Origin of the sequence: Saccharicrinis carchari (genome assembly GCF_900182605.1) — a bacterium.
In the GTDB taxonomy this organism is placed as follows: domain Bacteria; phylum Bacteroidota; class Bacteroidia; order Bacteroidales; family Marinilabiliaceae; genus Saccharicrinis; species Saccharicrinis carchari.
Genome location: NZ_FXTB01000001.1, coordinates 865071 through 980413 on the forward strand (window position 1 = coordinate 865071; position 115343 = coordinate 980413).

Genomic DNA, 115343 nt, shown 5'->3' on the forward strand with positions numbered 1-115343 from the left:
AAATGGGACAATATAACCGCGAGAAGTTTTACTTTAAGCTGGATACATTTACCATGGATAGCATCAGCAGGCTGAGTGCTAAGAACTTTGACTTTTCGGGCAGTTTCGTATCAAACATCTTCCCAACGTTTAACGAAAACATTACCGTTCGTAACGATTACTCACTGGGTTTTAAACGGAAAACACCGGAAGAAGGCTATGGTATTTATGATAACAAAGCTAAATTTATTGCTGATATCGATTTAAGTAATGCGGGCTTAAAAGGATCCGGAACACTTAAGTACCTCACCTCCACCACCCAATCCGAGAATCTCTTATTTCTGCCGGAAAGCACATCAGGGCAAGCTTATCAATTTACGGTAGAAAAGAAAAGCGAAGGGGTTGAATATCCCGACGCGCAAGGAAAGTATAGCCGGATCAACTACTTACCCTATCAGGATCGTTTGATAGCCACAACCCAGGAAGAAGCCTTTACCATGTACAATAATGAGGCACAGCTGGAAGGCGAAATTGAAATATCCCCCACCGGAGCTAGCGGAGATGGAACTTTTTACATGGATAGAGCAAATATTTTTTCGCCGGCCATGACTTTTGGTGGCCATACCGTTTTGGCCGATTCCTCTGACTTTAACCTGGTGAGCACCGATATGCAAGAGGGGGTTTCCTTTAATACCACCAACCTAATTAGTCATATTGATTTTGTGAGCAGGCAAGGTAAGTTTAACTCCAAAACAGGTGGTAGCCGGGTTAACTTTTCCGACAACCGATATATTTCCTACATCAGCGAATTTTCGTGGAACATGGACAACAACAACATTTATATGGGAGCGAGCGGATCTAAAGGAAACCGTTTCGTATCGACACACAGAAGGCAAGATTCACTTGAATTTATGGCACCTTTAGCCCGCTATGATGTTGAGAAAAAAATTATTTATGCCGAGGAGGTGAAAAACATAATGGTGGCCGATGCCAACATAAAACTTAAAGATGGAAAGGTAACTATCCACGAGGATGCCGAAATGGCTGCAATAGATAGTGCTTCAATTACTTTAGCCGGAGATTCTGCGTTTTCGCATTCCATTTATAACGCCCGACTTAAAATTGCCGGTAAATATGATTACACCGGATACGGAGAATACGATTATATTAATGGCGATGGTAAAAAGTTTACACTCCAATTTAATGATATCCGATTAAACGATGATGCTATTACTACCGCTGAAGGTACTATCGTTGAGAGCGACCTGTTTACTTTTGACAAGAACTTTACTTTTAAAGGGAAAGCCCATCTAAATGCCACACAAAAAAACCTAAGCTTTGATGGAGGTGTGCAAATGTTGCATCATTGTGCCAATGGCCCACAAACTTACACCTACTTTAATACTGAGATAGACCCGCATAACATACTGATACCTATAGGCAAAGAGCCGGTTAACTTTGAACGTAACAACATTTACAAGGATTTTTTTATAACCAAAGATTCGTCGCATGTATATTCCACTTTTTTAGCCAGCCGGAAAGATTACAGCGACATACCCATGATTACGGCCGGCGAATACCTGTATTTTAACGAAAGCCTTAACGCCTTTGAAATTGCCGATATGCCGAAAATACTAAATCCCGATACCACGGGCGTACTTTTTAGGTATTCCAACTCCAACTGCGACCTGCTGGCCGAGGGCAAGATGAATCTTGGCATTGAGCTGGATGGAATAAGGCTGAGTACTTCCGGTAGCATTATCGACGACCCCAAAAAAGATCAAATAATGCTAAGCACATTGATGGGAATAGATTTCTTTTTTAACGAAACCTGCACGGAACAGATGATATCGGCAGTTTTGGCATCCACAGCGGCACAAAGCAGGCAATCGGATCAGGGCTTGGCAAAGCGCATGGCTGAGTTAATAGGTCCGGCACTTACTCAGGAAGTACTCAACACCAGAAATGAGGGCAAGCAAAACGACGATTTAAACCATGTATTGGGCAACATACTCCTTTTTGGCAATATCGATTTTAAATTTGATGGTCCCGCCCATGCTTATATTGCCGATGGCAAGGCCGACCTTACGTTTATAAGAAACAAAGCCGTAAATAAAATTGTAGATGTTAAAGCCGAAATAGTAAAAAAACGCAGCGGTAATTCTATCGATCTCTTCTTGAGCTTTGACAAAAACACGTGGTTTTATTTTAGTTACAAATCTAAAATGATGTATACTCTATCCTCTAACGAGGAATATAACAACACCGTACGTAAGCTTAGCAGCGACGAGCGCAAAGCAAAATCGGGAGGCTTTTCCTTTATTGCTGCACCTGCAAGCCGCCTGAACCGTTTCATTAAGAAATTTGGCCTCTCCCCCATTAAAACCAGTGCCGCAGCCGAAGGGCAGGCAATAGATTTAGAAGCGGAGGTAGAAGCTCCCACCAGGGAGGAATAAGAAGAGCCTAAAGCTGGGTGGATAGCGGTTAACATCAAGCGTAAAATACACAGCTTACCCGCTGAATGGGGGTCAGTAAACGAACCACCTGCCCCAATCAATTCAAGGAAAATAAAAATGCAGCATAGCTAAATGTACCCTCTTGCAATGCACAGCTCCCCTCTTGAGGGGAGCTGATTATAAATTAGGATGTTATTTGGAAATCCCTTTCCTGAATCCCCCTTTTGGTGCTTATAGCAGGCTTTACTTCTTTTTCTTAAATAGACCTTCGATGGCGTTTTTTACTTTATCGTCTTTTAAAATATCCTTTACCGCTTCCTTGGCCTTCTTTTCAATCTCTTTGCCCACTTCTTTTTTTGCTTCCGAAAGATCCAGGCTCAGTTTAGGATCTGCCGCATAGCCTTTAATCAGCACATCCACCATAATGTCGTCGCCACTTTCGGAAATACCTCCGCCTAAAAAGCTTAAGGCCCCTGCAACATCTTTACGGGCTACCGGTGCGGTAACCACATAATTAAGCGACTGGTCAAAGCCCTGTTCGCCGTGCACCTTTATAGTACTCCCGAATACTTTGGCGGTAAAAGGCTCTACGATTATTTTACCGTCTTTCATCACAAAATTAATATTCAAATCCTCCGCTTTAAGCTTACGGTATTTTTCTTTTTTTAATAAGTTGGCCATACTATTAAGCACCTTAGAGTCTGCAACCTCCACCGATTCCGATACAAGTGTACCCCCACCGGTTATACTGCTGATTACCGGATCCATTTCCGGACCCAGCAGACTATTAAATTTAAAGTCGGCCGAAATATTGCCTACAGTTTTTTTTGCAATGGGCATCAGCGAATCGATTACGCTAAACGAATGCGCCGTTTTGTTGATGTCGATATTAGCGGCATCGAAATTAAAATCTACAAAGGGTTTTTTTACATCTTGCGTATTGTACTCTCCGGCCATTTTCATTTCTCCGTTTAACAAACGCATAGCTATACCATTGAGCACTACTCGCCCGTCGCGCACCGTAATTTTCCCATTGGTATTGTCTATCCGCAACTTGTCGTAAAGTATAGTGCCAAAATGCGAGGTAAACACAAAATCGATATTTTTAGGTACCTCAAAAAGCTCCATTGTTGTGCTGTCTGCTACCTCCGCGGTTTCGGTGCTGCCCATACTCAACAACATCTCATTTACATCCAACCTATTGGATCGATGCTTTAAAGAACCTTTTACTGTTTCGTCTTTAAAAATATAAGGCAGGTAATTTTCAATATGGCCACTCAGGTCAAAATCCGATTTCCCTACCCGGCTCACAAATTTATCTAAGGCAATACGTTGTGGTGTCAACGACATTTGCGCCTCACCTATATTTACCTTTGGCAAGTCGGGACTTGAATATAAAAAATCGTGTAACTTAAGACTGCCTTTAACCTGCACCTGGTCATAATTTTCTTTCTCCATCATTTCCATATCTCCATCCAGGGTAATATTGGCATCCACTATACCTTTAATATCGAAACTATCTAAGGGCATAGCGTCTTTAAGTGAACCTAAGTCGATAACACCCACCATGCCCCCTTTAAATTGCAGATTGCTCACGGGTGTTTTAAGCAGCAAGGAGGCATCAAAAGGATTACTGCCCAATTCAAAATGAAAGGTTTTAATATCGGTAATTGTATTGTCGGCCGATCCTCCCGGATTATCTACAACCACATTAATATTTATGTCGTTAATAGATTCAGGCAAGTCGGGATATTTAATTTGTCCTTTGTCAATTTTTAACATCGCACTAAACGCCGGCAGCATATCGGTATCCATATATCGTCCTTTTGCCTTGGCCGCTAAAGCCATAACACCCTGTGTTTGTACACCCTCCATATCTGCCAAAAATTCCTTTGGCACTATACTCAACAGTTGTTTAAACGAAGTTTCCTTGGCACTGAGCTTAATATCCAAATCGTAACCTTCTTCCGGCATTCCCACACTTCCATCAAAACCCAAATTAAGATCGTTGAGCATCAAATCATTATCAGCAAAGGTAAATACCATGTTGTTCATATCGGCCATAATATCGGCTATCAAACTCACTTTTACCTTATTCAAAAAATTGGTTCCTTCCATGCTAAGGGTAAGCTCTTCTATGCTAGCTTCTGTTGACAAGGTGCTGGCGGATGCCGACAAATCACCCGACATACTTAAATTGAGCTTTTGTATATCGGTAAGCAAATCCATCGTTTGGTCAAGGTAGGTAATTGTTGCATCGCGCACCTTAACACTTTGCAAATCAATGGTAAAATCACTTCCCGTAGTACTTATATCCTCCGGTTCGGTCAATTCGTCCGTCTGGCGCATGATATCCCAGTTGGCGGTAGAATCGGCCAACACCTTGGCCAACACCACGGGTTTGTCCAGTAACACATGCTCAACGGATAAGTTTCCTCTGATAGCACTCATTAGATCGGCCGACAACACAAATTCATTCAAAAACAGGAGGGTGTCCTTTTCAAACTTATCCAATCCAACTACTCTCAAACCCGACATACCAACGGATATATTGGGAAAATGCTTAAAAAGTGAAATCGAAAAGCTATCCCAATCTACCTGAGCCATCACTTGCTTATTAATTTCTCTTTTTGCCAATTCTTCTGCTTTTCCCTTAAAAAATAAAGGGGTAACTAATAGTAACAAAAAAATAAATAGGAGTACTCCCCCCGTAATTTTTAAAATATTTTTCATTTTACAGATATGTTTAGATTATACGTTAAAATATTTTTATTTTCGGCGGATGATATTCAAAGTTAAACAATAATAGAATATTATTAAGATAATGTTCAAAATTATGCTGTTCATCTAAATTTTTCCTTTAATTATTTCCCGAAAAATTATTGATTTTATACTTTTCGACGATTAACAAAAGAGAAGAAATATCCCATGATTAAATCATCCTTTGTTTTCAATAAGCAGAGATACATAACAGTAAAAAAATATTAAAATGAAAATCGCAAGTAACCACATACAGAAAAGAAGAAAACCCTACGGGGAAATTTTATCAGCCAATAAAGCATGGGCCAAGCAAATGATTGAACAGGATGCCGATTACTTTAAACATTTGGCTCTGGGTCAATACCCTGATTACCTGTGGATAGGATGCTCCGACAGCAGAGTGCCGGCGGCCGGAGTTTCACAGACCGAACCGGGCGAACTGTTTGTTCACCGTAATATTGCCAATCAGGTAATAACCAACGATTTTAACCTCATGAGTGTAGTTAAATATGCGGTAGACTATTTACATGTGAAGCACATTGTGGTGTGTGGCCATTACGGGTGCGGTGGTGTTATTGCTGCCATGAAAAACAACACCGACAAGTACTTAGGCGACTGGCTATCCGGAATAAAGGAGGCGTATAAAAGGAACAGTTTAGAGCTGGATGCCATATTGGACGAAAAAGAAAAGATTAACCGCATGTGTGAGATTAACGTGGAACGTCAAATAGAAAAACTGGCCTCCTCTTCCCTTATCCAAAAAGCATGGAAAAAAGGTAAAGAACTGCAATTGCATGGCTGGATATTCGACCTGGAAACGGGTTTGATAACACCACTCACCGAAATACATAACAAGCCAAAACAATAACGCACATACTTAAAAGGTAAACACAGTAAAACAACACTTTCCGGAACATTTTTTAGGTGCCGGAACCTCAACTGTTCCGGAATTTAAAAAATATATTCATTCCATTTCATTGAAAATATTGAATAGTAGAATCTAAACAAACCGGAAATTTTCCCCTTTTCTTGGATGTTTGTTACTGTTTTATTTTAGTATTTCCTCTCTCCGCTAATCGGAGGGCTCGTATTGCCTTGTTCCTCATCCACCGGGAACTGCCCAACAAATTCATTCAATGTTACTATATAACATAGACCGAGGCAGTAGGTAGCATTATGCTTTAAGTAGCCAGAACTATTACTCCGTAGCATTTTCTTTTTGAGTAATAGCAGCAACCTGGTAACCTGTGTCGTTTATTTTTTGGCGCACCGAAGCAGTGTCGGGCTTTGTCTTGTTTAGGGCAACCATTACTTTGGCATTAGCATGGCTGGCCGTTACCCACTGCACCCCATCAAGCGATTCAACGGATTTAATCACGGTCTGTTCGCAGCCTGTACAAGTCATACCATCCACCGCAAGTTCAAAAATAACGGCATCCTCCGAAGCTACTGCGTTAGTTTCTATAGTTTCGTGAGTTGTACTTTGGCTTTGCTTTTTTTGTGGACTTTGACAAGCTACGACAAATAGTAGCATAAGAAAAAGAAATGTTTTCATGATTTTTGATTTTTGAGTTGCTAATTTTGAGTTTCCCTCCTAATTAAATTACCTGCGGCAGGATGGCGTTTCACTCCATTTAGGTTTGTAAATCTGATTATCGAATTACGGTACACCTAATACCGATAACCGATTTACACCCGCCCCTAAAGATAGAAAGGAGTATCCTATTATAAAAATATAATTATGGGTAGGGCATGCCGAAGGCTCCACTACACAGTTATAATATTTGGTACTGTTGGATTATTAGCCCACTGTGCCGATAGATACAAAATACGGGTTGTAGATAAGGAATCCTGGGAGTATCCCGTCCCATAAGGGACGGGATATAAGGTGTAAAAGGAATGTTATTTTGATTGTCGTGCGACTTGCAAATGCCTTGGTAAACTTCGTGATAGAGATTGGGAGCGTTGGTTTTGCGGTTCGATATGATCGTGTCATATGCTTGTCTATGTGCTTTTTTCACCTGCCAAATCAACTAATCGGTTACTGTATCTTTAACGATAGTGACATTGACACTAATATGGTATAAATGCCAAAACACCAACGAGTACTTTGTTTTTACCCATCATCCAATACCACTATCTCCTAATTAATATCACTACCCTACTTATACTTAAGTTTGACGAAAGAGTTTTATTGCTTTATTTTAAATAAAGGTATTTTGCTTTTATCTGGAGATAGTATAAATCGTGCTTTTCAACAATGTCGCAACTGCTGTGGAAGATTTACACAAACTCCCTGTTTATCAGACTTTTTAATCTCATATTCTAAACATAAGCCAACTTTTAAACCTGCCCTGTTTGTAAACAATTAATCCATCAACACTGTAATTCCATTATCCACTGTTCCAAACCATTTATTTCCACGTTTATCGATCGCTATTTTATTTACATAATTACCTCCTAAACCATTAGCGGTAGTGTATCTCGTCCATTTTCGTCCATCATATTTAGTGGCGCCCTCTACAGTACCAAACCATTTATTATTTTGCGCATCAATAGCAACAGAACCGACCGCAATATGATTTAATCCATCCTTTTTAGTATATGTTGTCCAATTTTCCCCATCAAACTTTGACACTCCGCTACCCACAGCCCACACAATCCCTTGTTTATCTACAGCAATATCTATTATAAAATGATAGAACCAACCAACACTGGTATATTTAGTCCAATTTTTACCGTCAAATTTCACTACGCCGGTATACGTTCCAATCCATTTGTTTCCTTGCTCATCTATCGCAATGGCAAAAACGCTCATATCTTCACCTGAATTATGATGAATGAAATCTTTACCATCAAATTCAACGATGCCACTAGAATTTCCTAACCACTTATTACCCTCTTTATCAATTGCTATGGCGGTAACATTGGCGATTTCCTCATAAATTGAAATACTCTTGTCATCAAACCTTGTCAGATATCCTCCGTTAATTCCGAGCCACTTATTTCCTTCGTCATCTATTGCTATTGCCATCACATTATCAATCGAATCATAATTTGTCCAGTTTGTTCCATCAAATTTCGTTAGGCATCCGTCATGATTTAACCCACCAAACCATTTATTGTCATCTGCATCAACTGCAATGCTACTTATTGAAGTATTGATATTGCCGTCCGCTTTGGAATACGTGATCCAGGCCGGTTTTGTGCTTTCCTTTTCGCATGAATATGTAGCGAATCCAAGTACGGAAATAAACACTACAAATAAAATTCGATTAAAATTAAGTTGCTTTTTCATCTTTAGGATAATAAAGTTTAGAAATTATTTATTTGTCTGTATAATTCTAATTAACAGTAAAACTCAGTCATCATTTCCCTATTAATTTTATTTGTTGATATCAAAAATTAATCTGGTCTATTATGTGAGATATACATAGTGTTCAAATTAAATCATTATTCCTAACATAATCAAGTTTGCAGGCGACTTGCTGGTTTATCGGCATGCAGACATTTCACATACAACTGTTCAACCTTGCAGAACAGATCGCAGTAATATAAATGGCCATTTGAGGTGGTTTATGATGATGTTAAAGATATGGATGGAAACTCCCCCAGAGCCCTTAGCTACCTCATATGGTAAATTAATTTGACAACAAAGCTATCCCGTCCGATCCGGGACGGAACGTGCGACTTGCCAAATATTGTTACCCCTGTTTTACCCCGTAATAATCAAATTTTGATTTGAGTGTTAAATTACCGGAAACGCCGTAAATGCTGGCATCCCAAATACTGACAAACATATTATCATGCGCCATTCTGAATCAAATGCTGTTGATTTTAGATTTCTTTCCATTCCCATACCTTTACATAATCAATGACCATCTCGTAGGGAAAATCTTTCGTATCGGTAACTGCTCCGGGCCAGAAATCGATACCGGAAGAACCTTTATCGGCACAGGCATAGTTTAGGATAATATAAAAATCGGTTTCAAAGGGCCACATCGCACCATTAACCGTATTCTTTTTGTGGGTGAAGGTAGTTTTGCCATTGACCAGGAATTCAATAGAGTTTTCCGATTTTATTATTCCGTAAGTGTTATATTCGGCCCTATTAATATTTGCAGTGGTACCTGGGGCGGGTTGCAAGGCTTTGCCATCGGATACGGACTGATGGATTACCTGATAAACGAATGCATCATTATTCAAACGCTCCATAACATCAATTTCGCCTCCATTGGGCCAACCTTTATAAACAGGATTCTGAGGCATAAGCCAGATTGCCGGCCATCCGCCCTGGCCCGAACGAGAAAATTTAGCTTTTACCTCAAACTTTCCATATTTAAAACTGTATTTGCCCAAGGACTGGATTGCTCCGGTTTCAGGAAGGTCAGTCTGGCTATTCCATCGGGCCCTCAGGTGCAAGGCGCCATCTTTTACTTCTGCCAATGAAGCATCGTTAGGAACTACGTATTTATTCCAGGCAGACGACCAAGGTTGGGTCTGATAACTTTCCCAATTTTCGTTTTTATAGGCACCGCCTTCAAACTCGTCGCTAAAAACTAATTGCCAATTCATTGGAACTTCTTCATCCGGCCCATTCTCTTTCTGACATGCGAAAAAAATAACTGAGACAAACAGAAGCAACACCATACTCTTTACAACATCCTTCATGATTAATACATTATTCTTAATTTCATTATTTTTGTAATACAAAAAGGGCACCGTTACTCGTTATTCGGAGTTGACGGTGCCCTTAAAAACTTCACTTTTTGGAGTGATATTCTAAAATTACTATTCTAAGGCACTTGCACCTGGCTCAGAAGGCCAATATGGGTTCTGGTACAAGTTAGAGTTTTCTACGCTAACCTGATCGGGCGAAGCCAGCTGCAGCTCCCTGAAGGAAATTGGTGACAGGTAATTGGCTTTACTCCAGGTATAACCATTATAAACCTCATTATTTGCAATTACCTTTTGATAAGGACGCAAATGAGTACCCAAACTTTGAGCAGATACATTAGCTGTTGAACCACCATCCGAAATAAGCAAGGAATTACCATCCTCATCTTTATACAGATCGTCGTCGTAGGCTTGATCCCAGAGGTTAAAACCTTCGATCACGTAATCCTTTACCTGATCCATAGCTCTCCAGCGTTTCAGGTCGTTCATGCGCATTCCTTCGCTCACAAACTCGTTACGACGCTCGCGACGGATGTTAAACAAAGTTTCGTCAACGGGTACCCCTGCTGAATAAACGCCCCAGTCATTCTCTTGGCTAAGATCGGTAGCACCAATGGTCACATTGTAATCTTCAGTAATTCCGGCCCGGCTACGGATAGCCCTCCAATATTTATCGGCGGTAGCATCGATGGTATTGTTTTTAACGTACGATGCCTCTATATAATTCAGGTAGGCCTCTGCCACACGGAAGATAGGGGATCCAGCCGTACATGTAAGGTCGGAGCCCGGTGCTTCGTCTAATTCGTAGTTCAAGAACTTCCTGGAACGATAGCCGGTAATGTCTCTCACTTCTTCCAAATTCAGCAGGGTTGGAACACCAAACTTAGCTACAGAGTCAATATTGCTGGAACCCGCTTTACTGATTGATTCCATTAGATCCTCCTCGCCGGCTAAAAACAGTTGCAGTCGCTCATCGCGGTCTTCCTTGGCATCCATAATGGTTACATCACCCTGAAAACCCGATCCTGCGGCATAAATTGGCAAACCGTTTTTCATTAGGAAACCATCCACAAAACCACGTGTTAAACCGGTGTTAGCTCCACGTTCGATATAGATAGATACCCCATGTGTAATATTTAATTCCAAATCGTAATCGCGCCAAAAGAGAATCTCGGGATAGCTTCCCATATTTCTGGATCCGAACATTTCAAAGTAAGGGTTCCACCCTGATGGATTAACAGCTCCACTGGATGCAATATCCGGATTTAATTGACCCGAATTGACGGTTAGGTCAATGCCATCAGCCACTTCTTTGGCGGCTGCCATGGCCTGTGTAAGAAAATAGTCAATTTCGCTATCTATGTTGATGCTAAAACCACTATTGTAAGGCATGTCGGCACCGGGCCAGTTAGGTCCCCCCGGCACACGGGGTGTACCTTTGTGGTATTTGAGGAAGGTACCCTCGAAAAGTGCTACACGCGACTTGGCCAGCAAGGCGGCATTTTTGGTCAACCTTACTTTATTGTTACCCGTGTTGTTCAAAAGCATAATTGCCGAATCCAGATCGGACAGGATGAAACGGGCAAACTCGTTTCGGGGGGCACGCTTAGCAGCTTCAACCAAATCTCCGTGTACATCTCTCACGGTATTTCGGATGATAGGGAAATCGCCATACCTTTTCAAGAAATCGAAATTCTCCATGGCGCGCAACATATACACCTCACCTATGTAATGATCGATATTTGCTTCGTTACCGGATATTGCACCGTTACGCCATTTGGGCAATACCTGCTCGAAAAACCAGTTAAAATCCCGAATATTACCTAAGCCAAGGCCTCCACTAGCAGGCACTTTCCATTCGCCCGGCACATAATATCCATAGGAAGCATTAGAGGTGGCCTGATTATCGGTATGGTCGTCAAAACGTCCTATTCCTGTACTCCATCCGCCGTGTGTAGGAAAAATACTACCATAATAAGCGATCGGGTAAGATGCTAAATCGTTTTCAGAGTTTAAAAACAACTCCGGCGTCACCCTATCCAGGGGCTCACGCTCCAGAAAATCGTCGCATGAATATTGCGACAAGCCAAAGGCACATAGCGCAACTACGTATGTCCATTTGGAAATTATATTTTTTAGTTTCATAATATTTATTTTTTTAGAAATTCACATTAACACCCATCGAAATAGTTTTGCTAAGCGGATACAACTTTCCGGCACCCCAATCGCCACCTAAAAGCTCGGGATCGAACACACCGGTTATATCAGAAAAGGTAAGCAGGTTATCGGCAGACACATAAAACCTAACCGATTGTATTTTAACACGGTCGGTAAGCGATTTAGGCAACGTATAACCCAATTGGATATTCTTTAAACGCATATACGACGCATCCTGCAAGTAACGACTTTGTGTCCGCTGGTTTTTATTGGAAGTAAACAATGGTCGGGGATAGTATGAATTAAGGTTGGCACCCAAAGGATTATCTTCCGCACGGAAGAAGTCCCAATGCTCTTTAAATCCGGCCGATTGCCACATACCACCTGAGGCACCCCAAAAATATGGGCCTCCCAGGGCATAGTCGCGTTTTGCAACGCCTTGCCAAAACATGCTCATATCAAATCCTTTCCAGGCAGCATCCAACGTAATACCAAACTTGTAACGTGGCGATGAGTTACCGATAATGGACAAGTCGCCATGATCGTCTAATGTATAGGCACCGGTATTAATTTCTCCGTCGCCATCTATGTCGGCATACATAATATCACCGGCTGCCCACTGGCTACCTAAACTGCTCTGGTCTACTTTTGCCAAATGGGCATCCATTTCGGCTTGCGATTTGGCAATACCTACGGTTGTATATCCCCAAATATCGTTGTGCATACGTCCACTATACCAGCTACCTAACGCATAACTATCGTTGGGATAGCGGGTTACTTTTTGTTGATCGTCGGACAAGGCTAATTTTGCTCCATAGGAAAAATCACCTATCCTATCGCGCCATTGTAATTCCAACTCCCAGCCGTAGGATTCCATATCGGCATTGTTTATCCTTGGCACGCCAGTACCCAGGATAGAAGAAAGCTCGGGTGCAGGTCCTATCATATCTTTGGTAGTACGTTTAAACACATCGAATACACCAGTAAACCTTCCGTTTAGTGCAATCCAATCCAAACCAACATCCCACGACTCTATGGTTTCCCAAGTCATCAGCGCACTTACGATGCCCGGGGCACGTGAGTTGTTTGGTCTTTTACCGTCCACCAGCCAGCTTCCACTGCCAACGCCGATAGGCATAGTTTGATAGAACGGATACCAGGCATTGGTATTCATATTACCCAATTGTCCCCACGAAGCCCTTAATTTAAAGCTGCTTATCTTATCGCTTAAGCCACTAAAGAAATCTTCTCTAGCAATATTCCAGCCCGCAGAGAATGATGGGAAAGTACCCCATGTTTTGTCGTCGATAAAGCGTGAGGTTCCGTCGCGACGTATATTGGCTTCAAATAAATACTTTTCCATGTAATTGTAGTTTACACGGCCAAAGAAACCCAATGTCGACCAATGTGCATAACCACCATATAAACTGGGTGTTTCGTTGGTTGCCGTATTTATCGTTGGAACGTCGGGCGTAATCAAGTCCTTACGGCTTCCTCCCACATTACGCGTTTTCATCAGCTCCACATTGGCCCCTGCAAGCACTTTAAAATAATGACCTGAATCGAATTGTTTAAAATAATCGGCATACAGATTGGTACTTATCAGGTTTTCCTTGTATGCTGATTCAGCAACACTGGAAGAACCGGCATCGCCACCTCGCCATGGTGCAGGAAATGGGTTGCCGTCGCCATCATGACCATAGATAGGAAGCACATCCCAATGCTGGAAAACGGTTTTGGTATTATAATTACCTTCGGCATTGATCTTCATATTTTCGATGGGCTCAAACGTAAAATGCACCTGCTGATACAGATAGTCGGTTTGCTTTCTATCCACGCCACCATCTCTCATTTGCAGTATTTCCATACCTTCCATATAGTAACCATTAGGGTCACGCACCGGGTTGGTAGGCCAACGACGGGCAATGTTGTGGAAAAACAATCCTGTCATGTACGATGGTCTTTCATACTCTTCGCGAATCCATTTGTTGCTGTAGTTCAGTTTAATTTTTTCGGTTAAATTAGCATTTATCCTTCCATTTAAGCTGTATCGGTTAAACTCGTCCTTACCGTGGTTGATAAGACCGCGCTGATCCAAAAAGTTACTACTTACCACATAGGTTACTTTTTCTGTACCTCCTGACATGCTCAGGTTATGTTCGTGCGATGGCACCCAATCGTTATACATCTCTGCAAACCAATCGGTATTGGCATTCGCACCCGTATAAGCATTCCATCTGTTGTTGTTCGGGTTTAAAGTTGTTCCGTCAACAGAGCCGCTAATCTCACCTTTTTGCCACTTCTGGTATTCCTCGATTCGGTCCATCACTTCAGGAGCAAAGACAGCACCCTGTCCGGAGTTTGAAGCTGCCTCATTAAAATAAGTGGCAAATTGCCAGGAATCCATCATTTCAGGTATCTGGGCTGCATCGGCCAAGCGCAGGTTATAACCGTAATTGACTTTGGTTCTACCTGCTTTTCCGGTTTTAGTGGTAATCAAGATAACACCAAAGGAGGCGCGCGATCCATAAATAGCGGCGGATGCGGCATCTTTAAGTACCGAAATATTTTCGATATCCGCAGGGTTGATGGCGTTCATATTTCCTTCTACCCCATCGATTAATATCAAGGGCGAAGAAGAAGAACCAGCACCAATAGTACCCGAACCCCTGATATTTACACTCAGGGTATTGTCCAAAGCACCCCCTCCGTTATTCTGTGAAAAATTAAGTCCCGGCACAACGCCTTGCAGTGCTTGAGCCACATTTTGTACAGGTCGTGACTCCAGCACTTTTGTATCCACACTGGAAACCGCACCGGTTACATTTACCTTTTTCTGTGTGCCGAAACCTACAACCACTACCTCGTCCAAGCCGAGCATTTCCTCGCTTAACGTTACATTAATTGTGCTGCGTCCGGCAACATCAATTATCTGGGTTGTATACCCGATAAAAGAAAAAGTTACCTGAGCCTCGGCACCGCTAACCGTGATGGCATACTCGCCATCGTAGTTGGTAATTACACCTGCAGTAGGATTGGCTGCTTCAAACACGTTAACACCCGGCAATGGTGCGCCGCTAGGGTCGGTTACTACACCGCTCACATTTAATTGCTGGGCGGTGGCCAGCAAACTACATAGTAAAAAGATACCCAGCAGTTGAATGCCGCGATACTTTTTTAGCCTCAGGCTGTCGAGGACAGATCCCGGGCGAATGGATTTTTTTTCCATAAAAGATTTGTTTTTCATGATTAATAAAACTACTTCACTTTCTGAACGGGCGGTTTATTGGGTTTGCCCGTTTAGGCTTTTATAATAAGTTGATTGGAACGGTTCTGATTGGCAGCTTGCCTATACCGAACCATTCCTCCGTTCTTCTTTACTTTACCGGACGAATACTGTACGAGTAGGAGTGATTGCCGGGCTTGATGCGGTATTGCTCAATGGGCTTTGACTTGTTGCTCCATGTATCGGCGCCGCCCACGCCCACCTGTATCAGGTCGATGTTAACGGTGAGATACGGGGCTTTTTCAAGCGCGTTGATATGCCTGGCATCTGTCAGGTTTTGCATGGTCCATGGCCATACGGAGGTGCTCAAAGGCTGCATACCTTTTATCAGAATCCCCTTGCCATTATTGGCAGTGAGTTGCAACCAGCGAACCCCGGTGCGGTTGCTGCTTTCCTGGGGCCTTACGTAATGAAATACGAAGTCGTCCACCTTACCGCTGTATACATCCACTTCGGCAGCAAAGGCGCGGTCGATATAATTTTCCCAGGGTCCCTTGCCGTAAAATTTCATATTTTGCAAATCGTCGTTCACCTCCATTTGCGAACCTATGCGCAGTGGCATAGACATATCTTCGCTCATCGCTACATCAAAGGTAACTTGCACCTGTGCCTTGTTATCTATTTTGTAGATGGTGTTAATTTGCAAATCCTCGGTATAGCTTTGTGTTACCTTAAGGTTTAAGTACGATGGGTTGGATTGATCCACCTCCAATTGAACCTCCGGGCTTAGCTTGGCAAAATCTTTCCAGAATGCAGCTGCCGTATGCGATTTCCAACCCCGAGTATCATTATCGGTTTGCGAACGCCAGAAATTGGCCATTGGTCCTTTTTCGATATAGGTGGTTCCCTGATAGGTATAATCCATCATTTGCCCTGTGGATTTGTCCCAGCTCATCTCAAAGTTCTTTCCTTTAACTTGAACCGTTGTTTCGTTTTCTGTATAGCTCAACCCTTTGGCTCCGGAAAAATCAACGGCTGCCTTTTCTTTTGCGCCGTGCAATAAAAATTGCTGCTTGGCCACTTCAAATCCGGCCTCGGAATACAGTGTGGCCTGCTTATGGTGCATACTGATGCGCAGCCAATATTCTTTTCCTTCTTTAATTTTCACTTTATTGAGCGGAAGGGTAATCGTTTGCGATTCGCCGGGCGCGATAATTAGATCGTCCAAACGTCCGTTGCGCAATTCTTTGCCTTCTTCGGCCACCGACCATCTAAAATAATAATCGCCCGTAGAAACAAAGTTCATTCGGCTTTTTACCTCAACGATACCTTTCTGCAGATCCACCCCTGTAAACACTATGGGCTGAAATACATATTTACACTCTTCCAATTGTGGTTTTACCGACCTGTCGGAATTAATGATGCCGTTGATGCAGAAATTACCCAGGTTGGGCACGTCGCCAAAGTCGCCGCCATATTTCCAGAACACGGTGCCATCTTCGTCCTCGGCACGGATGCCCTGATCTATCCAGTCCCAGATAAAACCGCCGGCCGCTTTAGGATGGTCATAAACAATGTCCCAATACTCCTTTAGGTTACCCAGGGAGTTGCCCATGGCATGTGCGTATTCGCACATCACAACAGGTCTTTTGATATAATCGTTGTTTAAAAGGGTAGTCAACTGCTCCAGAGAAGGGTACATGCGGCTGATCATATCCACGTAGAGCGGATCGGTGGGGTTGGCCATAGTCCTGTAATAATTAGTGCCCCACTTAGGTGAGTTTGTCGGGATGTAATCGGGGTGCATGGGTTGTCCCTGTGCTCCTTCGTAATGTACGAGGCGCGTGGGGTCATAGTCTTTTATCCAGCCTGCTGCCGATGCGTGGTTGGGGCCACAGCCCGATTCGTTGCCCAAGGACCAGGAAAAGATGGAGGCGTGGTTCTTGCTGCGCTCCACCATGCGTATCACCCTGTCCATAAAAGCGGGATTCCAGGTAATATCGTTGGACAGCTTACCGCCAATACCGTGTGTTTCAATGTTGGCCTCGTCCATCACGTACAAACCATACTCGTCACACAGCTCGTAAACGTAGGGATCATTGGGGTAATGGGCAGCACGCAGCGCATTGATATTAAACTGCTTCATCAGCTCAATATCTTTTTTCATTTCTTCGCGCGTCACGGTCTTGCCGCCGGTGTCGCTGTGGTCGTGACGGTTTACACCTATCAATTTTACGGGTTCTCCGTTAACGGTAAAAACACCTTCGGAGGTATGCGCATATTCTTTAAAACCAATTTTGGTACTGCGCACTTCTACCAGTTCATCTTTATCGTTCAATAATTTAAAAACGGTTTTATATAGGTAGGGATCCTCGGCACTCCATAAACGCGGATTGTTTACCTCAGCTTCCATCAAAGCAAAATAAACGTTGTCGCGGGGCGGATACCATTCATTGATGATATTTTTTACGGGGGCCCGCATGGCTTTTTCCAATACGCTATTGTTTGCGGCATCCAACAGTTCCACCTCCAAATGCCATCCGTCGTATGATACGCCCCGGGCAACTATCTCCGGACGGACCTGTAGCAATGCTTTGGTGTAATTATCTGTTAAAGGCGTGCGTACAAAAAAGTCGTTGATGTGCACCTTGGGCTGAGCCATCAAAAACACTTCGCGGTGGATACCGCTCATGCGCCAATGGTCCTGGTCTTCTAAGTAGCTGCCATCGGACCATCGTATCACCTGCACGGCCAGTTTGTTGTTGCCTTGCTTTAAATGTTTGCTCAGGTCAAATTCGCTGGGCAATCGGCTCCCCTGGCTATAACCCACATACTCGCCGTTAAGCCAGCAATAAAAAGCCGACGACACCCCACCAAAATGGATGATTACCTGTTGGTCAGTCCAATCGGCCGGTAGGGTAAACTCTTTTATATAGGAACCTACGGGGTTAGTGCGGTCGATAAAAGGTGCGTTGGGGGTAAAGGGATATACATCATTAGTATATATAGGCGTTCCATACCCTTGCATCTCCCAGCACGAAGGAACCTTTATATCGTCCCATCCCGAAGCATCAAATTCCGTTCTTACAAAATCGATACTGCGATTTTTGCTGTCAGGTGTAAAGTTAAATTTCCAATCGCCGTTTAAAAATTTCACTTCTGCTTGATCTCTGTCCATCTCAACGGCAGCATCAACTTCACGATAGGAAAAAGAAGTCGCTCTGGCCGGCATTTTATTTTCCTGAATCACATATTGGTTTTCCCAATGCGGATGTTCCCAATTGTTGCTTTGTGCAAACAAGTGGCTTACAAAAAGCAGCATACCGCCCGCTAAAAGTTTTCCTAAAAATTTTCCCTTGATTACCATACTATTATTTGAGTTATTACTGAATGAATATTGCACGCTTAATATTTGATAACAATTAAATACAAACTTATCCAATCCAAACCATCTGCATCAGGGGTGTTTTCATCTAAAAACCGTTAATTATTGTTCACAGGGCTCCGTGGGCATATCATTTAGAAAAGCAGGACAAAACAATCACACAAACACACATAGCCTTAGTAATAAGCTATTTACATGATTCGCATAAGTAAGTAGGCAAGCATTAATTTAAAGTGGGGAATGGAATTTAGATTAATCCCGTTGGGGTTAATATTTAAGATATGGGAATACTGCAAACAGCCACTACATATCATAATAATTTTTTAAAGATGATGCAAACACGGGTTTTCAGAATCGGTTGCGGCGCATCACAAATCCTATAAACTAAGGGTGATAAAAATGTGATGATATCACATAAATAGTTGAGTTGAGTGTCTGTTCCTTCTGCGGCAACTCCTCCAGAGTGAGGTACATATTGCTTTTTACCCCCAGTTTTGTGGGCTCCACTGGGGATTATGCACGGATTACTCCTCCGGAGTTAAGTGGTTTAAAACCCAGCAAACATGGAAGTTATCGTTTATTTTTGCTCTATATAGTTTAAAGTGGGTAATGGATATTAATTTCATTGGTATTCAAAGCCTGCCTGTTGCAGACAGGCCTGTGCGAAAGAAAGTGCTTCTTTATTCCTAAATTTTGTATTTTAGCCCAAATAATTGGTTTCGCGGAACGTTGTTTCACGTATTATTTCTACCTCCTTTTAAAAGGGGGTTCATCCCGCGAAGGCAGAACAATCCTTGAATTTTTCATAATATCTGAAAATTAATGGATAGTTCAGTTTAATAATCTAAAAATATCAGATGCTAAAACGAATGCTCTTTTTTCTGATTCTCGGACATGTTTTTTACCAAGCTCATGGTATGGACTATGAAATCAGTGCCCAATATATTACCATGCAGGATGGACTGAGCAATAATGAGGTGAACTGCATATTAAAGGACAACCAGGGTTTTATTTGGTTTGGTACCCCGGACGGGCTCAACCGCTACGATGGTTTTGATGTAAAGCAGTTTTATCCTCCGGGCGGATCCCTTAGGGTAAATGCACTATACCAGTGCAGTAAAGGTTATATTTGGATTGGAAGCAACGAAGGTTTGCATGTATTCAATCCGCTTGACGAATCCTTTTTATTACACTATAAGCCGGTCCTAGAAGATCAAGTTACCGAAGCTGAGTTTCCTATTACCGGCATCGCGGGCAATTTGGATGAGGGGCTACTGCTGACCACCCCTTGGGGATTGGCACAGCTCAATTTTACCAACAAGCGCCTGGATGCCAACCATGTTGTATTTAATTGGAAAGACCAAAGTAGCTTTGTGAATGCGGATATGGCAGCCACCTGCATAGTGAAACAGAGTGACGGAATATATTGGATTGGTACCAACACCAACAAAGTAATACGCTATAATCATGCTTCCCATAAAAGCAAGGTGTTTATCCTTAGCAAAACTAACCCGGAAGCTCCTATCTCTATCGTTACCGACATTACTTTTAGTGCCAACGGCGTTATTTTATCTACCATAGGCCATGGCATATACCTATTGAATCCTGAAACAGGGGAAGAGGATTCTTTTTCGCATAACAACCAGGGCGGTTCCTACCTGAGCCATAACGATGTTTATGGTGTGGTGAAAGATAGCCATGGCGATTACTGGGCCGCTACATGGGACGGGCTGGATCGCATGAAACGGATGAATGGAACAGATGTATATGAACATTACAACTGGGATCATCCCGATTTTTCCGACAAGCTCGAAAATCGCATGATATCCTTGCTCTACGACCCATCAGGGGTACTATGGGTGGGCACCCATGGTGGTGGGGTCGTAAAAATTAATTTAAAAAAGAAATTTTACAAACGGGTTAAGTTTAATAGTTTGTATGAGGTAAAGGATTTTGTAGAAGACATGGACCATAAGCTGTACATAGCTATTTATCATGGAGGAATTAAGAAGACCAATACCCCTTTTACTCCTTATATGGAAATGGAATTGGAACAGTTTTCTACCGGACAAAAGAATATAAAGCGACAAATCCCCACGGACATTGTGCTATCGTCGGTATCTGACGAACAAGGTAACATTTTGTTTGGCACCCTTCAATCCTCACTACTTCACTACGATCCAGCAAAAGACCACATGGACGAGATAAAAATTGTGCCGCAGAATTACCCGGACTGGAACGGCCGGATAAACACAATGCATATCGACTCGAAAAAACGTTTTTGGCTGGGTACCGATAACGGACTAATACTTTATCAACATGATAGAAACATATTTTACCTGTCACTTTCAGGGGATCAGGTAGGAGGGCAATTATCGGGAAATAACATACGGGCTATTTTGGAGGATAAAAAAGGAAATATATGGCTGGGTACAGATGACGGATTAAACAAACTTAGCTATCAGCAGGACAGCATTTTTAAATTTAAAGCATTTAACGATCAACAAGCCTCGCCATTGGTTTTGAGCAATAAGGAGGTTTGGGCCTTGAGCGAGATGCCGGATGGTAAAATATGGATTGGATACAGAGGGGGATTGGGCTATTACGATCCTGAGCAAGGTGCAATCCGCTATTTGACCCGACAAAACGGTCTGGCCCATAATTTTGTTACCTGCATACTCCCTTACGATGAGCAACATTTATGGATAGGGACCAATTCGGGCATTTCAAAGCTTAATACCGGGAGCCTAAAGTTTGAGAATTACTATTTGGCCAATAACATTAGGGCAGTACACAAATTCAAAAACGGTTATTTGATGTGGGGCAACAACAAGGGCCTGCTCTACTTTCATCCGGACAGTATCCAAAAGCATAACTTTGCGCCACCCACCCGTATTACCGGTATCAGCATAAAAAACCGCCGTTTACAGCCCGGTGAAAAGGTAGGCGGTAAAACACTTTTAACTCATGCTGCCCCATTCACCTCCTCCATTCACCTATATCATCCTACAAACAGCCTGGCCATTGATTATGTTGGCTTATCCTATCTAAACCAACGGAGCAATAAATACCAATATCGCCTGGTAAACTACAGCAACAACTGGACACAAGTAAATGGAAGTCAACGTTCTGTTTCGTACAACAATCTGCCAGCGGGAGAATATATTTTTGAAGTACGCGCCGCTAACAGCGACGAAGTATGGGAGGAAAATCCTACCACCCTTCGCATTATTGTTCATCCGCCCTGGCATGCTACATTGTGGGGTCGTTTGCTTATTTTGTTTATCATAGCCGCACTATTCTTCACTATAATACGTTTGCGGATGCGCCAAATTTACCGTGAGCAAAAGTTAAAGGCCGAGGGTAGGAAGTTGGAATACAAACTCAGTATTGCCAATATTGAACGGGAAAAAGAGCATGAATTGGCCGAAATGAAAACACGCTTTTTTACCAATGTTTCGCACGAGCTTCGAACACCACTCACTTTGATTATAGCACCCTTGAAAGAAGTACTGGCTCAGGAAGATTTATCGTTGCCTATTGCCGATAAACTAAAAACCGTTCAGGAAAATGCCAATCAACTTTATGCCCTGATTACGCAATTACTTGATTTTAGGAAAACCGAAACAGGAAGTATGCCTTTTAACCCCGTAACCGAAAATGTTATACCTTTTGTTAAAAAACTTATTAAATCATTTGCTCCATACGCCCACTCCAAAGGTGTTAGCCTGAAAGTACATAAGCAAGGTTCAGATATTCTGCTCCAATTCGACAAGGAAAAGTTACATTCCATACTTTCTAATCTCCTTTCAAATGCACTTAAATACTCACAGAAGGGGCAAAATATTATAACAGAAATCAACAGCACCAAAACACATTGTTTAATAAGCATTAAAGATAGTGGGCCGGGGATGGACAAAGCCGAGCAGGAACAAGTTTTCAATCGTTTTTATCAAACCAAAAAATCGGTACAACCCGGCACAGGCATAGGTCTTTCGCTGGTGCGCGAATTTGTACTGATGCACAAGGGTACTATTACCGTGGAGAGCAAACCGGGTGCAGGCGCCAAATTTACGGTTGCCTTACCCATGATGAAACAACAACAGGCCATGAGCGATACAGAAAACGGTGAAAAAATCAAAGAGGAAGAAACACTATTAACTGCCCATTCCAACCTTGACTTTGTACAAAGCTCCACTCCCGACATTCCTAAACCTATTATAACCAACAATAACTTAGCCCCTATCTTAATTGTAGAAGACCATGATCAGCTACGCTCATATTTAACATCGCTTTTAAGCGAGCGCTTTACGATTCATCAGGCCGGCAATGGTGAGGAGGCTTTAAAAATAATGAAGAAAGTATCGCCCGTTCTGGTTTTATCTGACGTTATGATGCCCATAATGGACGGCATACAGCTTTGCGAGGCCATTAAAACCCATGAGTCGTATTGTCACATACCGGTTATTTTGCTCACAGCAAAAAGCAACGAAAAAGACATACTGGCCGGTTTGGAAACAGGCGCCGATGAATACATTAACAAACCCTTTTCTCCCGATATTTTAAAAATTAAGATAGAAAACCTGATTAGCACACGAGAACAAATAAAAAGCTATTACGGGCATAAGATAACATTGGCACCAAGTAATATTGTTATCGACAACAAGGATGAAATGTTTATTCGCACAGCAATCCAACTGGTAGAAGATAATTTGAACAATCCTCAATTTAACGCTGCCATGCTGGCCGAAAACCTTAACATGAGCCAGCCCACTTTATACCGAAGAATAAAAACCTTTACCGGTGATAACATCTCTGTTTTCATGCGTTCTATCCGGCTTAAACGAGCCGCCCAATTGCTGGCTTCGGGTCAGTATGCGATTAACGAAGTTTCGGAAAAGATAGGTTTTAACGATGTTGCTTATTTTAGGAAATGCTTCCACAAGCAGTTTGGGGTAACCCCCTCGAAGTACAAGGTGGAAGACCACTGATGATGTTATTTCCTACTCCATTATTTTTTCTTTTTCGTGTTAGCTGGCTTTTCCTCCAAACAAACATTAACCCTATCAATTCCTTGCTGGCTATCCGAAAGAACAACCCAAATATCGTTGGCTTTGATGAGTGTGGAGCCATTGGGTGTTATAAACTTATCATCCCGCTTCACCATAGCTATAATAGCATTTTCGGGAAAATCGAGCTCTACAATCTTTTTATCCACGGCCTTACAATCCGGCATAATCCGAATTTCCTTCATGGCCGTCTTTGGCATATTGCTCATGAGCTTGTCAATATCCGTAACCGGTTTTGCTTTGGCGGGTAAAGCTACACTAAGCCATTTGGCCACTATTGGCAGGGTAGTACCTTGTATTAAAACCGAAGTTACCGAAATAAAAAATACGATATTAAATATCATACTGGCCTTTTCGATACCGGCCAGCAGCGGATACGTGGCAAACACGATGGGAACCGCGCCTCTTAAACCGATCCAGGAGATGTAAAGCCGTCGCCGTAATTTCATCTTAAAAAATACCAAACTCAAAAAAACACCTACAGGACGAGCTACAATAATCAGAAACAAGGAGATAAGCAATCCGATACCCATTAAAGGAAATACGTGCGAGGGATAAACAAGTAGACCCAGGGTAAGAAACAGCACAATTTGCATGAGCCATGCCAAACCATCATACATTTTTAATATTGTTTTTTTATGCATCAGGTTTTGGTTACCCAAGTACAGAGCACAGATATAGATGGCCAAAAATCCATTACCACCAACAAAATCGGTAGCGCCAAATGTTATAAACATAAGGGCGATGACTAATACCGGGTAAAGCCCCTCAAAATCCAGGTTTATATTATTAATTATTTTTTTACTTAACCAGCCAAAACCAAACCCCAGCAGCGCTCCAATAATCATTTGTTGAAAAAAGAGAATTACAATCGACCACACGTTTTGATCCTGATTTACCACCAATGACAAAAAAGCGATGGTAAGCACATAGGCCATGGGGTCGTTACTTCCACTCTCCAGCTCGAGCGTTGGACGAAGTTTAGATTTTAGTGCCAGACTCTTTGAGCGCAGGATAGAAAATACGGCCGCCGCATCAGTTGATGAAACAATGGATCCGAGCAACATACTCTCGAAAATTGTAAAATCGGTGATGAGGTACACAAAGGTTCCCAACGAAACAGCTGTAAGAAAAACGCCCGCGGTAGCCAACACAGCGCCCTGGCGGAAAATAGGTTTAACCTCCTTCCAATTGGTATCCAAACCTCCCGAGAACAAGATAAAGTTGAGTGATACGATACCGATAAATTGAGCGGCTTTGGGATTATCAAAATCGATACCTACAATGCCATCGGAGCCGGCCAACATGCCGATGGTAAGGAATAGTAACAAGGTGGGTACACCAAATTTGTATGAAGCATTACTTGCCACTATACTTGCCAGTAATAATAAAGAGCCAACTAAAAATATATTTTCAACGGTTAAAATCATACTTTAATTTAATTTTGTCGCACAAGATACGGTTTTAAGCGCTTTTTATAAACGAACAAGCGTCATTAATTAGAGGCAATACACCATTAATATTTACGTTTACATACCCTCTCTCCTATACGTAACCTCAACCCTATTAAAAAAACACCTCCTTTACACATGATAAAAAGCGCCTTTCAAACATTGATTTTTACAGTTGAACCAGCATTTTTTGGTGATACTTAAACACAAGCTTATATTTGTGTGTCCGGAAGAGTTATCCATTATGCAAAAGAATAAAAGCTACAAATGAATAAAACTAAAATATTTTTATCACTTGTATTAGCGCTACTTTTTAATACGCTGGTAGCAGTTAAAGCATCCAATAAATCCGAAAACATTACGGAAAAATCGATTAAATATAACATAAGTGCCCTTGGCATGAACCTGGGGCAGTTTACCGTTAAACAAAAAAGCAACAATGGCATCATAAGCATAGAAGGAATTACGGATATTAAAGTAAAGTTATTGCTAACCTATCAGGTAAAATACATTCAGGAAACCACACATCAAAACGGACGGTTGAGGCAATCGCATTTACAAACAAAAAAAAATGGCGAAACCTATTCCGACACCTGGCTCATAGCTCAAAAAGATGATTATTTACTTATTAAAGACGGCGATTCGACTTTAATAAACGATGATATTACCTATACCGGCAGCTTGCTTTATTTTAACGAACCCATCCATTCAAGCTATCTTTATAAAGAAAAAAGTGGAGAAAAAAGAAGAATCAAATCTACCGATGACCACACCTACGTATTATTAAACGACAAAGGACAGGTAACACACGAGTATACTTATAAAAATGGTATATTGGCACAGGCCAAAATTAAATTCTCCATAGCGGATATCCGTTTAGATTTCATTCAATAAAGCGAGCCGTATATGATATTTCACTCCCCGGTAGAACCTCTGTACTTATTATTGCCTTTAATTGGCTTAATAGTTGGTTTGTTTGGCACCGTGTTAGGAGGAGGCGGAGGCTTCTTCTTTTTGCCTGTATTAACGCTGATTTTTAATGTGCCGCCGCAAACTGCCGTTCTCACTTCGCTTGTTGCCGCTCTGCCCATTGGTATGGTAGGTATGTTAGGTCACCATAAAAAGGGGAATATAGATTTTAAGGTAGGATGGATATTTGCATTTTTTGGTGTTTTAGGCACCTTTTTAGGTGCTTATATTACCAGCCAAATTAATCCGGAGCAGCTTAAGGATTATTTTGGTTTTTACGCAATTATTTTGGCAATAAGTGTTATTTATGGTACACTCAAAAATAATATAATAAAAATAGAAAATATTAAATGGAATTTCAGACAGTACATTAGAAAAAGTAAAGCAGCATTTTTTGGGCTGGGTGGCGGTACAATCTCGGGAGCCTTTGGCACCAGTGGCACCGGCCCCGTTTTGGCAGGTTTGTTATCGATGCAAATTCCTTTAAAAATGGTGGTGGGTACCTCCTTAATGGTTGTAACGGTAAATGCCATGTCGGCCATTACTGCCCATGCTTTAGTGGGGCAAATAGATTTAACCCTGATTGGATTTTTAACAGTCGGATCCGTCATTGGATCCATCATGGGCCCCAAAATAGTGTCAAAAGCCCAATTAGATAATAAGGAAAACAAAGCCCGTTACCTGTATGCCGTAGTGCTGATTTTGATTGGCTTATTAATGATAATAAAGTAAAAATTACATAAGAATGATAAAATTAATATACGGTATAATCATAGGCTATTTTGTTTTAGGCGGGATAGGCTTTTATTTTATAAACCGTAACAAAGAAAAACAGGTTGCCAAAAAAAGTTACACCAAGTTCGTTTCTTACTTTGTTATCATCCATATCTTATTTTTTAGCATTGTAGTAAACCCCGTTTATTTTAAATATTTAAGCCTGATCATAATTACAGCGGGGTTTATCGAACTTTTTAGCTTATTTTATAAAAACAGGTATCAGAAACTGTTATTTTATTTAGTTTCAAATATCGTTTACATTATCCTATCTTTAGGCTTCTTTGTTTTCAGCGGATTGCCGAAAGAAATCATACTGTTCTCGTTTTTGGTGCTTTCAATTTTCGATAGCTTTAGCCAGATTACGGGCCAACTTTGGGGCAAAACCAAGCTATTCCCTTCCATTAGCCCGGCCAAAACATTGGGCGGAACGGTAGGAGGAGGCATGGTAGCCATAGCTAGTTCATTATTGTTGAACGATTTATACCAGGCCTCTGTTTTCAACACCATGAGCCTTGCACTCGGTATAATTGTTTTTGCACAGGCCGGCGACTTATTAGCTTCTGTTTACAAGCGGAAGTTTAAAGTGAAGGATTATAACCAAATCATTCCGGGGCACGGTGGCTTTTTAGATCGTTTCGACAGTTTGATTGCTGGCGGCGCATGGGTAGCATTGGGAATTTACATACTTAACTTTTAAAACAGACACCTTTAATTATGGTTAGTATAATTGCATTATCGTTTTTTTATTTGGTAGGAATTGCGTTTTTACTAATTTTTAACGAGCTAAATTACAGAAGATTTAAAATAAAGGGGGAGATAACCCGCAAGTTTGCCCACTTTGCCTCCATCCTTGCCGTTATCCCCATGCCCTACATGTTTAACTCGCATTGGTATGTATTAATATTGGCCGCTGTGTTTTTTATTATACTGTTAATAACACAACACAGTAAATATTTAAACTCCATACACGATATAAAGCGCAAGTCTATAGGAAGTTATTTGCTTCCCCTGGCTATTTACGCCACTTTTTTAGCATCCTATTTATACGGTAATAAATTCTTTTTTATACTACCCATGTTAATATTGGCCATTTGTGATCCTATGGCGGCCATACTGGGTATGAACGTAAAAAAATATAACGGTCGTATTGTGCTATTTGGGCATAAGTTCCAGAAAACATGGTTAGGATCAGGTGCATTTTTTGCCATGAGCTTGATTATTTCCCTTATAGCACTCTATTATTATCGCGATTTACTCGATTTAAAAACAGTATGGTTGTCCGTAGCTATAGCTACAGTGGGTAGCCTTGCTGAATTATTCAGTTGGCGCGGGTCGGATAATATTACCATACCCATCAGTATTTTGTTTATACTGGTAATAGGCTTGTAGTTACTTAATTAAATTAACATATGAAACGCCCATTATTTATGAGGCATACACTCAAAGAGATAATTGAAATCAGTTAAATGGCTGTCCCTGCCTTAAGGCAGGTTTTGTTTCAAAATCTCTTATCTAATTTTATACACAGATGAAGAAAATTATTATTAACGGAGCCAACGGCTATGTGGCTTCCAACTTCATAAATAGCTTACTTAACACTAATTACCAGGTAATAGCTTTGGTTAGAGGAAGTAAAAAACTATCTGCCAACGAAAGGATGTTTAAGGTACTTTCCGAAATTAACGATGCCGAATATGTACGTACCTGTCAACTCAAAGTGTATGCTTATTCGCTAACAGAAGAAAACTTTTCGATGGCGGAAGAGGACTTACAGGATATTTTTAGTGGCGAGTTTGATTATTATCATTTTGCCGCCAGCCTAAAGTACGACCGCAAATCGAAAAACGAAATATTTGGCACCAACATCGATGGGATAAAAAACTCCCTGGATGTGTATGCCCGTTATGCCAATTCAAAATCACGCTTGTTTTTTATTAGTACGGCCTACTCCTGCGGTCGTATGAGCGGGCTTTTCGAAGAAAAATTTTACGATAACGATAACATATCGGCCTTTAGGAATTATTACGAACAATCTAAAAGATATGCCGAAAACGTAGTGAAAAACTATATAGAAGAGCATCAAATAAATGCACACATCATCCGCCTGTCGCAGGTTGTAGGCGACAGTAAAACCGGAATTACAAAAACAGATTATGGGATTTTTGATTTTGCCAAACGGATGTTTAGCCTGGCACATCGTTATCCCAACCAAACCGTAAGGTTGAAGGTTGATCCCGAAGCCACACAAAATTTAATTCCTATCGATATTGTGGTTCATAATTTAATGCGTACTGTTGCAACCGAAAAGGTACCCACCATTATGAATTTCACCGCAAAAAAATCCGTTAAAAACCAACATATCATTCGTGCTGTAACCCAATTGATGCCTATAAAAATTGTACCTGTCGAAAACCTTAAAAAAGACGATATGAGTCCCCTGGAACGATTGGTTTCAGTGGGCATGTCGTTTACAGGTAACTATATCAATATAAACCTTCATTTCGATACAAAAAATACAGATAGTCTGCCACGGATAAACGGATATCAGAATTTAAACAATGAACACCAGGGCATAAGCGAAGAACAAAGCACATATAAAATGCTGGAATATTTTATTGGTACTTTGCCTGTACCCAAAGGCAGCAAAACAATATCAAAAGATGGGGCAACAGTGTAAAACCAATACCTACTAAAGCCTAAAATAAATATCACCTGAACTTATTGCATAAACTGGATTCAGGTTCTATACAAGGCCGCATTTAACTGTATACTGATTCTTTTAATCTCAATACTATTTAATAATCATGAAACAAATTATAATCAAAGGCGAAAACGTACTTAACGTACCTAATCTAATCAGCTTATACCGTTTATTGGTATTTCCACTCATCATGTATCTGGCTTTTGCCGGACAAGAAAAATGGTTTGTCATTTTGCTATGTATTAGTTTGGTCAGCGATGTACTCGATGGTAACATAGCCCGCTTATTTAAGCTGCAAACCAACTTTGGGGCTGCGCTCGACAATCTGGCCGATATATGTACATATGCCGTAGCTTTGTTAGGCTTGTTCCTCTTTAAGTGGGATGTGATAGAACCACATGCATTGATTTTATATGTTTTTCTCACACTTTTTGTACTGAGTTACTTTGTATCTTTTTTTAGGTTCGGAAAAATCCCCGGACTACACCTATACTCGGCAGTGTCGGCCGGATATGTGCAGAGCATCTTTTTCTTCGTTTTATTTGTATTTGGCTTTTTTCCATGGTTCTACTATCTGGCCATAGGCTGGGGTGTTGTGGCCTACATGGAAAAAATACTCGTTCTTTTTAAGCTCGACGATATTAAAATAGGAGTTAAAGGTTTGTATTGGTTAATGAAAAAGCAATAGTACGTTAAGTGAATTGTATGCTATGTTAAGATATATTATTGTTTCCTTACTGATTTTATCTTGTTCAGGAATCTATTCACAAAAAATTTCAGGCTATGTGATGGATAAGGAGAACGGCGAAGGGGTACCTTTTGCCAATGTTTGGGTAAAAGGCACTATACAGGGTACACAAACCAATGTGGATGGTTATTTTGAATTAAACAACCCGCAAAGCGATACGCTTTGTGCTTCATCGGTAGGTTATATTAGGGAGCAGCACTTTATAAATAAAGATGCCAACCAAAAAATGAAGCTATACCTGAAAAAAGAAGTACAGTTACTAAAGGATATTACAATAAATGCAAAGATGCCTATCACCAAGGTTATTTTTAAGCGGATACAGGAACATAAAAAAGAAAATAGCAAACAAATAAACAATGTGGGCAATTATAAATCGCTGCAAAACACCACCGTTTACCTTGCCTTAGACACCGCTTCGAGAGCCAGCCGCCTTTTTAAAAATGGCAATGATGTAGTGCTGAAAACCAACGACAACGAACCGTTAAGCTTCTCGCCCATTTATTTATACGAAGAGGCCACCAGTGTTGATGGGTTTAAGGACAGTATTGTTTACAGTAAAAAAGACGGGATATTCCCCCGGATGAACCAAGCCATCGAAACCTATGTATTGCGCAACATTGTGGTAGATATGGATTTTTATAAGGAACAGATCATCATTATGGATCGCGGTTTTGTTTCGCCCATCAGCAGTTCGGCCATGAGTTATTACCACATTTATTTCAACGACAGCCTAAGGGTTGACGGTAAAAAACATTATTGTTTTTCTTTTGCTCCTAAAAACAGATATAACCCCCTGTTCTCGGGACGTTTTGCTGTTGAAGAGGGCAGCTATGCCCTTACCGAAATTCATGTCCATATTCCCAAAGAAGCCAACCTGAATTTTGTGAACGGTTTCAATGGCGCGGTCTCCTATAAAAAAATGCCCAACGGAAAATGGTTCTACGACCAACAAAAGGTGGATATCAACATGTCGCTCATCATTAACAAAGACAGCACTGTAACCTATGATTCGGAACGGGTAGAAAAGGTGGAGAGCGGCAACTGGCTTATCAGTAAATCAACTATATATTCAACTTCCCCCCTGCTGGAAAACATGACGGCCAGCAGCTGGAAATATCAGGAAGCTTTTGCCAACAACCGATTGGACGACGGCACCTTTAAAAGGTTGGATAATATCAAAGAAAACAAATATGTTAAAGCCATTGATGCCATTGGTGGCTTGTCTTTATCGAGTTATCTGAATGTGGGTAAAATAGATATAGGCCCTGTTTTTGATATTTACAGTACCAACAGCATCGAGGGTACTCGCTGGACTCTTCCGCTGCGTACAAGCCAAAAAATGTTCGAAAACTTTTATGTGGGCGGTTTTCTGGGTTACGGTACACAAAGCAAGGAGTTTAAATATGGGGCCAACGTGGCATACAGACCATTGGATACGGACAAGTTTATTTTAAGAGCCAGCTATTCCAACGATTACCACCTGGTATCGATAAATAAGTACAATCGTTTTGTAAAAAACAACCCCAACACAAAGGGAACCAGCAACTTTATTGCGGCGGTAACCTCCAAAAGTAAAAACCCTTACCTGAAAGAAGAAACGAACGTGCAGATGCGCCTGGAATATAACGGCGTAAATGATTTCCATGCCGAAGTATCGCCCTATTATCAAAAAAACACGCAAACACCTGCGGTAAAATTCGTAAAAAACGGTACGGAATATAACGATTACGTCACCTATGGCGCTTTAGTAAATTTCAGGTACGCTTTTGCGCAGCCGTACGATCTGTATTTTTTCGATCGTGTTTACTATTCTACTCCCAAACCCATCCTTAACCTGGGCTTTGATTTTGGCGAAACCGTGTTGCCTAACCAAAACATGGGCGAAGCCGGAATGTACGGCCAGGTACATGGCTCGGTGCAAGGGCGTATTGTTATGGGCAAGGTGTTTTTGAGTTACTTGCTCAATGCCGGATTTTTATGGGGCGATGCACCTTACGATTTATTGGATCAGCCGGCAGGTTCCATGTCCTTAGGATATGCTAAATACAACTTTAACCTGCTGCACCACGCTTCGTTTGCTCATAATCTATACAGCAACACCCATTTTCATTTTAATGGGGGCGGCATTATCTTAAATCATATTCCCCTCATTCAGAAGTTAAAATTGCGCGAAATAGTCTCATTTAAAGGTCATTATGGAGGCTTAAACAGTTCGTACAATGGTGTTTTTGATTTGCCCGACTATTACAGCAACCATACAAACAAGCCTTATGCCGAGATAGGTTTTGGCCTGACCAATATTTTAAAGATATTGCGTGCTGAATATGTTATGCAATTAGGAAACACCTATCGCAATAAAAGTTACACCTATAATCATGGCCTCTTTTTTAGAGCCGAAATGAGTTTTTAATATGAAAGAGCTAAAAAATAAAGTAGTTTGGATAACTGGTGCCTCTTCAGGCATAGGCGAAGCCCTGGCTTATACCCTGGCCAGGGAGGGAGCCCATTTAATTTTAACGGCTCGTAGCACGGAGAAACTCCAAAAAGTTAAAAACAACTGCCTGCAACATACAAGTACGGTTATAGTGCAAGCAATGGATCTTTCAAAAACAGCGGGAATAGAAGACACGGTAAATTCGCTTATAAACCAAACAGGCCGTATTGATGTATTGATAAATAATGCAGGACGCAGTCAGCGCTCCCTGGCCAAAGATACACCCCTGACCAACGACCGAAGTATTATGGAGCTTAACTTTTTTAGCCCTGTAGCACTTACCAAAGCGGTTTTGCCACACATGCTAAAAAACAAGGCCGGACATATTGTGATCGTAAGCAGCATCTCCGGAAAGTTTGGTTTTCCGTGGCGCACTGCCTATGCTGCCTCCAAACATGCGGTGCAAGGTTTTTTTGAGTCGCTCAGGGCCGAGTTGCACGAGCAAAGTATCCAAGTAACCATTGTTTCACCGGGAAGAATAAAAACAGATATTTCGCTCCATGCCCTTATCGAGAATGGACAGTCCTACAATAAAATGGACGATGGTCAGGCCAATGGCATGCCGGCTAAGGAGTGTGCAAAAAAAATAGTAAAGGCTATAAAGAAAAATAAAAAAGATGTACTGATTGGTAAGCAAGAAGTATTAATGGTTTACATACGAAAATATTTACCTGCATTGTATTATAAGATAGTCAGCAAAATAAAAAATTAAACACAAGCTTTATGATGACGAAAAAGAATATATGTGGTATCCAACAGATAGGTGTTGGGGTTAAAAATGCGAAAGAAGCCTGGAAATGGTATCGCCAAGCTTTTGGTATGGACATCAACGTGTTTGAAGATACTGCCGTTGCAAAACTGATGTTGCCCTACACCAACGGAAAAGTGTACAAGCGCTACGCAGCCCTGGCAATGAACATGGAAGGTGGTGGAGGTTTTGAAATATGGCAACACAGCGATTTTGAACCACGTCCTCCGGTTTTTAAAGTACAGCTGGGCGATTGCGGCGTGTTTATTTGTAAAATGAAATGTCGTGATGTTAAAAAGGCCTTTGATAAACATCAGGAAATGGGCTTGGATATATTGGGCTTAATTTCCAACGACCCACAAGGAAAACTTCATTATTATTTGAGAGATCCTTACAATAATATTTTTGAAATAGTTGAGGATAAAAATCATTACAAAAAGCAAAAATCCGTAACCGGTGGTGTGGCCGGTGCTGTAATAGGGGTGTCCGACATTGAAGAAGCAAAAAAGGTGTATTGCGACATTCTGGAATACAGCGAAGTAGTTTATGATAAATCAGGTAGCTTTGATGACCTGGCTCCCATACCCGGCGGAAAAGAAAAATACCGTAGGGTTCTGCTCAAACACCAACCACGTACCGGCCCTTTTAGTAAATTATTAGGTCCTACACAAATAGAGCTTGTTCAGGCACTGGAACGCACGCCGCGCAAAATATACGAAAATCGCATTTGGGGCGAACTGGGATACATACACCTTTGCTTCGACATAATGGGTATGGACCTGTTGAAAGAAGAAGTGAAGCGCAAGGGATTCCCGTTTACCGTAGACAGCTCCGATGGCTTCGATATGGGTGTAGCAGCGGGTCAGTTCTCCTATATCTCGGATCCCGACGGCACCCCTATCGAGTTTGTGGAAACACATAAACTACCCATCATCGAAAAGCTGGGCTGGTATATGAAATTAAAAGGACGTGACCCTAAAAAATCCCTCCCCAACTGGATGATCAATACCCTGAGCTTTAATAGGGTAAAAGAATAAAAGGGCATTATAACCCGCATTATATATCACATTACAACATGATGAATATAAATGCGGGGTACCCTAACTTAGCTGAACCCTTTTGGGGGTGCGAAAATAAAGGCGAAACTTAGTTGCTGTCGGCGACAGGGAAAATTAATTTTCAGGAAAGCAGCTCTCCATGCAAATTTAAAAAATTACTTACTCAAGTAAGTAACTTCAATATCGTAAATGGCAGTTTGGTATTGTTTATTGTCAAGTAGAGATGGGATGATAACTTTGCTTTTGCCGTATTTTCGCATATACGTAACCGCCTCTTCAATACCCGGCTGCACCCCGGACTGTCCACCAACCACAAAAATTAAGGGATTACCGGTGCCATAATTGGTAACCGGTTCAGACAAACCCACTTCGCCATCTTCGTAGGTGCCAATTACCGACCTGTAATAGTAAATCCCCACTTCTTTACCTACAGTTACTACATCACCTGTACCAGTTTCCTTTTCAAAATAAATTAATCCTGTTTCAAGCGATTTATCAATTGTGTCCACTGCCTGTCGGGTCCAATATTCTTTCCAATTCAACTTATCGGGATTACTAACCACACTGTCGTGAGGCACGGTATTTAAAAAAGTATTTAACCTTTCTTGTTCTTTGGCGAACAGCTGACGCGAGGTTTCAATTTTTTTGGTATCGCAACTAACGGCAAGCACTACCAAAAGCAAAGCAAACGCCTTTATCACTAATTTTATCATTATATAAGCATCTAAGTTTATTAATACGCAAAGTAAATGTTTTATTATATTCATTCAAATAAAGGCGCTCATTATTTGTTCTTTTTCAAATCAACGAGCTCTACTTTATAGAGCAATATGGAACGCCCGGGTATTTTATCGTCATCGCCCACCAAACCATGTGCTCTGTGTGGAGGCATTATAAAAGTAGCTTTGGCTCCTTTTTGCATCAACAGAATCCCCTCTTCAAGGCCGGCTTCAACTCCCCCCTGCCCTACTTTAAACGATCTGTAACCCAATGAATCGGAACTGTAACATGGCGTTCCATCGAGCAAATAAATATCGTAAGCAATTTTAACAACATCCCCGTTGTCGGCATACTCACCATCGCCTGCCTTATCAATTTGGTACCAGAGTCCGGTTTCCGTTTCCAGCATATTATAGTTATTTTCTTCGGCATATTTTTTAATTACCGAAGCATCCTTCCCCACCATATAACGATTTACCGATATAAGCTCTTCAGCGGTTACCTTTCGTTTATCAGGCTTATCTTTGTTTTGTATTTTACATGCGCTTGCACAAAGCAATAAAAGCACCATAATACAACTGTATCTATATCTCATTATTTTTAAATTTATTGTAAAAATTGGGCAGTTCATTTTTAAATCTATCCACACATTCTTTTAATGAGGAAGCAGATTCGCCACCCGCCGCGTTGCGATGTCCGCCGCCCGAAAAATGAAGTTCCGAAAACTTGTTTACCGGAACCTCGCCACGCGAACGGAACGAACATTTTATTTTATCGTCCTGCTCCAAAAAAAAGCCAGAAATATTTATCCCTTCAATACTTAATGGATAATTAACAAAGCCTTCCGTATCACCGGGTTGAAAATGATGCTGTGCCAGTTCGTTTTTATCCAGGTATATAAATGCGGCTTCCTGATCGGGCATCAAAAACAGTTTATTAGCCAACACATGCCCCAACAACTTCATCCTACTGAAAGAATTACTGTGAAATACGAGTTGATGAATCTTGTCCTTATCTATACTTTTCTCTAACAGTCCTGCTATCATCCTATAGGTTTCGGGCCTGGATGAATTATAGCTGAGTGAGCCGGTATCGGTCATTATTCCCGTGTAAAAACATTCTGCGGCATCTACTCCCACCTGTTCGTTCCATCCCATTTTATTGATGAGGTGATAGCTTAATTCGCAGGTAGAGGAACTGGATGGTACCGATATCATCACATCCGCAATGGAATCGGGATACGGGTGATGGTCTATCATCACCTTTTTGCTTTTCAGCTTTTCCAATTCCTTCTCCAGTTTACCGGTACGCTTTAAACAATTAAAATCTACATACATCAATAAATCTGCTTTTTTTAACAAGGCTATTGCCAGCCCACTATCCTTTTCAAAGTTGATAGTGTCATCCGCACCTTTCATCCATCCAAGAAACATTGGATAGGCTGTCGGGTTGAGCACAGTAGGCTCTTTACCCATTTTTTTTAATACATGCCACCAGCCCAACGAAGCCCCCATAGCATCGCCATCCGGATTTAAATGGGGCACGATTACAATCCGATTGGACGTTTGAATTAACTGTTTTAAGGATTCTACTAATGTGCTATCTGTCATATACTCGTTTTAAGTGGTCAAAGATAGATAAATAATGACAAACGGATTTTGACTATGCACAAATAATTACTAATATTATCTGCCTTTATACCATGCTTTGCAACAGAGATAAAACAAGCCCTCTTTTGCAGACCTTAGATTAATATTATTTGACTTGAACAAGCCGGCCTGTTTGGCATAGGCTGATATAAGTTACTGAACAACAACCAAAAAATAAATTTAATATGGCCGGAAACAAAACATTGACAATTATTAAACCCTTTGCGGTTAAAAACGGCAAATTGGGTGCTATCCTTCACAAAATAGAAGAATCGGGCTACCGTTTTGCAGCGATTAAAACCTTAAAACTCGAAAAACACGAAGCCGAAGAGTTTTATGCCGAACACCAGGGTAAGCCTTTTTTTGACGACCTCACTGATTTTATGTCGTCGGGACCTATAACCGCTGCCATTTTAACCAAAGAAAATGCCGTTGAAGATTTTCGTTACCTGATTGGTGCTACTGATCCCAGTGAAGCTCAGGAAGGAACCATCCGAAAAATGTTTGCCACTAGTAAAACGCGCAACGCTATTCACGGCTCCGATAGCGACGAAAGTGCCGATCGTGAATGTGACTTTTTCTTTAGCCGCCGCGAAAGGTTAAAAACAGATATTTGATAAAAGAGAATATTGTATTCATTCAATGGAGGCTGTATTATAGCAGCCTCTTTTTTTTCATAGCTGACCCGCATAAGTAAATCCCTGGCCTTTATTAAAGCATAGGATGCTTATCTATTTTGCCTATTCTTCTTTAAATTATTTAAAGCTCCACATAATAAAAAAGGTATATTAATCAATTATATTGGCTTTGGTTTTACAATTTTATTTCCTCACCAAAAGGAAATGCCAACTCAAAAATATGACCTTCCATAAGCATTACCATTAGATTGCCCTCCCGATTAAGCATTAATTTATTTACGGAGGAGTTGCCCAGTTTATAACGGTAGATCAATTGACCCCCATCCGTATTTATGGCAAACACCTCACCATTTTTAGTACCTCCGTAGAGTACGCCATTCTGCTCAATCATGGGACATGGGTTATGCTCATAGCCAAAACCGCAATCCAAAGCCCATAGTTCACCTTTTTCCGGGATATCGGTGGGGTAAGCCACCACGGTATCGTTCATTAGCTTGGCAAACATATATTCTTTATCGGCCGACATGCCCATGGATTCGCGCACTTGATGCTCATTGGTGCGGTACAACTGCTTGCCGGTTTTCAGATCGAGAACGGTAAAATACCGGTCCGGCGCCACCAAAAACACTTTACCCTTAGCCACCGCCGGCACAACATTACCGGGTGAATAAAGGATAGCACCGTGTCCGTTGTTCCATTTCCAGTTCAGCTTTCCCGTGGTTTTGTCTACACAATACAAATGACGATCCCAGGCTCCAAATATTACCTCTTTATAGGTAACGCAAGGTTTTACCTGCACAAAACCCTCCACATCATTGAACTGCCAAACCAACGTGCCGTTTGATGCATTGATACTGGCCATGCCGCCTTTGCCAAGAGATATGAAAATTTGATCGCCATCCACCACCCCTTCACCAAAAATGGGATGAGCAAATTCTGTTTCCCATACGGGCATACCGTCGGCCACGTTAAATGCCCGCACTTTACCTTGTGAGGTTCCAACTATGAGCATATTTTTGTAAAACACCGGCGTACCGTATTGCGGGGTACCCAAATGGTGTTCCCAAAGCATTTGCTTATCGGTTTTGTTGATGCAGCGCAAATAGCCATCAGAGCTTAGCCAGGCCAACATGCCCGAAGGATGCATATCAAAACCACCCAAAACAGAAGCACTATCGGTATAGTCCCATTTTACCGCTACCCTTTCAAATTGTTTGTTGATATCGTAATTGGGTAGTTCCGATATGGACAAACCCTCAATTTGCTTTGATTCATGGATGTTCCAGGCAAACATCTGTTCCGGCGTTTGTCCCAACTTTTTCTCACTTACCCACACCGAATCGCCTTTAAGCTCTACGAGGTTATAGCCCTGGTCTGTTTTGTCGCGACTAAGCAGCGCACGGCCCATAATTCCGGTTATGCCGTTAAAATTCATCATTTGCAGTTTATGGCCATGCCCACAGAGGGCCATTTTAACATTTTGTTGTTTCAATGTTTCTGTTATTTCGGGCCAGTTGTCCAGTCCATCCGCCAAGGGATAGTGGGCCATAGCAATAATGTGTTTCGATTTATCGCCTGAGGACAGGGTCTTCTGTAACCAGGCCATATCTTCTTGCTTTACATGGCCGTCGCCCATTTTCATATAGGGGCCGGTATTGAATCCCACAAAACGATAGGTATCCTGATTAAAATCGAATCGATCGTCGCCGAATACCTTTTTATAGGTAGCACCTCCGGTTTCAGACCAATTGGTTTCGTGATTACCTGGTAATATATAATAGGGTTTGTTCAGGGAATCCAGGATGGCTTTTACCGCATTGAGCTCGGCATCGGAACCCATATTGGACAAATCGCCGGTGATGACCACAAAATTGGCATCACTGCGGTTTATTTCGCCTACTGCCCGGGCAAATACCATTTCGTTCTCGTTACCCGGAACAACATGAATGTCGGTAAGAAAAGCAAACTTTACCGAATCGGAGGATTGGCACGACCATAGCAATACGGATAAAAGCAGAAGAAGTATGGCTTTGGGATAGAAATGAACTTTCATAATTTTAAAATTAGTATCGGGTATCAAGAATATCAAGACATAACCTGTCCCGCCTTAGCAGGAAGTATCAAGTATCAAGATAAAAGTATCAACACAACCTGTTCTGCCATAGCGGAAGAGACAATAAGACTTAGGTGTGACGTCAACAAAGGCTACGTACGCTGTCGGGTCATAAAAAAGGCTGCCGAATATTAAGGCAGCCTTTTAGTATCAATTACAAAAAATTACTTAACCATTACTTTTTGTTTTACGGTTTGGCCGTTGGCTTTAACTCCTGAAATCACATACAGTCCTTTTAATCCGTCCACGTTAATTTCATTGGCATTGTTTATCGAATGAATTAACCTGCCCGATAGGTCGTAAAGATTTACTTTTGCCATTTCGGTATTGAATCTTACCACTCCCGTTGCCGGGTTATTTACCACAAATTTATCCGCAGCCAACTCACCGCCTACGGAAGTGCCCGGATCCATCGTAAGCTTATAACAAGCAATACCGTTGTTGGCTACCATCATAAACAATAGCACTTGCTCAGGCTGAACATCCACAGCAACCGGATAAGAAAAGGAAGTGTTTTTTTCGGAACCCATACCTAAGGCAGGTATGATACCCAGGGAAACGGCTGCCTCAAAACTACCACCGGGCAATTCAAATAATTCAAAAGCGTTTAAAGGTGTACCAGCCCAGTTGGTTGTAGGGGCAAACACAAAGTCGCGATCCTTGAACTGAAACCAACTACCACCTGAAACACCTTCCTGCTGCGTAGTCACCTCCCCGGTAAAGCTGGCCAGCATATTACCATCCATATCGAAAACCATAGGTTGTGTTCCATGTCCGTCAACCATAAAGGTAGTTTCATTTATTGGGAATAATTGGGGCGCAATCCCCAAGCTTACAGGGGCTCCCTCGGCCGGTGCGGGCACGGACTCTAACAGTTCAATGATGGTTGGTTCGGCAACAACAACGCCATTCACAAAATCCCAGCGCAGTACAAACTTATCGCTTGCAGCAGCGGTAATCAAATAACCATTTTTACCATCGGCAATGTCGCCGTAAAAATTCATACCATCACCTAGTCGCATTCCAGGATAAACTGCATCGCCCACATTGTGCCACATAAATAATGGGGTAACGGCATTTCCATTGTCCGGATCTACCATATAAGCCCTAAAATGGCCATTGGGCTCACCAGATTCTGCATCAACAGACTGGGTGTTGCCAGCCAAACTCGTAATAATAATCTTACCCGACTCGGTAACGGCAATACTGTTGATGGGCAAAGTTCCACCAGAAACATCTTCTGGTGCCAAAGTAATAGTTTCTGACGGAATTTCGAGACCTGTGGCCGCATCCAAAACAACAATCTTGTTGCCACCATTTCTGGATGCAATATAGATCTTACCATCCATGTGGGTCATTCCACGCTCTGTTGTTCCTCCCATCCATGCGGGTGCATCTCCCGGTATCCATTCTTCTTCCACCGGATCCCAAGTCGCATTACTTTGTTTACTATGATCCCATACTTTCTCGACCATGGGGGTCTGTGCAAAAGCTGTAAAGGTTAAAAACAGCCCTGTTAACAAAAGAGTAAAGTTTTTCATGACAATTAATTTTAGGTTAAACAAAACATGAATACAACAATAATATAATTGATAGATACGGGCAGGAAAACAGAGCCCTCCTGCCCATACATTTATTTTACTTGAATTTTAGCGTAGCTTCGTCCACTTCTGGTGTAAACCTCCACCAAATATACACCTGCAGGCAAACGCTCCACATTCAGCGTAGCTTTGTCCGAGCCCATATGCTCCATCATCATCAATTGCCCGGAGATAGAATGGATACGCACTGTTTTTATGGGTTCATCCGCATGTATATTGAGTATATTTTGTACCGGGTTGGGGAAAAGTTTAATCTCTGCATCACCATTTAACTGTGGAACGGAAGTACCGTTATCGGGTGCAAGGAATCTAAACTGATCGAAATATAAAGTACCTTTTTGCGCACCTCCCGTTACATATCGGAAATGAAAGCCATCCAAACGAAAATCGGTACCATCCAGCACGCCGTTTCCATTTACCCAGGCATACACCGGATCGTTACTCAAATCCCAGGAAATCAATTTCCAACCCATCCAATCTATGGAATACCAGGGACTGGCCTCATACTTTTGGTCGCCATCGCGAGCCATAAAGCGGAACTCGGTATTGGACCCATCGCCAAAAACATATACCTGCAATAAATCTTCGATATTGTATCTATTTGTATTTTGTGCAGCATCGGGGTGCAGATAGAGCCGTATGTAGGGTGCACCGACATCCATATCCCAACTATAGTTGAAACGCATACTTCCCTGGCTACCCTCCGAAAGGTTGGCCACGGAAGCATCATAGCTGCGATCGGTTTCTTCGGTTATGATACCAGCGGTAGAACCGGACTGTTGGGGTTGCCACCAGCCAGAGATAGTGCCATCAAACGGATCGATAAGGTTGATGCTACGTGGAGCAATGCTAGGCAGCGAAAAACTATAGCTGAATGCTTCCGTTGTATTGCCGTAAAAATCGGCAAGCCCAGCGGCCACATCAACTTGATAAGTGGCTTCCTGGTTTAAATCGATGGCAGGGAAAAAGTGGATTACACTCTGCCCGTTCACCACTTTATGCGTTACCTGACCCGTAACCATGTCCTCCGAAGGCATCAGTTTTAGGCTGACGGCATCGGCACCCACGGACGCGTCGTTAAGTTCTTCGTCATAAACCAAACGCAGGATGGGTCGCAATTCCGTTATGGCCGCATCTGTTGCAGGCCAGGAATCCATCAGCACAGGGGCATCGGTATCTTCGGCAGAAGTGGTGAATACCAATTGGTAATTACCACCCGCTATCCCATCTGCATCCCCATCGAGGAACTGATCAGTTAAAGTATTTTTTGCAATGCTTCCGTCTATCGTGAGTGTATATTGGGTAACAAATTCCAATCCGCTCATACTCACCTCAAGGGTAAAATCGTTCTGCCAATTATAAGTGAGCCCTACCAGTGCATCGCTGAGCGTAATGGCCGACTCCACGGAAGTTTTATCCATCTGCCGGCTAAAGGTAAACTGCAATTTGGTACCGGGTTTAAGCATCCCTAACTCGTTAGAAGGCTCCACCCCGGATACCAAAGGTGGAATAGTGCTTGTTAATTGAACATCGAGAAAACTCAGATTTTCGTGAGTACGTCCATTCGGGTTGGAATCCACATGAAGCATCATACTTTTGGTTTCGTGATTATCAGCGGTAAAAACCACCTCAACATCTGCTCCGGGCGTTAAGCCTTCTATGAAGTAAAAACCGTTTCGGAGTTCCTCAGGGTCGTTAGAGTACTGGTTAAACAAGGATTCGTAGGTGTCAGTAGTATATTGTTTGTCGGCAATGCTTACCGTAACTCCATTGATAGGCAGGCCACTGTCTGCATCCGTAATAATTCCGGTGGCAACGCCTATGGCAGGCCTATCGATGCCGCCCCACTCCAGGATGGAACGGAATGCAGACAAAGCTTCCAGTTTCTTCCATTCGGCATTGAGGTTTTTTTGTTGCTGTCCGGGATTGGTGTGAAAACCCGCCTCACTTAACAAAGATGCCATATTGGTGCGTCTGTTCACGGCAAGGTAAGGAAATTGATTGTCGTGGTGATATTCACCTCTCAGGTAAAAATTCCTGTCGGCCCAGTTGCCCCGGGTGTCGATTCGCATAACACCCGAGAGATCTGCATCAAGGATATCGCCCAGCGCCTTGCCCCCGTTGGGCTCCTTTTCAACGGTTACCCCATTGTTGGTCCAGCCCCCATGCAACATTAAAGTACTGTTAACCGAAGGCGATCCGGCATCGCTGTGTATAGAGTAATAAAAGTCGGCGCCCAATGTGTTGGCCAAATCAGTCCGGGCCGCCAATGTAATTTCATCCTGATCGCTTAGCCGGGATAAAAATACTTGTGAGATATCGGTTTGTTGCTCTAACATATCCCGTAAGGCCCAAGCCACGCGCAGCACTTTTTCCGCTTCGGAGTAATTGTACAATCCCATATTGCCGGTTTTATCATGACCGGGATCGATAAAAAGTGACCAGTCGCTCAACCCAATAATGGGTGCTTCCTGCGCTTTTAAATTAAAAGAACAGAGTGCTATAGTTATAAAAAAAAGTGATGGTATAACTTGTTTCATTTTTAATATCTTATTTGTATGCACCAACTTACGAACGCTTTGTTCAGGTCCGGCCAGGGGCACAGATTAATTATTTGTGTGTTTCGCTCAAGAGTCCGGGCTACGTTTCAACTATTAGCAGCCAAGCGTCACATCCTACCTCTACTTCAAACGGGCTTTATAAATAGCTCCATCGAGTGAGTTCTCAAATAATAGATATTTTCCGTCGCTGGATATATCCGGGTTCATGGCTACCATATCTTCTTTATCAAGCAGGGGCATATATTCGCCCGTTTGCACGTTAACTGTGTATAGCTTGCCGGAGGTTATTCTGGATCCATCGTCATCCACCATAGTAACCACTATATATATTCCATCAGGAGTCCAGCTAGCCTGCTCGCCCTTACCCAGTTTTTTAAGGTTTTGACCACTTACATCGGCCACGTACAATCCCAGACCACTCACTTGAAACACCACTTTGTTACCAGCCGGAGATATGGCACTATTGAAGACATAACGGCCTTTAAATTCGGGAAATTTAACCTCCACAGGCACCTTAGATGATGCCAGCACTGGCATAAGGGCACCACTGAATAAAATAGCTTCCTTTTGTGGTGTACCAGTATTTTTTAGCGCTGGTATACCCGATGATTTTTTTTCCATGTTTTTACCCAGCATCATGGCCACAAGGCCATCGCCATTGCTAAACACAGGTAAACCTTTTAAATTACGCGACTTTTCTAATATAAGGTGTTCCGTACCCACACGTACATCATAAAGCTTTACGTTGTGATACTTTCGAAAACCCTGTGAAAAAACAGAGCGAGCCAGGATAAACTTACTATCGAGTGACCAGGAGAAACCAAAGCCGGCGCCCGGGTCGGAAGTAAGCTTAGTCAGATTTTTTCCATCAGCGTCAACCACCCATATTCCATTGTGCTTATCACCCGAAAAAGCAATCATTTGGCCATCCGGCGACCAAACGGCATTCATGTATGATACTTCATCAGAAAAAAGAATTTTCACGGGCTCGTCCACAATACGTGGTTGCCCAAAGGCGGCGGATACAATGAAGCTAAGCGTTAAAAGTAAAAGGTAATTTTTCTTCATTGGAATCGTATTTAAATGAGTAAAGATTTATAAATTTTCCAATAGTTGTCATACAAATATAATAAAGTAATTATACAATCTCCAGACTTTCTTTACAATTTTTTACACATAATTTAAAAAGAATAATTCTTTGAATTATTGATACTTACACAAACTAATATTATGGTATAGTCCAAATTATTCAAAAACTTATCCATATTCATAGAAAAGCTACAAAGTAAATGTATGATAAGATATAAGCTACAGCATACTAAACATAAACACTCATTTTCAACAATATGCTAAAGAAACACTTGTACTACATCCTTTTAATCACCTTTAGTGTTTTTCTACCAAAATCTGAATCAATAGTCAGAAGGTACAGGCCTTTGCTGAGATTAGCTGAGGGAATCAAAAGGTTATGTCTGCCCTCCGGCTTATTACCCAGCTGCCATTTCATTATTGTATGACCGGTAAGATCGGTTAGATACAATTGAACAAATGATCCGGAAGGCAACTCATAAACCACATGAGTTTCGCCCTCCATCAAATAGGTTGGACAAGAAAGTGCATAAACCAATTTACCATGCGTGTGGATATCTGTTGTTAACAACGAAAATGTAGTTGCGGCAGACCAATCTGTTTTAGAATTGTATCCATAATGGGCTCTTGCCCTCAGATAGTAATTACCCTCTTCCAGGTTATCGAAGGTTACGGTATAGATATTGGCCTCCACGGTTTTTACCTTTATATTGGTAAACGGAAAGGTAGCTACCGGCGACAATTCTATCCTAAAACCTGAAGCCAGTTCATCGTCTTCCCAAATTACCTGCACACTATTCCCTTCTAGGTCTGCACCGTTTTGCGGCGAAATAAACACAGGAACCGAGGCAGGGCTCTGTATCGTTGAGAATGAGCGCACCTGGGACCAAACGGAGGTAAAATCATCTTTGGAGGCTGAAACCCGCAAGTAATAGGTGGCATAAGAAACTAAAGTACCACCGGGTACTTGATATTGTAATCCTTGTACACTTTCTAAATCCAATACATTATTTGTAAAGGAATTGTTTGTAGCGATCTGAATATGATAATTATAATCCGTGCCAAATGATTCCCATTCGATAATAGGTCTTAGATCAACCTCCGCGGCATTGGCTAAGGGCTGGAGAATAACGGGTTTGGGTGGCGAAACAAGCTCAAAGGATCGGGTTGCAGAAACGGCATCTGCTGTACCCACCATCCGGGTTCGTACCCTCCAATAATAGGTATTGCCTTCTGCTAAAGAAATATTTTCGGCTGAAAAAGTGGCGGCGGGTATCTCCCTTCTACATATCACTTGTTCAAATCCATTATCCGATGCCAGCTCAAATACATAACCAACAGCACCTTCCACTGGTGTCCAGCTAAAAGAAAAGGGAAGAAAAGCAGCAGACATGTCTGCCGGATACGAAAGCTCTGCAGCCACATTTGACAGCGGCGTATGCCCCATCAAGGCAGGTGTAAACTCATTCCCAAACCTATCCATCACTGCCACACCAAAAGTATGCGTATCCATCAGATCAGTATATTCGGATAAGTCGAAATTTTTATCGTACGAAATGCCCAACAAGTGATGGTTAGTGCTAAAGGCCATGGGATTATTTACCTGCTCGTTGGGTATGGCATAAACTACGTAGCGCTCATTGGTTTCTACACAATCCCATTTAAAAACATTGCCTTCGAGCCTTAGGTTGTTGGGCACACTTTTTTCTACATACGATTTCCAATGGATGGCCGGAGGCAATGATTTGTACTGAAATTCGTTGGCCGTAAGATAATTGGTAAAACCTTGCGTTGAAAACTGAGCCGCCCGGAAGAATACGCTTCCCGGTGCATCGTTTTTGTCGGATATACGGTTCCAATAAATTTGCAGTCCCCACTCGGTGGGTGCCGCTTTAAGGCTTGCGTCCTCTGCTTGTGCCATATATTCGATCATGGACAGGCCCTTGAGAAATGAAAAGTCCGCTGAAGTAGATTTTAATTTACCCAATGCCGCATAATTAGAAGGTTCGAGGCCCGACAAGCTGTGGCTGGAATAAAAATGACGCTTGAATCTGGTGGAGAGGTCGGACCACCAGGGAGCCAGCTTTTTATAATCCTGCCCGCTACTGGTTGTAGGCCAGTACAACTGCGGCGACACATAATCCACCGTACCCTTCTCCAACCAGGCCACCGGATCGCAATAAATGGAGGCATAAGCGTTCATACCAGTAATACCCTCGGGCAGCGTTATGCCGCGCGCGGCGGCCACATTTTGGTCGGTGGTCCATATCCCAAAAGGAGACAATCCGAATGTTACCCACGGTTTTACGGTTTGAATGGTCGCATAAACATCGGCCACCATTTCATTTACATTGGCCCGCCGCCAATCGTGCAGATCCATGCCTATCGGCTTATATAAATTTTGCGAATACTGATCCAAGGCAGTTGGCGTTCCCCCATAAGCATAGAAGTAATCGTCAAATACCACACCATCTACATCGTAATTTTGCACCACCTCTTTAACGATGTCCACGATACGTTGGCGCACGTCCGGATTTCCGGGATCGAGGATAGCACCGCCGCCAGAGTATTCCAACACCCATTCGGGGTGGCTTTGGCGGTAGTCACCGGCCTTTCCGGCATATTTCCCCACTGTTGATTCGAACCTGTAGGGGTTCATCCAGGCATGCACCTCAATGCCCCGTTTATGACATTCATCTATCACAAATTGCAGGGGATCATAATCCAAGGTGAAATCCGAATTCATTCGGCGGTCTGTTATTAAATGTGCCGACCAAGGTTCATAAGTTGATGGGTACATAGCATCGCATTCGGACCGTATCTGAAAGTTAATGGCATTGATGTTGGATGACGCTAAACGGTTTAAAATAGTTATCAGATGACTTTTTTGCTGATTAATGTAATAGGTTTGCGAACCGGTAACCGGAATCTTTGTTGAGGGCCAGTCCAAGCCCCAAACCGTGGTCAACCAAGCCGAGCGCATTTCGCGCTTAGGCGAATCGCCTGCCTTAACATCCAAATTAAACAGTAAAATTAAACCCAAAAACAGAGCCACAGTGCGAAATATGTTCATTTTCAAAAGTGTTATTGTTAGTATTAATTAATATTGTTCTTCCTATTTCTTAAGCAGTTTTCCGTTGATTTTTCCGTGCTTCCCAAGTATCGAATACATGTACATTCCCTTGTGGAGCATATTTAGATTGATATAGGCTGGTGCCGAATTGTTGCCAAAATGTATTTGTCGGGTTAAAACAAGCTGACCGCTTATTTTATAAACATTTAAATTAACCAAACCCATATCCTTTACGCCAGCTATGTAAACACCATCCCGGATAGGGTTAGGATAAATCAGATATGGCTGCGACTTATTAACAGTTGGTATTGCTGTGCCCGGATCCGCTTCGGGATAGGTCACCTTGAGCGCTTTAAGATAGAAAGCACTCTGGTAGGTTTCGCCCTTTACATAAGCGGGGTCTTTTTCTACGGTCAACCTCAAATCTTTAAAAAACAAGGGATAATCGACCTGTTGGATATCGCCCACCCGTATAGGTGATTTAAACACTTGCTTATCGCTACCAACGAACGACGGTATGGAGGATATTCCTGCAGGATGGTCGAGCGACATGATGAACGATGCTTTGTAACCATTACCCGTTGCTTCGAGCAACAAGGAATCGGGCATGCCATAAAGCTGCATCCGGCGCGACAGGTTGATGTATGCTGTCCTTCGGGCGTACGTCATGGTGTACGCTACTTCAAGCATCTCTTCTCCCAACGTTTCATGCATCACGCGCGATAAGGTAACATCGTTAAGCCAACTGCTTGTAACAGTCCATAAGGATGGATCCGAAAAATCATCTATCATGATATGGCCTCTGCCCACCTCTACATGAACCGTACAAAAATCCTCAAAGCTTTGGTCCTGGGTGGCTACCCTAATACTTACCACGCCATCCTGCAGGCCTCTAAAAACACCGTTGGCATCTACTGTACCAATGCCTGGATCCAGGGATTCAAACATGAGCAAATCATTACTGACCAAATATTTTACGCCATCTTTATCTGCTCCATAAACCTCAAACTTATACTCATTCAGGTGATCGATAGTGAGATTGTCCAACGAAAAGGAGAGGCCGGATGCAGGCAGCACCTTAACCCAAACCGTTTCTGTTTTACCTTGCCACTGTGCAATTATTTTCCCGCTACCGGAACCCGTGGCAGTAAACAATCCATTGGCATCAACCGAGCCAATAGCGCCTTCTACCTGATAAGTTATACCGGAGGCATTTCGGTAGTCCACCACATCGCCATATTGGTTATACGTACTTGCATTTAACTGATATTTATTTCCGAAGGGTACCCTGACATAATGGGCATTCAGGCTAAAATCCGCCGCCGGTGCCAGGGGTGCTTCGGAAATAAACAACAGCGCATTGGCCACGCGCCTCTCCGAACCATCGGAGGACACATTGGCCACCTGGTTATGTACAACCATGGAAGATGAACCTCCACCATCCAAATTAATGGCATTGGCGGCACCCGATAACAGCTGCAGTTCTGCCAATTGTTTGGTTGTAACCCCCATGGATTCTGCAGAACGACCTTCGACCATAATCAGGTAAAGTGTATTTTTATCCGCAGAGTACCCTAGGGAAGTCCTTGGATGCAATTGTGGCCAATCATCCGGATTTATTGTGCCATCGATCAAAATTTGCCGATTACCCCCAATCATGTTTTTTATTGGCGGTAAAGTACCGCCACCCTTAATGCTAAGGTCTATATCAATTTCCAAGGTTTCGCCAACCGACATACCGTCGAGCAATGCCTTGGCAGTTCCGTGCCCAGATAATATTGCCTCTCCGGGCATCAGGGTGTTAGAACCCTTACCTACTATTATTTCTTTAACGGTTAACGTCACCCTGTCGTTAATGGCCCAGCTTCCGTTTTTCAGTTCTAACACTACTTCGGTACCGTAATTGTTCGTTTTGGTTGTACTTCCGTTAAACTGGTTGAATAGAATCAATTGGTTGGTACCACGTGCTGCATTCACATTATCAATCGGAATATCTTGTCCCTTATATTTTAAGTTCCCCTGATAAGCCAATACATTAATAAAGGGGTGTTTATCAAAATCAAAAGCCACCACAGAGCGACTCGTATGCGGTTTTTTAGCCAGCTGTCCGTTTGTAGCATGACCATTGACCGGCAAGCCGATATCTAAACCTGATGTGGTATAAAAATCGCCGTTGATAGCCGCCACGACACGGTGTCCCGGCCGGGTTTTCCGGATGGCCATTTTAGAAGGAGCTTCCAGGTTGCGAAGCGAATCGTGGCTCAAGTTGGACAGCACTTTTAGGTAGGGATTGCTTAGGTCAATTTCGGTTACATGTACATTGAGCGGCACATCCGGGAAACGATAGGAGGTGTACATGCTGCCCAAACCCACATCATGTTTAAATATAACGGTATCTACCCGTTGTTTGGCACCGAGAAAAAACAGACTGTCCTGGGTAGTACCAATTTGAAATACGAAAAACAGAGATAAGATAAAGAGTAGAATGTGTTTCATGGTGAGATTTTAAGATTTGAGGTTTTTAGCTAAGAGACCAATAGAGAAGGGATATGGAGCGAAGCGACATCCCGCCTCTTTTAGTTTAATTTCGGCGGAAAGAGGTTAGCCATCTGGGGCGAAGCACATCCCGCCACCCAATGTTTAAATAGGCGGGAAGCTATTTTAATCACTCGGAGGAAGGGATATTTTATTTTTCCCTCCCCCAAATTAAAAATTGCTATTGCTTAACGCAAGGTTTGGTCTATGGCAATACCATAGGCTTCTACGCCTTCTATATAATATTCAATATTAGCAGAAACAGGATCGGCCAAAGGTACTCTTTTAATACCCGAACGATACATCGGATTTTCCGTATAAAATGTTTCGGGATCGACACCTTCGGGTACCTCGGGGCCACGATAGGCCCAATAAAGATACTCGCCGTCGATGGCCATGCCGGTCACAAACAAGGCTTCCACACCGCCTTCACCATCCGTATTGTCGATGCTTCGGTAATTCATGATAGTTCTGTCCCTTTCTTCGGACAAGATGTAACGACGCACCCTGAACGCTGCCTGGTCGGAGTAATAAAGCACCTGGTTCGCCTCGTCGAATACCATGCCGCGTATTTGTCTGTTGGAGAGTATTCTTCCGGCCGCCGGAACAGGATCGGACTCTACCCTGTCGCGACCCAGTATATCTGCCTCTTCGAACCGGAATACGCCGGCTCCCAGGGTATGCTTACCCCACCACCAAAGGCCGTTGGCTTTTAAGAAGGGGCCGTTTTGATTACCCCAGGAGATACCATTGCCATAATATCCCAGCCAGGTATTCTGGAACACATAAGGCTCTGCACCTTCGGGCTGTCCGCTATCGGCCTGGCGTACCAGTTTGGAATTACGGGTGCTTATAGGAATCTTCATCACCCCGTTGCGGCGATCGGACCAGTATATCTGTCCGGCCTCCTCATCGATATAACCATAATAAAAATCCAGGAAGGTATTACCTCCAAAATTATTAATAATATTCTCTTTACCGGAGCCATCAACCGGTATGGCAAATATTTCGCCATCGCCTGCGGTAGCAAAAAAATCTGCCCCCACATAACCGGTAAAAGTACCGGCATCAAAAACATATAAACGATCGCCGCTAAACTGCAAGGAAAGCGGATGCTTACCGGACCTAAAGCCCATATCAAAAGCTCCGTTTAGGGCAGGATCAATACCATCAATTAGTTTCGATGCCATTATGTTTCCTTCTTTTACAGCGTAGTATAGGGTTTTAACCGGCTTGTCGTAATTTACGGATACGTTCACATTAATAGGGTCCAGATTCTTTTCGCCCAGCTTAACTGCCAAAGCCACTTTCTGGCTCCCTATGGTGCCAAAGGTTACGGTAGGTGATTTAGCACTGGAGTTAAAATTATCGTCTATCGCTTCGCCCTGCGTACCTCTTGGGAAGGTCCACTGATAACTCACTTTGAGGTTTTCCGGATTGAGTATCTGTACATCAAAGGACACCTCCGACTGTTTATAGACAATAGATGGGTCAGTTGAAGAAAAAGTAACCACTGGTACTATATCGCTAATCATGATGTTTTTTTGAGCTTGATACTCCCCCCCATCAACTATTAACTTTACCTTATAATTACCAGGTTCGGTATATTTGTATACAGGATCCCTTTCTGTCGAACTCCCACCGTCGCCAAAATCCCACTCGAAGCTGGTACCCAGGATCGATTTGTTGATAAAATTTATTTCCTCTCCTATCACATAATGGATTGAGCTGGATGTATAGGTAAAATCAACCCCTTCGCTTGCAAACTCCTCCGTTTTAATATCATTTTCGCAAGCGTTATATCCCACCAGGGTGGCAATCATCAGCATCAAGTACAATGTTTTATATAAATTTTTCATCGTATCATCTTTTATCCGTTATTTACTAATTTACCGAAATTATCTTCTCCTCGGAAAAATTGAGGATGTCATTGCCATTTACCACCCCAAACTTTGAGATCAGTTTGTACGACTTGGTATAATTTGCTTTGTACTTAAAATCGATAGGGTCGTAAACCAACTCTTTCAATTCCACTTGCCGCAACCACCCGAGCAATACGGAACCCGAGCCTTCCTTCACCACCTTTGTGCTGATTACCTCTCCCGTAACCGGATCGGTTTCTTCCACCGTGTCAAAATTCGTATCAAAAGTATCTTCGTCAGTCAACTCAAACCTTACCACCAGCACATCTTTTAGCAGCTCATAGTCCATAGAAGCAAACAAACCGGCATAAAAGGCATCGATAACCGAAGGGGGAAAAAACTTGTCTATTTGTTGCTGATTGTATTCTAAGGGATTTTCGACCTGAACCTGCGACAAAGTAAAACTAATGGGGAATGATCCATTGATAACATACGCCCTTTTATCCGGATCGTAGTTATCGGCATGATGATCAAATGCTTGTATCATCTCCGGTACACGAGCCTCCAGCATCGAATCTAAAGTGAAGCTGAAATTATTTATGCCGGATATAATATCAAACTTAAACTCCGTTTCGATGCCGTACCAAAGCCCCAAGGCTTTAAATTGGTCGTCCACAGACCAGTACTCGGCATAAAAATCGACCATTGCCCCTGCCTTGCTGTTGGTATTGGGCACTTCGTAATACACGTTGGCAGCAAAATTCCCCGTGCGCACTACGTCGCCTATGGGATCATTGATTTCGCATGCATTAAGCAACAATAAAACGGCAATCAGCTCTCCAAAATATTTTATTTTCTGTTTCATTTTTATACTTTTTTATCGTTTACCAGCCCCTTACTGCCGCCCCCATATCATTGGTTTCTTTAACCATTCAGGGTTACGGAAAGCACCCAATTTCTCCAACTGGGTACGATTGTATTTTTCTTCCGTCTCGGGATCGTAATTAAGCCGTTGAATCCAGGTATTTTCGTCGCCCCAATAGGCTTCGTATAAATTATGCGGACGGTTCAAGCCCGGATATATAGCACGTTCATCATACTGGATTCCGTTACCCTCGTTACTGTAGGCATACCTTCGCAGATCGTTCCATTGCTCGGGTTGCAGGTACATGGCTATATATTTTTCGCGCATAATATGGCTCAGGTTTAAGTTAGCCGTACCAGGCACCACCGATGAGTTCAGCATGTACGCATCGATAACGGTCGCAGGCACCCCCATACGATTCATATGATAACGGGTACCCATCTTCATGTGATCGAGTGCTTTGGTTTTATCGCCGGCCCAATAGGCTGCCTCGGCTACAATAAAATGGAGTTCGCCCTTGGTGAGCAAGCAGATGGTAGAGGTATCGGTGGTAAGGCTTTTGTCATAGAACTCCGGATACCAGTTAATTTGATGTGTTGCCGGCATACCTATATTGTTTTCGAGATAGCGGTAAGTAGTATCAATACCTTTTCCTTCGTCGCCTCTTGCCTTCATCAAATACTTCAATCTGGGATCCGGCGAGGTTTCTGATTGTGGATCGTACATCAACATGTTTTCCATCAGAAATTTCGAGGGTATTGCGCCATCCAGGTCATTGGCTCTGCTTTCCCAGCTGTTTACCGGGCGATTGGTTCTTCCCCAAAAGCAATTTTTCTCTACACTATTGCCACCGTCGAACTTGTAGTTAGGATCAACCCATCCGTTCAGTGCATTTTCGCCGGCCACAATAATCCGGTTGCAAATGTCGGCATTGGTATTGATATTGGGTAAGTTTCGCAACAATATACGGGCTTTTACGGCATAGGCCAGTTGTTTCCACTTGGCCATGTCGCCTCCATAAATCCTGTCTTGCTTTTTTGTCATAGGCTGATTGGATGCCTTAAGCACATCAGAGGATGCAAACAAGGCAATCAGCTCCTCCGCCTCGTTCTCCATCCATTCGTATATACTCTCTTGTGATTCATATACCGGGTTTTCGGTATAAGCCGTTGTTAAAGGCATATCGCCAAAAATATCCGTTGTTTGTTGTACCGACAGCAATCTGATTAAGCGCGTAACGGCAAGGTAGTTAACAGAACCATCTGCCTGGGCGTAACGAACCACATTATTGGCGTTGGATCCCACATCGAAAAAATGACGGCGCCATTGCGGATGACGGTTCATGCCCATAAACTCCCAGCCACTGCGATAGGCATAGGCCCCTGTTTGGCTTCGGCCTGCCGTGGTAAGACACTGGCTCAGATAAGTGCCGTACTCGCTATGGTCGTAGTTCTGCAATACCGCATAAAACAGCACCGTAGGCATTACCAAATCCATTGACACTTCCACAGGGCGATCGGGATCCAGGTTGTCGCCCAAAAAATCATCACAAGAGGTTAATGGACCCAGCGCGACAATTAAAACCACTATATAATTTAAATACTTCATTGTTGGCTATATTAAAAATTTGCACTGATGTTAAAAGATAAAGACCGGGTGTTGGGCGTCCTCAAATAATCGACACCATAGGTACCGGCGCCACCCGAATTACCCGTGTAATTAACGATGGGGTCGGAACCGGAATAGTTAGTCCATAAAAATAAATTACGCCCACTTACCGATAGCTTTAAGTGGCTTATCCCAATTTGTTTTGAGAGATGGCTTATATCGTAGGCCAGAGTAAGATTTGCCAGCCTCACCAGGGAGCCGTCCTCGATAAAGTTGGTGCCCACGGGCGCATAATAATTAGAATAATACAACTGATCGAAAACTACGGGTTTGGTGTTGGGCACATAGCTACCATCGGGCTGTTCCACAACGCCTTTTACCACAATTTGCCGGTTCCGGTAATCCTCGAGTGTTTTGGCCATACCGCTGCTCAGCAGGCTCGACTTGGTACCATTGACCACATCGCCCCCCTTACGCATGCTTATTAGTGCAGAAAGCGACCAATTGGCGTACTGCCAGGTATTTTCGAACCCGATGGTAAAATCGGCTTCCCGATTGGCAATCAACAAAGAACTACTGCTATTAATTAATGGGATACCGTCTTGGCCCACGATCACCTGGCCGGCGTCGTTACGCAAATAATCTTTGCCTGAAACTCCGAAGATGGGCCCATGCTCGTAGGAGGCCGGGCGGATGGTACCCACCTGCCCCGCATAATGATATATTTCCTTTACGTCGCCGGGCAAATCACCCACCGTTCCGTCATTGTGCGCAAAGTTAGTAGTGCTGTACCACGAGAACCTTCCGCTGCTAAGTATTTTCTGGTTCCAGGTTATCTCCACCCCTTTATTGGATATATCGCCCTCGTTACGCGTTTGCAAAATATTGCCGGTTGTGGGGCTCACCCTTACGGTAACAATCTGTCCGTCTACAAAAGTGGAATAATAGGCAAAGTCTAAACGTGTTTTATCGTTGAACAACCTAAAGTCGGCACCTACCTCCCAGGATGTTGTAAACTCCGGGTCGAGGAAAGGGTTCCCACTGCTGACCGGATCCACACCATAACCCTCGTCGGGGTGCTGCGGCCATGCCTTAAAGTAGTTATGTTGCTTGTAAGGGTTGGTATCCTTGCCCACCTTGGCCCAGTTGGCTCTGATTTTACCAAAACTGATGAGATTAGAATTGATATTCAGCAACTCGGTGAAAATAAAACCACCGCTGTAGGAGGGATAAAAATAGGAATTCTTGTCCTCAGCAAGGGTAGAAGACACATCGTTACGGCCGGTAACCCCTACGTGGGCAATACCCCTGTAATCCAGTTTTAACTCCCCGAAAATACCATATATGTCCTTTCGGCTTCTGTTAAGGTAGATATCTTCTTGCAGGATGGTGCTTAGGTTGCTAAAACTCTCCAAGCCCGGTGTTTTAAAATGGTATCCTTTGAAACCGGTAGACCGACCTTGCGATCTTTTAAAATCGACACCCGCCAACAAGTCAAAAGTAAAATCCTCATTTACAACATACTTATATTGAGCTAGTCCGCCAAAGTTGAGTACAGTGCCCTTACCATCGGATTGTGACATAGAGCCCAGGTGGGGTAAGTCCTCGGCTGTAGGCTGATCCCGTCCCTCGGGTAATCCCCATCGCGGGGTAGTGGTATACAGCCCTTCCGAGTTGGTTAAATCATAGCCTATACGACCCGTCAAATCCAAGTTTTTAATGGGGCTCCACTTTATGGTACCCTGAAGGAGTGTTCTGTAAGATTCACTTTTACCGGAATCCTCATACCTCGACCAGAACGGATTAAGCGGGGAGTCGTACCTGTTGTTGGGGTTTACGTACAACCACCTTATGGATCCATCCGCATTTTTATAATTCAACATATCGTTGTCGATGGGCCAACTATATATGCTACCCATGGAACCGGCACCTCTGGATTCTCTGTTACTGATGTTCGCCATCAAGCCCAGCGATAGATTTTTGCGTATGTCATAGTCCGATTTGAGCAGCACGGTAAAACGTTTTAGGTAATCCTCGGGCACAATACCGGTATGGTCGCTGTAGGATGCCGATGCGTAGGTGGTAAATTTTTCGCTTCCTCCCGATACAGACAGATCGTATTTTTGATAGATACCGTTTTCGAGATAGTTCTCCACATTATCAAAGGTGGTTGTTCCGGCCGGTTTCATGGGCCCCCAACCGCCTTTGGATTCGTGGCGATATACCCCAAGCCCTCCTCGCAGGTATGTGCTTTGCAATTCGGGCACCCTTGTGGCTCTGTCTATTTGCACGGTACTGTTCAGGGAAACTTTTACCGCCCCGGCCTTACCCGATTTGGTGGTTATCATAATAGCGCCGTTGGCAGCCTCCGATCCGTAAAGTGCCGCTGCAGCTGCTCCTTTAAGTATCGTTACATTTTCGATATCATTGGGATTTATTTCGGCCGCTTTAGAGGCGCCACCGGAAACATGCATACCGTTGAGTATAAATATGGGTTCATTGCCCATCCCCGGATCGATGGAGGAAACCCCCCGGATAACAATTTGGGAGTTGGCACTTGGCGATCCACCCGCTCCGGAAATTTCAACACCGGCCACCCGCCCCTGGAGGGCATCCACAAAATTGGACTGCTTGTCACGGGTTAATTCCTCCGCGTTAACCGCCTGTACCGCAAAATTCAGATTTTTCTTTTCGGCCACAACCCCCATAGCTGTAACCACCACTTCGTCCAGTCCTAAAGTTTCAGCACTAAGTACAATGTCAATACGTTCTCTGCCGGCTACCTGCACTTCCTGTGTTTGAAATCCTATAAACGAAAAAACCAAGGTAGCTGCGGATGACACTTCCAAAGCATACTCGCCGTCGAAATTAGTTATAGCGCCGTTGGTGGTACCTTTTTCGAGGATGTTAACCCCCGGTACCGCCATACCGGATAGATCTATCACTTTACCTTTAACCAAAATGGTAGTGACCTGATGAGATTGTTCAAGCATTACATTGCCAAGCGGGCCTTTAGGTTCTCTCTTATCATTTGCCCACCCACTTTGCGGAAGCACTAACAAAGCGAAGCTGAACAGCAAAAAAAACCCGGCCATTTTTTGTAACCGATAATTGAGCATAATTTTAAATTTTTGTTCCATCTCATTATTATTGTTAACCATTTATCGCTATATACTTTCATTTAAAACATGTATGACATGTTAACACGAATCAAATTTATTAATTTTATTTTGTTTTTTTAACATTAAACGCTTTTTTTATTTATTTTTTTATCTTTCCTCTAATCTCCTTACACTTATTAACCTTTGGCAACACTATAACTGGCTTATTTAAGTGTAGGCATACGCTTTAAAAATACATCATACATATTCAAGCATTCATGCCATTTACATTAAAACTCACCTCAATTGGGAACGAGCAAATTGTTTGAACGATGTTTTTAGTTAGGCATGATTTGTGAATTTATTTACATCCCCGGATCTACCCCGTGTGCACAAAAAATATAAAGCCGGATGTTTATTCAGGCATAAAAAAAGCTGTCTCGTTACCAAGACAGCTTTTTTTTATTTAAAATCTAATACTCTTAATAACCATCGTTTTGCACAATCAATCCCCCCGAGTTATCCACCTCGCTTTGTGGAAGTGGGAAGAACATGTTCTTAGGCATTTCAAGAGCAGTAGCCTTAAAGATAGGCTCCCCGGAATCGGATACTGTATAGGTGCCATCGCCATTACGAGCCAGGGCAGCCTTTACTTTATAGCCATCTGTTTTCAGTTCTTTCACCAATCTGCCTGTCCGCACTAAGTCGTGGAAACGATGTCCTTCGCCGCAAAGCTCCACCCTACGTTCGTGATAAATGGCATCGAGTAAGGCCTGTCCACCGGCGGTTACCTCCGGCAATACAGAGGCATTCCCGTTACGCGCTCTTTCACGTACTTTTTCGAGGTAGATGCGTGCATTCCCTTCCTCGCCGGTATGGTAACAAGCCTCGGCATAAAGCAGATAAATATCCGAAAGACGTATGATACGCTCATTTACAGGCGAATTACGTGTATTACCCATAGCAAAATATCTTTCGCGCGACAAGTAATGTTTGTAATTACTAAACCCTGTTAAGTCCTCGTTTACCGTGGGCACGGTTCCGTCTGTATCTACCCATTGATCGGCAAACTGCAGGGAGTTAATCAAGGATGCGTCTCTACGCGGGTCGCCGTTCTCGAAGGCTAAATATAAATCATAGGTGGCCTGATATCTTCCATAAGGATCGCCGGCACCCAGCCACGGCATGTTCAGGAATGTGGTAAAGTTACCGTTATTGGTAAAAGCGCCGTCGTCCTTGGGGGAATCGTAGAATTGCACCTCGAAAATAGACTCAACTCCATTTTCTCCTTCTTCGGTAAACATATCGCGGTAATTGCCCATATATAAATCGTACTCGCCCAATGCAAACAAGGCTTCGGCGTGTGTTTTAGCTTCCTCCCATTTTGCGGTATTATAAAACTCCTGTGTAGCATAACCCGGACTGGCCTGCGACACACATACTTTAACCAGCAAAGCCAGTGCGGCTCCTTTAGTGATGCGTCCCATGTCTTTATCAGGATTATACTCCGATTTTTTGGGAAGTACTGCGGCCGCCTCTTTCAAATCCTTTTCTATTTGCTGATATATTACAGAAGCAGTGGCTCTGGTTTCATTCAATTCTTCCAGAATTAAGGCTTTTAAAACCAAGGGTACGCCACCAAAATTTTTCACCATATCGTAGTAATAATAAGCACGTAAAAATTTTGCTTCGCCCACTACTCGCTTCTGGAGGTCTTTATTCTTCACGCCTGGAATATCCACGCCTTCCACTTTTTCTAACAGCTGATTAGCCATTAATATACCCCTATAGTTGTATCTGTAATTATAGGTAAATAAAAATGCGGTGGAATTAAAAGTAAACTCCCTCATTTTAAGATCCTCTCTATCCACAGCATCGTCGGTGGTAGAATTGCCAAAAGTGGTGCGTCCCCAATTATAATGGTACTCCCACAAAGGCGAATAACAAGCATTTGCAGCCTTTAACAAATCGGAGTCGTTGGCATAAAAACTATCTTTGGTCTGCTCACCAATTTTTACGGTATCCAGAAAATCCTCACTACAAGCTCCCAAAACAAGAGCGAGCAGTGCTATTATAAATATATTCTTCATCTTTTTCATTGTTGTAAAAGGTTAAAATGTTAAGCTAGCACCAATTGAAAACACCCTTGCTTGCGGATAAGTTCCGTAATCGATACCCTGGGTTAAAGAAGGGGCATTGGAACTTGATGCGCCAATTTCCGGATCGAGACCTGAATAACCCGTAAAAGTAAGCAGGTTTTGACCGGAGAAATACACCCTTAAGCCAGACATACTGGGCAATAGGTTACGAAAAGTATAACCCAACTGAAAGTTTTTAAGTCGCAAATAAGAACCGTCCTCCACATAAAAATCCGAGGCCACCAGATTATCTTCAACGGTAGCGGCGTTCAATCCGAACATCGTGTTTGATTTGTTTTGTGCTGTCCAGTGATTTTTGTAGTCGTTAGCCAAAGCAAAGCGTTTGATATCGGCATAGTTATAATATTTAAATCCATTGAATATGTCGTTGCCCTGCACGCCCTGAAAGAACATCGTGCAATCCCAATTCTTATAATTTAAATCGATATTCAGTCCGTAAAACCAATCCGGATTTGGGTCACCAATCATTGTACGGTCGTCGCCGTTGATTACCCCGTCTGGTTCTTCCATTACGCCATCGCCGTCTTTGTCGGTCCATTGGTCTTTAAAGCGGAAGTCACCCGCCCCAATCGGTTCTGATTTTTGTGCACTTGCCGCCACCTCTGCAGCGGACTGAAACACGCCTTCCACCTGGTATCCATAAAACGAACCGATGGGCAATCCCTCTGCTGTACGGGTAACACTACCCACCAGACTAACGCTCCCATCTATAATGGGTACACCACCACCCAGCGAAGTCACCTCATTATCGACGTGCGAAGCGTTTAGATTTACCCTAAACTTGAGATCGTTGCCTATGGTGCCACGATAACCCAAATCCAATTCAATACCCTTATTTTCCACAGTTCCTGCATTCACAAAAGGGCTACCGTCATACCCGGCATACTCCGGAAGTGGCACCTCAACAAGCATGTCCTTGGTTTCCTTGGAAAAATAATCGACCGACAAGCTCACTTTATCGTTAAGGAAAGCCAGATCGAGACCTATATTTGTCGATTGTACGGTTTCCCACTGTATGTTAGGATTGGCCATTTTTACCGGTGCACCACCGGCATACTCGGCATCGCTAAACACATAACTGTATTCTAAGCGGCTATCACTACTCTGGATGGTAGAAGCAAAGGAGTAAGGATCTATTTTAGCATTACCTACTCTCCCCCATCCTGCTCTCACTTTTATACGGTTCACCACATTTTTCGGAATAAAATCCATAAAACTTTCGTTCCTCAACCTCCAACCTGCCGAAGCAGAGGGGAAATTACCGAAGCGTTTGTTGGGGCCAAAAACCGAAGATCCATCCCTACGAACCGATGCTGTTAGAAAATACTTACCCGCATAATCGTAATTTACCCTGGCCAAATAAGAATACATTCTGGTATCTACACCCGAATTCCAGGCATCGGTGCTCTCTTTGTCGAGCGATGCCGAAATATATTGAAGTTCTTCGCTATCATTGGGAATGTTGTTTCGGGACGCGCCTATATATTCCGACAGATTTTTTTCGGCTGTAAAACCGGCCAACACACTAAAATTGTGGTTATCGTTAATGTCAAAAATATAATTAACGGTATTTTCGCTTAGATAACCATTGAACTCCCGGCTGGTTTTTGAAATGCTGTTGGTACTGTTTAAATCGGCACCATAATCATAAGTAGGCAAGTATGTTTTTTCTTTTGATCTGCCTAAGTTTAAACTGAGCGAGGTTTTTATAAATAGATTGTTTATTGGTTCAATCTGTAAGTACGAATTGGCCAAAACACGCAAATATTCATTTTCTCTAACATCTCTATTTAGCTGTCCTACAGGGTTACGCAAATCAGAATACGGTGTGGATGCAAACTCTCCCGACTCCTGATATACCGGTGTTATGGGATCAACACGCTGGGCCAACGTTAAAATACCACTGATAGCGTTGCCTGTTACCTGATCGGTACTTGTATTGGATATCGAAACATTAAACCCCGCCTTCCACATTTCACCCATGCTGTAATTGTTGTTTAAGCGGGCATTGAACCTCTCATATGCTGAATTAAGAATGATACCTTCGTTTTTAAAGTACCCCACACTAACCATGGTATTTGCTTGCTCATCGCCCCTGGAAAAACTCACATTGGCTTTATGCACCTTACCCACGCGTGTTACTTCATCGAACCAGTCGGTGGTTCTGTTTACATCATCCGACGGGGGCAATAATTCCAAAGGTTTATAAGCCGATGATCCTGTAAATGCCGCTGCATTGGTTTGCGCTTTGTTGTATGTTTCGAGCCAATCTTTTGAGTTCATCAAATCCGGTTCTGTCCAGGCTTGCTGCAAGCCACTCATTAGCTCAATATGCACAGCGACATCTTCTGTAGCACCTTTTTTTGTTTGGATCAGAATAACACCGTTGGCTCCACGCGAGCCGTATATGGCCGTGGCGGATGCATCTTTTAGCACCTCCATACTACCGATGTCGCTGGGGTTGATATGGGATATATCGTCAAGCAATATACCATCTACCACATACAAAGGAGATGAATTATTCACTGTACCGGTACCTCTAACCCTCACGGAAAGTCCCGCACCGGGTGCACCCGATGTTTGGGTTACCATTACTCCGGAAGCACGTCCCTGCAGCATGGTAGCCGCACTGGACACGGGCTGGTTCTGAAGCACCTCAGCATCTACGGTAGCCACTGCACCAGTAATATCGCTCTTTTTTTGCACACCATAACCAACGGCTATTACCTCATCCAAGCCAACAAAATCGGCTTGCAGCATTACGTTGATGGTTGTTCTGCCATTGACAGCTACTTCCTGGCTTTTCATTCCGATAAAACGGAAAATAAGTACATCGTTGGGCGAGGTGTTGATTGTATATTTACCGTTCACATCGGTAATGGTTCCTATGGTGGCATCACTTTTTAATACAACGCTTACGCCGGGTAAAGGTAGATTATCCTGATCCTTTACCACTCCTGTTACCGTATTGGTTTGGGCCTGACCCAAAAGGGGAAACCAACACAGTACGAATAAAATTAATAGATTCTTTTTCATTGACTTTAGTTTTAATTAATTAGTAATTGATTTTTATTTTAATCACAAAAAGCCTTGACCTTTTAAATCCAACATCTTGTTCAAAAAAAACCAAGAACTTTGAAAACCTCATTAAACATTCATCTTTCATAGTAAATTTAATTTGTATTTAGTTTATTTCTATTTCATTTCTCACCGTGGCCTTGTCCACTAAAAATAAAATCGATTGGTAATTCAGTCCGCTGTGAAGTGACAGGCCAATTTCGCAAGTGCGACTGGTGCTGTATCCAGCCACTGCACGCGCGGGCACTTCGTCTTTTAAATATTTGAGGGCACTGGTATTTAGTGCCGGCAGATTAAAGCCTTTGTCGCCGGCCCATCCGCAACAGCCCGTTTTTTCAGGATTGATTACTTCGGTAGCACAAAGTTGTGCCAGCTGCACCAACTTGTCGTTGAGACCCATTTTAGTGGAGCTGCACGTAGAATGCACCATCACCGTTTCGTTTTGCTGCGTAAATGCCAATTTATCCTTTAAATAATCTAAGGTAAAAGCAATCGGTTCGTAAAGTTTCAATTTCTTATCCATCCGCTCTTTCATTCTGTATAAACAGGGACTCATGTCACAGAGCACGGGAATATCGCCCTTCTGTGAGGCAGTAAGAAGTGCCTTTTCGAGCTCATGCAACTTATTTTCACCCTCCCGCTTAAAGCCTTTGCTATCGAAGGCCATACCGCAGCATAGCTTATTTATATTATCGGGATAGATGATTTGATACCCTGCTTTTTGCAAGAGCTGTTGGGTAAGCTGAGATAGGGCTGCCTCCTCTCTATTACTGCTATCATTTCCGAACATGCGATTGATGCAGGACGGAAAGTACAGCACTTTATCAGGAGATTCAAGATTGCTACCGGTATTCACCTGTGGTGCTCCTATAGGCATATTCCGATTCCAAAGTGGTATGCTTCTGCCTGATATTTTATGTAAGGCCATACCGCCGGCTTGCATCACAGGGGTGGGCAATAAACGATGCAAAACATGCACTCCATTCAAGACATGGCGTGCTATGTTAGTAAGTTGCGCAAAGTGATTGGCCATAAAACCGGCCATACGCCTGGCGAATTTAGTTTTTTGTTTAAAGCGCAGCTCTTTAATCATTTTACCTGTATCAATTCCTACCGGGCAGTTGAGTGCACATAGCCCGTCGGTGGCGCAGCTCTCATCGCCTTTATAACGATAGGCTTTGTGCAATTCCTTCAACTGTCGCGAATCAATGGCCTGGTTATTCGTCATGGCACGAAACACGGCAATGCGTTGGCGCGGTGTCAGTGTTAAATTTTGCGAGGGACAGCTACTTTCACAAAAACCACACTCAATACAAGTATCGATGATGGGATGTGCCAGGGGCAAAGGTTTGATATTTTTTACGTAAACCTCAGGATCGTCGTTAATGAGTACGCCGGGGTTCAATATATTTTTTGGATCGAAGGCTGCCTTCACTTTCTTCATCAGCTCATAAATCTCGCTTCCCCACTCATATTCTACAAAAGGTGCCATATTGCGCCCGGTACCATGTTCCCCTTTTAAGCTACCGTTAAACCTATCTACCACCAGATATACCAGCTTGTTCATAAACGCTTTGTAGTTTTGCAGCTGCCCTTGTTTCTCAAAGTCGGGCATAAGCAAAAAGTGGATATTGCCATCGAGCAAATGGCCCCAGGTTACCGAATCTTTGTATCCGTGCTCCTCCATGAGTTGCTGTATGGCAGGCAAAGCCTCTTCCAGGCGGTCGCCGGGAAAGGTTACATCTTCGATGATACAAGTAGTTCCGTTGGGCCGTGTTGCAGCGGCCGAAGTAAAAAGCCCTTTGCGCACTTTCCAATAGGTATTGTAATCCCTGGCATTATCGGTAAAAGAGATTGGGAATAAAGTATGTATATCTACCAGTTTTTCTATAATTTCTTGCTTTTGCAGTAGCAGTTGCGCCTTACTTTCTGCTGATGTTTCCACCAATAAAGCTGTTGCACCCTGAGGTAAATCCTTTAATAGTGCAGGAAGTCCCTCTACCTCTTCCACGGCTCTAAGCGCGTTGCGATCCATCAATTCGGCAGCACTCACCTTGCATTGCCGTAAGGGAATAATTGTTTTGGCAGCCTCTTTAATATCGGGCAAAAACAAGAGGACGCATGTTTTTTCGGAATTATCTTTAATGGTATTAAAGCTTAGCTCTGATATAAAACCAAGCGTTCCTTCGGAACCCACCATTAAATGAGCAATAATATCCACCGAATCGTCAAAGTCTAAAAAGGAATTCATACCATAACCTGTGGTATTTTTTATGAGGTATTTGTGCTTAATTTTTTCTAACAATTGGGGTGAGCGTACTATCTGCTGCTTTATTTCTGCTATTTCCCGAAGCAGATGTGCATGGCTAGTTTTAAATTCGCGTTTACTCTCATCACAAGCGGTATCCAGCACCGTACCATCGACCATAACGATACGCATAGACTGGATGGTATTGTAACTGTTGGTAACAATTCCATAACTGGCACCGCTGGCATTATTGGCTACAATACCGCCAATTTTAGCCGCATTGATGGATGCCGGACTGGGACCGATTTTATATCCGTATTTGGCCAGTTGCAAGTTGGCAAAGCCTCCCCTTACACCGGGTTGCAAAACTATTTTTGCCCCCTCTTTCTCAATCTTATATTTGTTAAAGTCGGGACCTATCTCTATTAAAACAGCATCGCTTATGGTTTGTCCGCTCAAACTGGTTCCGGCGGCCTTAAAGGTCACCGGGATATTCATGGAGTGCGTGAGCTCAAGTATCTTTATGATTTCCTCTTCGCTGTTGGCCACTACTACCAGTTGCGGTATGAGTCGATAAAAACCTGCATCGGTGCCCTTTGCCAGTCTATCGATATATTGATCGTAGATTTGTTTCGGTGGCAGTACGTCTTGCAGTTTTATTTTTAATTTTTTTATCATTATTAGATACTCATCTTTTATTTAAAACCCTTACAAAGAAACCTTTCTACTCCTCTTACATAAAGCTTTAGCACATACAGCAGCTACAATTTTATTACGCCAATACCGGGTTTATTATTTAATGTAATTTTGCCTTTCACCACTTTAAGCCCCTGGTACACATCGTTAGATATAAGCAGGTTTCCATCCAGGTCGGCCCAATCTACTAAGGGAGAAAGCTGTGCGGCTGCCGATATGGGGCAGGAGGTTGCTGTCATGCATCCTATCATCACTTTCATATCCAAGGCTCTGGCAATAGTTATCATTTTACGGGCTGCCCGGAGTCCGCCACATTTCATCAGTTTAATGTTGATACCTGAGTAAACACCTTTTAAGGGCAGCACGTCGGCGACGGTTTGCAGCGCCTCATCGGCAATAGTGGGCAGCGGGCTATTTTGAGTAAGCCATGCCATATCGTCTCTTCCTTCTTTAGACTTCGGCATGGGCTGTTCCACAAACAGCACCCCTTTTTCTTTGAGCCAATAGATCAAATCCAAGGCTTCGTGTTTATCTTTCCATCCCTGATTCACATCCACGCATAAAGGCACATCGCTAACCGAGCGAATAGTTTCAATCATTGCCTTATCATTGCCTTTGCCCAGCTTCACTTTTAAAATATTATAAGCTGATGCCTCCTTAACTTTCTTCCTCACCACCTCCCGATGGTCTATACCAATAGTAAAACTTGTATTGGGTGTTTTTTCAGGGTTTAAGCCCCATAGTTTATGCAGTGGTTCATTAAGCAGCTTCCCCAACAAGTCGTGCAGCGCAATATCTACCGATGCTTTGGCCGCATAGTTGCCGGGTTTTATATTTTCAATATAGTCCAATATATCTTCAAGCAAAAAAGGACTACTGAACTGACTAAGGTTTACCTGCTCCAAAAATTTGGCCGCCGTTAGGTGCGACTCGCCCAGGTAAGGGGGCATGGCTGCCTCGCCATATCCGATTACGCCGTCATATTCCACCTGAACCAACATCACGGGTGTAGTGCTTCGGGAACTTGAAGCGATGGTAAAAACATGTTTCATTTGAATATCGTAAGCGGTATAGGACAGTTTCATGGTTTCATCAGCAGTTTTTACAGCACGCTTATCAATATTATCGCATGCTTTTATAGTAGATCCAATCAGGGTTACACCAGCCATTAAACCGGTATTTTTAATAAATTGTCGTCTGTTGGTCATTTCTGTCTTTATTAAGCCTTCTCCCAACGCTGTTCGACATGGCATTGCCAAAGCATCAGGAATATTACACTATCTTAATTCTATTTACTTCCTCTTGCTACCCCATCCAAAAATATTGGGTTATCCTTCACCCTGGCGTTACATTTATGGTATTGTGAGAGTCGCACTCCCGGCACCATCTGTATTTACATACCAGGAATGGCTACCCACGGGTATTAATCCATCCTGCACAGCTTGCCCCACATATCTACGCGCATACAGCCATGTATCTGCACGATACGTACTAAAATTAGGACGGACCGAGTCGAGGCTATTTACCATCACCCGCGCAGAAGCATGGATAAATTCGGTATCGCCGATGTACATCCCCACATGCGTTACTTTTTTTGATTTGGCGTTGCCAAAAAACAAGAGGTCACCTGCATGGAGTTTGGCAAGGTCTGTATTTACATTTAATCCATACTTAACTTGCTGCGATGCGTCGCGAGCTAATATATATCCGTTCAAAAAATAAATATTTTTCATCAAACCGCTACAATCAAGCCCTTTAGAAGAAGTACCACCCCACAGGTAAGGTAAGCCAAAAAACGTAAAGGCTGTCTCTACCAATTTATCTTTTTTCAACCGGGTTTGATTCGTCCATTGGTCGAAATGCCGGAAACTGTTTCTTGCTAGGTAACCCCACCTACCGTCGGGGAGGGCTACTTTTGAAAATTCACTGCTATCGCTTACTATCTGCACAATACTTCCGGCCACCAGATCTGAAACTCTCTTACCATCAAACGCTAACATCCAGGCATCTCTTTTCAGCACAGCACGTTGGGTAATTTTCCATTTGGCAAACTCCAGATCGCTTAAAAAATGCAGAGAAGATGCGTTAGTCCAGGCTATGTACCTGTCGGGGCACTGGATGAGCACCCAAGCCCCTTGCTCCTTAAGTACTTTAACCGGGGTGCCCATGATAATTTGGGACACCAGTTGTGCCGCGTGATAAGGTTTATCGCGAAGGTTGGCCACACTCACCGTAACCAAAGCCCAAAGTTGCTGCACCCGATTTACATCAGGCAGAACAGTTAAACTGTCGATAAGAGCGATGTTATTTTTTTGCAGAGAAGATATAAGCTCCGTTTTGGCATCCGGCACCGTGGTTTCACCGCTTACAATAAGGACGCCTTTGTCGTTTTTGCTAAGATTAACATCAAAAAGGCTTACCCTATTGTCTGCAATATATTTACTCTTTACCCTTTCTACTTCAATTGTGCTTTTGTTAACATGGCTTGCACACCCCATAAACAAAAGGATTAAAGCGGAAATAAAATAATATTTGATAATCTGTATCGCCATCGTATGTTGTATTACATCTTACAGATGTCAAATGTAAAAAATGTCTTAACAAATACAAACAAATTTTAAGGAATTGTGAAGAAATGGATGTAAATAGCAGGAGCCTCCGCAAGGATAATCTTATAGTCCCTACAAAAGGAAAAGCCTTGCCTGTTATAAACAGGGAATAGCCCTTGCTTATCGCAAGCCTTTCACCCTTCGCCCATCCAATTGCCAGAGTGCTCAATAAGCCTTTTCACATTCCCTTATTCGGCATAGAGTAATGAAGTGGGCTTCTTTTAGTTCAACACCTGCATGCTGTAATTCCACTGGTCAAAATACAAGTTACCGCCGGCCCATTCCACTTCGCCCCGTTGAAAGTCCCAGGGCTCGCTGCGTAGATATTTTTTGGCCGGTTCCAAAGCTGCCCCTATCCCATCGTTTATTATCAAACGATAAGCATCCATTCCCGAAATATAAAAATCCTTAAGTTGAGTGTTATCGGTGTTTTGCAAGCCGAATGAATTATCCAAGGGCACCCAGCCCACGCCCTGATAATACACTTCGCACCAGTCGTGCAGGTTAATATTGCGGGGATGCATCATCCATCCGCTTTGCCACTTCACCGGCACCCCCTGATACCTTGCCATTGCCATAAATAAAAGGGTCTGCATACCACAGTCCCCTTTTTTATGGTCCAGGACGTATTGGGGAATGCAAGGTATTGTCCCGTATTCGAGCGCACCGGCCCAGGGTATGTTATCGTCTATCCAATAATAGAGTTTACGGACTTTCTCATGGGGTATTTTGGTGTTTCCCACAATACTATCGGATAATTTCTTTATCCTGTTGCTGAATACAATATGCGGATATTGTTCAGCGGTATACTTTTTATATAACTCCGAGTTTTCGTCATAAGCCTTAAGCTTATCGTTGCTTAATTGAAAATACTGCGCCAGCGTTGTAAATTTGAATCGAACCCTAAAAACAGTTTCCCTATCCTTTTGCGCTCTCGCGGACATATAAATGGTGCGGTGGGTATTTGCAGACTTAGATACATGATAATTTTTCTCCGAAGCCCACACGAATTGAACCTGCGTTTGCCTTGCATGGGATTCCTTAGGAAAAGGTAGCCAGCATCTTATTTCTTCACCGTTCGGTACGGCATTGGTATTAACACGAAGGGAAAATTCAACACTAAAAGTTTGCGGAAGTACCGGCTGCCCATTTAATTTAGTTGCCTTCATTACCCGCCGGGTATGTTCGAGGCAAAAGCTTGCCAGCGAATCGGTAATCAAGCCCCCCCTGTTTAACAATAGTTTTAAATTGGAAACCGCCCGCTTAAAATACCTTTTTTCTCCATCGATATATCTATATTCCAAAAGACGGTCTTCTTCCCATTTTTTCTTTTCGGTAGCATCCACACTGCCCCATTGTTTGTGCAACAGCTTATCCACAGCAGCCTCGTCGAGGGTAAAATCCAATTCTATTCTATGGGCTATTTGTTCCAGCGAGTCGGCTTTAAACCATATTTTACCGTGGATTACATTTTTTTCTTTTATCCAAGCCGTCCATTCCCGTAACTTCGTAAAATCCCCTGCCTCGAGCCAAATGTCGGCCTGCTTCCAATTTATTTTACCATTTTGATATTTATTAACAAAAAAAATAAATCCAACTATACTTAATACAACAACAGATTTAAAAAATGCAGCTTGAAAAAACATAGTAGGTATCTTTATTTGGAATTGATTAGATATTGGGTTTATATTTGTACTACATCTTACAAATGTAAAAATTATAGTTTTATTTCAATCTATTATTCTTTTTTATTATTTATATACGTATATGAAAAAAATCGCACTTATTTGTCTTTCATTATTATTGATTGCAACAACCAATGCCCAAAGCGTTAAAACAGGAATCGAAGCACTGCGAAACAATAGCTTTGACATACTGAAAGGGCGTAATGTGGGCCTGATCACCAATCCTACCGGCGTTGATCACAACTTAATCTCTACGGTGGATATTTTGTATAACGCCCCAGAAGTTCAGCTCAAGGCACTTTATGGTCCGGAACACGGGGTACGCGGAGATTATGCGGCGGGCGACCTGGTGGAGTTTTTTACCGACCCCAAAACCGGCTTACCCGTGTACAGCCTCTATGGCAAAAATAAAAAGCCAAACCCCGAGATGCTCAAAGGTATTGATGTGCTGGTTTATGACATTCAGGACATCGGCTCACGCTCTTACACGTATATCAGTACCTTGGGATTGGCCATGGAGGCAGCAGCCGAAAACAATATTAAGATGGTGATACTGGACAGACCCAATCCCCTGGGCGGTTTAAAAATGGAAGGTGTTGTCACCGAACCCGGGTTTATATCTTTTGTGAGCCAGTTTGAGATACCTTATGTACATGGTTTAACCGTAGGCGAACTGGCTCTATTCCTGAATAACGAGGGGCATCTCAACAATAAAGTAAAGTGCGATTTAACAGTGATACAGATGGAGGGATGGAAACGCGCTATGAACTTTGTGGATACTAATTTACCCTGGGTTCCTTCCTCACCCCACATCCCTCATGCCAACTCATCGTTCTTTTATCCTGTTTCGGGTATATTGGGTGAGCTTTACGTGTACAGCATTGGTGTTGGCTACACCCTGCCCTTTCAGTTATTTGCAGCCGAACATTTTGATGCCGACAGTCTGGCCAACAACCTGAACAACTTACATTTGCCTGGTGTCATTTTTCGGCCCGTTCATTTTAAACCATATTATAGCGTATCAAAGGGCACCATGGTACATGGGGTGCAGGTACATTTTACCGATTACGGAAAAGCCCCCTTATCACTCTTACAATTTTATGTGTTACAGGAGGCGCATAAACTATGGCCGGCGCACAATGTATTTGAATTGTGCGACCCATCGCGGTTGCTGATGTTTGATAAAGTGTGCGGAAGCGATAAAGTAAGGAAAAACTTTACCAAAAGATGGCTGGTAAGCGATATAGAGCAGATGTGGTATAAAGATATCGATGCGTTTAAAAAAACAGCCGAAAAATATTTTTTGTATAAGTAAAAGAGTGAACTCCGGGTGCAACTTCAGGTAGCACCCGGAATAAGTGTTGGTATCAGACCGCCTCAACCAACTCACACTTTAATAAATATCTTCTTTTTATAAAGTATCCAACCTAAAAACCAGAAAAATACGATATGAGTAAGGGCATAAAACAGGGAGCCATTCATATTACCGGCCAGGGGTACAAAAATATTATTGTAAAGGGCGTGGGATGCCGGTACAGATTCCCCTGTTTCTGTTGTTACTTTAATCACACGGCCTAGAATCCTGGCCCATAAACCTGAGAAGGCATATATAAACAGCGGGTTCATGCCGAAGACCACGAAAAAGGAAGTCCATTTTTTATAGCCTCGCACATCAATCACCCATACCAGTAAACCAAGGAATACAGTTGCCAGTCCACCTGTATAGAGCACATAGGAGCCAGTCCATATGGGTTTATTGATGGGCAGGATAAAACCCCAGAGCCAACCGGCCAGAGCCAAGGTTCCACCAACCAACAACAAGCGTATGGGCAACTGTTTTTTAGTAGATGCCTTTATCATATGCCCCACAGCATAACCTACTATCACGGTAACCACCGCCGACAAGGTACTGAACAGTCCTTCGGGGTCGAAGGGTATACCAAAGCCTCCATACAGATGTGCTTCGCCCAAGATAAAGGTATCGAAGGGGATGGTAGCATTTTGCGCTAAACTGTACGGGCTGTCACCACCCAGGAAATAAAGCAAAGCCCAATGAAGCAGAAGCAAGCCACCGGAAACCATGATCAAAGGTTTAAATCTCAGCGACAGCACCAATATAGCCCCAATGCCATAGGCAAGGGCAATACGCTGAAGCACCCCCATGATACGTAGCGTGGGCAGCTCCATTTGCCATTGCGGAAAAGAATTCAGAAATAAGCCGATGGCAAATATCAACGCAGTCCGTTTGCCCACTTTGAGCAAAGATGTTTTATTTAACGTATTCCCGTATTTTTGGAAGGAAAAGAACACCGAAACCCCTACTACAAAGAGGAAAAAGGGAAATACCAAATCGGTAGGAGTACAGCCGTGCCATTGAGCATGCCGCAATGGCGGATACACATACGACCAGCTACCGGGTGTATTTACCATTATCATTCCGGCTACTGTAATGCCCCGCAGCACATCGAGGGCTAGATAGCGCTCAGTTTTTTTCATTTGTTTAAAATTAATGTTAATATGTGAGTATCAAGTATAAAGTATAAAGATGTGAGTATCAAGTATCAGGAGGTTACCTAAACACCTCGCTTTGCTGCCTTGTTCTATCCGGACTTCTAATAACCCCAACAGGTCTGCGAGCCTACAATGTTTAATGGCCATTATTTCTATCTTATTTCTGTTTCTCATTACGCTACACTCTGCACGCTATGCTATTTGCCATTCGCTTTACGCCCATCATGCGAGTACGCCCTTGCCCTGCAACTACTCTTGCCTAAAAAATACGCTTACCGACTCCTGATTGGTTTTGCTCACCCCTGTTACCATGTAATAATATTTATCGGGATGGGTAAACCGGTTTATTTCGCCAATAATACTATTTTGTCCCGTCACCCGTACAATGTTTTCTGCATTTTCGATACTGGCCGGTTTTCCTTTTCTGAATTTATACAGCACAAAATACTTGTTGTTTTTACCAGCTTCCCATTGCAAATGTATTTTACCCTTCTCCACGTTCATCCTAGCATTGGTGGGTGCTTCTGCTACAACCTGCTCAATACGCAAATTTACAGGAGGTAAAGCCTCGTACTTGTACACTTTTTTGGTCATTCTCTCCTTCAACTTCAAAGGATTATGCCTCATGGATTTGGCACTAAAATACATGCTGCCTCCAATATTAGGAATGGTTCTGTTGAGTTTAATTTGTTTTTCTATTTGCTTTGGCGATCGCCAGGCTCTTACTTTTGATTTTTTATTCAGCTTGTAAAATGCCTGACCGGTATAAACCAGGCAACCGTAGGCATTCTTACTCCACCAATCGGCTATGATGGCATAATCAGCCACTTCCATGCCAATGTGCCAATAAATCTGAGGGGTCACATAATCAATCCAGCCTTCTTTTTGCCATTTTAATATATCGGCATACAAATCGTCGTAATTGGTTTGCCCGGCTCTTGTTGCCGAACCACTGGGATCGATATGTTGATTACGCCAAACACCGAAAGGTGATATTCCAAACTCTACATGAGGATTAATGGATTTAATGGTATCGTTTAGCTGTTTTATAATCAGGTTTACATTGTCTCTGCGCCAGTCCTCTTTTTTATCGGGTGTAAAACCTCTGGGATGCATCTCAAAAGCAGCCTGGTCGGGAAACTCTTTATTGGCAATACGATAAGGATAAAAATAATCGTCGAAGTGAATCGCGTCTACATCATATCGCCGGACAATATCAGCTACCACTTTTGCCACATGATTTCGCGTTTCGGGTAGTCCCGGGTTAAAATAAGCTGTTTTCCCATACTTTACAAACCACTCCGGATGCTGCCTGATGGGATGATTTTCGGAAACGGAACTCCGCAGGGTATCGGCCACGGCACGATAAGGGTTGAGCCACACATGGAGATCCAGACCACGCTTTTTGCATTGCTCTGCCGTAAATTGAAGCGGATCGTAAAGCGGATCGGGCGCTGTGCCCTGCACCCCGGTGAGCCATTGCGACCAAGGCTCTAAGGAGGAATAATATAAGGCATCCGTAGCGGGACGTATCTGAAAGATAACAGTATTCATTCTGTATTCTTTGGCCAGATCGAGCAATTCTTCCATCTCCTGCTTTTGCAAATCAACAGTTAGACCCGCTTTTGAAGGCCAGTCGATATTGGCCACTGATGCGATCCAAACCGCCCGCATCTCCCTTTTAGGATAGTCTTTGCCGAAGATATTGATTCCGAAAAACAAGCAGATACTCAGGATGATGTGTATTTTATTTTTCATTATTTGAAGATATGGATTACAGATTACAAGATTATGTATTAAGTATTGGAAATAAAAATTTAACCACTAAATCACTAAGTTTACCGCTGCGGCAAAAGCCTCCGTCATTTAGCGGAGGCGGCTCTGCTGGGAAGGGGTACGGCCGAATTATTAGAGTAATCAATCACTTGAAACATTTTTACTTATTTAGTCCTCTCCACCCTCCTAAAGCCGGAGTGGCTGCTACTTTCTTGTCTTGAAACAAGAAAGTAAGCAAAGTAATTGAAGGCTGCCCGAAAAATATCATCTGTCTCTTTACGCTACCTAAGTGCGGCCGGGTGATCTCCGAACGTGTTCGGAGCTTCCCGGTCTTACTAAGGCAGCGCCTTGAGCCCAATAATATTTATCAGGAGGCCAGTCCCGTCCACATCAAACAACTCTATATTCAAAAAAACAACAAAAAACTGCAATTAATTATCGTTAACATAGCCTCCCGAGGAGGAGCTCGGGACAGGTAGTGCCGAGCTTTCGTTAGTTGTCACCTAAGCACCTAAGAACACAGTGAAACACTAGTTATTTCAATATTTTTCAATCGCATTTCTAAATATTCATTAGTGTACTCCGCGCCTTTTTGATTCAGTTTTTTTTATTCCTCTGCTTTTTTTATCCCAAAGGTAGGATCTATTTTTAGGAATTTGATAACCACAAAACTAGGTATGGTACATATCATCACCCAGATAAAGAAATTTTGATAACCGATAATTTCTTGCAGCCAGCCCGATACCATTCCGGGAATCATCATACCCAAGGCCATAAAACCGGTACAGATGGCGTAATGTGCTGTTTTGCTTTTTCCCTGCGAAAAATAAATCAAGTAGAGCATAAAAGCCGTAAAGCCAAAGCCATAACCAAACTGCTCCACCGCCACGCTGGATGCTATCAACCACATACTCTCGGGCATATAAAAGGATAGATATACATAAGTAAGATTAGGAAGGTTAATAGCCAATGTCATCCAGAAAATCCAATATTTAAGTCCCTGACGCGAGGCTACCCAACCACCCAGGATACCGCCGAGCGTTAAAAAGAGGATGCCTATGGTACCATAAATCAGTCCCACATCGCCCGTGGTTAAACCCAGGCCACCAATTTCTTTGGCATCTAACAAAAAGGGAGATGCTAATTTTACGAGCTGGCTCTCGCCCAGGCGGAAAACCAGTATAAAAAGCATGGCCATACCAATATTATCTTTTTTAAAGAACGACACAAAGGTTTGTCCAAACTCTTTAAACATGCTGCTTCCTTGCGATACAGGCCTATCGCCCGCCGGCTTTGGCAAAATAAAACGATGGTAAATTAAAAAAGTAACAAACAAACCGGCCAGCACAAAAAAAGTGACCGACCACGCCAGTGGAATATTTCCCGACAAGCCTCTGAAGCTTGTGGACACCACTCCTTGCTGTTTAGGATCGACCTGAATGAGCACCTGGGCATTTTTATTCCAATTATCCGCTGTAAAAGTCAGGCGCTGCCCTTCTATCAGCGATAAATCTTTGGCTCCTTTGTTACGATCCATGTTAAGCACCACCGTTTCTCCCTCCCCGGGCGAGGTGGAAAGGCGAATTCCGATTACGGCAATATTACCTTGTGCATCGGCCTGATTCACTACCTTATCGGCCTTACCAAATTTCTCTTTCAAGGTCTTCTTTAAGGGATCGGCCACCTGTCGTGCCCACCACGAATCGTCCTTGGCCAGTGTGGCCTCCTGCTGAACAAAACCATTGTTGAGATTATGCGCTTTTGCCCATGCTTTTATTTCATCGGCCCTGGTCTTATTTATATTATTCGTTCCTAAGGCAACTTGGTCGGTATCTATCACAAAACTCATTTCTCCGTTTTGCGCCGAACCATAGTCGATATCCGTAGGTACAAGCCATTCTGTTTTATGGCTTTGCGTTGTAACCGTAAAATCCACCGGTTCTAAACCTGACGAAGACTCGATAAAACCAGCCAGAATAATGAGCAAGCCTTGTCCGGTTATCATCGAAATACGATAGAACGTACTGCGAATACCAATAAAATAGGCTTGTTTATGTTCGTTGAGCCCTAACATGTAAAACCCGTCGGCAGCAATATCGTGTGTAGCAGAACTAAAGGCCAGCAACCAAAGAAAGGCCAAGGTAAATTTAAAAAAGTTGGGTACGGGGATAGTTAATGCCACACCAGCCAAGCCGGCACCTATGAGTAATTGCATAATAATGATCCACCACCGCTTTGTTTTAAGCAAATCGACCACCGGACTCCATAAAGGTTTTATAACCCAAGGCAGATATAACCAACTGGTGTAAAGAGCTATATCCGTATTAGATACACCCAAACGTTTGTACATGATTACCGAAACAGTCATCACTACCACGTAGGGTATGCCTTGGGCAAAATAAAGGGTGGGCACCCAAGCCCAGGGCGATGTAGATTTTAGTTTGTTCATATTTTTTATAGCTAACAGCTTTTTATTGTTTTTAACTTTTATCTAACTGCCAACAGTTAGGATATTGGAAATGCCGTTTTTTGCGGCTAAAGTACTGATTACTGAATAACCCCCATCCCCGCGCCTTTGGCACGGTACTTCCCCCTCCCCCCGAAAATGGGAGAGGGAAGAGCCGTCTCTGTGTAATAAGGATTTACCGATTACTGTTCACTGAGAACTGATCGCTAATACCTTTTTTTCAACTCCGCGCCTCTAAAATAGTGCATTAAAATGGCATTATAAGCAAACCCTTTGGCTCCCATTACAGCCGCTCCTATTTGGCACAGCCCAACGCCATGCCCCCACCCGGCTCCTTTAAGCACAAACTTTATCCGGCCCTTAAGCTCCTCTTTTTGCACAATAAAAGCAGCGCTGTACAAATGCGATTTGGACAATGCTTTTCTTATTTCCAGCTCCTTACCAATGGTTAAAGTTTTTTTATGGCCCACAATCTGTAGTTTAATTAAACGTCCTGAGTCGCCTCTTTCCACAGGTATTAAATCTTGTATCAAACCAAAATCAATCCCTGTTCTTTCTTTTATTAGTTCGCTTATTTCACTTTGCGTATAAACCACTGTCCAACGGTAAAAGTCATTGGTTTCCTGATCGTAATCGTTAAGTACCTGACTCAGCACTTCTTTGTCGGCGGTATTACAATACGCTTCAGGTTGTCCCAGCATCCAATTTTTGGCGGCTTCTTCGTTTTTTAAGTTGAGACTGAAGCCCGCGGGATTTTTATCGTTATCGGTAAAAGTCTGCAAATAAGGATGGTTAATGGGTTCCCACACATGCTCAAAGCGTTCCACTACTCCACCGCAACATTTTGAAAAGCGCGTGTCGCAGATGGCCTTTTCAAACATAAGTACTTCGCCCCAAGTGGCTTTAACCGCCTCCACCACTGCTTTGGTTGATGAGCGGGTTATACCCTGGTAACGCTGGCAATGATCATCGGCACACACATCAAAATTGATATGATCCTCTCTATCGTACCACTTTATAAACTCGCTGTCCGATTCATGCACAGTTTGATAAGTCTGCTTTTTTTGTTGCAATGATTTGTTTTTTTGTATTTGCGCCAGTAACCAGCTTCGCGAAATAACCGCATGTGCTTTTAGTAGTTCCAAGGAGGAGGTGGCACTCATTTCGGAGGAAATAACGCTGATAAGATAATCCTCTACCGACAGCATGTTGATGGCAGTAATTTTCTTATCCTCAACAAGCAGCTTTAATCCACCTTTAAACGACTGATCCTCATCGCGCTCCCAATGAAAGTTGATACCTATGGTTACAGCATGTAAAGTAAAAAAATCACTGTCGGGATGCACAGGACTCAACGTCACGTCCGTAGGAAAAGCCAGCTCTTGCTTACCATTCGATAATTTTATATCGTGGCCTTCCATAACTGCCTTCCATTTTCCTGTTAAGATGGTGTCGCCTATTTTAAAATCGCCGCTAAGGGTAAACTGAATTTCAGGCCTAAACTGAATGCCTACGTGTATAAGTGGTATGTTATTCATTTTTTTTAGATTAGAGACTATGAGATAATAGACAAAAGACTATGGTTACTTATTACATAAAAACACATTGTTATTTTTTTGTCAACTATCCGAATATTAATATTTTATAAAAGCATGGTTTATTCAACGCATTGTAATCTGTCACTTGTAAATAAATCTAATGTCTATTATCTTGTTATCTAACAATCTATCTTACACATGCAATATGGCTTTAATAGCCGATTCAGCATCCTCCTCACTCAGGCACACCTGATTTAATATGTTGGTAATATCGTTTGCTGTAATCTTTTCAAAATCCTCCTGCCGGGGGGTAATAAATACGCCCGCCATATCCACCGATGCCGGACTTAATAATATTTGCTCCCTCCCTTGGGCAAAATAACATGCCGGGCGATGCAGAATGCGTGGAAAAATGTGTACTACCCATTCCTCGCCTTCAAAATAAGCCAATACATTCAGCATAGGCTCAATCTCTTGTATTTGTTTAGCATGCAGGTAGTTGTGCAACTTTTGAAATAAAATCGCAACCGACTCTTTATCCGAACCTTTTAAAGTAATTACTCCTCTGTTGTAGCCTTTCCAATTATACACTTTTACCTTATTCTCTTCACCTATGCGATGCGTATACTTGCCACTTTTAAAATCCGCTTCGATAGGCAAAAAATTCTTTATGCCTGCCTGAAAGTGAAAATGATCTGGAGCCGAAGCACCACACTTAGGGCCGTTGTAAAACAGGGTAAACCTGTTCAACTCCCCGGCCAACGAAAGCATCGAAATAAAATAAGGGGCTATCAGCTGGTTGGTGTGCGCATTATGCGGAATGGTAAGATGCTGCGGAAAAATGGGAAAAGGATTGATGAGAATGGTATAATCATCACCAAAAGGAACACCTTGCTGTTGCGCAGGTCTGTTCTCGGCACACAAAAAGCAGGCTCGCTCCTGAATACTCTTTGCATCTACCTTAGCAGCTGACGAACGAATACGCTCCGGGTTAAATTGAACTTTGACCCTACTGCCTCCCGGCAATTCCACATCGCGGGTGACTACCTTTTGCAAGCCCTGGTAGTTACTTTTAGCCAAAGCCCAATCCTGCAGCTGGGTATGTATAAGTTGTTTGGTCTTTGTAGAAATAGTTGTCATTACGATTCTATATTTTTTTTCAAGACTCGGCTGATTTTATGATAATTCACCAGAAACTCTACATTTTTATACTGATTGATAATTTAGGGCTAAAGCCCGAAATGAAAACGATAAAATACCCCGGGATAAATCCCGGGGCTAGTTAAGGTTGTTCTGCATAACAGATCTTTTTATAACTAGGCACGGCATTTGCTCCTCCGCTAGAGCCTCCACAGCGTAGCTATGGCGCTCGCGGAAAGATATGGCGGCACGTGGAATGCCGTGTAACATTAAGTTATGCGAATCAGTTTTAACCGAAACATAAAATTCAGAAATACTATTTTTGTAACTTCCCGAATTGTTCAATATGTTGCAAACCAGATTAAAGAATACCAATTGACACTCTTTTTACACTGGCTGTCCCTGAGCTACGTACTGCTTACGGGCTTTCAACTCGATGGTTCGGATTTTATCTTTATAAAAATTATGATTATTCATTTTAACTATATCTAAAGAGGCATCCGAATTATCGTCCCAGCGACGGCATAGGTACAGTGGATCATAAATGCGCCCTATCTGGTATTTACGGCTGATATTGAGTCCCAGCGCATAATCCTCGCCATAACTTGTGTTAGGCACTTTTACATCGCGCAGTACAGGCGTATAAAATGCTCTGGGGGCACCCAGTCCGTTTATCCTTAAAGCATTGTTCCTTCCGTTATCGGGCGTCCACTCTTTATGGTCTATTAATCCAGGGGGTATCTCTTCCAGTTTAAAATTCACCATTTGATAGCTCCCCACCACCATGGCACAATTTTGCGCATAAAAAGCATCTACAATACGCTGTATCACCGTTTCGTCAATGTACAAGTCGTCGCTATCTAACTGAATTGAAAACTTACCGCAACGCTCATCAGCCACACCTGCATTCCAGCATCCGCCTATCCCTAAATCCTTACGCTCCGGCACAATGGTAACCAGTCGTTTATCATGTGCAAAGGATTGGATTATCTCGGCTGTTTTATCGGTGGAATGGTTATCCACGATAATCAGGTTAAAATCAAAATCTGTTTTTTGTTTTAATACCGATTCAATGGCATCGCCAATGGTTTTTTCGCGGTTGCGCACCGGGATAATCACTGAGGCTTCCACGGGATAATTTCCCTTACTGAATTCTACCGGAGTAAATTTTGGTTCGAGATAGGCATCTATCGTTTTGAGGTGCGCGGTGCACACTTTTTCCATCTCTATTTGGCGATCACGATTGCGCGGATCGACATAGTCGAATATTTTTTCGCCCGATTTACGGGTATCCAATTCCACTTCGGTATAAAGTAACTCGGGCAAGTGCATCAATTCATATTGTTGCGAAACCTTTAATCGCAGCTCGTATAAAGCAGCAAAGTTATAATCCACCGCCATGGCACCTACAGCGGCCTTAACTGCCTGTGTGCTAAAAAACAACAAAGAGCCAAAATTAAAATCGTCGCGCAGGCTGCCCTCTTGATAGTCTAACAGCGGGTGGGCCGTCATTGTGCCATCTTTTTGTTCGTAATAATCGGCATACACCATGCCGGCAGCCGTATCCTCGCATGTGTTGCGCAAGCGCTCCAAGGCATATTGTCCCAGGTTAAGTTCCATGGTTTTGGTATAAAGCACCAAAAACTCACTATCCACATGGGCAATCAACTCCTTCCACGTAGCCGTAGCTTCTAATCCCGATTCGCTTACGAGCACCTCGGCACCGTCTAATACCACTTGTTCTTTGGCCACCACAATAATTTTTGCGGTATCCTTTGATTCTTTAAAACCCTTTATGGTGGGCATTATCTCTTCCATACCCGAATATGGCAGAATACATGTTATTTTTTTGCTCATTTGTTTTAGATTTTATGCGTTAATTGTCTTCCCGCAATGCAGCGGCATGTCGCGTTGCTCCATATTTAAAAAACTCTAATATCTCTTTCATCAGTTTATCCCTGTCCTCTTGCCTGAGAATAGTTTCGAAGGGAAAACCGAGCACCACAGTTTTATTATTGCCATTGTAAATTACACCGGCACTGGTTCCGTTTTGGGAATATCTGAATGCTGTAAGCGCATTTTTATCCGCTGGTTCAATGGCATCGGGTGCTTCAGCGGCATATATATGCGGATGATATTGCGTGTTAAAGGTAAAATTACTTTTAAAATAGGGCGACACCTTATCGGTAGGCTCCACCTCTCCCCTGTTAACAGCATGATTGCTACGCCATTTAAAATGCAACAGCTCGGCCGCAAATTGTTGTACTATGGTATCCTTTAAGAGCTGCATTTCTGACCCGATATAGGCTCCGCTTATAAAAACTGGGGTAGCATTTTCGGCCAACTCTTTTAAACGATCCATCAAGCCTTGGGTATAAATTTTAAAATCGTATTGATTCTTATCCATAAAACCGGGCGTTGCTTTTTCCTCTCCCAAAATAATGTCGACCGCTTTAAAGTTTTTCGCCTCATATCCTTCACTTTCAAATACCTCGTCGCTCACCGAAACATAGGAATACCCTGCTTGTAGAATGGATTGCCCATGTGTTATCACATTATCGAAGCTATTTCCCGGTATGGCCTTACCTTCCATATCGGCATAGCTGCCCCCCCAGCCGGGACTATCATCATCCAACCATGGCGATTTGCGATCGAAATCGTATTGATTTCCCGTATGGCCGTATTCATATTGATCGGCCACACCCTGATCGTTCCACCAGGCTACACCCGCAAAACCCTTTTTGTCTACAAAAGCGGGCGCACTCACCCTGTCAAAGGCATTTACAACCAAAACGGTGGGGGCATTTTCCGCAGCAATGCCCATTGACAGTATTTCGCCGGGCATGCTTTCCCCGCCCTGGTTTACAGCGGTAACTTTAAAACTGAGATGTTGACCTACTACCGGATTATTGATTTTATATGAAGTACCACTCACCAGGGTGCCATTATCAAAACCGTTGTTACCGATTCTTTTATACACCTTATACTGGGTGGGCAAAGCCGATTTTTCCAAAGGATCTTTTACCGGCTGCCAACTTAATTTATATCCGTCATTTTGTTTTAGGATAGCCATGTGATCTACCGGTAGTGGTTGCACCACAAACTCGCGCCCTTCCTGAAAAGCAAGAAACCTAAGCATCCCTTTATAAATTGCCCGGCTCACATGAAACCTGAAACGCGGGTCGAGTCCATATTGCATATCGGCCAGGTTCTGGTGCGAATAAAGTTCGAGCAACATAGTGGGCACATTGGGCCTCCAGGCTTCAGAATACTGTTTGTCCCACATGGCCCGACGTGTCCAGTCCGGGTTAAACAGCGCCCGTATATCCTCTACTATCTGCGTTTGTACCACATCGCATAAATCGCGACTGGCCAATTTGGATTGCCCGTTAGGAAAAATTCCATCCTCACGCGCAGTGCTAAAAATACCCAGCGTACCAATAATTGAATCGTCAGGCGTTACGCCTGCATCGGTATGAAAAGCAAAAGCTAAATCGATAGGGATGTTTAATCCAGGCACATTGCGATACCCGGTGGGTCCATTGGGCTTACCCATCAAATAACCTACCCATTCGCCACGCGATTGATAATCATCGTTATAATCGTTTTTATCATCATTCAGATTAAAAATAAGCGTATCGGGCATACCTGCATATTGTAGCCAATACCTTGCTGCCTCCATATAGCGAGGACGTTGGGATGTTTTCCATCTAAAATTATCGGGGTTTACCTTTTCTCCTTTCGGTTTGTTGGTTTGCCCTGATTTTAGCGACCATTGGTTAGGCGCCACCTCAATACCCGGACGGCGTGCCACATTACCCATACCACCACCAAAACGGATGGCATCGATAGAAACCGTACCCTCTTTACAGCTTAGCTCTACCGAACCGGAATCAGGATGCAGGCCTTTGTTAAAATCAAAACTCCCCAGATAAATCCAGGTTCCACCTCCCATACTTTGATTTACAAAAAAAGAAGTACTGCCACCTGTATGATTAATTTTATATTCGGCCTGTTTTGTATTAGAGGATGATTGCTGATACGAGACATAAACTTCGTACATTCCCTTCGCCGGTATATAAGGTAAATAATGAGCTACCTTTCCGTTTGCACCTGACACATTTAAGGCACTGCCCAATTTAAAGGGATTATCGCCGGGAAACAAAGTGTCTCTGGCGGCAAAACCTACTACGGATGATGTGCTTAAACCAGGCTCCAATTCAAAGCGGGAGCCCTGTGTACTTACATCATTATCAACAATAACCTCTTGTTGCTGAAAACTACGCTCACGCGGCAAAAAGGTGGTAGCCCCGGCATTCTCGAGCATAGGTACCAGGTAAGGCAACACATACATCATGGGCGATACATCCTCTACAGAACCATAAAGCCGGGCCCTTTGCCATTCCCACCTGTCGAGCTTCGATTCGTAATACCAACCATGACTATGCCATAAAGCGATATAATTATCAGACAGTCCTTTTGTATAGTTCAATTGACCTTGCCTGCGAAGTAGCTTTTTCCGATCAGCACTTGCAGACAAACGCTGTTGGTGCACCCTATCTTTAGCTCTGTACCTGTTAGGAATCAGATTATTCACTTCGCTGCCGTTTGAATAAACCTGCAGTTGGTATGATTTTAACCTGCCCCTAAATTCACTTTTCAGGCTTTCTTTAAATTTCTTTTCTATCGCGGGACGCCAAGGCCAATAGGTCAGGTTTTTATTATAGTACAAGTTAATTAGCCTATCCGCAGGCATCACTGCAAGCGAGTCTAACGCAATGTTTCCCATATGCGCCACCCCATTTACCGGATTGGTCCATCCTTGTAAATTCCTAGTGGCTTTTCGTTCCAGCCTTTTTTGTTGCGCCTGCAAGCCGGATGCAAAAATAAAAAAACTGATTACTAACGATATGACTATAGGTCGGGTAGCATTTATCATCATTGTTAAAAATTGTTCATTTTGCATGATGTGCCAAAATTATAAATATTTTTTTACCATTCAAATTTTTGTCATACATCTTACGTCTTATTTTGTTTTGTAAAAATTTTATTTCTACTTTTGTATTAAGCTAAACAATATAGCAAATATTGTTTTGGGTATGGATAATACCAGAATAATACAGCAGACTCAAACTTATAATACATATCACACTTTACAAGCTATGATACTAATTGCGGACAGTGGTTCTACTAAAACAGAATGGAGAGTTAGCGGAGACCATGTAGGCTCTGAAAACACCTGTATCACCAAAGGAATCAATCCTTTTCATCAGACTACGGAAGAAATATTAATGAGTCTTAAAGAAAGTTTCTCCTTAGCTGTGGATGAGATAAACGAAATTTACTTTTACGGTGCCGGCTGTGCCAACCAAGAAAAAAACAACATTGTAAGGAGTGCGCTTTTTAGTTTTTTTGGTACGGATAAAATTTATGTTGACAGTGACCTGGCTGGTGCTGCCCGATCGCTTTGTGGCAACAGCGCGGGCATTGCTTGCATTTTGGGCACAGGCTCTAACTCCTGCCTTTACGACGGTAAAAACGTGATCGACAACGTTTCACCACTGGGCTATATCCTTGGTGATGAAGGCAGTGGCGCGTATTTAGGAAAGCAACTAATAGGCGACATCCTTAAAAAGCAACTCCCGGACAACCTTATCGATTTATTTTGGCAAGAGCACCAAACCAACCGAGCCGAAATACTGGAACATGTGTATAAAAAGCCAATGGCCAACAGGTATTTGGCACAGTACACCAAATTTTTATCTAAACATATCCATCAAGCTGCACTGGATCGTTTGGTTACGCAATCGTTCAGTAGTTTTGTACAGCGCAACCTGTTGCAATATAACAATGTTCTGCATTTGGAGGTTAATTTTACCGGGAGTGTGGCCTATTATTTTAGGCCCCAATTAAAAAAAGCATTAAATCAGCACAACTTAACACTGGGCATTGTTACTCAGGCTCCAATGAGCGGATTAGAAAAATACCACCGATTAACAAAACTGCATCATGACCGACACAATTAATAAAAACAAAAAAGTTAGTGTTACCGAATCACCCTCCAGATTCGATAACTTAGAGGATATGAGCGTTGAGGAATTACTCACGAGCATCAATAAGGAAGATGCCAACGTGCACATTGCCGTACAGCGCGCCCTGCCTCAAATAAAGGAGCTGGTTGAGCGTATTGTAAGCAGAATGGAAAAAGGAGGAAGGGTTTTTTACCTGGGTGCCGGCACAAGTGGCAGACTGGGTGTTTTGGACGCGTCGGAATTACCACCCACATTCGGTGTACCCGACAGCATGGTAATCGGACTGATCGCTGGTGGCGATGTGGCACTGCGTAAAGCCGTTGAAGCTGCCGAAGACGACCCCAACAAAGCCTGGTCGGAACTGATGGCTTACGATATCAATCAAATGGACACCATTATAGGCATTGCTGCATCGGGGACTACCCCGTACGTAATAGGCGGCATCAAGCATGGTCGCAAAAACGGCTTACTGACCGGCTGCATCACCTGCAACCCTAATAGTGAAGTAGCATCGGTTACGGAATTTCCGATTGAAGCCATCGTTGGGCCCGAATTTGTTACAGGCAGTACGCGATTAAAAGCAGGAACGGCTCAAAAAATGATTCTCAACATGATTACCACTACCATCATGATTAAACTGGGCCGGGTAAAAGGAAACAAAATGGTAAACATGCAGCTTACCAACAAAAAGCTGGTGGCCAGAGGTGCACGTATGATTATGGAAGAAACCAAACTTACGTATGCGGAAGCAAAGCGCCTGCTATTGCTACATGGATCCGTTAAAAAAGCCATTGACGCATACAGAAAATAAAAGCTGAAAGTGTTACGAATTTTTGATAGGTGCAGTTAAATTTGAACCCAAAAAAAACACCAGCTCCCGCAATGTTAAAGAGGGCAGTTAGTCCGTACTTGTTTTCGGTATGCTGCCCTAATAGTATTAGTAAACCCCTTTAAAATACTTATCGTAAACCGCCATATTGCGCTCCAACAGTTCAACGGCATATTTATAGGAGTTTTCTTCGTCCTTTTTTACGATGGCATTAAAAATTTCTTTTTGTAAGCGCAAGGTATATTCCTTTTCGCCTTCAATATTTGCATAAATCATATTGCGCATACGCGGCAGCAGCGAATAAATGGGTTCCATAGAAAGAATGACTATAGGATTGCCTGTAGCCTTGGATATATTCATATGAAACCTGTTAATCAAATCCACTTCTAATTGTGTATTGTCCGGATCGCAAGCTATTAACTCCTTTAAACACTCTTGTAACAACAACAGGTCATCCTCCGTTCTGTTTCGTGCGGCCAGCTTACTTATTTCAGGTTCAAATAGTCTGCGTACTTCTATAATTTGTCGAATTAAACTCGAATCAAACCTCAAATCATAATACAAATTTAAGGATTCGATGGCATCTTCGATCTTAATTTCGGAAACATACATCCCGCTGCCTTTTTTTATCTCTACCAAACCGCGGGCACTCAATCTTCGTAAAGCTTCGCGCAAGGCTGTACGGCTGACAGCAAAGCTTGCACACAACTCTTTCTCAGATGGCAGCTTGGTTCCGGATACCAACTTTCTGGAACGAATCGCCTCCTCAATCTTCCTCTCTATTTTTTGACTTAGCGTTTGACTTGTTCCAATTTTTTGAAAAATATTGTCCATTTACATAGGGTTTCTTAACATATCATACAAATGTATCATCTTTTATTTAAAAAAAGTCATTTCAATTGAAATAATGAAGTGCAGCAGGCTAATAATAGTATCCTGAATTTTTTTAAACTAATTGTATCCATTTTTTGTACCTTGGATTGATTATTTCAACTAAATTGATTAAGGATATGGCATCAGAAAATGACGCACCCCACAAAATAAAGCCCATTTACGATGAAGATGGACGACTCAATAAACCCTATTATTTTAATGAACTGGACAGGCTGCAGTTAGAACTGGTGCGGATGCAAGCCTGGATTAAGCATAAGGGACTAAAGGTTGTAGTGATTTTTGAGGGTAGAGATGCGGCCGGTAAAGGCGGTGTTATAAAAAGAATAAAGCAACGACTCAACCCGCGCAATACCAAGATAGTGGCCTTGCCCATTCCCACTGAACGCGAGAGAACACAATGGTATTTTCAGCGTTATGTGGCACATCTACCGGCAGCCGGCGAAATGGCCTTATTCGACCGCAGCTGGTACAACCGGGCAGGGGTAGAAAAAGTAATGGGTTTTTGTACCCAGCAGGAATATGAGGAGTTTTTACGCTCCTGCCCCGATTTTGAACGTATGCTAATCCGATCCGGCATTATATTGGTTAAATATTGGTTTTCGGTTAGCGATGATGAACAGGAAAAACGATTTAAAGAAAGAATTAACACGCCCTTAAAAAGATGGAAAATAAGTGAAATGGACTTGGCGGCACGAACGCATTGGGTAGATTATTCCATTGCCAAGGATAGGATGTTTAAATATACCGACCAGAAACTTTCGCCATGGTATGTAGTGGAAGGCGACGACAAGCGCAAAGCCCGCTTAAACTGCATTTCGCACCTCTTATCCATGATACCTTATGAAAGAATTCCGTACAAAAAGCTGGAACTCCCCGAAATACAAAGCAAAGTAGGTTACATGCGTCCTCCCATGGAGGAACAGACCCACGTACCTGCAGTTTATTAAAACATCTTGATTACAGTTGAAAAATATATTGAATGGCCAGATTTATTAAAAGCAATAAGGAATTCATCGGTATATCCCCCGACAGCATCCGCTTTAGAGGGGAAAAAAAAACCGACTCTACACTTATTAAGCTCACCCGGTACAACGAAAATTCACTAAGCGAAAATACCATAGGCGAAATCGAAGACTTGACTGATTTATACAAGCCCGGATTCACCTCCTGGTTAAACATCGATGGCCTGCACGATATGGATTTGATGCGACAATTACCAGTAAATCTAGATATTGAACCCGTAATTATTTCGGAAGTACTGAATACACATGCCCGCCCCAAAGTTATTGAATACGACAATTGCCTGTATATTGGTTTAAAAATGCTGCATTACCTGGGCGATGGCATAACCATTAAAACGGAGAATATTGTATTTGTGGTTAAAGAAGGCGTGCTGATTACATTCCAGGAAAGAACGGGTGATGTTTTTGATCCGGTGCGTGAGCGATTAAAAAACGCTAAAAAAAGGATCAGACGTTTAGGTGCGGATTATTTGGCATTTACCCTTATCGATATTATCATCGACAATTACACTTACCTTATCAGCCGAATTGGGCAGGATATTGAAACATTGGATGAAAAATTACTGCGCAGTGCCAATGACGATATCCTGCATCAGATTAACAAATTTAAAAGTGAACTGATTTATCTCCACAAATCGATATTGCCCGGTAAGGAGATGATTTACCACTTGATAAAGATGGATTCTGAATACATTAACGAAGACAGCCTGGTACATTACCGCGAGTTGCAGAGCAATATAAACCATGCCGTTGATTCACTGAACAACTACAAAGAAATTTTAAGCAGCCAATTGAATATTTACCATACCCAGGTATCCTCGCGCTTGAACGATGTGATGAAATTTTTGACCGTGTTCTCCGTCATCTTTATACCGCTAACATTTATTGCGGGCATTTATGGTACCAACTTCGTGCATATACCCGAATTGCATTACAAATTGGGATACCCCGTTATGCTGGTGGCCATGGCCATAATAGCAGTTGGCATGTTGGTTTATTTTAAGAGGAAGAGGTGGATTTGATTGGGTGTTGTATTATAGGCAGCATGCCATCGATAATGCATTCAACACACATGGGAATCAATGTAAGAGGGTCGGTACCGTAATGGTATCGACCCTTAAATAGTTACAGCACACAAACCAGGAAAATGGCCTTTATTCATATTTTTAGTAATTTATGAATAGTCCAGGTTAAGGTGCAAGCTATCGCGAATAGCTTTTAAATGATGCACCAAAATTTCAGTTTACACTCCCCGGTTTAGTTACCCTCCATAAATTTTACCGACCAAAGATCTTTCTTTTGTTCTTCGGTAGCTAATTCAATCGATTTTTTAGCTTGAACCTTAGCCTCTTTAATCCTACCTGCCTTATTTAAAACACAGGCATACGTATCAATATTGGCAAAATTAGTATTGAGCTCTATTGAACGTTTCGCCATTATTATCGCTTTATCCATCAAGTCTTTACTAATTTCCTCTTCAGCTTGCGCAATCCACCAGGCATATTTATTTAAGCCCTCCATATTGTCAAAGTCATATTTAATAGCGTAATTAGCCAGTGCCTCAAAGAATTTTACACGCTCCGGACTTCTATAAAGTGCATTGACTTCTGCGGTAGCTATAACTTTTACTCCCACTTCTTTATCAAGCGAAATCAATTCTGCCTCCTTGGCGGCAATTGCGGCTTTGTCTTCTTCACGAGTTACCTTCATTAACTCCTCCATCATAATTTGCTCAATAAACTGATCAATTTGAGCCTTTTCGGATAGGGCATAAAACTTGGCCTTATTCTTTAATACGAAGCGAAATTTTGAATCAGCAGTAGATTTTACTGTAGATGTAATTATTTTTAAATCTGTGGCATTAATCAATTCCTCGGGCTTTTTAAGAGCATAATAAGCTTCAGTTGCAGCCTTGGTATCGAATTCTCCTTGCGATGAAATTAAAATGAAGTTTTGTAAAAATGCCGCACTACGTTCGCCGGCTTCAAATTTCTTATTTAAAGCCCCCCAGCTATTTTCAGGGTCTGCAGCTGTTTTAGCTGTAAGTAATAGTGCCTCTGCATCGCTCGCTCCAAGTGATTTGTGCTGAATATTGCCATCAGAGTCTAACCACAATAAAGTAGGAAATGCGCTAACATTGTACTTACCCATTAAAGGTTTTCCTGCTTCTGACTCCATGTCCATTTTCACATTCACAAAATTCTTATTAAAGAAATCTCCCACTTCCTTTTGTGTGAAGACATTTTTAGCCAAATATTTACAAGGCCCGCACCAAGTGGTGTAACAATCCATAAAAACGATTTTATTTTCTTTTTTAGCCTTTGCTAAAGCCTCCTGAAGGGTGCCATGCCCAAATTCAATTCCTTGTGCGAATACAGCAGTATAGGCCATTATGGCAACTAGCGATAGAATAATTTTTCTCATCAATTTTAGATTTAAGTCACAAATGCTTGCAACAGATTATATATATAGATGCCCAAGAGTTTTCTTAGGTGTAATAAGTAACATATACTTAGTGGCTATAAGAAAACGCCAAATACTGCGTTATTCTCATCTTGAAAACAGTCATTTACAACAGTAAACTCCTTGATTTTCAATACTCGAATGCCTTGTCTTTGGCGTTTTCTTATCGAGCCACACAAAAATATTCGAGTTTTCTTATATGCACTACTTAGGGTCTGCTGAAAAACTCCAGAGGAGTTTGCTGTGCATAACCCCCAGATTTATCTGGGGGTTATAGTGTCGTAATGAATGAACTCCAACGGAGTTTCCCATATAAAACACCCCATAAAAATAGCTTTCGGGCTACTCCTACGGAGTAAAATCTCAAGTGCATATTTCATCGCCCAGATAAATCTGGGGGGTATGTAAAGGTAATCCCTACGGGATAAAGATTTTTACTCTGCATGGAAAATCTCATTTCATAAGCTAAATCCTTTTACTTTAGATTCATTTTAGATTCACAATCTACTTATTATATGATATATGGTTGTTTTTTAGGAAGCCCTACTTAAATACCTTCCAAACTATTTAAAAACTGGATGGTTTGCTCCGATGACGGTAATGTCATCTCCTTTTTTATGATGTGTCCCTTTTTATCCAGCAAAATAAATCGGGGAATACTATTTACGCGGTAATTCTTCTGAAATTGACTTTTATTTCCTAAATACAGCTGATATCCAGCCATTTCCTTATTCTGATTAATCATGTTGAGCCACTTATCTTTATCAGTATCAACAGACAGGCTAAGAAAATTAATATTTTTATCGCTAAACTGTTTACTCAAATTGTGTAGTGCCGGTATTTCCTTCCTACAAGGACCACACCAGGTAGCCCAAATATCGATGTACACGTATTTACCCAGAAAATCCTTTAGTGAATACAATTTCCCATCCTTATCTGTAGCATTAAAATCTGGCGAAGGTTTTCCGAAAGATAAAGTGTCGTACTTGTCATATACCTCACTATATATTTTCCTCAATTCAGGAATTTGAACGTAAGTATCATAATAACGTTGCAACTCCGAAATATTATCAATTCCATACCTGTGTATATATTCCACGGCCAAATAATTTAACATACTCTGCTTAACGATATCGTTTTTAAAATTTTCAATAAAAAACTTCATCTTTAAGAGCGTCTTATCATAAAAATTAGTGCTTGGCTCGCTGTTTCGATAGGAAATATAAGCGCCTTCTTTTAAAAATTCACGATAAGGCATAACACCAATTATATCCTCATCTTCAACCATCATCTTCTGAATAGAATTATAATATTCATCATCAGGCGTATAACTATTTCCTTTTGTGTGAAAGGAGTGACCTACCGGATACATTAACAGTGACTGCGCATAGGCATATTTAATTTTATTAGACTCCATTTTATAAAAGACAGGAAAAGTTTCCTGAAACTTCCTTGCACTAAACAAGTCCTGAGATTCCTTATCTAATTCCCAAAGTCTTTTTTCAAAATCTGAAAAAGACAATTGGTAATCCGATGGTTTAATTCGTGTTATTGAAAAACTATTTAAATAATCAACAATACGTTCTTTTGCACCAATAAATTTGAATGATTTTATAAAATCAAATCCATCAAAGGATATTTCAATTCTATCTTTTTTCTCAATAAATATCTGTCTTGACTCTTCACCATAATGAAGACTTGCATAACTGTGATCAATATCACTCAAAACACACTCTCCCTCCCCGTTATCGTCTATTTGAATTTCGCGGATACTTAAATCACAATACAGCGTAAGCGTTTCAAATGTTTTATTCTCGACCTTAAATTTGATAACAACATCATCCTCTTCGTATTTACTACAAGACGATAGCATTACAGCAACTAGAAGGGACGCACACGATATAATATTTTTTATCTTCATATTTTTTAATTATTATAAATCCTGTTCAATTCCATATCTAACCAACCGCCTCTTAAATCAACATGGGTTATAATTCCCTTTTTATCGACTAAAAAAGTAGAAGGCACATAAGTTACACCATACGTTTCAACAATTGAGTTATCTCCTTTTCTATTCCTTAACTGCACCCAACTCATATCTTCTTCGCGTACTGCTTTTTGCCATGATTTAATATTTTTGTCAATAGAAACACTTACAATATTAAAACCACGGGGGTGATATTTTTCATAAGCCCGCTTAACAGAAGGAATATCCCCCCTACAAGGACCACACCAGGATGCCCAAAACTCAATTAGCGTATGTGTGCCATCTTTAATATAATCCTTTAAATTACATTGATTTAACGCTATGTCATCAACAATAGCGTCTCGAAATAATTCTCCCACATACACTTTCCTGGCCTCAAGCAGTGATTTTGTAAAAACGCCGGCTTCCGAATTTCTTAACTTTACGGATAGTGTATTAAACAGTTCTAAAGTTTCCTTACGCGAAACATTACCTGCTCGTGTAATCATATCTTGAACTATTTTTAAGGAAACCGGAGATTCGGGATGATTATTAATAAATTGTACCCGATGATCGTGCTTTTTTTTCCGGAACAAGGCGACTTCTTTTGCATATTTATATGCCAGGTCCAGATCATTTTCTTTATAATAGGCATCTGAATATTTCTGAAACACTTCCTTATCATAGAGTTGCTCATTTTCCTTGATATATTCAGCGTATTGGTCGCTAATTGAAGAACCGATAACAGAGAAGCTTGGTCGCTTATCAAACTTATCGCACCTTACATTAACTTCTGTACTGTCTACAAAAAAAGAAGAGCTTACAATAAAGTTTCGATTATTTTTATCATTTGGATTTAAGTATAACCTTAACTCACAAAACCTTGGGGTTTCGAAATTTCCTTTTATTTCAAATTTACCTTTTGAAATGACCGTGCTATCGATTAACCTTGAGGGTTCTACATCTTTTAAATAGAGATATACCTTTTTTCCATCCCAGGACTCTCTTACATCTCCGCTTATCGTGTATCCATCGTGGGCTTGCTTGCACCCCACAATAGCACACATAGTAATAATAATTATTAATAAAATACTGTTTTTCATATATAGACTACTTTGTATTATTCAACTAACTCAACATATATAACATCCACGATATTACCGAAATCCGAATGTTTTTCCTTCGGTTCAGTCGCACTAAAATCACCATCTGAGGCCATACCATCATAAATACTTAGTGTTCCTTCCGTAGTTCCAACTATCAGATCATAGGATCTGGTTAAATTGCTTGCTTGATAATATTGATGAAACTTTAAACTGGAGATTACTTCGCCTGCCGTGTCAAACTGGAACACTGAACTCAATGCGGAATTTGACAGATCCACTCTATACACCTTGTCTCCAACAGCGTAATACATGTAATTTTTGAGAGAACTAAAGGCAAAATGTGAGGCCGAACCAATATCCGTACAAGCTGAAAGATCGCCATAAAAGGCTTTGTTGCACGAATATATGCAATGTGAAGCCGCTTCTCCTGCATACATATCGCCCATTTGGAAACCATACAAATAGTAATTTGCACCTGATGTAAGAATAGCATAGGTCATTCCATCATAACTACCGGCAGGGTCATATTTCGTATTTTCAATATATTTAAAATCATATCCCATCGGTAATTCAAAAGCATCTCCTGTCACCAATCCAAACATTTCATAGTTTTCCAAACCTAAATCCATCCCACTTGAAGTGAGCATGGGAGCAATATATTGATTATAAGAAATGAATTTCTTTTGATCATCATCATACAGCAGAAACAAGGGAGCCAGAATATATTCAGCACCAATATTAGCGCCTATTCCATCGGCAATATTATAGTCTTTATTTATAGTTTGACCAAACAAACCATCTCCGGTAATAAAATCACAGAAATAAGCTTTCGAATCAGAAATAAACATTTTACTTGTTCCCCCGTAAACAATGCCCGTAGGTAATACCTTTTTACCATTTCCCATCTCATAACTCATATCATATTCAGGTTTCCACTCAATATCATTCCTTCCGAGCTTCGTTGCTGCATTATCGGCAAACAAATAAAAAGGGCTATTATGGTCTGTTAACATGTTAGGTAAAACTTGTAATTTGCGCGGACCAGTAATCACACCCAAGTCATACGGACTCAATATATCAAAATACGTCTGGTCCGTTACTTTAGAGTGTATATCGAGTCGTGCATTTCCATTATCATCACATAACACTAACCAACCTTCGGAGGTAATCGATTTAACACGCAATTCAACTACTTTTCGCGAAAACACCTCAGCTTCCTTTTCCCTAACCGTATAGACGAGGGAATACAAAGCCGGGGGGAGCTTCACTGAATAATTCAAATTCTTCTCTTCCCCTATTATAGTTGTTTGCATGTCTCCATCTCTGCGTATCGCCTTCCACTCAAACAGATAGTTAGACTCATTTATATCGCCTAACTCCGGCTCAATCACTAAATCACTAAACGACAAAGCCGTTATTTCTGATTCTATATTATTAAACTCAATTTCTTTGAGATCGATATAATCGTAATTGCCCAGATCCTCAGTACAGGAGGCAAGCAGCAGCAAGAGGAAAAATATAGATCCAAACTTATTATATTTTGCTTTTTTCATGCGTTTATATTTTTTCAATGGTTGCATGGAACTGGCCAGTTATAATCATTCTCGTGTGCTTCAGCTACACGCATCTGTGAGAAGCATTCTCATGGCTCGTTTCCTAACTATTTTAATAATTAAAACTCTAAGGGATTTCCATCTTTATCTAAAATCTCTTCATCAAAGGGCATTCCGTACCACATTTTCATCGATTCATCCATCACATACTTATTCATTTCACTACGGATATAGCTGAATTTTGCCCAGGTAACCTTTTTCGGGTCATTAAAATCAGATCGCGGAATATCCAATACTCTGGAAATTAAAAAGAGTTTTTCGGGCAGGAAAACACCACAAATTTCCTCATCATTCCAGGCTGCGGGTGGACTTGTGAACAACTCGGAAAACTCAATTTTATAGTGAACCCTACTTACTTTTTTATTTATTACCATCTCTTCTAAAAAAGGAAGTGTAAAGTGCTCATTCGCAATAATTTCGAATTGGATTGTTTTCGATGCTTCTTTTAACGGAGGGGTTCTTAACAGTTTTACCGTATAGTTCAATTTGGAACTATTGGCGGGTATAACACACGATTGGGGAAGTATATAATCAATTCCTTCTTCTGCATTTTCAGAACTTACACGCAAATTCACTACCCTATCAACATCGGATTGAGGGCCTAAGGTTTGCATCTGAACATCCACCTCAATAACATCCTCTTCAATATATACAAAGGTGTAATTGGAACTATCGGCAAGCTGTCTGTCTAAATAATTATCGAAATAGATACCTTCGACGGAATCATAAACTTTAAGGCTATCTTCCTCGCACGAAATAATACCAATACTAAACATCAGCATTAGCACTATATTTATAAATATATTTTTATGTCTCATTGCTAATTATTTAACGATTATTTTTTTCAGTATCTGGTAATGGAACAACAAATATTTTATCACTCGGTCTGGCTCCTTCAGGATAGCCCAGATCGTCGTCGTAGGTACTTCTCAAGTAAGTATTAACCCTTTTGTAGTAGTAAAATAATTGGCCTTCGGCAAACATTTCCCTGATGTATTCATTTGTAAGCTTGCTCTTTTTTAATTTAGTAATGGCAGGAACACCACGTTTACTTCTTAAAAAATTAACATATTCCAACCCGTCGTTAAGTTCTGGTTGACACTCAGCGGCTATTAAGTACATCTCACTAAGGCGCACCATTGGAATTATGGTATTTCTGATCAAGCCGGTATTTGCAATATCCATGTACTTATAGCAATACATTTTGGCGCCATCGTTACCTAAACCAATATTGGCACTTTTCCAATTGGCCACATACCTGTAGTCATTTACATTTCCACCACCTAAATCTCCCCCAAAAATGTAGTCTTTCAGTAAGCTTTGATGCATTGTAAATACAAACCCCGGGAATTTATTAGGATCATGGTTTTCCTTAAACAACTCATTCCTTTTATTATTTGTTAAACCGAATATTATCTCGGATGAGAAAATTCGATCCGGATTTTCGGGAGAACCTAATATTAAAGTATTATCCACAAAAGAAAACAATCCATTATCAGCAGCACTCATAAGCTTATTCGCATATATTAAAGCATTTGTTTTATCTCCTGCATATAAATATACGCGTGCAAGTAAAGCTTGCACCGCATAATAATTTAAGCGTAAGGTTCTATACTCTAAAAAATTTTCACCTATAATTTTATTACTGGTAATTGCCCCCCCATTTTTTATTATTGGATCATTTTTTAATGCCTCCTGCGCATCCAGTAAATCCGCAATAACATTATCCAACACTTTATCGGCACTCAACAGTTCTCCAATCTCGAGCGTTTGGGTTTTGTAATAAGGAATGCTCTCATTTTCGGGGTTTGTACTTATTACAGGACCAAACATTCGTAACATATCAAAATGTAACATGGCTCTAAGCGCCAGGGCCTCCCCCTTTATAATATTTAAATTGTCACCAGTAAATAATTGCTCATTCCCTTTAAGCTGATCTAATAAAACATTAGCGTTAGAAATTAAAGCATACGCCCTCTCCCATACCTTATCAAATCGCCCCCGCCAGTATGTAGTGGTGTAATTATGTGCTGCCAGGTCTCTGTATTCGCCCCATGTTACAGGATCATTACCTATTTCATAAATACCACTCATCACCTCCAGCATCTCAACCGTTAATGACTTGCCATATAAATCTTCTTCATTTAAACTGATATATATTCCATTAAGTAATTTCTGAAACCCGGTCTCTTTTGAGAACAACTCTTCCTCTGATATTTTATCGTAGGGTTTTACATCAAGCCATTTATCACACCCACTACTTAGGAGCAAACAACACGTGAATAAGATAATATACCCTTTTATTTTTTTCATAGTTTTATTTTTTTTAAAAGGTTGCTGCAATAGAAAATGAAACTGATTTGGCATAAGGATAGAAAATTCCTCTTTCCTCTTTAACGGTAGAGCTATAAAAGAAGTCATTCATATTGGCTAAAACCGTTAAACTGGACATGCCTATATTGTTAATAATTTTTTGAGGTATCTCATAGGAAATATTAATCGACTCACCGCTAATCGTATTCTCGTCCATTACAAATCGAGAAGATTTTTCGGTTCGCTGTATTAAAGATATTCTTTTATACTCGGCAACTTGCCCTTCCTTTTGCCATCGATTATACAAAGCTCTCTTGTCTTGATTATAATTAATATCGTTTAAACTAATGTTTTCTACTTTATCAAATAATGCGGAATTAAATGTCTGTCCACCAAATCGATATCTGAAGTAGCACGAAACAGAAAGTCCTTTGAAGTAGAAGCTGGTCCCAAACACGCCTTCTAAATCAGGTTGAGAGTTACCAACCACTACCTCATCGCTGGTATCATAGGTAAAGGATTTACTGCCATCTTTTTTAATAAACAACTCTTTTCCGGTTGCCGGGTCAATACCAGCTGAGCGTACAGCCCATATATCGCTCGGACTTCCACCATCGTAATATCTGGTTGTGCCGGCTGGTTTAATCTTTTCTTTATCGTTTAATGCGCTTAAAGAAGCTCCTATATTTGAATATTCCGATTGAGAATGCCTCATATTCAAACTTAAATTCCAAAGAATTCGGTTTTGCGGCTCGTAAATAGGCGATACCTTTATAGTAGATTCGATACCGTTTACTGTTTGAACACCCGTATTCATAGCCACCGTACTGGTACCTATTGAACTTGGTGTGGTGATAAAAGCAAGTAATGGATCGGTAACTTTTCGATATGCATCCGCGGTAATATTTAGTTTATTTCTCAGCAATACCATGTCGGTACCAACATTGTAATGTAATGTTTCCTGCCAATCCAGGTTATCATTTCCAATTGTAGCAAGTAAAACACCGGAACCAAAAACATTATTCAACCAATTGGTATAGGCATAGGTTGAAAATGCCTGATAAGCGGCAAAATTTTGATTACCCGGATTACCTATTGAGCCACGTATTTTAAGCAATTGAAAAAAGCTATTCTCTTCCAGGAAGTTTTCATTATGCAAATTCCAACCTAATCCAACCGACCATGTGTTCCTAAATTTCTTATTCACACCAAACATTGAAGCCCCATCTTTTCTATAATTTAGGTCAAGCAGATATCTGTTATCATAGGCATAACCCCCATTTAAATAAAAGCTTGAAGCATGAATTTCACTTTCATTATAAACTGATTTTCCGCCACTTGGATATCCATTTGTAAAAGAAGGGGCATCAAACTGGTCATCGGTATATCCTTTTGCCTTATAACCATTATTCATTGATTCATTGGAACTAAAATTGAAACCACCAACTAAGTTTACGGAATGTACATCATTAATCAATCGTCCATAAATCATTGATAAATCACCTTCGTATCTTAAGTTCTCGCTGTTTAAATATGAATAAGTTCCTTTATCAATATCACTTACATCGTCGAACATGGTGTGGTACGGCGAAATACGTACTTCGTCAATACGAATGGATTTTCTTATACCAAATTTAGCTCTGGCCCGCAGATTTTGGGTTGCAAACCATTCGCCGATAAAATTGTTTGTAAACGAATAATGCTTTTCTGCATCTTTATTATTTAAGCTTGCATGCCACAGTGGATTTCCTATCGGCGATTCAAACTCATCAATGGGCTCGTATAGATTTTTTAATATTGTACCATCTTCTTGTCTTTTTCTGAAATACGGATTCGCATTTACATAATCTAAAAAGGAAACATTGGGGTTATTACTTTTAATAGAATTGATAGTCAACTTATTACTAAACTTAAAATCTCCTTGCCTGTACACTAAATCCACATTTCCACCAATAGTTTGCCTATCCGAGCCTTTCATTACACCTTTGGCATCTCCAAAAGATAGTCCAATACCATATCTTATCTTCTCCTCTCCACCTTCGGCAAAAACATTGTGCTTATGCGTAAAGCCGGTTCTAATAGGTTCACTTAACCAATAGGTATCCACCCCTCTGGCTATTTCTGTTAACCTTTCGTTCTTCAAGTTGTCTAAGTGCATCTGATCCAATGGATCGCCGGAATAACTTTTATAACGTCCGGCTAATATTTCAAATTCCATTTTTTCACTTGCATTCATCAGGTTATAATCCGAAAGATCGGCCATAGTGACCGTATAATCCCCTTTATATGACATTTGTAATTTACCGGTTTTGGGAACTAAGGTTTCGATAACTACAACACCATTTGCGGCTTTTGACCCATAAATTGCCGTAGATGCAGCGTCTTTTAGTATTGTGACAGACCTTACCCTATTCATATTTAAATCCATTACGGTCTGCAAATTGGTTTCAAAACCATCCAAAATAAATAAAGGCTGATTTGGATCTGTTCCATATTCCTCCTTTAAACCCATTATGCTTGTTTTACCTCTAATTTCAATATCCGGTAATTTATTGGGATCGGAACCAAATAAATTATTATCTACAATATTTAAAGAAGGATCAATAGTTGTAAGACTCTGCAAGGCACTACTGCTACCAACAGCTTTTAGTTCATCTACCCCAAAAGATGCAGCAGCCCCAGTAAAACTTTCTTTATTTCGGTTATAGATACCCGTTACCACAACCTCATCAATTTCTGCTATTGAGCTTTCCAATACAATACTCAGTTCAGATTGATCCTGAATCGCTATCTCAATTGTTTCAAAGCCAATGCTAGAAATTACTAAAACCAGATTGCTACTCTCTTCGGTTTCAAGCTCAAACTTTCCATCCATGCTTGTAATAGTTCCTTTATTTGTTCCTTTAAAAGCAACGGACACAAAAGGTAAAGCTTCACCTTTTGTATCGGTAACGGTTCCTTTAATTATTTTTTTTTCTTGCTGAACTGCTTGTTCAGCAAGGGGAGCTTTTTTTTGAATTACCTCGGGTAACTTCTTTTGAATTACAACGACATCATCATCCAATATATATTCCAACTCTGTTCCAAATAAGAGTTTATCCAGAATTTCGGCAATGGACACATCTTTCATATCAATGCTTACTTCAGGCAAATTTTCGAGGTCTTTGGTATTAAATACAAAAACAGCATCCGATTTTTCTTGTAATTCCCACAAAAGTTCTGACATGCTAACTTGCTCAACCTGAACATTGATTTTTCCTGTTTGTGAATACACATTGGCCGATACTTGTATCATGCCAATAAGCATCAAGAAAACTGAAAGTTTCATAACTTTGATTGTTTGATTTCGCTTCCGCATGAAAATGCGAAACATTTTTGCAAATTTTTCCATAAATTTGTATTGATTAAATAATGGTTCGTCTATGATTTAATTTACGGGGGAAGGGATATTCGCAGTATCTCTTTCCCATTTTTTTATTCAACAATCAATGCCGAGTTATTAATTTCTATTTGAACACTTCTTGTTAATTCTAAATGACGGATTAAGGGGTGAATTTCATCATAACGATTAACACTGATAGAAAAACGTTCGTCCTTTTTTGATGCATCCCTATAAAACACAGAAAGACCATACCACCTACTTAGCGTATTTAAGATATCTTCTAATCTCTCATCTTTAAACAAAAGCCGTCCTTCTGTCCATGCTGAATAAATGGATGCGTCAACTGTTTTTGTAGTGTATTCCTTATTGATTTTATTAAAAACAACTTGTTCATTGGGTGATATTACTTTTTGATTATCGTCCATTATAAGACTAACCTTTCCCTCATTAAGGGTAGTGTAGGTATAATCTTCATCAGCATAAGCTTTCAGATTAAACTTCGTTCCCAACACTTTTACAAAAGTATGTGCTGTTTTAACCACAAATGGCATTTCAGGATCCTTTGCAACTTCGAAATAGGCCTCTCCCTGCAATTCGACAACACGCTGCTTCCCAACAAACTTAGATTTGAATTTTAATGACGACTCAGCATTCAACCAAACTTTAGTTCCATCCGACAATTGCACAAAATACTCACCTTTACTTGGCACGTTTATCGTGTGAATCTCGAATTTGTCTTGATTACTATCGGTATTAGAATAAACTAACTTACCAGAATTTATTTGTCCTTTTACTTGCTGAAAATGAATGATAGTATCTTGATCCGACAGATTGATTTTTCCCTGATTTTCAACCTGTAAAACGGCAACTGATTCGCCGGGCAAACCTAAAACTGTTTCCTGTGGTTTAGTATCCTGGAATATAAAATAGGCTCCAGTTCCCAAAGCAACCAATAAAACAGCTGCGGCAACTGAGCGCCAAGTCCTTAACAATCGATTATTTTTTGTTTGCTGTTTCTTTTCAAACTGAATGGTATTCTCAATGTATTGCCATGACTCTTTTTTATCAAACTTTTGTATGTAAGCATTTCTCCATGTTTCGTACTTTCCGCTCTCAACAGCATGCAGGTCATTAATCTCAGAATCCTTTATATCAGATTGCGATTTTTCTTCTGACAATATTTGTTTTGCCAAAACTTTAGCTCGCTCTAAGAAATATGTTATTGATCCCATTTTTTGAATATAGATTTATCTATATACCCGAAAAATAAAAAGAGGGTGTGTCAAAAAATGAATTTTTTTAGCCCAAATAATTGACTACGACGAACGTTGTTTCAAGAATTATTTCTGTCTCCGACAGCGACTAAGCTTCCGTAAAAACTTTTTTCAAAAGTTCAACTTCAGCTAAGTCGGGGTTAACCTGGCCTTTATTCATATTTTGAGAAATTTATGAATGGTCCAGGTTAAGAAGGGCTTACGAATTAAGGATATCTGAGATAAAAAGCAGAGCAAACACATACTTATGCAATTTCTTTCTCAGCTTTGCATAGCCCACCTTTTTAAGAGATTTTACCGTGTTAATTGAAATTTCCAATTCATCGGCTATTTCCTGGTTTGAACAACCATTTAGAGTCAACATGATAATTTTTTGCGTTTGATCCGGTAAGTTATTAACAGCATCCCGCACTAACTTATACGATTCCTCTTTTAGTATTTGCGAATTAAACTCCGCACTCTCCTCCTCTTCTTTGAAGGTATGTTGCTCAATTGAAACTGTTTTAGAATCTCGTATGTGATTTAAGATATTATTTCGAACAGCAGTATATAAGTAGGATTTTGTTCCTACCAATGAGTTAAACTCACTCCTTTTATTCCAAACAGAAATAAATGATTCCTGAACAATGTCCCTTACAACATCTTCGTTTGAAATCATCTTATAACCATACAAGCAAAGGGAATAAAACATATTTTCATATATCTCTTTAAATGATATTAAATCACCCTTCGCAATTCTTTGAATATGGTCGTTTGTTAAACTCATTTTAGTTGGCGCAAAGGTATATAAAGAATAAATTTAACCAAATACTCTTGCGTTTATAAATGAAATACAAACTGTTCTAAAAACCTTATTACCCGCTACAAGGCAATACACAAAAGTCGCACAATACATCCGGATTTATGCAGCAGTAAGCGTTGTTAGCAAAAAAAATTTAATCCTGAGATGTTCTTTCATCCCCTCCAATCATGCCAAATTGTTTTTTCCCGGAATTAGATTTAATATAGACCCAGCTGGTTAAGTTTGGGAATTCTTTCGCAAAAAGCATCAACTACCTTTTGACCCATCAAAGCAATCTTTTTAGTTTTGTGTTGCGCTGGTACGGGATTAAGCTCCCTTAATTCTATCGAACAAGTCGCCCTACATCTTTGTGGAAGGAGAAGTGCTACCACAGGCGCTTACTGAACCCCTGTAAACACCGACACTTTGTCTGTTGATTTACAAGAGGGTGGGGTTTATTAATTTTATTTGTTGGTTAGAATATTATACGAAAGGAATGCATACAACTACCCCCTCAGATATTTGGCGCATTGCGCTGTCGCAATCGCTTTGACGTACGCGACAATATCATCCAAACCGCCTTTAAAAGCAATGTTAAACTTGGGGTTTTTGGAATAGTAGGTTGGGCAATGCTATCACCGCTTTCAGTAGGTCGTTTTCGATAATCCATTGGCGTATGCTGCTCTCGTTTTTCTTGGCACTTGGCGCGCCCGAAAACAAGGGAGAACCATTAAATACAATGGCCAGGCGCGAACCTTCGGGTTTCATTTTGCTTATCAGGTTCATCAAAAACAGGAACGAACCATCGCTTTTGGCCGGAAGCCCGGCGGTTTCGTTGGATATCTCGGAAAACTTACGGATCAACTCCTCGAACATATACCCCATCTCCATGGATGAAACCGTGTCGGGGTGTAGATCCAATTCCTGAAAACGTTTGAGCACCATAAACAACAGGTTATTGTCGTCCAGTTTGGTGATTTGATTGTCAAAATCGAACTGTTCGATGATCTCCCTTGCCACTTCAGAAAAACCGTTGATATAGTTCCGCAGGTTGGAAGCAATGTTATTTGGGTCGGCCACCAATTTATCGAAATCGTACAGGCTGCGGTTGTTAAAATTGCACCCTGCCACCTTATTCAGGATAGGATCGATATTTTGGATGTTCATCGATTCAACCTGGGCAAACTTTTTGAGCACTTCGGGTTTGGTCTTTGCCAAAACGCAATCCAATCGCCTTAATACGGTTAATGGCAATATCACCTTACCGTAGTCGCTTTGCTTGTAATCACCCCTTAACAAGTCGGCAATAGCCCAAATAAAATTGGCTGCTTCTTTTACGTTATGCATATATTGTTTTAGTTTTTTGATATGTCTAAATAATGGGCGCACCCGATGTGGTTTCTAAAATTTCAGTTATAAGCTTTCAAAGATATATAGGTATTGCTTATTAAAAACCATAATTAATAAAAGTTAAATAGTTACATGGTGCAATCGATTCAATATGTTAAAATCCAATTTGATCATCATAAATCTATATTCAAATACATCGCAACATCATTTAAAAGTACCTCCCGGCCTTACAAAACACTTCTTAGAGGCGCAAAAGCACTAAAAAATGCCGCAAAAGTGCTACATAGACACACAAATACACCACATAAAGGCTTAAAAGTGCTACATAAAGGCTTAAAAGCAATACACAGAGGCTTAAAAGCGACACATTGTCGGATAAAACGCTGCTTAATGGCTCGGGAGTGCTACACAGAGGCACAAAAACACTACATAGAGGCACAAAAGCGACACATTGTCAGACAAAAATGCGTTTAGTTAAATAGATTATTTGAAAAAAATCAGATAATATGAAACGAACAATTGAAGGACGTCTTGAAGACGGAAGGATTTTAGTTTATGGTGTTTCGGAAAATGCATCCATAAAAGCACGTATTGCCGCCATTTACAACGACGAAAGATTAACCCGTGGTACGGAGCTCTATCAGGACGCTTATGAAGCCAATAAAAAGCAGACCAAGGAAATTGTGGAGAGTACGGTTGCCACACGGCAGTTAAACGACTTAAAGCAAAGTATTCACTAGCGGCTTATGCAGATACGTGGTGGGATAAGGTATTTTTTTAAAACAGACCCGGCCATGATGGATGTTTTACAGATGAATAAATTGGTACCTACCAACTATGCCCAATGGCGTACTTTAATCGATTTAACCTTGTCGGCCATTGAAACTGAACCAGCTGCTCAGGAAAAACTAACCTTGATAGAGATGGGGCCCGAGCACATAACCCGCATGAAAGCCGACCTTGCTAGGCTGGAGCAGCTTAAGCTAAGGGCCGAAAAAGAGGATGGGGAAGCACAGGAAGCCACCGCCAAAAAGCAAGAGCTATTCGACGAATTTATGCGTTATTGTTCGGATTTGCGCGAGTGCCTGGGCTTATTTTACCAAGGGAGCGAACGTCAGCAGCTGGAAAAAGTAGGTATTACCGTTAAGTAAAATATAAATGGGGGATTAATGCGATTGGGGATTTGTGCTAAAGGGGTCGGTACCATATTGGTATCGACCCTTAAATATTTACAGCTTAAACACCAAGGAAGCCGCACCTATACATGCCGCTTTGTTGCCCAATGTGGCACCCTCTACCAAGCTGTTTGCAGCACAATCGGGCATGGCATATTTAAAAGCCGTTTGTGCTATTTTATCGATATAAAAGTCGCCGGCTTCGGATATGCCGCCCCCGATCAATACTTTTTGCGGGCTAAAGATGTTGATGAACGCTGCCACGCCCCGTCCCAAAAAATAGCAATGCTCATTGATGGATTGCACGGCGATTGGATCTTCCTGTTTAAACAATTCAACGATTAATTCGCCGTTAATTTCACGGTCTAATTTAAGTTTGGCCTCCTTTGCACGCTCTGCAAATCGTCTGACTAAAGCAGAGGTAGAAGCATACTGCTCCAGGCAGCCTACCGAACCGCAAGAGCAATCCTCTCCGTCAATAATCAGGGGGATATGACCCAACTCCCCTCCCCTATTCTGATGACCGCTAAAAAGTTGGCCGTTAATACACAAAGCACCTCCAATGCCCGTTCCCACGGTCATGAACACCACATTTTCACAATCGCGCCCGGCGCCTGAGGCCAGCTCCCCTAATGCCATCATATTGGCATCGTTTTCCACAACTACGGGGACATTAAATCGTTTTTCGAGGATGTCGGCTAGTGCGATATTTTTCCACCCAACAATATTGTCGGCCCCACCCAGCACGGTACGGTATTTATCATCGACAATGCCGGGCGTTCCAATCCCGATGCCGGTTATTTTGGCTTCCTGTTTTTGGGCAAAAAGGCAACAATCTTCAATGGCAATACCCAGCTGATTGATCACACTTTCCGCCGACTCATGAGCCAGCGAAGGGATACTTTTATAATTGCTCAATTCAAAAGCCTCATTTACAAGGGTGTATTTTATGGCCGTTCCGCCAAGGTCGATGCTTATGGCTTGTTTTTTCATGTGTCTAAATTTTGTTTTTCAATTGTCACATAGCCTGTCCCGATTTTTCATCGGGGGAACTCGCCACAGTAGTCATTCCTCTTTGTGAGAGGTAACTCTCATGGCTCGTTTCATATACTCTAATTATTTTCAGTATTGTCTGGTAAAAACTACTCTTTAAATGAAGCATTATATTTTGTCTCAAGCCGACGGGCTTTTCATTTTTTTATTTAAGATTATTGCTTCGTTCAACATAATTCAAGCAAGCTTGATTCTGTCCTCACTTATCGCAATAATTGCCTACAGCAGCAAAAACGAAACAAAAAATGCCGCCGCTGACATGAAAAAACTAAAAATAAGCGCTCTACACTAAAAGAAAAGAACTCGTTTCTCTCAAACAGCTTTTCTTTTTTTACGCTTCGTTTGCTGATTTTCTTCACGCTTTTTCATGAAGGCGGATCGATAGCCCCACTAAACTCACAAACCCTTATAACACTATATTTTATGCAACTTACGGTTGGATCGAAATTCGTAACCGGACACCATTGAATTATTTATTCATTGGGCATTTGATGCCCTGTTTGTGGAACAGACAGGGAACTCGCTTATAATGACTTCCCTCCCGCTTTGGCGGGACAGGTAGTGTGAGAAGCATTGCGCATGCCGGTTTCATGGGGTTAAAGTTTCAATATCGACTTTATTTTATTGAAAATATCGGTGTTATCCATTACGCCGGAAAACAATTCAGACTGAGGGCCGTAGGAATACACCGGCACCATAATGTCGGAATGGCTTGTATTGGCAAAATTTACAGTTACCTCACCTTTGGATAAATTACCATCGGTAAGCGTTAAGGCTCCTGTTTCGTGATCGGCGAGTATCACCACCAGCGTTTTGCCGTCCTGCTCGGCCCATTGCAACACCTCTCCTACACTTTGATCAAAATCATTGATTTCGGGTATCAGTTGCGACACCTTATTCCAGTGCCCGCAATCATCGATGCGTGAGCCCTCGAACAAGGTAAAAAAACCCTTTTTATTGGCACTTAAATTTTCAAGGGCTTTTAGGATTGCCTTGTTAAAAAGATCGCCTCTTTCATCGGCCAGGGGCAGTTGCCCATCCTCTATTACAGCAAATACTTTCCCCATCTGTGCCAGCTTTGTCTCCTGCCAGGAGTAACAAACCTGGTATCCCTTCTGCTGCATCTCCTGCATCAAATCGCGCTTATCGCTGCGCTGATTGAATTTAGTTCTGCCTCCTCCAAAAATAAAATCCACATCGCAATGTAAATAGTCGAGTGCGATTTCCTCTTCCCGGTCCCTATCGATATTGTTGGCACAAAATGCGGCCGGGGTGGCATCGGTTAAACCACAGGTTACCACTACACCTGTGGAAAGTCCTTTGTTATTAGCTAAATCAGTTAGCGACTGCAGGGCATTTCCTTGGGTATCGACCCCGATGGAATGATAATTTGTTTTTTGCCCTGTTGCCATGGCCGTACCGGAGGCTCCCGAATCTGTTATTAACTTATTGGCACTGTAGGTCTTCGACAATCCGGTATGTGTGGCATTATCAAGAATATTCAGTTTGCCTTTGTTGGCGACATAAGCCGTTGAAAGCTGTGTTAGCCCCATACCGTCGCCAATCATCAATATCACGTTCTTCACTTTTTTGCCCTTTACCGGTTCCACCTGAACTATTTTATGATTGGAATGGCCCGTATAGCTCGATCGTAAACCATTCTCGGTCTGGACCATCTGGGCAAACGATTCAACAGTAAAAAAGAAGCTGAGGAACAAAAGGTACGTTGAAATATATTTCATAATAGCATGTTGAAGATAAGTAGTTAGTTGCATATTCTTTTAAATTGATATTTTGGCCTAGTAGGTAGGTTTATGCAGGTTAATTAAAAGAGCTTGTCTTAAAAGTGTTTTATTTAACATTTAACTTACAAGTTGTAAGTGAGGTCACCTCACGATCCCCATCTCACCGCCTCTGGCGGCGTACTTCCCCTTGTTCTCAGGAACAAAGGGAAGAGCCATTTACATGGTACTTGCAATTTTGGTTAGAAAAAAACAAGCTGCCTGCCACCACCTGACCCGAACTCGTTTCGGAAGGCAGTTAGCGTTCTTAAAAGAGAATTTGTGCCTTTTCTTGCATTATCTACTTAATAAAGAGCACTTCCGGACTTATTCTTTCATACGCTTTGTTTCCGGGAAGTATCCAGCTCCAAGTCAGCGACTGACCTTCGTAGTCTTCAAAATACAGGAGCTTGTAGGCATGGAATCCCTTTTTTAGCGCTACTTGTCCGGTAGCGGTAATTGCACCGTGCGACATATCGTTATCCACTACCAACTGATCGTTAATAAAAAGCACACTTCCATCGTCGCTGGTCGTTGCAAAGGAATACACGCCATCGTGCGGTACTTTAATGTAACCCGAAAAAGCTATTCCAAAGTGATCCGGTATTTCGGCTATGCTCAGCGTGGGTTCCGGACAAATACCGGTTTTTTTAAGCCTGCCTGTTTTAAACATATCCGCTGTTTCCGAGAAATGTCCTTCGTAATAAGCGTAAGCCACCCCATTTTTATGCAGGTGCACTTTTTTAGCATCCTGTGGGACTGCTTTTGTAGCCGTGTAATTTGAAATGGAACTGGCCTCATACCCCGTTTTAAACGCCCTTAAGCGGATATCTGTTGTTTTATCTACACCAAACGGTTCGGTATATAAGGCGGATGCTTCGGTTGGTTCGCTACCATCGGTAGTATACCTGATCTCGGCTCCGGGCGTGGCACTTCCACAGACAATATCCACTTTGTTTTCAAAAAACGATATCTCGCTCGAAACGTAGGGAATGGACACCTCTTTTTTTGTGCTCATGGAGAACGGGGCAGTGTTAGTTCTACGAACCATATCCTCATCTGAACCCAGAATAAATTGGAGTTGACCACCGCCCATCACTTGATTGTATGTGATAAAACTATTACCGAGCGACTCACCGTTTAAAAGCACATCCTCAATATAGATATTCTCGGAAGGGTTGTTGGCCGTAATCTCCAGCTGATTGCCATTGGCCAGTTTTACTGTTGCTTTGGGGAACAGGGGGCTGGTTAAAACAAACTGTCCGCTCCCGGGACAAACAGGATAAAATCCCATACTGCTCATGATATACCAGGCCGACATTTGTCCGCAATCCTCGTTTCCAATAATGCCATCGGGCTGGTCGCTGTACATTTCGTTTAGCAAGCGCCTAACCAACTGTTGCGTTTTATGTGCCTCTCCCACATAGGAGTATAGGTAGGCGATATGATGGCTCGGCTCATTTCCATGTGCATATTGCCCCAGCAGGCCGGTAATATCAACTAACTCGCCTTCCACTTTTCTATTGGTATAAAACAAGGAATCAAGCCCTTTTATAAACTCGTCCTGGCCGCCAAACAGATTGATCATCCCGTTTACGTCATGTGGCACTGCAAAACGATATTGCCAGGCCGTAGCCTCGGTATAAGCCCGGCCTACTTCATATGGATTAAAATTAGGTTCCCATGAACCGTCCATACGGCGAGGCCTGAAAAACTGGCTGTCGCCATCAAAAACATTTTTATACAAGGAGGCTCTTGGGGCAAACTCCTTATAAACCGCCTCATCGCCAAGTGCTTTGGCCATTTGGGCTATGCACCAATCGTCGTACGCATTCTCCAACAGGCGCGACACCGATTCCTTTTTAGAGTCGGAAGGGATAAAACCCAAATTGATGTATGGACTGGTACCCTTACTATTTTTATGCGCAGATGCTACCATGGCCTCCAAGGCCTTTTGGGCATCAAAGTCGCGAATATTATTGTTATAGGCATCCCAAATAACCGAAACCGAATGATAACCGATCATGGTTCCCGTTTCGCCCGGTGCCAATGACCAGATAGGTAATTCGCCAGTTTGATCGTAGAAGTTGAGCATCGAATTAATCATATCGTTGACCAGGGGCGTATCTGTAATGGTCATCAAGGGGTTCCATGCCCTGTAGGTATCCCATAACGAAAAAGTAGAATAAACAGGCCTATCCTTACTGTTGTATACTTTCAAATCGGCTCCCCTATAATCGCCATTTACATCGCTAATAACATTTGGTGCCATCATAGTGTGGTACACCGCCGTGTAAAAAGTAGTTCTTTCGGCATCGGATGCACCTTCAATTGTATAGGTGGATAAGGCCTCCTCCCACTCTTGTTGTGTCCTGTCCTTTATCTGATCAAAAGTCAGGTCGGCCACTTCGCTCTCCAGGTTAAGACGTGCATTATGGATGCTTACCAGGGAAATCCCCACCTTGACCTCTACAGGTTGACCATTGGTGTTGGAAAAATAGGCCACCGCCTGCAAACTATCGCCGCTAATGCTTTTGCTATCGGGCACAAGCGAACGCGATGAAATAAGATCCGTATTATCAAAGGGTTGAGAGAACTGTGCCACAAAATACACCTGCTGATTATCCACCCATCCTTTGGTGGAGCGCATCCCGGTAATTTCAGAGTTATTGCTCACATTAAGCTCGGCCTTATGTATCTTTTCATTGTCGAGCAGATGGGCCATATCGATAACGATTTTACCTTCTTTCTCGGGAAAATGATATCGGTGGATACCTGCACGGGAAGTAGCCGTGAGTTCAACAAGTATATCCTTGTCAGTCTTTACCCGGTAATAGCCGGGCTCGGCATATTCGTTTTTATGCGAAAAATTCAAGGGTTTAAAAATATACCCATCACCCCCCAAATTAATTTCGCCCGTGGTGGGATGAAACAACACATCGCCCAAATCGATACAGCCCGTGCCGCTCAAATGGGTATGCGAAAACCCGATTATGGTTGAATCGCTGTAATGATAACCCGAACAGGCATCCCAATTCCCCCTGCGCGTATCGGGGCTAAGCTGCACACCGCCAAAAGGGGTGGTGGCCCCGGGGTAGGTGTGCCCGTGAAAATCGGTGCCGATAAAAGGGTTCACATTTTTTATAAGCGGCTTCTCGGCACAACTCCAGCTTATAAATAGTATAAAGGCCAACAAGGGCAATTTATTTATCATGATAATATTTTAAGATTAAACTACTTGCTTTAGCCCAAATAATTGGCTGCGCCTAACATTTTTTCACAAATTATTTCTACCTCCGGTAGCGACTACGTTTCATTAAAACTTTTTTCAAAAGTTTAACTTCAACTATGTCGGGGCTCTGAACTTTACTCATGTTTTGAAAAATTTACGAATAGCTCAGGTTAACAAATGCTTTTTTTCCTTATGTATTTTAATGATCAACTCTCCAAAAAGCGTATTTACCCAGGCAAACCAACTTCTGGTAAAATTGGCCGGATCGTCAATATGAAATGTTTCGTGCATAAAGCCGGTTCCGGCATGGGTGTTCTTCAGCCACTTTAAGCATTGCACTATTTCTGCATCATCGTTTGATGTCAGGGCACGCATAATAATGCTCATGGGCCAAATCATTTCAACGCCCACATGAGGCCCACCTATCCCTTCGGCGGCCTTTCCTTTGAAAAACCAGGGGTTATCCTTGCTGAGCACAAAAGACCGGGTATTTTTATACACCGGATCGTTTCTGTCCACTCCGTCCAGATAAGGCAAACTCAACAAACTCGGAATATTGGCATCGTCCATATATAGCCTGTTCCCAAAACCATCTACTTCAAAGGCAAATATATCGCCATGATTGGGATGGTTGAAGATGGCATGTTTTTTTACAGCCTGTTCCACTTCAAGGGCCAGGGCATTGCATTCACTTGCAAACTCCTTATCGCCATACAGCTGCTCTACTATCTGCGCCATTTGGCGTAAGCTGGTTACCGCAAACAAATTGGAAGGCACCAAAAACAAAAAGGTAGTAGCATCATCCGATGGACGGAAGGCGGAGCATATCATACCCACCGGATTCACCGGGTTTCCGTACCCGCCACCGGCCATGGTATCTGTTGGCTTTTCCGTTACCCTTTGAAAAGTATAGGCTCCCCTGTTATGTTTGCGTTGCTGATCTTTAAATGTTTTTACAATGGCCTTGGCGGCTTTAAACCAATCGGCATTAAAAGGTCGCTTGTCGTTCGTCTTTTTCCAGTAATGATACGACAAGCGGATAGGGTAACACAGTGAGTCGATTTCCCATTTGCGTTCGTGCAGCTCTGGTTTCATATCGGTTAAATCCGTTTCCCAATAACTGCCTTCCTTATTTTTGTTAAATGCGTTGGCATACGGGTCGATAAGTATACTTTTCACCTGACGGTTAATCAAGCCCCTAAAAAGGTTTACCAGTTTAGGATCTTTAGCTACCAATGGCAGGTACGGCCATACCTGAGCGGTTGAATCGCGCAACCACATGGCATCGATATCGCCTGTTATGATAAAAGAATCCGGCTTGCCGTTCGCTTCGCTGTAATACACGGTAGTATCTAAAGTATTGGGATAACAATTCTCGAATAGCCAGGCTATCTCGGGATCGGCAATATCCTTTTTCACTCTTTTCAGTTCTTCTTCAACGGCCTGGCTTAAAAACAAACGTTTCGACACCGGAGGCCTTAGGTTTGCCTTTTCTTTTGAACCGGCCATAAGTACGCTGGGCATCAAGGTAACTGCTCCGGCACCAAGTATTGATTGGGTAATAAATTTTCTGCGCTGCATAGTATTAAATTTTAGTCGTCCCTTTTGGTATTTCAACTTCTTTATTTCCTCCACTCCAACTCACGTTTAATTTAAACGCCACGTTAGATGTAACTTCAATATAGGGTTTGCTTTTTATAGTATCCCGTTGTGCACATTTAAAGGTGATGGATCCATCCGTTCCGTAGGGGTATCTTTCAATACCATGCTCTTCGGTTAAATTAACACGCCAATGAATGGTCTTATTGTCAATATCGGGCTGGATACCAAAGATCGATTCGATAAGTACGGCTATGGGCACCAGTCCGGTCCATCCCACAAAATCCGGCCGTGCCATCAAGCCCGGATTTGCCGACTCGGGCGCATAGTATTCCCAGAATGTGTCTGTATCTTTATATACTTCCAGTATTTGTGCGTGATGCCTTTTGGCGATATCAAAAGCCAGATCGTTGTAATCATTTTTCTGCAATCCCCTGATGAGCATATAGTTGGCCGGTGCCCAAATGCCCCCTTGCCAATAACGACCGTCCTCCTGGTATTTTTCGTGATCGGCAGAAAGGGAGGGAACGGGGTATTTGCGCTTGAATGTACTGGTGTCGCTAAGGTGGGCAACCAGTTTGTTTAATTGATCTTTATCGAGCACATCGGCCAGCAGTGCCCAGTATGCACCTATACTTTTTAGGTCGCTCAGGCTGCCGTCGGCAAAGCGGTCGTATAAAAAGCCCGATTGGTCGTCCCATAGTTTCTCCCTGATATAGTTCTCCAACACACTGATTTCATCCTCAATATCCTCAATCTCCTGCCAGCGCTCCAGAATAAACCCAAACTTCAATAATATTTTATCCACCATCAGTTGCTGTAAGCAGGCATCTAACCAAACCATGTGGCCATGGCTGTAAATCATACTGTATCCTTTTGGCACACGGGGCTGATTATCCATTCCCGTGCCCCAGCCGCTGGACCAGTACGATCCATCGCGCCAGGTTCTGTTCAGCCGTAGCCAACGGCTATATGCTGCCAAAGCAGGAAAAATCCTATTAATCCTTTCGCTGTCGCCAAATTGGTTATAATACTCCAGTTCGCTCCAGGGAATAATATTTGGCCCCGTGCTAACAGGATCGTAACGATGGAAACAATCATCGCCCGAAGCCATTATCTCACGACAAATAAATCCATCGAGATGCTGTAGCGCATAAAAATTATCCAGTGTTTTTTGAAAGGGGAACAGCCTGTTGCCGTAACGGGCAAATAAGGTAATAAAAGCAGAGTCCCACATAAAGATATTGCCATTATAGGCCGTATCCAGATAACTGGCTACAAAACCTGAATTGGGCTGTGGCTTGCGCACGTTGCCGATTCCAATCTCCCAGGCTTTCCAATACATATCGATGGACACATCGTTCCCTTTCCAAAACGGCGAAGGAAGGATTTTTTTAGCATCGGCAAAGGACGGTGGCTCCAATTGGTTCGAGGTCATCCTGCGGTATTCGTTTTCGGCTACAAAACTATTTTTAACGTAGGTGTTTTTATAGGGAAGCTT

At 42.0% G+C, this 115343-nt stretch carries 71 protein-coding genes (2 of these 71 cut by a window edge); 21 read left to right on the plus strand and 50 right to left on the minus strand.

All coding sequences use genetic code 11. The features are described 5' to 3' along the window. Window positions 1-2435 carry the 3' portion of a hypothetical protein gene (locus FN809_RS03100; RefSeq protein ID WP_142531993.1) on the plus strand. 2053 nt of this gene lie to the left of the window's left edge, so the window shows 2435 of its 4488 coding nt (coding positions 2054-4488); its start codon lies beyond the left edge, outside the window; it ends in the stop codon at window positions 2433-2435. Window positions 2436-2678: 243 nt separating this feature from the next. On the opposite strand, the gene FN809_RS03105 is transcribed toward FN809_RS03100, so the two are convergent. Then, window positions 2679-5168, minus strand: coding sequence for an AsmA-like C-terminal region-containing protein (locus tag FN809_RS03105; protein WP_142531994.1), 2490 nt, complete (start codon window positions 5166-5168; stop codon window positions 2679-2681). A gap of 256 nt (window positions 5169-5424) precedes the next feature. Between FN809_RS03105 and FN809_RS03110 the strand changes: the two genes are divergently transcribed. Next, window positions 5425-6063 carry a carbonic anhydrase gene (locus FN809_RS03110; protein WP_142531995.1) on the plus strand — a complete coding sequence of 213 codons (639 nt, stop codon included), beginning with the start codon at window positions 5425-5427 and terminating at the stop codon, window positions 6061-6063. Between the two features lie 330 nt (window positions 6064-6393). On the opposite strand, the gene FN809_RS03115 is transcribed toward FN809_RS03110, so the two are convergent. The 6 genes from FN809_RS03115 to FN809_RS03140 all read right to left on the minus strand — a co-directional run bounded on the left by FN809_RS03115 (window position 6394) and on the right by FN809_RS03140 (window position 18577). Further along, window positions 6394-6750, minus strand: a complete 357-nt coding sequence (locus tag FN809_RS03115) for a cation transporter (protein ID WP_142531996.1) — start codon at window positions 6748-6750, stop codon at window positions 6394-6396. A gap of 813 nt (window positions 6751-7563) precedes the next feature. Further along, complete coding sequence (locus tag FN809_RS03120; protein WP_142531997.1) at window positions 7564-8493, minus strand: ligand-binding sensor domain-containing protein; 930 nt, start codon at window positions 8491-8493, stop codon at window positions 7564-7566. Window positions 8494-9032: 539 nt separating this feature from the next. After that, entirely contained in the window at window positions 9033-9866 is an 834-nt protein-coding gene (locus FN809_RS03125) for a glycoside hydrolase family 16 protein (RefSeq protein ID WP_142531998.1), read from the minus strand. Between the two features lie 120 nt (window positions 9867-9986). Then, on the minus strand, window positions 9987-12017 hold the full coding sequence (locus FN809_RS03130; RefSeq protein ID WP_142531999.1) for a RagB/SusD family nutrient uptake outer membrane protein: 2031 nt from the start codon (window positions 12015-12017) through the stop codon (window positions 9987-9989). A gap of 13 nt (window positions 12018-12030) precedes the next feature. After that, complete coding sequence (locus FN809_RS03135) at window positions 12031-15258, minus strand: SusC/RagA family TonB-linked outer membrane protein (RefSeq protein ID WP_142532000.1); 3228 nt, start codon at window positions 15256-15258, stop codon at window positions 12031-12033. Between the two features lie 148 nt (window positions 15259-15406). Continuing rightward, entirely contained in the window at window positions 15407-18577 is a 3171-nt protein-coding gene (locus FN809_RS03140; RefSeq protein ID WP_185957415.1) for a glycoside hydrolase family 2 TIM barrel-domain containing protein, read from the minus strand. 920 nt (window positions 18578-19497) lie between these two features. Here FN809_RS03140 and FN809_RS03145 point away from each other — a divergent pair. Continuing rightward, on the plus strand, window positions 19498-23631 hold the full coding sequence (locus FN809_RS03145) for a hybrid sensor histidine kinase/response regulator transcription factor (RefSeq protein WP_142532002.1): 4134 nt from the start codon (window positions 19498-19500) through the stop codon (window positions 23629-23631). A gap of 20 nt (window positions 23632-23651) precedes the next feature. Here FN809_RS03145 and FN809_RS03150 read toward each other — a convergent pair whose 3' ends face one another. After that, window positions 23652-25139 (minus strand): potassium/proton antiporter, encoded by a 1488-nt coding sequence (locus FN809_RS03150; RefSeq protein ID WP_142532003.1) that lies wholly within the window; start codon window positions 25137-25139, stop codon window positions 23652-23654. 288 nt (window positions 25140-25427) lie between these two features. Here FN809_RS03150 and FN809_RS03155 point away from each other — a divergent pair, with 288 nt between their 5' ends. The 9 genes from FN809_RS03155 to FN809_RS03195 all read left to right on the plus strand — a co-directional run bounded on the left by FN809_RS03155 (window position 25428) and on the right by FN809_RS03195 (window position 34634). Beyond that, window positions 25428-26054 (plus strand): DUF6134 family protein, encoded by a 627-nt coding sequence (locus FN809_RS03155; protein WP_142532004.1) that lies wholly within the window; start codon window positions 25428-25430, stop codon window positions 26052-26054. A gap of 12 nt (window positions 26055-26066) precedes the next feature. After that, on the plus strand, window positions 26067-26861 hold the full coding sequence (locus tag FN809_RS03160; RefSeq protein WP_142532005.1) for a sulfite exporter TauE/SafE family protein: 795 nt from the start codon (window positions 26067-26069) through the stop codon (window positions 26859-26861). Window positions 26862-26874: 13 nt separating this feature from the next. Beyond that, window positions 26875-27603, plus strand: a complete 729-nt coding sequence (locus FN809_RS03165) for a phosphatidate cytidylyltransferase (protein ID WP_142532006.1) — start codon at window positions 26875-26877, stop codon at window positions 27601-27603. 17 nt (window positions 27604-27620) lie between these two features. Then, window positions 27621-28295, plus strand: a complete 675-nt coding sequence (locus FN809_RS03170; protein ID WP_142532007.1) for a diacylglycerol/polyprenol kinase family protein — start codon at window positions 27621-27623, stop codon at window positions 28293-28295. Window positions 28296-28434: 139 nt separating this feature from the next. Then, a complete protein-coding gene (locus tag FN809_RS03175; RefSeq protein WP_142532008.1) occupies window positions 28435-29583 on the plus strand; it encodes an SDR family oxidoreductase in 1149 nt (382 codons plus the stop codon). A 127-nt stretch (window positions 29584-29710) separates the two neighbouring features. After that, a complete protein-coding gene (locus FN809_RS03180; RefSeq protein ID WP_142532009.1) occupies window positions 29711-30295 on the plus strand; it encodes a CDP-alcohol phosphatidyltransferase family protein in 585 nt (194 codons plus the stop codon). 22 nt (window positions 30296-30317) lie between these two features. After that, entirely contained in the window at window positions 30318-32765 is a 2448-nt protein-coding gene (locus tag FN809_RS03185; protein ID WP_142532010.1) for a DUF5686 and carboxypeptidase-like regulatory domain-containing protein, read from the plus strand. Between the two features lies 1 nt (window position 32766). After that, window positions 32767-33561 (plus strand): SDR family oxidoreductase, encoded by a 795-nt coding sequence (locus tag FN809_RS03190; RefSeq protein WP_142532011.1) that lies wholly within the window; start codon window positions 32767-32769, stop codon window positions 33559-33561. 11 nt (window positions 33562-33572) lie between these two features. Continuing rightward, complete coding sequence (locus FN809_RS03195; RefSeq protein WP_246095419.1) at window positions 33573-34634, plus strand: VOC family protein; 1062 nt, start codon at window positions 33573-33575, stop codon at window positions 34632-34634. A gap of 176 nt (window positions 34635-34810) precedes the next feature. Here FN809_RS03195 and FN809_RS03200 read toward each other — a convergent pair whose 3' ends face one another. The 3 genes from FN809_RS03200 to FN809_RS03210 form a co-directional block, all read right to left on the minus strand. Further along, window positions 34811-35368 (minus strand): FKBP-type peptidyl-prolyl cis-trans isomerase, encoded by a 558-nt coding sequence (locus tag FN809_RS03200; RefSeq protein ID WP_185957416.1) that lies wholly within the window; start codon window positions 35366-35368, stop codon window positions 34811-34813. 71 nt (window positions 35369-35439) lie between these two features. Continuing rightward, window positions 35440-35970, minus strand: a complete 531-nt coding sequence (locus FN809_RS03205; RefSeq protein ID WP_185957417.1) for an FKBP-type peptidyl-prolyl cis-trans isomerase — start codon at window positions 35968-35970, stop codon at window positions 35440-35442. Beyond that, window positions 35960-36985, minus strand: a complete 1026-nt coding sequence (locus FN809_RS03210) for a DHH family phosphoesterase (protein ID WP_142532014.1) — start codon at window positions 36983-36985, stop codon at window positions 35960-35962. The genes FN809_RS03205 and FN809_RS03210 overlap by 11 nt, the downstream gene beginning before the upstream one ends. 224 nt (window positions 36986-37209) lie before the next feature. Between FN809_RS03210 and ndk the strand changes: the two genes are divergently transcribed. After that, window positions 37210-37641 carry a nucleoside-diphosphate kinase gene (gene ndk, locus FN809_RS03215; protein ID WP_142532015.1) on the plus strand — a complete coding sequence of 144 codons (432 nt, stop codon included), beginning with the start codon at window positions 37210-37212 and terminating at the stop codon, window positions 37639-37641. Window positions 37642-37837: 196 nt separating this feature from the next. On the opposite strand, the gene FN809_RS03220 is transcribed toward ndk, so the two are convergent. The 16 genes from FN809_RS03220 to FN809_RS03295 all read right to left on the minus strand — a co-directional run bounded on the left by FN809_RS03220 (window position 37838) and on the right by FN809_RS03295 (window position 70506). After that, window positions 37838-39715 carry an outer membrane protein assembly factor BamB family protein gene (locus FN809_RS03220; protein WP_142532016.1) on the minus strand — a complete coding sequence of 626 codons (1878 nt, stop codon included), beginning with the start codon at window positions 39713-39715 and terminating at the stop codon, window positions 37838-37840. A gap of 224 nt (window positions 39716-39939) precedes the next feature. Further along, window positions 39940-41316, minus strand: a complete 1377-nt coding sequence (locus tag FN809_RS03225; protein WP_142532017.1) for a T9SS type A sorting domain-containing protein — start codon at window positions 41314-41316, stop codon at window positions 39940-39942. Between the two features lie 92 nt (window positions 41317-41408). Further along, a complete protein-coding gene (locus tag FN809_RS03230) occupies window positions 41409-43916 on the minus strand; it encodes an Ig-like domain-containing protein (protein WP_142532018.1) in 2508 nt (835 codons plus the stop codon). A gap of 141 nt (window positions 43917-44057) precedes the next feature. Next, window positions 44058-45005 (minus strand): TolB family protein, encoded by a 948-nt coding sequence (locus FN809_RS03235; protein WP_142532019.1) that lies wholly within the window; start codon window positions 45003-45005, stop codon window positions 44058-44060. A gap of 298 nt (window positions 45006-45303) precedes the next feature. Then, a complete protein-coding gene (locus tag FN809_RS03240) occupies window positions 45304-48099 on the minus strand; it encodes a family 10 glycosylhydrolase (RefSeq protein WP_142532020.1) in 2796 nt (931 codons plus the stop codon). Between the two features lie 42 nt (window positions 48100-48141). Beyond that, on the minus strand, window positions 48142-50595 hold the full coding sequence (locus FN809_RS03245) for a phosphodiester glycosidase family protein (protein ID WP_142532021.1): 2454 nt from the start codon (window positions 50593-50595) through the stop codon (window positions 48142-48144). A 227-nt stretch (window positions 50596-50822) separates the two neighbouring features. Then, entirely contained in the window at window positions 50823-52493 is a 1671-nt protein-coding gene (locus FN809_RS03250) for a PKD domain-containing protein (protein WP_142532022.1), read from the minus strand. A gap of 25 nt (window positions 52494-52518) precedes the next feature. After that, window positions 52519-53361, minus strand: a complete 843-nt coding sequence (locus FN809_RS03255) for a hypothetical protein (RefSeq protein ID WP_142532023.1) — start codon at window positions 53359-53361, stop codon at window positions 52519-52521. A gap of 30 nt (window positions 53362-53391) precedes the next feature. Next, window positions 53392-54969: a SusD/RagB family nutrient-binding outer membrane lipoprotein gene (locus FN809_RS03260; RefSeq protein ID WP_142532024.1), complete on the minus strand. Its 1578-nt coding sequence runs from the start codon at window positions 54967-54969 to the stop codon at window positions 53392-53394. A gap of 11 nt (window positions 54970-54980) precedes the next feature. After that, window positions 54981-58109: a SusC/RagA family TonB-linked outer membrane protein gene (locus FN809_RS03265; RefSeq protein WP_185957418.1), complete on the minus strand. Its 3129-nt coding sequence runs from the start codon at window positions 58107-58109 to the stop codon at window positions 54981-54983. Window positions 58110-58552: 443 nt separating this feature from the next. Next, the gene (locus FN809_RS03270; protein WP_185957419.1) at window positions 58553-60160 is read right to left on the minus strand and encodes a RagB/SusD family nutrient uptake outer membrane protein; all 1608 of its coding nucleotides are present in this window, start codon (window positions 60158-60160) and stop codon (window positions 58553-58555) included. A gap of 21 nt (window positions 60161-60181) precedes the next feature. Next, window positions 60182-63265 carry a SusC/RagA family TonB-linked outer membrane protein gene (locus tag FN809_RS03275; protein WP_142532027.1) on the minus strand — a complete coding sequence of 1028 codons (3084 nt, stop codon included), beginning with the start codon at window positions 63263-63265 and terminating at the stop codon, window positions 60182-60184. Window positions 63266-63413: 148 nt separating this feature from the next. Next, window positions 63414-66233 carry an FAD-binding and (Fe-S)-binding domain-containing protein gene (locus tag FN809_RS03280; protein ID WP_221929342.1) on the minus strand — a complete coding sequence of 940 codons (2820 nt, stop codon included), beginning with the start codon at window positions 66231-66233 and terminating at the stop codon, window positions 63414-63416. A gap of 83 nt (window positions 66234-66316) precedes the next feature. After that, on the minus strand, window positions 66317-67459 hold the full coding sequence (locus FN809_RS03285) for a dipeptide epimerase (protein WP_142532028.1): 1143 nt from the start codon (window positions 67457-67459) through the stop codon (window positions 66317-66319). 144 nt (window positions 67460-67603) lie between these two features. Next, window positions 67604-68803, minus strand: a complete 1200-nt coding sequence (locus tag FN809_RS03290; protein ID WP_142532029.1) for a C40 family peptidase — start codon at window positions 68801-68803, stop codon at window positions 67604-67606. A gap of 278 nt (window positions 68804-69081) precedes the next feature. Next, entirely contained in the window at window positions 69082-70506 is a 1425-nt protein-coding gene (locus FN809_RS03295) for a transglutaminase-like domain-containing protein (RefSeq protein ID WP_142532030.1), read from the minus strand. A 121-nt stretch (window positions 70507-70627) separates the two neighbouring features. On the opposite strand from FN809_RS03295, the gene FN809_RS03300 reads away from it, so the two are divergent. Beyond that, window positions 70628-71860: an exo-beta-N-acetylmuramidase NamZ family protein gene (locus FN809_RS03300; protein ID WP_142532031.1), complete on the plus strand. Its 1233-nt coding sequence runs from the start codon at window positions 70628-70630 to the stop codon at window positions 71858-71860. Window positions 71861-71931: 71 nt separating this feature from the next. Here the strand turns inward: FN809_RS03300 and FN809_RS03305 are convergent, their stop codons facing one another. From FN809_RS03305 to FN809_RS03335, 7 genes are all read right to left on the minus strand, one after another. Further along, window positions 71932-73041, minus strand: a complete 1110-nt coding sequence (locus FN809_RS03305; protein ID WP_142532032.1) for an acyltransferase family protein — start codon at window positions 73039-73041, stop codon at window positions 71932-71934. Between the two features lie 264 nt (window positions 73042-73305). Further along, window positions 73306-74814 (minus strand): glycoside hydrolase family 10 protein, encoded by a 1509-nt coding sequence (locus FN809_RS03310; protein ID WP_142532033.1) that lies wholly within the window; start codon window positions 74812-74814, stop codon window positions 73306-73308. A 625-nt stretch (window positions 74815-75439) separates the two neighbouring features. Beyond that, window positions 75440-77281 (minus strand): MFS transporter, encoded by a 1842-nt coding sequence (locus FN809_RS03315; RefSeq protein ID WP_142532034.1) that lies wholly within the window; start codon window positions 77279-77281, stop codon window positions 75440-75442. Window positions 77282-77505: 224 nt separating this feature from the next. Continuing rightward, window positions 77506-78837, minus strand: a complete 1332-nt coding sequence (locus FN809_RS03320) for a SpoIID/LytB domain-containing protein (protein ID WP_142532035.1) — start codon at window positions 78835-78837, stop codon at window positions 77506-77508. A 192-nt stretch (window positions 78838-79029) separates the two neighbouring features. Continuing rightward, window positions 79030-79977 carry a DUF4922 domain-containing protein gene (locus FN809_RS03325; RefSeq protein ID WP_142532036.1) on the minus strand — a complete coding sequence of 316 codons (948 nt, stop codon included), beginning with the start codon at window positions 79975-79977 and terminating at the stop codon, window positions 79030-79032. Window positions 79978-80364: 387 nt separating this feature from the next. Next, the gene (locus tag FN809_RS03330; RefSeq protein WP_142532037.1) at window positions 80365-81834 is read right to left on the minus strand and encodes a glycosyltransferase family 2 protein; all 1470 of its coding nucleotides are present in this window, start codon (window positions 81832-81834) and stop codon (window positions 80365-80367) included. Between the two features lie 19 nt (window positions 81835-81853). Next, window positions 81854-84943: a golvesin C-terminal-like domain-containing protein gene (locus FN809_RS03335; RefSeq protein WP_142532038.1), complete on the minus strand. Its 3090-nt coding sequence runs from the start codon at window positions 84941-84943 to the stop codon at window positions 81854-81856. Between the two features lie 196 nt (window positions 84944-85139). On the opposite strand from FN809_RS03335, the gene FN809_RS03340 reads away from it, so the two are divergent. Next, complete coding sequence (locus tag FN809_RS03340; RefSeq protein ID WP_142532039.1) at window positions 85140-86003, plus strand: BadF/BadG/BcrA/BcrD ATPase family protein; 864 nt, start codon at window positions 85140-85142, stop codon at window positions 86001-86003. Continuing rightward, complete coding sequence (gene murQ / locus FN809_RS03345; RefSeq protein WP_142532040.1) at window positions 85987-86820, plus strand: N-acetylmuramic acid 6-phosphate etherase; 834 nt, start codon at window positions 85987-85989, stop codon at window positions 86818-86820. The genes FN809_RS03340 and murQ overlap by 17 nt, the downstream gene beginning before the upstream one ends. A 126-nt stretch (window positions 86821-86946) precedes the next feature. Here the strand turns inward: murQ and FN809_RS03350 are convergent, their stop codons facing one another. Further along, window positions 86947-87672, minus strand: a complete 726-nt coding sequence (locus tag FN809_RS03350; RefSeq protein WP_142532041.1) for a FadR/GntR family transcriptional regulator — start codon at window positions 87670-87672, stop codon at window positions 86947-86949. A gap of 176 nt (window positions 87673-87848) precedes the next feature. Between FN809_RS03350 and ppk2 the strand changes: the two genes are divergently transcribed. Together ppk2 and corA are read left to right on the plus strand one after the other, a co-directional pair. Continuing rightward, window positions 87849-88679 (plus strand): polyphosphate kinase 2, encoded by an 831-nt coding sequence (gene ppk2, locus FN809_RS03355; RefSeq protein ID WP_142532042.1) that lies wholly within the window; start codon window positions 87849-87851, stop codon window positions 88677-88679. Window positions 88680-88711: 32 nt separating this feature from the next. Then, window positions 88712-89776 carry a magnesium/cobalt transporter CorA gene (corA, locus tag FN809_RS03360; RefSeq protein ID WP_142532043.1) on the plus strand — a complete coding sequence of 355 codons (1065 nt, stop codon included), beginning with the start codon at window positions 88712-88714 and terminating at the stop codon, window positions 89774-89776. Between the two features lie 235 nt (window positions 89777-90011). Here the strand turns inward: corA and FN809_RS03365 are convergent, their stop codons facing one another. The 10 genes from FN809_RS03365 to FN809_RS03410 form a co-directional block, all read right to left on the minus strand. Further along, a complete protein-coding gene (locus tag FN809_RS03365) occupies window positions 90012-91178 on the minus strand; it encodes a thioredoxin family protein (protein WP_142532044.1) in 1167 nt (388 codons plus the stop codon). A 586-nt stretch (window positions 91179-91764) separates the two neighbouring features. Further along, complete coding sequence (locus FN809_RS03370) at window positions 91765-93138, minus strand: TlpA family protein disulfide reductase (RefSeq protein ID WP_142532045.1); 1374 nt, start codon at window positions 93136-93138, stop codon at window positions 91765-91767. A 5-nt stretch (window positions 93139-93143) separates the two neighbouring features. Continuing rightward, window positions 93144-94286: a TlpA disulfide reductase family protein gene (locus FN809_RS03375; RefSeq protein WP_142532046.1), complete on the minus strand. Its 1143-nt coding sequence runs from the start codon at window positions 94284-94286 to the stop codon at window positions 93144-93146. A gap of 17 nt (window positions 94287-94303) precedes the next feature. After that, on the minus strand, window positions 94304-95842 hold the full coding sequence (locus tag FN809_RS03380) for a PKD-like family lipoprotein (protein WP_185957420.1): 1539 nt from the start codon (window positions 95840-95842) through the stop codon (window positions 94304-94306). A 119-nt stretch (window positions 95843-95961) separates the two neighbouring features. Then, entirely contained in the window at window positions 95962-96720 is a 759-nt protein-coding gene (locus tag FN809_RS03385; RefSeq protein ID WP_142532048.1) for a DUF4843 domain-containing protein, read from the minus strand. Window positions 96721-96730: 10 nt separating this feature from the next. Then, window positions 96731-98215 carry a RagB/SusD family nutrient uptake outer membrane protein gene (locus FN809_RS03390; protein WP_142532049.1) on the minus strand — a complete coding sequence of 495 codons (1485 nt, stop codon included), beginning with the start codon at window positions 98213-98215 and terminating at the stop codon, window positions 96731-96733. A 13-nt stretch (window positions 98216-98228) separates the two neighbouring features. Continuing rightward, the gene (locus tag FN809_RS03395; RefSeq protein WP_221929343.1) at window positions 98229-101543 is read right to left on the minus strand and encodes a SusC/RagA family TonB-linked outer membrane protein; all 3315 of its coding nucleotides are present in this window, start codon (window positions 101541-101543) and stop codon (window positions 98229-98231) included. A 146-nt stretch (window positions 101544-101689) separates the two neighbouring features. Further along, complete coding sequence (locus FN809_RS03400; protein ID WP_142532050.1) at window positions 101690-102829, minus strand: FecR family protein; 1140 nt, start codon at window positions 102827-102829, stop codon at window positions 101690-101692. 241 nt (window positions 102830-103070) lie between these two features. Next, entirely contained in the window at window positions 103071-103637 is a 567-nt protein-coding gene (locus FN809_RS03405; protein ID WP_142532051.1) for an RNA polymerase sigma factor, read from the minus strand. A gap of 609 nt (window positions 103638-104246) precedes the next feature. Continuing rightward, window positions 104247-104999 carry a type I restriction-modification system subunit M N-terminal domain-containing protein gene (locus FN809_RS03410; RefSeq protein WP_221929344.1) on the minus strand — a complete coding sequence of 251 codons (753 nt, stop codon included), beginning with the start codon at window positions 104997-104999 and terminating at the stop codon, window positions 104247-104249. A 509-nt stretch (window positions 105000-105508) separates the two neighbouring features. On the opposite strand from FN809_RS03410, the gene FN809_RS03415 reads away from it, so the two are divergent. Both FN809_RS03415 and FN809_RS03420 read left to right on the plus strand, forming a co-directional pair. Then, on the plus strand, window positions 105509-105742 hold the full coding sequence (locus FN809_RS03415) for a hypothetical protein (protein WP_142532052.1): 234 nt from the start codon (window positions 105509-105511) through the stop codon (window positions 105740-105742). Window positions 105743-105796: 54 nt separating this feature from the next. Next, window positions 105797-106153: a hypothetical protein gene (locus tag FN809_RS03420; RefSeq protein WP_142532053.1), complete on the plus strand. Its 357-nt coding sequence runs from the start codon at window positions 105797-105799 to the stop codon at window positions 106151-106153. A gap of 78 nt (window positions 106154-106231) precedes the next feature. On the opposite strand, the gene FN809_RS03425 is transcribed toward FN809_RS03420, so the two are convergent. Then, window positions 106232-107170 (minus strand): ROK family protein, encoded by a 939-nt coding sequence (locus FN809_RS03425; RefSeq protein ID WP_142532054.1) that lies wholly within the window; start codon window positions 107168-107170, stop codon window positions 106232-106234. A 160-nt stretch (window positions 107171-107330) separates the two neighbouring features. Between FN809_RS03425 and FN809_RS17665 the strand changes: the two genes are divergently transcribed. Further along, window positions 107331-107522 (plus strand): hypothetical protein, encoded by a 192-nt coding sequence (locus tag FN809_RS17665; RefSeq protein WP_185957421.1) that lies wholly within the window; start codon window positions 107331-107333, stop codon window positions 107520-107522. Window positions 107523-107826: 304 nt separating this feature from the next. Here FN809_RS17665 and FN809_RS03430 read toward each other — a convergent pair whose 3' ends face one another. The 4 genes from FN809_RS03430 to FN809_RS03445 form a co-directional block, all read right to left on the minus strand. Then, window positions 107827-108972, minus strand: coding sequence for an alkaline phosphatase (locus FN809_RS03430; RefSeq protein ID WP_142532055.1), 1146 nt, complete (start codon window positions 108970-108972; stop codon window positions 107827-107829). 340 nt (window positions 108973-109312) lie between these two features. Beyond that, window positions 109313-112225 (minus strand): GH92 family glycosyl hydrolase, encoded by a 2913-nt coding sequence (locus FN809_RS03435; RefSeq protein WP_142532056.1) that lies wholly within the window; start codon window positions 112223-112225, stop codon window positions 109313-109315. A gap of 183 nt (window positions 112226-112408) precedes the next feature. Continuing rightward, a complete protein-coding gene (locus FN809_RS03440) occupies window positions 112409-113824 on the minus strand; it encodes a glycoside hydrolase family 125 protein (protein WP_142532057.1) in 1416 nt (471 codons plus the stop codon). Window positions 113825-113828: 4 nt separating this feature from the next. Then, window positions 113829-115343 carry the 3' portion of an MGH1-like glycoside hydrolase domain-containing protein gene (locus FN809_RS03445; RefSeq protein ID WP_142532058.1) on the minus strand. 105 nt of this gene lie beyond the right edge of the window, so 1515 of the gene's 1620 nt are visible here — the last part of the coding sequence; the start codon falls outside the window, past its right edge; the stop codon is at window positions 113829-113831.

Bases quoted from the DNA above. Each gene is read 5' to 3' on its own strand.
- FN809_RS03270 (WP_185957419.1), bottom strand. From the start codon at position 60,160: ATGAAGAATATATTTATAATAGCACTGCTCGCTCTTGTTTTGGGAGCT.
- FN809_RS03260 (WP_142532024.1), bottom strand. From the start codon at position 54,969: ATGAAGTATTTAAATTATATAGTGGTTTTAATTGTCGCGCTGGGTCCA.
- FN809_RS03155 (WP_142532004.1), top strand. From the start codon at position 25,428: ATGAATAAAACTAAAATATTTTTATCACTTGTATTAGCGCTACTTTTT.
- FN809_RS03200 (WP_185957416.1), bottom strand. From the start codon at position 35,368: ATGATAAAATTAGTGATAAAGGCGTTTGCTTTGCTTTTGGTAGTGCTT.
- FN809_RS03125 (WP_142531998.1), bottom strand. From the start codon at position 9,866: ATGAAGGATGTTGTAAAGAGTATGGTGTTGCTTCTGTTTGTCTCAGTT.
- FN809_RS03365 (WP_142532044.1), bottom strand. From the start codon at position 91,178: ATGAGAAAAATTATTCTATCGCTAGTTGCCATAATGGCCTATACTGCT.
- FN809_RS03160 (WP_142532005.1), top strand. From the start codon at position 26,067: ATGATATTTCACTCCCCGGTAGAACCTCTGTACTTATTATTGCCTTTA.
- FN809_RS03165 (WP_142532006.1), top strand. From the start codon at position 26,875: ATGATAAAATTAATATACGGTATAATCATAGGCTATTTTGTTTTAGGC.
- FN809_RS03190 (WP_142532011.1), top strand. From the start codon at position 32,767: ATGAAAGAGCTAAAAAATAAAGTAGTTTGGATAACTGGTGCCTCTTCA.
- corA (WP_142532043.1), top strand. From the start codon at position 88,712: ATGGCCAGATTTATTAAAAGCAATAAGGAATTCATCGGTATATCCCCC.
- FN809_RS03135 (WP_142532000.1), bottom strand. From the start codon at position 15,258: ATGGAAAAAAAATCCATTCGCCCGGGATCTGTCCTCGACAGCCTGAGG.
- FN809_RS03310 (WP_142532033.1), bottom strand. From the start codon at position 74,814: ATGAAAAATAAAATACACATCATCCTGAGTATCTGCTTGTTTTTCGGA.
- FN809_RS03250 (WP_142532022.1), bottom strand. From the start codon at position 52,493: ATGAAAAATTTATATAAAACATTGTACTTGATGCTGATGATTGCCACC.
- FN809_RS03180 (WP_142532009.1), top strand. From the start codon at position 29,711: ATGAAACAAATTATAATCAAAGGCGAAAACGTACTTAACGTACCTAAT.
- FN809_RS03220 (WP_142532016.1), bottom strand. From the start codon at position 39,715: ATGAAAGTTCATTTCTATCCCAAAGCCATACTTCTTCTGCTTTTATCC.
- FN809_RS03145 (WP_142532002.1), top strand. From the start codon at position 19,498: ATGCTAAAACGAATGCTCTTTTTTCTGATTCTCGGACATGTTTTTTAC.
- FN809_RS03105 (WP_142531994.1), bottom strand. From the start codon at position 5,168: ATGAAAAATATTTTAAAAATTACGGGGGGAGTACTCCTATTTATTTTT.
- FN809_RS17665 (WP_185957421.1), top strand. From the start codon at position 107,331: ATGAAGCATTATATTTTGTCTCAAGCCGACGGGCTTTTCATTTTTTTA.
- FN809_RS03425 (WP_142532054.1), bottom strand. From the start codon at position 107,170: ATGAAAAAACAAGCCATAAGCATCGACCTTGGCGGAACGGCCATAAAA.
- FN809_RS03390 (WP_142532049.1), bottom strand. From the start codon at position 98,215: ATGAAAAAAATAAAAGGGTATATTATCTTATTCACGTGTTGTTTGCTC.
- FN809_RS03350 (WP_142532041.1), bottom strand. From the start codon at position 87,672: ATGGACAATATTTTTCAAAAAATTGGAACAAGTCAAACGCTAAGTCAA.
- FN809_RS03195 (WP_246095419.1), top strand. From the start codon at position 33,573: ATGATGACGAAAAAGAATATATGTGGTATCCAACAGATAGGTGTTGGG.
- FN809_RS03185 (WP_142532010.1), top strand. From the start codon at position 30,318: ATGTTAAGATATATTATTGTTTCCTTACTGATTTTATCTTGTTCAGGA.
- FN809_RS03370 (WP_142532045.1), bottom strand. From the start codon at position 93,138: ATGAAGATAAAAAATATTATATCGTGTGCGTCCCTTCTAGTTGCTGTA.
- FN809_RS03285 (WP_142532028.1), bottom strand. From the start codon at position 67,459: ATGACCAACAGACGACAATTTATTAAAAATACCGGTTTAATGGCTGGT.
- FN809_RS03385 (WP_142532048.1), bottom strand. From the start codon at position 96,720: ATGAGACATAAAAATATATTTATAAATATAGTGCTAATGCTGATGTTT.
- FN809_RS03305 (WP_142532032.1), bottom strand. From the start codon at position 73,041: ATGAAAAAAACTGAGCGCTATCTAGCCCTCGATGTGCTGCGGGGCATT.
- FN809_RS03245 (WP_142532021.1), bottom strand. From the start codon at position 50,595: ATGAAACACATTCTACTCTTTATCTTATCTCTGTTTTTCGTATTTCAA.
- FN809_RS03170 (WP_142532007.1), top strand. From the start codon at position 27,621: ATGGTTAGTATAATTGCATTATCGTTTTTTTATTTGGTAGGAATTGCG.
- FN809_RS03395 (WP_221929343.1), bottom strand. From the start codon at position 101,543: ATGAAACTTTCAGTTTTCTTGATGCTTATTGGCATGATACAAGTATCG.
- FN809_RS03300 (WP_142532031.1), top strand. From the start codon at position 70,628: ATGAAAAAAATCGCACTTATTTGTCTTTCATTATTATTGATTGCAACA.
- FN809_RS03225 (WP_142532017.1), bottom strand. From the start codon at position 41,316: ATGAAAAACTTTACTCTTTTGTTAACAGGGCTGTTTTTAACCTTTACA.
- FN809_RS03340 (WP_142532039.1), top strand. From the start codon at position 85,140: ATGATACTAATTGCGGACAGTGGTTCTACTAAAACAGAATGGAGAGTT.
- FN809_RS03205 (WP_185957417.1), bottom strand. From the start codon at position 35,970: ATGAGATATAGATACAGTTGTATTATGGTGCTTTTATTGCTTTGTGCA.
- murQ (WP_142532040.1), top strand. From the start codon at position 85,987: ATGACCGACACAATTAATAAAAACAAAAAAGTTAGTGTTACCGAATCA.
- ppk2 (WP_142532042.1), top strand. From the start codon at position 87,849: ATGGCATCAGAAAATGACGCACCCCACAAAATAAAGCCCATTTACGAT.
- FN809_RS03115 (WP_142531996.1), bottom strand. From the start codon at position 6,750: ATGAAAACATTTCTTTTTCTTATGCTACTATTTGTCGTAGCTTGTCAA.
- FN809_RS03380 (WP_185957420.1), bottom strand. From the start codon at position 95,842: ATGAAAAAAGCAAAATATAATAAGTTTGGATCTATATTTTTCCTCTTG.
- FN809_RS03235 (WP_142532019.1), bottom strand. From the start codon at position 45,005: ATGAAGAAAAATTACCTTTTACTTTTAACGCTTAGCTTCATTGTATCC.
- FN809_RS03230 (WP_142532018.1), bottom strand. From the start codon at position 43,916: ATGAAACAAGTTATACCATCACTTTTTTTTATAACTATAGCACTCTGT.
- FN809_RS03255 (WP_142532023.1), bottom strand. From the start codon at position 53,361: ATGAAACAGAAAATAAAATATTTTGGAGAGCTGATTGCCGTTTTATTG.
- ndk (WP_142532015.1), top strand. From the start codon at position 37,210: ATGGCCGGAAACAAAACATTGACAATTATTAAACCCTTTGCGGTTAAA.
- FN809_RS03290 (WP_142532029.1), bottom strand. From the start codon at position 68,803: ATGGCGATACAGATTATCAAATATTATTTTATTTCCGCTTTAATCCTT.
- FN809_RS03410 (WP_221929344.1), bottom strand. From the start codon at position 104,999: ATGCATAACGTAAAAGAAGCAGCCAATTTTATTTGGGCTATTGCCGAC.
- FN809_RS03130 (WP_142531999.1), bottom strand. From the start codon at position 12,017: ATGAAACTAAAAAATATAATTTCCAAATGGACATACGTAGTTGCGCTA.
- FN809_RS03320 (WP_142532035.1), bottom strand. From the start codon at position 78,837: ATGAATAACATACCACTTATACACGTAGGCATTCAGTTTAGGCCTGAA.
- FN809_RS03325 (WP_142532036.1), bottom strand. From the start codon at position 79,977: ATGACAACTATTTCTACAAAGACCAAACAACTTATACATACCCAGCTG.
- FN809_RS03280 (WP_221929342.1), bottom strand. From the start codon at position 66,233: ATGATAAAAAAATTAAAAATAAAACTGCAAGACGTACTGCCACCGAAA.
- FN809_RS03440 (WP_142532057.1), bottom strand. From the start codon at position 113,824: ATGCAGCGCAGAAAATTTATTACCCAATCAATACTTGGTGCCGGAGCA.
- FN809_RS03150 (WP_142532003.1), bottom strand. From the start codon at position 25,139: ATGATTTTAACCGTTGAAAATATATTTTTAGTTGGCTCTTTATTATTA.
- FN809_RS03400 (WP_142532050.1), bottom strand. From the start codon at position 102,829: ATGGGATCAATAACATATTTCTTAGAGCGAGCTAAAGTTTTGGCAAAA.
- FN809_RS03295 (WP_142532030.1), bottom strand. From the start codon at position 70,506: ATGTTTTTTCAAGCTGCATTTTTTAAATCTGTTGTTGTATTAAGTATA.
- FN809_RS03435 (WP_142532056.1), bottom strand. From the start codon at position 112,225: ATGATAAATAAATTGCCCTTGTTGGCCTTTATACTATTTATAAGCTGG.
- FN809_RS03420 (WP_142532053.1), top strand. From the start codon at position 105,797: ATGATGGATGTTTTACAGATGAATAAATTGGTACCTACCAACTATGCC.
- FN809_RS03210 (WP_142532014.1), bottom strand. From the start codon at position 36,985: ATGACAGATAGCACATTAGTAGAATCCTTAAAACAGTTAATTCAAACG.
- FN809_RS03140 (WP_185957415.1), bottom strand. From the start codon at position 18,577: ATGCTGCTTTTTGTAAGCCACTTGTTTGCACAAAGCAACAATTGGGAA.
- FN809_RS03265 (WP_185957418.1), bottom strand. From the start codon at position 58,109: ATGGAACAAAAATTTAAAATTATGCTCAATTATCGGTTACAAAAAATG.
- FN809_RS03120 (WP_142531997.1), bottom strand. From the start codon at position 8,493: ATGAAAAAGCAACTTAATTTTAATCGAATTTTATTTGTAGTGTTTATT.
- FN809_RS03110 (WP_142531995.1), top strand. From the start codon at position 5,425: ATGAAAATCGCAAGTAACCACATACAGAAAAGAAGAAAACCCTACGGG.
- FN809_RS03240 (WP_142532020.1), bottom strand. From the start codon at position 48,099: ATGAACATATTTCGCACTGTGGCTCTGTTTTTGGGTTTAATTTTACTG.
- FN809_RS03175 (WP_142532008.1), top strand. From the start codon at position 28,435: ATGAAGAAAATTATTATTAACGGAGCCAACGGCTATGTGGCTTCCAAC.
- FN809_RS03405 (WP_142532051.1), bottom strand. From the start codon at position 103,637: ATGAGTTTAACAAACGACCATATTCAAAGAATTGCGAAGGGTGATTTA.
- FN809_RS03415 (WP_142532052.1), top strand. From the start codon at position 105,509: ATGAAACGAACAATTGAAGGACGTCTTGAAGACGGAAGGATTTTAGTT.
- FN809_RS03375 (WP_142532046.1), bottom strand. From the start codon at position 94,286: ATGAAAAACAGTATTTTATTAATAATTATTATTACTATGTGTGCTATT.
- FN809_RS03275 (WP_142532027.1), bottom strand. From the start codon at position 63,265: ATGAAAAAGAATCTATTAATTTTATTCGTACTGTGTTGGTTTCCCCTT.
- FN809_RS03335 (WP_142532038.1), bottom strand. From the start codon at position 84,943: ATGCAAAATGAACAATTTTTAACAATGATGATAAATGCTACCCGACCT.
- FN809_RS03430 (WP_142532055.1), bottom strand. From the start codon at position 108,972: ATGAAATATATTTCAACGTACCTTTTGTTCCTCAGCTTCTTTTTTACT.
- FN809_RS03315 (WP_142532034.1), bottom strand. From the start codon at position 77,281: ATGAACAAACTAAAATCTACATCGCCCTGGGCTTGGGTGCCCACCCTT.
- FN809_RS03330 (WP_142532037.1), bottom strand. From the start codon at position 81,834: ATGAGCAAAAAAATAACATGTATTCTGCCATATTCGGGTATGGAAGAG.